Here is a 115,343-nt window from a genome sequence, read left to right as displayed (position 1 = left end):
GCTGGCCGTGGGAAGCGGCGCGCCGCAGGACCACTACGGGCTGAGCGGCAGCCCGGGATTCATCCGCGACCCCTACCCGCTGTCGTCCACTCTTGACGACGTCGCGCCCGAACAGGACGTCGCCATCGTCGGCAGCGGCCTGACGGCGGTCGACATCGTCGTTTCACTGGCGGCGCGCGGCCACGCGGGTCGGATCAGCCTGCTGTCGCGTGGCGGGGTGCTGCCGGCCGTCTGGCAGCGCCCCGTGAAAGCCGAGCTGAAGCATCTGACGGCCGGCCGGCTGACGGCCCTCGCCCGTGAGCACGGCGAGCTCACCCTCGGCCACGTGCGGTCACTGCTGGACGCCGAGCTGGGGCAGGACATGGGCGAGCTCGCCGAGGAGGTGCGGGCGACGCCCTCGGAGGATCCGGTCGAGCGGTTGCGGCGGCAGCTTTCGCTGATCGACTCACCCAACATGAGCCGCCGCGTCCTCCAGCAGGCCATGCATACCCTCGGCAGGTCTGCCTGGCGCCTGCTGCGCGAGGCCGACCAGGACGTGCTGCGGGACGAGCACTTCCGCACGATCGCGAGTCTCAGCTACCCGATGGTGCCCGGCAACGCCGCCACCATGCTGGAGCTCCTGGACGCGGGGCAGCTGGCCGTGGTCCCCGGTGTGCGGAAGATCGAGGCCGGGGAGGGCGGCTTCCGGGTCTTCGCCGACGGGGACGTCCGGGGCGCCGACGTCGTCATCAACGCCGTAAATCCGCCGCCGCACTCGATCCCCGAGAGCACCAGCGCGCTGGTCTCGTCGATGCTCGCGGGCGGGGCGGCCGAGCTCCACGCGGACGGCGGGCTGAACGTCGAGCCCGCGACCGGGCGGCTGACGGTGTCCGGTCAGGCCGACCCCCAGCTGTACGCCGTGGGTGACCTCGCCGGGGGAGGGATGTTCATCACCACGAGCATCCCGGGCCTGGCCGCGTGTGCCGAGGCGGCCGCCCGGGCGATCCTCGCGGGCTGACGGCAGGGGCCGGTCCGGCGCCCACCGGCGTCGAAACGGCCCCTGAGCGCGATCGTCAGGGCACATCGACCCAGTCGAGGTGCGGGTGTGACGGCCTTCTTCCAGACCCTTGTAGCCGGTGGTGCGCTGCTCGTCGGTCCACTTCGGCGACCAGCGCAAGGTCAAATCCTCACGCTCAGTGGAAGCCGTTCGCGACGTCCAGCGACGCATGATGTCCTTCGGCCCGCATCCCCTGATCACCGATTTCAACGAGCATGCTCGCACGCTCCTCGTGCCTTGACATCCGCATACCCCGGACGAGTGGCACATGGCTGCGGCAAAACGCGAGCAGGCCCTCTGTGGTGTGCCACTCGTCGAGCTGGCTAGCTGGGCTTCTTCTGCGACCGCGTGAGCTGGAACGTGCCGAGGGCGAGCATGATCGCGCCGATCGCCACGACCACGGCCGCCGCGCCGAGCGCGTCGTCGGTCCATTCGGAGACCGCCTCGCCCGCGGCCAATGCGATCGACACTCCACCACCGATGACGAGCACCACCGATCGATCGCTCGCATACAGCGCGAAGCAGACGAGCGCGATCAGCGCCGTGGGCCCATAGGTCCAGGTCCGACCCGCGACGTCGATGCTTTGCGCGGCCGCCACAGAGGTGACGATCGCAATCAGGTATCCGGTCCGGTTTTCGAGCAAAGCGCCGATTCTGGTCAGACCGAACCACGCGCCACCGAGCAGCAGCACGGCTACGCTGCCCCACGCGTCGTCGAGGTGGAACACATCGGTGAGCATCCCCGCGACGGCCGCAGGCACAAAGCAGGCGCAGACGAGCATGCCGAGCACCGAAGGCAGCGCGAGGTAGCCGAGCACCGCCACCACCGCCCCCGCCGCGCACGCGAAAACCCAAGCAGCCTCGGCAGTTCCGTCCTCGAGTGCGGTGCCGATGGCCGCGGCGAGCGCGACGGACGCAAGGGCGAACAGCACCGTCGCAAGCCTGGCGCGCGGGCTGTGCGCGCTCGGACGGGTGAACAGCGCACCGGCGAGCAGGATTCCGCCGAACAGGAGGCCGGCCGCGACGACGGCGAGTACACCCACCCGCACCGGTCGGCCGAGGTCCTGCCAGGACGAGGCCAGCACCAGAAAAATCCCGCCGAATAGCAGACCGGCCCCGAGATAAGCCGCGATCTCGGCGATCACCTTCCCGCGCGTCAACACCGACGCGCGTTCGACAGTAAGCGCCGCGAGCACTGCGTCGGCCTGTTCTCGAGACAGCACACCGTCCGCGACCAGCCGCCCTACCGCGGCCGCCGCCCTGTCGTCGCTCACCACTCGCCCAGTATGCGGTGTTTGGTTTTGCAGCGCTGTGTTTGATTTGCAGCGCCTGCGGCGCTGCGTGTTCGCGGCTGCGTTGTATGCCGCGGCGTATTCGCGATGCGAGGTCAACCGGTATTGCCCGCCTCGTCTGGCGATGTGATTGTCATCACCGTAGAATTAGTTTGACGTCCTATTATCGGGCGGCATTCAACTCGCCGGAGGAATCCTGTGGCCGACCGCATCGCGCTCCACACGCCGACCCACCCCGTTCGCTTCGTCACCTCCGCCGCCCTGTTCGACGGGCACGACGCGGCGATCAACATCATGCGCCGCATCCTGCAGAACCAAGGCGCGGAGGTGATTCACCTCGGCCACAATCGCGCGGTCAGCGAAGTGGTCGATGCGGTACTCACCGAAGACGTACAGGGTGTCGCGGTCAGCTCCTACCAGGGTGGGCACGTCGAGTACTTCGAATATCTGGCCGACGCACTGAAAAAGGCCGGAGCGGAGCATGTCCGGATATTCGGCGGCGGCGGTGGCGTGATCGTCGCCGACGAGATCGCACGTCTGGCCGAATCCGGCGTGACCATCTTCTCCCCCGAGGACGGACAGCGCCTCGGCCTACCCGGCATGATCAATCGGCTGATCCGCGCCTGCGACGTCGATCCTGCCGCCGACCCACCGGTGCTGGACGCGGTGCTCGCCGGTGAGCGCGCCGCCTTGGCCCGTGCCATCACCTGCCTACAACAGGACACGCTGCCGGAAGCCGACCGGCAGACACTGACCTCGGCCGCGGCGGCGCGGACCGTACCGGTGCTCGGCATCACCGGTACCGGCGGATCCGGAAAGTCCTCGCTCACCGACGAATTGGTGCGCAGGCTGCGCTCGGATCAACAGGACAAACTGCGGGTCGCGATCCTCGCGGTAGATCCGACCCGGCGGCGCGGCGGCGGTGCGCTGCTCGGCGACCGCATCCGGATGAACGCACTCGACGGCGAACACATCTTCTTCCGCTCACTGGCCACCCGCGGTGGACGGGAATTGCCGGACAACATCGACCTGATCGTGACCGCCTGCAAGGCAGCGGGATACGACCTCGTCATCCTGGAGACACCTGGCATCGGCCAGGGCGACGCCGCCGTGACCGACCACGTCGACGTGTCGATGTACGTCATGACACCTGAGTTCGGCGCCGCCTCCCAGCTCGAGAAGATCGACATGCTCGATTACGCGGACGTGGTGGTGATCAACAAATTCGAGCGCCGCGGGGCCGCGGACGCGCTGCGTGACGTCGCCCGGCAGTTGATCCGAAATCGAGAAGAGTTCGGCGCGGACCCGGAGGACATGCCCGTCTTCGGCACCAGCGCGGCGACGTTCAACGACGACGGAGTGACCGCCCTCTACCAGCACCTGACCGGCTTGCTCGTGGGCCGCGGCCTGAGACTGGAGCCTGGTGTGCTGCCCAGGGTGAATACCCGCACCTCCACCCGCTTCGCCCAGATCATCCCGCCCGCGCGCGTGCGCTACCTGGCCGAGGTCGCCGAGACCGTCCGCGCCTACCACGCCGAGACCGCTACCCAGATCCTCGCCGCGCAACGCCTGCAACGATTCGAACAGGTGGCGGCGGAATTGCCGGACGACACCGCCGTTGCCGAATTGGCCGAACGCGCCCGCGCCGATCTCACCCCGGCGAATGCCGCGCTCCTGGCCGAGTGGCCCGCGCTGGCCGAGTCCTACCGCGGAGACGAACAGGTTGTGCGTGTGCGCCTCCGCGAAATCCACACCCCGCTGCGCAGGGAAACACTGTCCGGCAATTCGATTCCGCGAGTCGCGCTGCCCCGATACACCGATCACGGTGAGCTGCTGCGATTCCTCCGCGCCGAGCACCTGCCCGGACGATTCCCGTTCACGGCGGGGGTGTTCCCGTTCAAGCGGGACAACGAGGATCCGGCGCGTATGTTCGCGGGCGAGGGCGATCCGTTCCGCACCAATCGCCGCTTCAAGGTGCTCAGCGAGCATTCCGACGCGAAAAGGCTGTCCACCGCGTTCGACTCGGTAACGCTCTACGGTCACGATCCCGCCGAGCGCCCCGATATCTACGGCAAGGTCGGCACGTCCGGGGTGTCGATCGCCTCGCTCGACGACATGAAGGCCCTCTACGACGGCTTCGATCTGACCTCACCGACCACTTCGGTGTCGATGACCATCAACGGACCGGCGCCGACCATCCTGGCGTACTTCCTCAACACAGCCATCGACCAGGCGCTGGACCGCTTCGCGGTCGCGGAGGGAAGGGAGCCGACCGACGAGGAAGCGGCGGACATCCGCGCGCAGGCGCTCGCCACGGTGCGCGGCACGGTGCAAGCCGACATCCTCAAAGAGGACCAGGGCCAGAACACCTGCATCTTCTCCACAGAATTCAGTCTGCGCATGATGGCCGACATCCAGGAGTGGTTCGTGCGCAACGGGGTTCGCAACTTCTATTCGGTGTCGATTTCCGGCTACCACATCGCCGAGGCCGGCGCGAACCCGATCAGTCAGCTGGCCTTCACCTTGGCCAACGGATTCACCTATGTGGAGGCGTATCTCGCGCGCGGCATGCGGATCGACGAATTCGCACCGAGCCTGTCGTTCTTCTTCTCCAACGGCATGGACCCGGAGTACTCGGTCATCGGCCGGGTGGCCCGGCGCATCTGGTCCGTCGCCATGCGTGATCACTACGGCGCCGACGAGCGGTCGCAAAAGCTCAAGTACCACATCCAGACCTCCGGCCGCTCACTGCACGCGCAGGAGATGAGCTTCAACGACATCCGCACCACCTTGCAGGCGCTGATCGCGATCTACGACAACTGCAACAGCCTGCACACCAACGCCTACGACGAGGCGGTGACCACCCCGACCGAGGAATCGGTGCGCCGCGCGCTGGCCATCCAGCTCATCATCAACCGCGAGTGGGGCGTCGCGATGAACGAGAATCCGCTGCAGGGCAGCTTTCTCGTCGAGGAGCTCACCGACCTGGTCGAAGAGGCCGTGCTGGCCGAGTTCGACCGGATCAGCGAACGTGGTGGCGTGCTCGGCGCCATGGAGACCGGCTACCAGCGCGGCAAGATCCAGGACGAGTCGATGCGCTATGAACAGCGCAAGCACGACGGCTCGCTGCCGATCATCGGCGTGAACACCTTCCGCAGCCCGCACGGCGAGCCGCACCGGGAAATGGAGCTGGCGCGCGGCACCGAGGCGGAGAGGCAGTCCCAGCTTGCGCGGGTCCGCGAGTTCCAGCATCGGCACCGCGATGCCGCCCATGCCGCCCTTGCCCGCCTCGATGCCGTCGCCCGTACCGACGACAACATCTTCGAGGTGCTGATGGACGCCGCCCGTGTGTGCACGCTGCAGCAGATCACCGACGCGTTCTTCACTGTCGGCGGGCAGTATCGCCGCAACGTGTGAGGCCCGAAAGGGCTGAGCCGTCAGAAGATCCGTACCTCGGGGACGGTATCCATCAGCTGAGCCCACTCCGGGTACGCGGCGAGCTTCGCCTCGTGCAACGCCATGATCTTGTCGCGCAGCTCGGGATCGGAATCGTCGGCTACGTCGGGACCGATCGCGATCTTCGCGACGTGCGGGATGATCCGTGGATCGCCGTCCAGGTGGACCGGGTCGTGCAGGTAACGCTCCAGCGCCGCCAGATCTTCGATGCCGACGCAGTAGGCGTGGGTCAGCCCCTCGGACGCGTCGCCCAGGTTTTGGCCGACCGTCGAGAACGACACCGACTCGACCGACGCGGTGCGCCGCATCGTCGCGAGTACCTCGGCCTTCTGCTCCTCGGTCGTCTCCTCGTGGAAGCCGAAGCGCAACAGGTGAACGATCATGAACTCCTCCTGAAATGAACTGACGAGTTCAATCTAGAGAACTGACTGGTTGTTTTACAAGAGTGAACGGGTAAGTTCATTTCTGGATTCCGAAAGCGCTAGCATGCAGGGGTGACGGGAACAACGGCGGCGCGGGGCCGCATCGACAAGCGGCAGGCGATCCTGGATGTCGCGTTCACCGTCTTCGCCCGTCGCGGCTACGACAAGGCCTGCGTGCAGGAGATCGCCGACGAAGCCGGTGTCGCCAAGCCGACGGTCTACAACCACCTCACCGACAAGCAGACGCTGTTCGAGCACGCGGTACTGGCCGCGGCCGACGCGGTGGCCGCGCAGACCCTCGCGATCGTGGAGGAACTGCGCGAGCCAGGCGACGATCTCGCGCCGATCCTGACCGACGTGGCGTACCGGCTGCTCGAGGTGTGCGCAAGCGATCGCTCCCGCGCGCTGCGCTCCCTCACCTATGCCCAGCTCGCGGCGTTCCCCGACCTCGTCGACACCGTTCTCACCCGCACCTCGCGGAACATCGCCGAGGCGATGGCCGATCGGCTGGCCCGGCTCGCACTCGCGGGCAAGCTGCGCGTCACCGAACCGGCCGAGGCCGCCGAGCAACTGCTCGCCCTGCTCACCGCCCCGTTGGAGGCACGCTCGCGCCTCGGCACCCGGGCGGTACCGGAGGCGGAACTCCGTGACATCGCCGAATCCGCGATCCGCACCTTCCTGTCCGCGTATGGGTGCGCGACAGGGCGTGTGAGGGAGTAACACGGTCGAACCTTCAACCTGGCAGCACGCTGGATCGGCCGATGTCGGACCCGTTTGATTGGATGGGCTGATGCTGCACGGTCTGTGGTCGCCGAGATCCGGGTTGCTGCTCTGGCACGACTCGCCGGTCACCGCGCTGTCCGACCCGCTCGGCGGCGTGCTGCGGGCCTCGAAGTTCCGGCATCGGGCCGAGGTCCTGGTCACCGGGCCGGGTGGATCCGTTACCGAGCAGGTCCGCGCGCATGCGATGGCACCGTCCGCGGCCGCGGCGTGCTTGCGGCAGCGGCTCCCCGCCGAAGTGGTATCGGGGGATCTCCGATTCCTGGCCCATGTGGCGCACGGCGTCGAACGCTGGGTGCGCGCCGGACGGGTCGTGCCGGAACTACGCAGGGAGGACGGCCAGTGGTGGGTGCGCTGGCGGCTGGTCGGCGGGGAGCGGCAACGCGCCTGGCTGGCCGAACTGGCCGCCGCCATGCCCCAGGCCTTGCGGGTGGCCGGACGTCCGGGCGCGCTGCTGGACGATATGGTCACCGAGCTCACCGACCCGATCGCGCGGGCACTGGTAGGCCTGCCCGATTCGTCGCATCCCCTGCTTGCCGCCTTGGTCGGCGACGTTCCGTTGGAGGGCGGCAGCTACCAGCTGGCCGAGGTCCTGGAGCGCTGGCGGGCCAGCCTCACCGGTGACGAACCCGATTTGGTGCTGCGCTTGCTCGAGCCGGACGGCGAATTCGGCACCGTCGACGAGTCGGTGGCGTTGTGGCGGCTGGAGGTATGCCTGCGCATAACCGGCGAGGCACCGAAAACCGTTCCGCTGCATGGTGATCCGAATCTCGTCCGGATCGCGGTGGAGAAGCTCGGCGAGGCGCAGCGGGCCTATCCGAGGCTGCGCGATCTGCCGAGTGATCCGCACAGCATGGATCTGCTGCTGCCGACGGAGGTGGTCGTCGACCTGGTGGCGCACGGCGCGCATGCCCTGCAGACGGCGGGCGTCCGGCTGCTCCTTCCGCGCGCGTGGAGCATCGCGGAGCCGACCATGCGGTTACGGGTGGACAGCTCGGTGCCCGCCGCCGAGAGCACCGTCGGGATGCGCGGCCTCGTCTCCTACCGCTGGGAACTCGCGCTCGGCGACACCGTGCTGACCGCGGCGGAGATGGACCAACTCGTGCGCGGCAAATCCGATCTGGTCCAGTTGCGCGGCGAATGGGTGCAAGCGGACCACAAGGTGCTCGCCGCCGCCGCCCGCTACGTCGCCGCGCACACCGACGATTCCCCGATCACCTTCGCCGACATGCTCGGCGAGATCGCGAGCGGTCGAGTGGAACAGGTGCCGATCGCCGAGGTGACCGCCTCGGGCTGGGCTGCCGACCTGCTCGACCACACCCGCGAGCCGGAACCGGTCGCCCCGCCGATCGGATTGAAGACCCAGCTGCGGCCCTACCAGGAACGCGGCCTCGCCTGGCTGGCCACCATGAGCCGCATGGGTCTCGGCGGGATCCTCGCCGACGACATGGGGCTCGGCAAGACCATCCAGGTGCTGGCCCTGCTGATGCACGAGCGGGAGGCACGCTCGGTATCCGATGGCGTGCAGGTCTCGCTCCGCGAGGCGCGTCGGGGCAAGTCCGCGTTGCCCGATCCGCGGCCGGCGGCCGAGCAGGCCGGCGCGGAGGGACCGACGCTGCTGGTGTGCCCCATGTCGGTGGTCGGCAACTGGCAACGGGAGGCGGAGCGGTTCGCGCCGGATCTGCGTGTGTGGGTGCATCACGGCGTGGGACGGCGGGTGGGCGCCGAACTCGATGAGATGGTCGCCGCGGCCGACCTGGTGATCACGACCTACGCGCTGCTCGCCCGCGACATCGAGGAACTCGGTAGACAGCAGTGGGATCGGGTCGTGCTGGACGAGGCGCAGCACATCAAAAACTCGGGGACCAGGCAGGCGCGGGCAGCGCGGACACTACCCGCGCGGCATCGGCTCGCGCTCACCGGTACTCCGGTGGAGAACCGGTTGGAAGAGCTGCGCTCGATCATGGATTTCGCGATGCCCAAGGTGCTCGGCAGCCCGCAGTCGTTCCGGGCGCGCTTCGCGGTGCCCATCGAACGCGAGCACGACCCGAACGCGATCAGTCGCCTGCGCTGGCTCACCCAGCCGTTCGTGCTGCGCCGTGTGAAGACCGATCCCGCGGTGATCAGCGATCTGCCGGAGAAAATGGAGATGACGGTACGGGCCAACCTCACCGTCGAGCAGGCCGCTCTCTACCAGGCCGTGGTCGAGGACATGCTCGCCAAGATCAGGGACGCGAAGGGCATGGCACGCAAAGGTGCCGTCCTCGGCGCACTCACCAGGCTCAAGCAGGTGTGCAATCATCCGGCGCACTTCCTCGGCGACGGGTCCGGCATGCTGCATCGCGGCGCCCACCGGTCCGGCAAACTCGCCCTCGTCGAGGATGTTCTGGACGCGGTGCTCGCCGACGGTGAGAGGGCGTTGCTGTTCACCCAGTTCCGCGAGTTCGGTGAGTTCGTCGCGCCCTATCTCGCCGAGCGGTTCGGCACCGATGTCCCTTTCCTGCACGGCGGCGTGCCGAAGAAGAAGCGCGACAGCATGGTCACCCGGTTCCAGCAGCAGGACGGTCCGCCGCTGATGCTGTTGTCGCTCAAAGCCGGTGGTACCGGGCTCAATCTCACCGCCGCCAACCACGTCGTCCACTTGGACCGCTGGTGGAATCCCGCGGTGGAGAACCAGGCCACCGACCGCGCTTTCCGGATCGGGCAGCAGCGCAACGTCCAGGTGCGCAAACTGGTCTGCGTCGACACCATCGAGGAGCGAATCGACGAAATGATCAACGGTAAGCGGCACCTCGCCGACTTGGCCGTCGGCGCGGGGGAGAACTGGATCACGGAGCTGAGCACCGACGAACTGCGCGACCTGTTCGCCCTAGGCGCCGCGGCGGTGGGCGAATGAGTCCCTTCACCGATTACAGCGAGTTCGGCAAGAAACTGCCGGTGCGCGGCGGGGTCGAGGCACGGAGCCGTCGCGGCGCGTTCGGGCGTACCTGGTGGGGCAGGGCCCTGATCGAATCGGTGGAGCGGATGGCGGAGCCGGGACGTTTGGCGCGCGGCCGCAATTACGCGCGGTCCGGTCAGGTGGTGAGCTACCGGATCGAGCCGGGCGCCGTCACCGCGGAAGTGCAAGGCAGCCAACCGCGTCCGTTCACCGCGGTGTTCACCGTCCGCCCGTTGCGCGAAGAGGAGCTGGAGCTGATCATCGAGACCATTCGGTCGGCGCCGGGCATGCTCGCCGACATCGCTTCGGGCGCATTGCCCACCGGTCTCGGGCCGCTGCTGTTGCCGACCACCGCGGCGGATCTGGACTTCACCTGCACCTGCCCGGACCCGGGCTGGCCGTGCAAGCATGTGGCCGCTGTCTGCTACCTGCTGGCCGAGCGGCTCGACGAACGCCCACGCGAGATCCTCACCCTGCGCGGCCTCGACTTGGACACGCTGATCAGCGGAATCGAACGCGAGGAGCCGTCCGCCGAATCCGATGACCCGTACGGAGACCAAACCGACTTGCCGGACCTGCCGAAAGTCGAATTTCGCGCGGCCATCGACGATCTCGATCCGGTGCTGCTGCGCAAGGCGCTGCGGATGACCGCGGCAGAGGAGTCGATCGCCGCGACCGGCCTGCGTGAACTCACCGCGGTCTATCGCCTGTTCGACTCGTGAACGAGCGCAGCCGAGCATTGCTCGGTCATGGTGGAGCTGAGTGCCAGCGAGGCGGAGTAGCGAGCAACTTGGATGGCACCCGGCATCGGGGCCGGCGGCTGCGTCCGGACTTTCGGGGCGGGATCGAGTCCGGCGAAGCAAAAAGGGACCGGGACTTCCCGACGCCGAGTGCCTTTCTAAGTCTCCCGCCGCCGAGCCCGGTGCGGAACTGCCCCAAGAGCGCCCGCCCGCTGCCTTTACACCGAACTTCGGGCAGTGCTCAGGCGCGCGGAATCTCCGGCGATCAGCACCGCTGTGAAGCACACCGTGGCGATACCAGCTTCCGCGATAGCGGGTTCTGGGACGTACAGGCAGGCAATCCAGAACATGCCACCCGCGGCAACACGCTGCCCCCGGTGCTTCCAGACGAGTTGCGCCAGTTGGCCAGGCGCGTGGTGCCATGAGCGAACGAACAACAAGCACAGCCGAGCATCGCCCGGTCATGGCGGAGCCGAGCGTCGGTGCGGTGGGAGCATGAGTGATTCGACCGGGTCGGCGACCCCACCGCGCGACGACCTCGCAACCCCCGTGGCCATTCGCACACCCCCGCGCCGAGTGGTGTCCCTGGTTCCCTCGCTGACCGAGGCGGTGGCGCTCACCTGCCCGGAAGCCCTTGTCGCGGCCACGAAGTGGTGCACCCACCCCGCCGATCTGGATGTCGAACGAGTGCGCGGAACCAAGAATCCGAACGTGCCGCGCATCGTCGAGTTGGCCCCCGACCTGGTGCTGTGCAACAAGGAGGAAAACCGCCGTGTCGACGTCGAACGCCTACGCGACGCGGGGATCCCGGTGTGGGTCACCAAGATCGAATCCATCGATGAGGCCATGGTCTCACTCGCCAGGCTCTGTACGGTGGCGCTCGGAATCGGCATCCCGGCCTGGCTCAGCGAGGCCGAATCCGCCTGGGCGCCGCCGCCACCCGAGCCGTCCCGTGCGGCCGTGATCCCGATCTGGCGCAACCCGTGGATGGTGGTCGGCCGAAATACCTTTACCGGCGATCTCGCACACCGTCTCGGCCTGCGGCTGGTGCATGCCGACCTCCCGGACCGTTATCCCCACGTCACCGAGGCCGAACTGATCAAGGGTGTCGACATCGCCGTGCTCCCCGACGAGCCCTATGTCTTCACCGAATCCGATGGTCCTGAAGCTTTCCCGGACATCCCGGTCGCCTTGGTCGAGGGTCGCGCCCTCACCTGGTACGGGCCGTCGCTGGCCACGGCCCGCGCCATCCTTGCCGCGCAGTTGGCCCGCGCTCGCCGACCGGATCACCCGAGTTCGTAGTCGAACCAGATGTGGTGGGTACCGTCAGTATCCACCACCAACCCGCCCGCGCCGGCGATGCCCACGAGGGCGCCAGTGCCGCTGTAGCGCATCCACTCAGGGCAACCTTCCTCCTCGCCGGCGAGGGTGTCGATCGTCCAGTACTGGTGGTGATCGGCGGGGAAGTCGACCTCGGAGCGCACAGGGCCGATCAGGTCTTCCTTACGGTGGACAGTGGCAGCTCCCGCACCCGTGGGTAAGAGCCCCGCAGGTACTGCACCGCCGTCCCCACCGGCGCTTGCTGCCGGTCGACCCGGGACCTCGCCACCGAGTCGTCGGTCGGCCGGTTGGTGAGGTCGTACGGAATAACGTGGGGGTGATCCATGCAGACTTCGTGGTTCAGGGGCAGTATGGACCCATGCCGACAGCGTGCCAAGACACGCGGATGTGGGCTGGAGGTAGCGGTACTGCGTGCACGGTGAAGCGTCTTCGACCTGGATGAGATGGACGTATCACTACCCATGGGCACCAGTTTCGGAACATACTGGAATATCCGCCGGTCATCGCAGAAGAATCGCAGCTTGCTGTCAACGGAAGCGGAGGAAGCAGCATGACGATTCTGCTCCAGGTTCTCGAGCAAAGCTTCACCCCGACAACCCCATGGGAGCGGCGCAAATTCACCTTTGTGCACGCCGACAAGATCGTCGGGATGCGGCTCGACGGGCAGTCCGGCGTGTGGCTGGACCTGTCGCGGCCAGGTGAATCCCAGCGTCTGGCTCGAACCATCGATCCGCGCGACGCGGTTACGTTCCTGCTCACCACCTTCGCGAAGATCGCGGAGTGTGAGGAGCGCGGCGGCTCGTGGCTGATCGGGCACGATGGGGCGCACACCGAATCGATCTCGGCCACGCGGTTCCCACCCCGGGCGAGCCAGGTCGCCGACGACGATCTGCTCGCCCGCGCCTGGTTGTGAGGGCGCTTCGCAACTGACATCCCGGCCCTCGAATGTCGTTCACTGCCGGTACATCTGGCTTCATTCGTCGGTGGCTCCTGGGCGCTCTGGTCGCGGCGCTCCGTTCTGTGGGTGCGCGGAACTCGACACTGTGCCGTGGCCTCCGCGCCGGTCAGCCCCACGCGCGTCGAACTCGACCGCCTGCTCGCCGCCGTCCGGGTGATCCCGGACGGCCGCACCCCGGCGGCTACGACCGCGGCTGCAAGGCCGGCCAGGGATTCGTGTTCGGCCAGGCCTGGACCGACGACAACGACGGCGCTGGTGGGCACGGCGGCTGCGACACCCGCGACAACGTGTTGAGCAAGCAGCTCACCGAGGTGGGTTACCGGCCACGCACCGGCGAATGCGTCGTGGTCATCGGCGTCTTGCAGGACCCCGATTACGTGGTACATAGGACATCGCTCGCGGCTGTCTGTGATGCGCGCGCCTCAGCTGCCCGTCGCCACCGGCCGCTTCGGGTCGTTCGACCACTGTGACCACGAGCCGGGATACAGCGCCGCCTCGACTCCCGCCACGGCGAGCGCAGCGACCTGATGCGCGGCGGTCACGCCCGACCCGCAGTACACCGCGACCGGCCCCGACCCGAATCCGGCGAACCGGTCACGCAGTTCGTCTGCGCGGCGGAACCGCCCTTCGGCGTCGAGGTTCTCGGCGGTCGGCGCGCTCAGCGCACCGGGAATATGTCCGGCACGCGGATCGACCGGCTCCACCTCACCGCGGTAGCGCTCGCCCGCCCTGGCGTCGAGCAGCACGCCGTCCCAGCGAGCCGCGCCGTCCGCGCCGATCACCGGCATGTGGCCGGGGCTCAACTCGACATCGCCGGGCTCGGGATCCGGTTCCGCGCCCGCCGCGAGGGTGCCGACCTCGCCGACCCAGGCGGGCAGGCCGCCATCGAGGATGCGCACGTCCGCGATGCCCGCCCAGCGCAGCAGCCACCAGGCGCGGGCAGCGGCCATGCCGCCGGTGGCGTCGTAGACGACCACCGGATCGCCGTCGCACACTCCCCAGCTGCGCGCACACTTCTCCAATTGCGCGGTGTCAGGCAACGGGTGCCTGCCATGCGCGGGCGAAGGCGGCGCGGCCAGCTCGATTTCCAGATCGACGAACACCGCGCCGGGAATGTGGCCGTCGAGATAATGCTGCGGCCCATCCGGGTCGCCCAACGCCCATCGGACATCCAGCAGACGAAGCCGCTTGTCCGCCAAGGCTTCCCGAAGCTCTCCTGGTGAGATCAGTACCGCGCTCAACTCAGCTCCTCGTCCCGAATCCTCGCGCACCGACTCCCCACCCTACGCATCCGACACGGCGATGTCGTCGTATCTCGCAGTGGCGGCGCGGAACCGGCACGACGCGCGGGAGCGCAATTCAGGCCAGTTTCCGGGCACTGGCTGGCGACACAACGCTGTGACCAGGGGCAATATCCGGAAGATGGTGAACATTTCCGCGGCAGCGACCCCTGCCACCGCAGCGCACGAACCTGTCGCGCCGAAGACCGGGCTCGCTCAGCCGCTCGGCGCCGGTGCGGTCACGGCGCTGGTGGGGTTCAGCAGCTCGTTCGCGGTGGTACTGAGCGGGCTCACCGCGGTAGGGGCGGACTCGGCGCAAGCCGCGTCGGGCCTGCTCGCGCTGTGCGTCATCCCGGCGATCGGCATGATGCTGCTCAGCTACCGGTATCGGATGCCGATCACGCTGGCCTGGTGCACGCCCGGCGCGGCGATGCTCGCCGGCACCGGCGCCGTGGCGGGCGGGTGGCCCGCGGCGATCGGCGCGTTCGCGCTAGCCGGTGTGCTGATCGTGATCACCGGGCTGTGGCAGCGACTCGGCAACCTGGTCGCCGCGATTCCGGTGGAGATCGCGCAGGCCATGCTGGCCGGTGTGCTGCTGCCACTGTGCCTGGCGCCGGTACGGGCGGTGCAGACCAGTCCCGCGGTGGTGGTTCCGGTGATCCTGGTCTGGGTCGTCCTGCAACGGTATGCGCAACGCTGGGCTGTGATCGCGGCCTTCGGCACCGCGGCGGTCGGTGCGGGCATCAGCATTGTCGTGCAGCACAGGCATCTCGACGTCGGCGCCATGGCACCGTCGGTGGAACTCACTGTGCCACATTGGAATTGGCTAGCGATGATTGGTATCGCGATCCCGCTGTACATCGTCACCATGGCGTCCCAGAACATTCCTGGCACTGCGGTGATGAAGTCGTTCGGCTACCAGGTGCCCTGGCGCGCCGCCATGACCGTCACCGGCCTCGGCACCATTCTCGGCGCACCGGCGGGCGGGCACACGATCAATCTCGCCGCGATCAGCGCCGCCCTCTCGGCGGCACCCGCCGCTCATCCCGATCCGAAGCGGCGCTGGATCGCGGCGTTCACGGCGGGCGGGACGTACCTGCTGCTCGCGTTGGGCTCGGCGGTCCTCGTGACGCTGGTCGCGACCGCTCCGACGGGCACTTTGGAGACCGTTGCCGGCCTGGCTCTCCTGGCAGCGCTCGGCGCTGCCCTCAGCGGAGCGCTCCGCTCCGGCGACCACCGCGAGGCAGGCATCGTCACCTTCTTGATCGCGGCATCCGGCGTCGGATTCGGGGGAATCGGCGCGGCCTTCTGGGCCCTGCTCGCCGGTCTCGTGGTCCGCAAGGTCCTGCGCTGAAAGCGTTGGACCGACTATCCCTGCAAGGCGGCTTGGAAGCGGCGCATGCCGTCGAGCCAGCGATCGTAGTCGGAACCCTTGTGGCGGTACATCTTCAGTACCTCGGGGTGCGGGAGGATCAGGAAATGCTCGTCCGAGACTCCGGCGAGGACGACCTCGGCAACCTCGTCCGGGGACAGCACCGCGCCCGCCGTAGTCACCGCCTTCACTGCGAGTTCGGCCTCCGCGGCGTGTTCCGGCGGGACCAGGCCGGTGTGCAGCAGCCGGGTATCCACACCCATCGGGCACACGCAACTCACGCGAATCCCATGATCGCCGTAAGTGACCGACAGCCATTCGGCGAACCCGACGGCCGCGTGCTTGGACACCGCGTAGGGCGCCGAACCGAGCTGAGTGAGCAGACCCGCCGCCGACGCCGTCGCCACAAAGTAGCCGCCGCCGCGCTCCCGCCACCCCGGCACCAGCAGCCGTGCGGCGCGGACGTGGGCCATGACATTGACCTCGAGCGCGGCTGCCCACTGCTGGTCGGTGCTGTCCAGTCCGGCGCCACCGCCGATGCCGGCATTCGCGAAATACAGGTCGACCGGCCCGAACTCGGCCTCGGCGCGCTCGATCAGCCCGCGGATCACCAGTTCGTCGGACACGTCGCCACCGACCGCGACGGCACCGGCGCCGAGGGACTCGGCAACCCGCCCAACGCCCTCCGCGTCGAGGTCGGCGAGCACCACCCGCGCGCCACCTGCGACGAGCCGACGCGCCAGCGCCGCCCCGATCCCCGCACCTGCCCCCGTGACAATCGCGACCTTGTCCACAATCTCCATCCCCGCACCCTAGCGGGACGTCAGCGTCCCGCCGCCCAGATCTCCGCGACCACTCCGTACGGCTGCGGGTGCGCGGTCGCCTAGGCCCGCGCGGCGGCAAGCCGCTGTTGGAAGGCGGGATTGTCGCTCGCGCTCCGCCCGCCTCGACGCGGTTCAGCTCGAGTTCGCCAGCCGATTCAGCAGCGGAGCAGTGCGCGGGCCGACCAGCTCACGCATCACCAGCGCCATATTGGTCCGCTCCACGCCGGGGATCTTGAGGATCTGCCCGGCGATGCGATACAGGTCGTCGGCGTCGCGCGCGACCACGCGCACCGTGAGGTCGGTGAGTCCGGTCATGCCGCACACCTCGGTCACCTCGGGTACCTCGGCGAGTTCGTCTACCACCGAATCCAATTGGTGCTGGTCGACGACGACCGCGACAAACGCCGCCAGTGGATAGCCGAGGGCGCGCGGTTGCACGCGGCGTTCGAAACTGCCCAGCACGCCGCCCGCCTCCCAGCGGGACAACCGGGCCTGCACAGTGTTGCGGGACAGCCCGAGCCGCGCAGCCAGCTCGACGCCCGTCGCCCTGGGGTTGGCGACCAGTTCCAGCAACAGCCGGGCGTCGGTGGCGTCCAGGGCCACATCGGCGGTTTCTCTGGGCATACAACGCAGTATGACATCACAGCACCGGTTGTAATTGAGCATTCTGCCCATTCGGATGACGGTCACTTGCGCAGTTCGCGTTCCGGTGGATGCTGTGAGTTAGAACACACAGTTATCCGCGGCGCCCCGTGGTGAGGAGGCGGTCCCGATGCCAGAAAGGCCCGACTATCCCGTCCAGTTGGTGCAGCCCGACGGTCGTCGAGTCCTCGATCCCGAGCATGCGGCGCTGGTCGCCGACGTCGGACCGGAGCAGCTGCGCGCGCTGTACGAGGACATGGTGGTCACCCGGCGGATCGACATCGAGGGCACCGCGCTCCAACGACAGGGCCAGCTCGGCCTGTGGGCGCCGTTGCTCGGGCAGGAGGCAGCACAGGTCGGTTCGGCGCACGCCTTGCATCCCGACGACTACGTGTTCTGCAGCTACCGTGAGGGCGCCGTCGCCTACTGCCGCGGCGTTCCTCCCACCGAGCTGACTCGGCTGTGGCGCGGAGTCGCGCACCACTGCTGGGACCCGCACGCGGTGAACATGACCAATCCGAACATCGTTGTCGGCTCCCAGGGCCTGCACGCGACGGGCTACGCCTTCGCCGCGCACCTGGACGGCGCCGAGATCGCCACCATCGCCTACTTCGGCGACGGGGCCAGCAGCCAGGGTGACATCGCCGAGGCGTTCGGCTTCGCCGCGAGCTGGAGCGCGCCTGTGGTGTTCTTCTGCCAGAACAACCATTGGGCGATCAGTGAACCGGTCCGCGTGCAGAGCGCGACCCCGATCGCGCGACGCGCCTACGGCTACGGCATGCCCGGCGTGCAGGTCGACGGCAACGACGTGCTCGCCGTGCTCGCGGTGACCAGGCAGGCAGTAGCGAGGGCACGATCCGGTGGCGGACCTTCCTTCATCGAGGCACTCACCTACCGAATGGGGCCGCACACCACCGCGGACGATCCCACCCGCTACCGCTCGGCCGCCGAGACCGAACAGTGGGCGCGCCGTGATCCTATCGACCGGGTACGCAGGCTGCTGGAGCGCGAAGGCCACTGGGACCAAGCATTCGAGCTCTTGGTCGCCGAGCACGCCGACGAGGTCGCGCGCGAGGTGCGCACGGCCACCATCGACCTGCCCGATCCCGCACCGACGGAGCTGTTCGACCACGTCTACGCCACCCCGCACCCGCTGATCACCGAACAGCGGCGGGAGTACACGGAGTACTTGACCGGCGATCCCGACGAGTCCTCCGCGCGACCGGAAGGAGTCCCGCAATGATCACCACGTTCGCCGCCGCGCTCAACATCGGGTTGCGCCGGGCGCTGGAGGACGACCCGAAGGTTTTGCTGATGGGCGAGGACATCGGGCGTCTGGGCGGGGTGTTCCGGGTGACGGACACGCTGCAGAAGGACTTCGGGGACAATCGCGTCATCGACACTCCGCTGGCCGAGTCGGGCATTGTCGGAACGGCCTTCGGCATGGCGCTGCGCGGCTATCGGCCGGTATGCGAGATTCAGTTCGACGGCTTCGTCTATCCGGCATTCGATCAGATCGTGTCCCACGTCGCCAAAATCAACTTTCGCACGCAGGGGAAGGTGCGCGCCCCCCTCACGATTCGTATCCCGTTCGGCGGCGGCATCGGCTCGGTGGAGCACCACTCCGAATCACCCGAGGCCTATTTCGCGCACACCGCTGGCCTGCGCGTCGTCACCCCGAGCAATCCCGCGGACGCGTATTCGATGATCCGCCAGGCGATCGCACTGGACGACCCGGTGATCTTCTTCGAGCCCAAGCGCCGGTACTGGGACAAGGCCGACGTCGACTTCGACGCCCGCGACGCCGTGCTGCCGCTGGATCGCGCCAGGGTGTGCACAACCGGCACCGACGCGACCGTCGTCGCCTACGGCGGCACCGTGGCCACCGCGCTGTCGGCGGCGAAAATCGCCGCGGAAGAGGGGCATTCGCTCGAGGTGATCGACCTGCGCAGCCTTTCGCCGATCGACTTCGACACCATCGAGGAGTCGGTCGCCAAAACCGGACGGCTGATCGTCACGCACGAGGCGCCGGTATTCGCCGGCCTCGGCGCCGAGATCGCCGCCCGGATCACCGAGCGCTGCTTCTACCACCTCGAGGCCCCCGTCCTGCGCGTCGGCGGCTTCGACATCCCCTATCCCCCGGCTAAGCTCGAGAAGCACCACCTGCCCGACCCCGACCGCATTCTCGCCGCGGTCGACCGTTCACTCGCTGCCTGACGCGGGTTCGCCGTAGTGAGAGGTGCCCACGTGGAAAATCGCCAGGATGCTCCAGGTGCCGTGCTGGAATTTCGGCTCCCCGACCTCGGAGAAGGCCTCACCGACGCCGAGCTGGTGTCCTGGGCGGTGGCCGTCGGCGACACGGTGCGGCTGAATCAGACCATCGCGGAGGTCGAGACGGCGAAAGCAGTGGTATCGCTGCCGTGCCCGTTCACGGGGCGGGTGGTCGAGTTGCTGGCACAGCCGGGCGACACCATTCCGGTCGGCGCGCCGCTGATTCGGGTGGAGCACGAGCAGGCGTCCGGGCCGGACGCCGCCGCGGGCGCGGCCGGGCACACCTCGGTTCTTGTCGGCTACGGCCCAGAGGGGGAGGCGGCATCCCGGCGACGCAGGCCAGCCGTTGCTCCGCGAGACGTTTCGCACCCCGGCGGCGACGGCGCTGCGGAAACCGCCGCACCCGAGCCGGTCTCGGGGCCGTTCGACGACACGATCCAGGAGTCCGAACATATGCGCCCGAAGATCGGCGTGACGCGGGCGGCGGCCACGCCGGGCGCGCGGAAACTGGCTCGCGAACTCGGCATCGATCTGTGGTTCGTCGCGGGGTCCGGGCCGGGCGGCGCGGTTACTGTCGACGACGTGCGCGGTGCGGTGCCGGTTTCCCAGTCGCGCCCGGCCGAGCAGGCCGAGGCCGCGCCGCCCACCATCACCGAGCCGGACGCGGGCGTTGTCCGTCCGACCACCCGCGAGGCCCGCACCCCGATCAGCGGCATCCGCAAGCGCACCGCCGCGGCGATGCTGACCAGCGCACACACCATCCCGCAGGCCGGCACGTTCGTCACCCTCGACTGCACCGCGTCGATGGAGCTGCTCGACCACCTGCGCAGCACCACATCCTTTGCCGGCCTGACCCTCACGCCGCTCGCGCTGGTGGCCAAGGCGGTGCTGGCCGCGCTCACGGAGTTCCCCGGCATGAACAGCTGCTGGGATGAGGCCAACCAAGAGATCGTCACCAAGCACTACGTGAATCTGGGCATCGCGGTGGCCACCGGCCGCGGGCTGCTGGTGCCGAACATCAAAGAGGCGCAGACACTGAGCCTGCGGGATCTGACCCGCGAGATCGGCTGGCTGGCGGACACCGCCCGTTCGGGTGCCGCCACGCCCACCGACCTGCGCGGCGGCACGTTCACCATCACCAACGTCGGGGTGTTCGGCGTCGACGCCGGGATGCCCCTGGTCAATCCCGGCGAGGCCGCGATCCTGTGTCTCGGCTCGATCCGCAAGCGGCCGTGGGTATTCCGTGACGAACTCGCCGTCCGCTGGGTGACCACCCTCGGTGTGAGCTTCGACCACCGGATGATCGATGGCGAACTGGCCGCCCGCTTCCTCACCACCACTGCCGGGCTCATGGAGGACCCGCTCACCCTGCTCAGTCGCGTGTGAATCACAGGGTTTCGCTCGCCGGCGGTACGTGGGTACTACTCGGTGACCAGCGCCGCGGCGACGGTGCGGATGACCTCCGGGATCTCGACCGGCTTGCGGGTCTCCGCGTCCACGTAGACGTGGACGAAGGTGCCAGTGGCAACCAGTTCCGGTGCGCTGTCGGCCTCGCGGAAGATGGCCAGGTCATAGGTGATGCTGGAGCGACCGAGCCGCACGATACGCAGGCCGACCTGCAGCTGGTCCGGGAAGCTGATCGAGCCGAGGTACCGGCACGAAGTCTGTGCTACAACCCCGAGCGCCGGCAGCGTGCGGATGTCGGTGCCCGTGGCGTGCATCAACCATGCGTTGACCGCGGTATCGAAGTACGAGTAGTACGTCACGTTGTTCACGTGCCCGTAGTGATCGTTATCCGCCCATCGAGTGGGTACCGGCCAGAGCACCGGATACTGCTGCGTCACCCGGCCGACGATAGCTCAGCCGGGGGCGCGCTGTGTCTATGCGCCGCGCGCGGGGCCCTACGTGGCCACGCGAACTCCCTCCTCCAGGCCTGACCGCACGCGGCTGTGGCGGTGGTCGCGCGGGGAGACACCGAAGTGGCGTTTGAACGCGGTGCTCAGCGCGAACGCGCTGCCGTACCCGACCTGACGGGCAATCGCCTCGATCGTGGCGTCGGACTCCTGTAGCAGGTCGGCGGCCAGCGCGAGCCGCCATTCGGTGAGGAACGCCATCGGTGGCTCGCCGACCAAGTCGGTGAACCGCCGCGCCAGCGCGGCCCGCGACACACCCACCGCCTCTGCCAAGCCTGCGACCGTCCACCCGTGCCCCGGATTGTGCTGCAACAGCCGCAAGGCCTTGCCGACCAGCGGGTCGCCGTACGCGTGGTACCAGGCGGGAGCGTCATTGCGGGCGAACCAGGCGCGCAGCGCGGCGATCAGGACCAGATCGAGCAGCCGGTCGAGCACCGCTCCCTGCGCGGGTTCATCCTTGGTCGCCTCATCGACGAGGATGTCGAGCACCCTGCTGTCGAAGTCGCCACGCCGCAACACGATGACAGGCGGGAGCGCGCGCAACACACGCTGGCTGGCCGCGCCCGCGGACTCGTAGGTTCCGGTGACCATCATCGTGGCGCCGTCCGGATCGGTCCCCCACTGCCGAACTCCGAGACTTAATGTCTCGCAAAGGATTTCACCGTCCGGCGTCTTCGTGACCTGGCCGGGATGGATGACGATCTGCGGTTCGGTCGCCGGATCGTCGGCCACGGTGTACGGATCGGGCCCGCGGAAGATAGCGACATCGCCTGCGTTCAGCTGCCGCGGCGCATCCTTCTCGGTGCGAATCCACGCACCGCCGCGAATCATCGATAACACGGTCAGCGGGGCCTCGTCCTGAATGCGCAACGACCACGGCGGATCCAGCAGCGAACACATCAGGAACGCACCCCTGGCACGTGGACCTTCGAGCAGACTGGCGAGCGCATCCACGCATCAACAGTAGACGATCACGCATGATCATAAGCCGCCGAACCATGCGCCGTCTCATCCAGCGCAGATGTACCAGAACAATGACACACCACCGCTGACCAGCACCTCCGACGTAGTGAACCCGCCGGCCCGTTCGGCACTGTGCTCTACGGCCACGCTGGAGCCCGCCGACGAGGTCCGCCGGGTGTTCGGCCGGGAACCCGAAGATTTCGCCGACTATGCCACGGAGACGGCGCCTACCGGAATCCGGAATGTCTCGGGGCAGTGACGCGTTGACACTAGACAAGAAAGAACAGCCTATCCGCGGGCACGACGCTCAACGACGCGCGTTTCACAGCCGGGTAACCAGGTCGGCGTTGCCCTGGACCGGCTCCGCGGGTGGGCTGGGCATACCGTTCCGGGGACATACCGGACCATTGCTCGCTACCGTCGAAGTGGTGTCGAGCCCTACAGTCGACCGTTCGACCCGCGTCGCGCGTGCCGCGGTGTTCACGGTGTTCGCGTTGAGCGGTTTCCTACTCGCTATGTGGGTGGTGCACATCCCCGTCATCACCGACCGCACAGGCGTCGCGAAGTCGACGCTAGGAATGTTCATCCTGCTGATGGCCGGTGCCGGCGTGTTCGGCATGCGTCTGGCGGGTCCGCTCGCCGACCGGTTCGGCAGCAGGACCCTCGTCGGCGCGGCCGCGTGCACCGCCTCGGTGGCTGTGCTCGGACCCGGCTTCGCGACCGGACCGGTCACGCTCGCGTTGGCACTGGCCTGCTTCGGCTTCGGCAACGGTGCGCTGGACGTGTCGATGAATACCCAAGCGGTACATGTGGAACGGGCGTATCGCCGCCCGATCATGGCCGCGTTCCACGCCCTGTTCTCCGGCGGTGGCCTGCTTGGTTCGCTACTGGGGGCCGCGACGCTACGCGCGGGCTGGGATGTGCGGCTGACTTCGACGCTGGCCGCGATCGGCGGCGTCGCACTGACCCTCGCGCTGGTACCTCGGCTGCTGCGCGACGCTACGCCCGAGGAGGGGACGGCGAACGCGGCGACACACGGCGTCCATGCCGTACATGCGACCGAGCACGACACCACACCGCATCGGCGCGAGCCGACACCACCCGATGCGGATCTGCCCCAGCACGACGCCGGTTCGCCCCAGCACGCCACGGCACCGATCGAGTACGACGCCGCGCCGACCGCACAGCCGCTCGACGAGCCCGAGCGGGACGCGGCGACACACGCCACGATCGCGCGTCCCGAGGTCGGTGATCGCAGCCGAAAGGTGCTTGCGCTGGCCGCGATCGCTTTCGCGCTGTTGCTGGCCGAAGGCGTAGCCGCGGATTGGAGCACGCTGCAGATGCGCGAGCATCTCGGCGCGGACGCCGCGACAGCGGCGCTCGCCTTCGGTGCCTTTTCCACGACGATGACCGTCGGACGTCTGGCTACCGACCGGGTCAGCGGCGCGTTCGGCCCGGTCGCGGTGGTCCGTTACGGCGCGCTGATCGCCGCGATCGGACTTGCTCTGGTCATGGTGTCTCCGTGGATTGCGCTGACACTGCTCGGCTGGGCCATGGCCGGCCTCGGGCTCTCCGGCGGCGTCCCCCAGATCTTCACCGCAGCGGGGAATCTGGGCTCCGCCACTGCCGCCACCGACATGTCCCGGGTGTTCAGCGTCGGCTATCTGGGCCTGCTCGCCGGCCCCACGGTGATCGGCTGGCTCACAGCGGTGGTGCCGCTGACCACGGCCATGGTGGTACCGCTGATCGCGATGCTGCTGTGCTGCCACTACGCGGGCGTAGTCGCCCCGGCGAGATAACCCGGTCAAGACCGCAAGGTCAGCTCGACCAGCGGCACCTGGTCGATGTCCGAGCCCGTGGCCTCCTCGATGAGCCCGCCCAGCTTTCGGTACGCCTTGGGGTGTTCGCGGCGATAGCCGTCGAGCACCGTGGCGGACTCGTCGAGGGTTAGGACCCTGGCAACAGCCGAAACCCGATGGCGCGAACCGATACTGACCCAACAGCGGGCATCGGCCACAAGATTACGGAACCACTGGGCCTGCTTGCCGAATCCGGACGCGATGACCACGCGATCTCGACTCGGCCGCGCGACGGTCTCCAGCACGACGTAGCGCGGTCGGCCGGAGCTGCGCCCGGTGTGTTCCAGCAGCATGAGCCGCCCGCCGAACAGGAGGCCCAACCGGGCGCGGAACACACCGATCGGCGCTCGCACGAATGACCTGGTCCGCAGTAATCGCACACCAACGCCCGCCATGCTTGAACGTTAGCAACCCCATAAGTAAAGCCCTACTTGGGCGGCACCAGGCACAGTGTGATCGGATCCGGCTTCGGATAGACGATCGTTTCGTTCTCGGTCGCTCGCGACCCGCATGCGGACTTGTCCGCGGTACCGCGCACCACCCGGCCGATCTTGAAGTCCGCCGTCGAGCCGCAGGCCACCTTGGTGCTCGCGCCGAGGAAACCGGATTTGATGCAGTCGCCCTCTTTGGCGTTGAGTCGCAGGCAGAGGGTGTAGTCGTTCCTGCCGGTCTGGTAATAGCTGGCGTAGTCCTTGGTCGGGCAGTCCTTGTTCGCCCCGTCGATCCGTTGCGCCACCACGTAGTTGGCGTCCGGATCGGAGCATTCCTTCGTGGCGAACTCGGCCTTGACGGTGCTGCCCGACAGCTTCGCGCACTGACCGATCTCGATCTTCTCGCCATCCGAGCGCAGCACGGTGCGGGCGCCGAAGACCAGGAGACCGATCACCAGCAGGGCGCCGAGCGCGAGGAAGACCTTCCCGATCCCGCCGCCGCCACTGCGCCGCGGCGGTTGCCCGGGCGACTGGAAACCACCGACGGGGTAGCCCGGCTGCTGGGGCGGCGGGAAACCGCCCTGTGGTGAATAACCGGGTTGCGGCTGCGCCGGATACCCCGGCGGGGGATAGCCCTCGGGTTGCCCCGGGTAGCCCTGCGGCACAGCGGCGGGCGCCTGCGGGTATCCCGGCTGGCCGCCATAGTCTAGACCGGCAGGCTGGCCTGGATACGGGTTGTTCGGTGGTGTGGTCATGGATCCCCTCCCCGGGTCTCGCGCAATTACGTCCGCACAGGGTGTCGGCGAACTCATGGAATCTAGCCGATCGACGCGCAACTCGCCGCCCGCAAGACCGTCCGGTCTGTTCAGCGGCCGCCGGATCGCCGAATCCTCGCTCCCGGCCGACCGTTCACAGATAGAGCCCCAAATTCACCGGGTCCTGCGCAACCCTGGTGATCCGGGCATCACTGTCCCGCAGTGCGAGTTCCGCCAGGGTCGCCACCGTTGGGGAACGCGACATCCACCGGGGTAGCGGCCCGGCGCTCCCTGGCGAGCCAGGCCGCGGACTCGGCAACACCGCGGACCGCGACGGCCCGGCCAGCTCGGCTCCTCGATCGTGGACAGGCTGTGTCTGGACCGGTTTACGCCGTGCGCAGGCGATATGACAGCGCCCCTCCATCGAAGGCCTCGGCGGAGGGGGCGCTTGCCGCGAAACGTACTGGCCTCTACAAGGCTTTCAGTTCTTCGGTGACCGAACCGACGGACTTTTTGGCGTCGCCGAAGAGCATGGAGGTGTGGTCGGCGTAGAAGAGGGGGTTGTCGATGCCGGCGAAGCCGGAGTTCATCGAACGCTTCAGCACGATCACGGATCGTGCCTGGTCGACATTGAGGACGGGCATGCCATAGATCGGGCTGGCGGCATCCTCGCGGGCGGCGGGGTTGGTGACGTCGTTGGCGCCGATCACCAAGGCGACATCGGTACGGCTGAACTCGCCGTTGATGTCGTCCATTTCCTTGAGCGCGTCGTAGGAGACTTCGGCCTCGGCCAACAGCACGTTCATATGGCCAGGCATACGGCCCGCGACCGGGTGGATGGCGTATTTGACCTCGACACCCTTGGCCTCCAACAGCGACGCCATTTCCTTGACCGCGTGCTGAGCCTGCGCGACGGCCATGCCGTAGCCCGGCACCACGATCACCTGGTTGGCATACGCCATCTGGATCGCGGCGTCCGCGGCGGACGTGGCCTTGGCCTGCTTCTGCTCACCACCACCGGCGCCCGGCGCGGTACCGCCGCCGCCGAATCCACCCGCGACGATAGCGGGGATGGACCGGTTCATCGCCTTGGCCATCAAATTGGTGAGGATGGTGCCGGACGCGCCGACGATCATGCCCGCCACGATCATCGCGGTGTTGTTCAAGGCGAGACCGGCCGCCGCGGCGGACAATCCGGTCAGAGCATTCAGCAAGGAGATAACCACCGGCATGTCGGCGCCGCCGATGGGCAGCACGACCATCAGGCCGAGCACACCCGCGAACACGAGCACGGCGATCATCCACACCTGCGGCACACCGTCGCTGGTTGCCCCGATACCGATTACCACGGCCGCGGCGATGGCGCCGACGAGCAGCAACAGGTTCAACGGTTGCTGCAGCTTGCCGATCCCGATCGGGCGGCCGGGCAGGATCTCCTGCAGTTTGCCGAACGCGATCAACGAGCCCCAGAACGACACCGAACCGATGATCGCCGCGAACAGCGAGCCGATCACGATGTGCACGGTGGGTTCTTCGTCGAAGTGCGAGAAGCCGTGGGAGTTGATGAACTCCGACCACGCGATCAAAGCGACCGTGCCACCACCGACGCCGTTGAACGCGGCCACCAGCTGCGGCATCGCGGTCATCTTGGTGAACTTGGCCGGCGGAACACCCAGCGCGACACCCACCACCAAGCCGGCGACGATCAGAATCCAGTTGCTGGTGTGGCGAATGGAGATCATAGTGGCCACCACCGCGAGCACCATGCCCGCCGCCGCGATGAGGTTACCGCGCACCGCGGTCTTCGGACCGGTCAAACCCATCAGACCGTAGATGAACATGCCGAATGCGACGATGTAGAGGCCGTTGACCAGATAGGTCACATTGTCGAAAGGATGCATCACTGATCCGCCTTCACCGGCGCGGCCGTCTTCTTGGTTTTGAACATGCCCAGCATGCGGTCGGTGACCACGAAACCACCGAGGACGTTGAGGGTTCCGAACACGACGGCGACGAACAGGATGATCTGGGTCAGGACCGACGGATCCTGCACGTTCCCGAGCGTGACCAGTGCGCCGAGCACGACGATGCCGTGGATGGCGTTGGTGCCCGACATCAGCGGGGTGTGCAAGGTGTTGGGCACCTTGGAGATGACGGCGAATCCGACGAACCCTGACAGCACCAGGATCGCGATATTCGCCAGCAGTTCGGTATACATCAGGAGGCTTCCTTCCCCGCGGTTTCGAGGTCCCCGACCGCACGGGTCACGCAGGAGTCGGCGAGCACCTGATCGTCGAAGTCGGGCTCGAGTTTGCCGTCGACCAGCATCAACTCCAGCAGTGCCGCGATATTCCTGGAGTACAGCTCGCTGGCGTGCTCGGGCATGGTGGCGGGCAGATTCAGCGGCGACGCGATGGTCACCTCATGCTTGACAACGGTGTGGCCAGGCTCGGTGAGCTCGCAGTTGCCTCCGGTCTCACCGGCCAGGTCGACGATCACGCTGCCGGGCTTCATGCCCTGCACCGCCGCGGCGGTCACCAGTCGCGGCGCGGGACGACCCGGCACCAGCGCGGTGGTGATCACCACGTCGAAACCCTTGATCGCATCCTCCAAAGCCTGCTGCTGGGTGGCCTTCTCCTCGTCGGAGAGTTCGCGGGCGTAGCCACCCTCACCGGCGGCATCGATACCCAGATCCAGCCACTGCGCACCCACCGAACGCACCTGATCAGCCACCTCCGGCCGCACGTCGTACCCGGTGGTCCGCCCACCGAGCCGCTTCGCCGTGGCCAACGCCTGCAAACCGGCGACACCCACACCCAACACCAACACTGTCGCCGGCTTCACCGTGCCCGCCGCGGTAGTCAGCATCGGGAAGAACCGAGTCGACTCCGACGCGGCCAACAGCACCGCCTTGTACCCGGCCACATTCGCCTGCGAAGACAACGCATCCATCACCTGCGCACGCGAAATCCGCGGAATCGCTTCCACCGCGAACGCCTGCACCCCAGACGATTTCAGCGCACCGATCTGATTCTGGGCGTTACGCGGGGCAAGAAACCCGATCAGCGTCTGCCCCGACGACAGCTTCCCCACCTCGGCGTCACTGGGTGGGGCCACCTTCACAACGACCTCGGCCGACCAGGGATCGCCGATCGTCGCGCCCACTTCTTCATAGGCGCTGTCGGGGATGAGCGCGCCGCGCCCGGCTCCGGACTCGACGACGACCTCGACGCCCCGCTTCAGCAGGCTCGAAATGATCTTCGGCACCAATGCGACACGTCGCTCGCCCGCGTTGGACTCGCGAACGACTCCGACACGCGCGGCACGTAGCGACGGATCGCCTACGCTCTGCGTTGTCTCCACTTGTCAGACTTCCTTCTCGTGCTGAGCTTCCAGGCAACGGGTAGACGGCCGGACGATGCTACTTCAGAGTAAGTTCGCCCAAATCCTCGCAACTGTACCGGCTCGCCGTGAGCCTAGCCGAGATGCCCGTCACACATGTCGGCCGGATTCCGCCGGTTCGCTGAGTTGCCATGCGGTCTACGCGGACCTTACCGCCGCCTCCTGAACTGCGCTTTGTTCGGTCCCCGCCGCAGTCGATGGTGCCCGCCGCAGGCGACCACGACAAGACCGTACATCGCAGTCCGTACTTACCCCGGGGTTCGAGAACTGGTCAGGCCGTCGGCGCGTCGCGGAGCAGAGACGTGTCCTGCCGGATCGCCCGCCGGGGTGTTCCGCTCCGCACCTACGCCGTATGGTCCAGCATGTGAACGACTGCGTCTTCTGCCGCATCGTCGCAGGCGAGGCCCCTGCGACCACAGTGTACGAGGACGACACACTGTGTGCGTTCCTCGATACCCGGCCGATCACCCGCGGGCACACGCTGGTGATCCCCAAGCGGCACGCCGCCGAACTGGAGGACTTGGACGCCGAACTCGGCGCACACGTCTTTCGGGCTGGGCATCGGCTCGCACTAGCCATCCGGCGCAGCAGTCTCGCCGCGGACGGCGCCAACCTAGTGCTCAACGACGGCACCGCCGCTTTCCAGACCGTTTCGCACGTCCACCTGCACGTAATCCCCCGCAGACACGGCGACAGACTGAGTTTCGCCAAAGGTTTCCTGCTGCGGCGTCCGCACGACCCGGTCGCCACCGCCGCTGCCATCCGGGGTGGGATCGCGGCACTGGACAACGAGGGCGCAGGCCCGGAAAAAGGAGCCGACGGATGACCGAGACACCGAATCGGACCGAGCAGATCGCCCTACTGTCGCGGCAATGGGAAGCGATCGAGACGCTCGTCGCCGCACTCGACGAGGACCGCTGGCGCATCCCGGCGCCACTGCCCGGCTGGACTGTGTTCGATGTCGTCGCCCACGTCGTCGGCACCGAGTCGTGGCTGCTCGGCGAGCGCCCGCCCGCACACGACCCGAGCAGGGTCAAGACCGATGTGCGCATGCTTCCGTACGTCCGCAACGAGATCGCGGTGCTCAACGAGATCTGGGTGGACCGGCTTCGCCCACTGCCCGGCGCCCGACTGGTCGATTTATACCGCGACGTTGTCGACCGCAGACATCAGGCGCTCGCGGCGATGGACGACGCCGAATGGGAGAAGGAAACCATGTCGCCGATCGGTCAGGTGAGCTACGGCCGGTTCATGCGAGTGCGACTGTTCGACTGCTGGATGCACGAACTCGATATCGCCGACGCGCTCGGCGTCCGGGTGGAGGAAGGCGGGCCGCGCGGCGAGCTGGCCTTCGCCGAGTTCGCGGGCAGCGTCCCGCGTGTGGTGGCCAAGAAGGGCGGGGCACCGGACGGCTCGCGGATCACCTTCGCTCTGACCGGTTCGCTGGCCAGAATGCTGCACATCCAGGTGGCGGGCCGGGCGAGCTACGTCGACGCCTTCGACGAACCCGCCGGCGTCGAGATCGGCATGGACTCCGGGCTGTTCGTCCGGCTGGGCGGCGGGCGCACGACCGCCGAGAAGCACCTCGACGAGATTACCTTCGACGGCGATACCGAGCTCGGGCAGCGGCTGGTGCGCCACCTCGCCTTCACCCTCTGAAAACCATGCGGCTCTTCCTGTCCAGCTATCGCTTCGGGGCGCACTTCGACCGGCTGGTGGCACTCGCCGGCCCGCCGGGCCGCGTCGCGGTGATCGGCAACGCCTGTGACGCGTGGCCGTCGATGCGGGCGTCGGCCGTAACCAGCGACCTGGTGCCGCTCGGCAAGCTCGGCTATGCCCCCGAGGAGCTCGACCTGCGCGACTACGTCGGGAACGCGGCGGATCTCGAGCGCAAGCTGGCCGACTACCCGCTGGTGTGGGTGCGCGGCGGGAACACCTTCGTACTGCGCGCCCAATTCGCCTGCAGCGGAGCTGATCTCGCGCTTTCCCGGCTGCTCGCCGACGACGCGCTGGTGTACGCGGGGTACAGCGCGGGCGCCTGCGTGCTCACCCCTGACCTGCACAGCCTGGACACACTCGACGACCCCGCCGAGGTCGAACCCACCTGTGGTATCGAGCCCCGCTGGGACGGGCTGGGTTTCGTCGATCGCCGGATCGTGCCGCACATCGACTCGGCTACCGATCCGGGCGGTGGATGCAACCGGCTGGCCGCCGAGTACCGGGCCGCGGGCGTGGCGCACTGGGCGCTCACCGATGACGACGCGATCATCGTCGACGGACCACGCATCGAGGAGCTGATCCGTCCGGCGGGGACGTGAGCATCCATAGTCGGCCGACCGGTCGGCGCGTGGCACATGGCCGCGACAACATGAGAAGGCTCTGCTCGCGTTGCCACTCAGCGCGTAAGTTCCGGTTCCGGCTCCATCGCATGGCGGCGGAAGACCATCCACCGCATCGCGCTGTACATGTAGACGGCCTCGCACGCGCCCGCCAGCAGTCGAGACAGGTGGTACTCCAAGCCGAGCGCGGTCAGCCCGCTCCCGACGCCGAGGATGAACGCGAGGTAGTTGACCGCGACGACCACCACGTACACCGCGGCCTGCTTGCCGACCGGGGCGTGCGAATGGAAGTTGAAGGTCCGATTGAGCACGAAGCTCAGGCCGAACGCGCACACGTACGCCACGGTCACCGACAGCCAGAGCGGCAGCCCCCACCAGCCGTGGCAGACGGTGAGGAAAGCCAGATCGACGCCGAAGGTGCCGCCGTTGATCAGCGCGAAGCCCAGGAAGGTCGGGGCAACAAGACGATTCAGCCCGAAAGGTAGCAAGGCCACCAGCGCCTCGCACCAAGCGGTGAACCGATCGGCGATCGGTTCGGCGCTTTTCGTCAGCTTGTGCACGCGGCCAGCGTGCCAGCGGCAGGTTTCCGCGAGATGAGCAGCGGGAGACCAGCCGGTGGCTCAGCACACCATTTGCTGCGGATGGCATCGCGGTCTGGGCTTCGCTTCCACCCCCGCCATGTCCGGCGGCCTACCGGCACATCTCCGGCGCGGGCGGCTAGCGTGAATGGCGTGGACCTGCATGAGCTGATCACGAGGCTGCCCGAGGGCGCGGTGCTCACCGACCCCGACCTGCTCGCGGGCTACCGACAGGACTGGGCGCGCGATCCCTGTGCGGGCATTGCGCTCGCGGTGGTGCGTCCCACCAGCACCGATGATGTCGCCATCACCGTGCGATGGGCGGCGTCGAACCGCATCCCCGTGATCCCGCGCGGTGCCGGCTCCGGGCTGTCCGGCGGGGCGACCGCGGTCGACGGCGGCCTTGTGCTCAGCACCGAGCGGATGCGCGCGATCACGGTGGATCCGGTCACCCGGACCGCCGTAGTGCAGCCGGGCCTTCTCAACGGGGAGGTGAAGCGCGCGGTCGCCGAACACGGACTGTGGTATCCGCCGGACCCGTCATCGTTCGAGATCTGCTCCATCGGCGGCAATGCCGCGACAAATGCGGGCGGCCTGTGTTGCGTGAAGTACGGCGTGACGACCGACTACGTGCTCGGCATGGAGGTGGTGCTGGCCGACGGGACCGTCGTGCGACTGGGCGGGCCCCGACTGAAGGACTCGGCGGGGCTGTCGCTGACCAAGCTGTTCGTCGGCAGCGAGGGCACGCTCGGCGTGATCACCGAACTGACCCTGCGGCTGCTGCCCGCGCAGCCACCGCAGAGCACGGTCGTCGCGACATTCGGCACACTCACCGCGGCCACCGAGGCGATCCTGGCGATCACCGGGGAACTGCGGCCCTCGATGCTCGAGTTCATGGACTCGGTGTCGATCAATGCCGTCGAGGACGAGATGCGGATGGGCTTGGACCGCGCCGCCGCGGCCCTACTGGTCGCGCGGTCTGACGCGCCAGGCGAATTCGCGCGACGCGAGGCCGAGGTCATGGTGGCCGCGTGCGAAAAGGCCGGTGCGACCGAAGTTTTCCACACCGAGGACCTCGAAGAGGGCGAAGCATTCACCGCGGCACGGCGTTTCGCGATTCCCGCCGTGGAAAAGCTGGGCGCACTGCTGCTGGAAGACGTCGGCGTGCCACTGCCACGGCTCGGCGATCTGGTGACCGGCGTCGCCGCGATCGCCGAACGCAACGCGGTCACGGTCTCGGTGATCGCGCACGCCGGAGACGGCAACGCCCATCCACTGATCGTGCACGACCCGTCCGACGCGGACCTGACCGCGCGGGCGCACCGCGCCTTCGGCGAGATCATGGACCTGGCCATCGTGCTCGGCGGCACCATCACCGGCGAGCACGGCGTGGGGCGATTGAAGAAAGCGTGGCTGCCCGATCAGCTCGGCCCGGACGTCATGGCCTTGACTCAGCGAATCAAGGACGCGCTCGACCCGAATGGCATCCTCAACCCGGGGGCGGTCCTGTGACCGCTGCCACGGAACATTCCCATCCGACAAGGAGTTCTACCCGATCATGACGACCAGGCTCGAGCACAATGTCGCCGACACTCGTTTCGAGATCTACGTCGACGACACCCTAGCCGGGTACGCCGACTACGCCGAACGCGGCGACACCAAGGTCCGCGACCTGCACCACACCATGACCTTCCCCGAGTTCCGTGGCCAGGGCATCGCCGCCCAGGTGGTCGAGTTCGCCCTGAAAGACTCCCGCGACGCGGGCTTCTCCATCATCCCCACCTGCTGGTACGTCGAGAAGTACATCACCGAACACCAGGAGTTCGCCGACCTGGTCGTCTAGCGTCGCCCGTCTCGAACGCTTCCGCCGACGTAAACGGCGGAATCAGTCCGCGAGCAACGCGCGGGACATGACAAGACGCTGGATCTGGTTGGTGCCTTCGTAGATCTGGGTGATTTTCGCGTCGCGCATCATGCGCTCCACCGGGAAATCGGTGGTGTAGCCGGCGCCACCGAACAGCTGGACGGCGTTGGTGGTGACCTCCATGGCGACGTCGGAGGCGAAGCACTTGGCGGCGGCGGAGATGAAGCCGAGGTTCTTCTCGCCGCGCTCGGCGCGGGCGGCCGAAGTGTAGACCATGAGGCGGGCCGCTTCGATTTTCATCGCCATGTCGGCGAGCATGAACTGAGTGTTCTGGAAGTCGGCGATCGACTTGCCGAATTGCTTGCGGTCCTTGGTGTAGACGATGGCCGCGTCCAGCGCGCCCTGGGCCAGGCCGACGGCCTGCGCGCCGATGGTCGGGCGGGTGTGGTCGAGGGTCTGCAGCGCGGTCTTGAAACCGGTGCCCGGCTCGCCGACGATGCGGTCACCCGGCACTCGGCAGTTCTCGAAGTACAGCTCCGCCGTGGGCGAACCCTTGATGCCGAGCTTGTGCTCCAGCGGGCCGACTACGAAGCCCTCGTCGTCCTTGTGCACCAGGAACGCCGAAATGCCGTTGGCGCCCTTGTCCGCGTCGGTTACCGCCATGACGGTGTACCAGGAGGACTTGCCGCCGTTGGTGATCCAACACTTGGAGCCGTTGATGATCCAGTCGTCACCCTCGCGCTTGGCCCGGGTGCGCATACCTGCCGCGTCGGAGCCGGCCTCTCGCTCGGACAGCGCGTAGGAAGCCAGCTCGCCGTTGACGATGTCGGGCAGGACCTTCTGCTTCAGCTCCTCGGAACCGTTCAGGATCAGGCCCATGGTGCCGAGCTTGTTGACCGCGGGGATCAGCGAGGAAGAACCGCAGACCCGGGCGACCTCTTCGATCACGATGCAGGTCGCGACCGAGTCCGCGCCCTGGCCGCCGTATGCCTCTGGAACGTGCACCGCATTGAAGCCGGAGGCGTTAAGTGCGGTCAACGCCTCCTCGGGGAAGCGGGAGTTGCCATCGACGTCCTTGGCATGCGGAGCGATTTCTTTCTCCCCGAGACCGCGGATCGCGGCACGCAGCTCATCATGGAAGTCCTCGAGCTTGAACAGGTCGAAATCGGGGTTTCCCGCCATGTGGGCTCACTCCTGGTCGTCGGTCGTGATCGCTGACTCCGCGGAACGGTGCTCAGCCATTCGGCACTCAGTGCCATATTCACAGCAAGTGTACGCGATTAGATTAAGTTTGCCCATGTATGAATCATGGCACTCAGTGTCAGATCGGTCGCACTTGGGCGTCACAACGTTCCCAGCTTGCGGGCGAGCAGCTCGGCGACTTGTCGGGGCGCAATGTCGCGGGGGAACACGGCGACGACCAGCTCGTCGGCGTTCGATTCACGCCGTGCGCCGCGCGGAATCGCGGCCAGCTCCAGTCGCAGATCCGCGGCACCCGCGGCTGCTTCACCGCGCACCATCCGGCGCAGCAGGTAGTTGTGCGTCGCTGTGACGGCCGCGGCGAACTGCACCCGCGCCAGATCCGGCACCTCGGGCAGCCGCTCGCGCAGGTAGTCGGTGAACAGCCGCTCATAGCGGAAGACGGTGACGATCTCCCGTTCGCGCAGCGCGGGCACCTGGCGCACCACCCGATAGCGGCGCACCGCGATCTCCCGCCAGTGGGTGAACCGCTCGAATACCTGCACCACCGTGTCGCACACCGCTTCCCACGGATCCGTGCGCGACGCGGCGAGGAACTCTGCCGCCTGCGCCAGCTGCGACTCATGATCGGCGAAGATCACGTCTTCTTTCGACCGGAACTGCCGGAAGAATGTCCGCCGGGAAATTCCCGCCGCCTCCGCGATCTCGTCCACCGTCGTCGCTTCGTACCCCTTCTCGGCAAACAACCGCAATGCCTGATCCACAACTGTGAGCCGGAACTGCGCAGGGTCGCTGCCCCGCGGCCGGGCGATGTCGCCAGTAGTCACGAACTCACCGTAGCCAGGGGGCAAGCGGGCGGATTCCCCACGGTGAAGTTCACGTCGTGGCGCTCAGCCCAGGAGTCTTGTGCGGAGCGCTTCGTCCTTTTCCAGGACCATCAGTTCGAGTCCGGCCTGGAACTGTTCCATTCGGGTGCGCAAGGCCGGGTCGTGGGTGGCGAGGATGCGGGCGGCGAGCAAGCCCGCGTTGCGGGCGCCGCCGATGGAGACCGTGGCTACGGGCACGCCCGCCGGCATCTGGACGATAGACAGCAACGAGTCCATGCCGTCGAGGTACTTCAGCGGGACAGGCACCCCGATGACCGGCAGCGGTGTGGCCGAGGCGACCATGCCGGGCAGGTGGGCGGCACCGCCCGCACCCGCGATGATGACCTTCAGTCCGCGGCCCGCGGCGTCCCGCGCGTAGTCGAGCATGCGTTGCGGGGTGCGGTGCGCCGAGACGACGCCCACCTCGAAGCGGATGCCGAACTCTGCCAACGCTTCCGCGGCGGCCTCCATGGTCGGCCAGTCGGAGTCGCTGCCCATGATCAGGCCGACCGCCGGAGTCACTGCCCCTGCTTCACTCATGCGGATCCCATCCGTCGGTCCAAACAGCGTGCGACATCCAGTGCGCCGCACGCTCGGCCTTCTCCCGAACCTCGGCTGCATCGTCGCCGAGGATGTTCACGTGCCCGATCTTGCGGTCGGGCCGCTCGCCCTTGCCGTAGAGGTGCACCTTGGCATCGGGCATCCTGGCGAACAGGTGGTGCAGCCGCTCGTCCATCGACATGGCCGGAGACTCGGGCGCGCCGAGGATGTTGACCATCACCGTCACCGGCGCCAGCAGGCTTGTGTCGCCGAGCGGGTAGTCGAGCACGGCGCGCAGATGCTGCTCGAATTGACCGGTGCGCGCGCCGTCCATCCCCCAGTGCCCGGAATTGTGCGGCCGCATCGCCAGCTCGTTCACCAGCAACACGCCGTCGTTGGTCTCGAACAACTCCACCGCCATGGCCCCGACAACACCCAGTTCCTCGGCGAGGTTCAGCGCCATGGTCTCCGCCTCGGCGGCCCGGGACTCCGGCAGGCCGGGCGCGGGCGCGATCACCACGACGCACTGACCGTTGCGCTGCACGGTCTCCACCACCGGCCAGGTCGCCGCCTGCCCGAACGGCGAACGCGCCACCATCGCCGACAGCTCCCGCTTCAAGTCGACCTTTACCTCCGCGAGCAGTCCCACGCCGTACGCGAGCTGGTCGGTGACGATCGTCTCGGCGGCGGCGGGAGAATCGGGCATCCAGACGCCGCGCCCGTCGTAGCCGCCGCGCACCGCCTTCAGCACGATCCGCCAATCGTGTTCCGCCCCGAACCGCACCGCGTCGGCCACCGAAGTCACCGGCGTGAACGCGGGCACGGGCAGCCCGAGTTCGGTGAGCTTGGTGCGCATGGCCAACTTGTCCTGCGCGTAGACCAGGGCCTGCGGCGGCGGCTGGACATTCACGCCCTCGGCGACCAGGGCCTCCAGGTGCTCGGTCAGCACATGCTCGTGGTCGAAGGTCAGCGCGTGCGAGCCGACCGCGGCCTTGCGCAGCGCCGTCAGATCGGTGTGGCTGCCGAGCACCACCTCGGGGCTCACCTGCGCGGCCGGGTCGTCAGGGTTCTCGGCGAGCACGCGTAGCCGCTGGCCCAGCGCGATCGCCGCCTGGTGGGTCATACGCGACAGCTGTCCGCCACCGACCATGGTGACGGTGGGCATGGTTGAAGGATCGAAAGAACGTGTGCTCACGTCGGACAATATTGTCACGTCCGGTGCGAACGAACCGTACCGGTACACTCCGGTCTTGTGACATTCGTCGACGACGTGGTCAGCGTCCTCCCCAAGCCGCTGCAAGACATCGCCTACCGGCAGCGGGAATTGATCAAGTTCGCGATCGTCGGCGCAACCACCTTCGTGATCGACAGCGGCATCTTCTACATGCTGAAGTGGACGGTGCTCGCGGAGAAGCCAGTCACCGCCAAGATCATTTCCGGCGTCATCGCCGTGATCGCGTCCTACATCCTCAACCGGGAATGGTCGTTCAAGAACCGGGGCGGACGCGAACGCCATCATGAGGCAGCGCTCTTCTTCGGCGTCAGCGGCGTCGGCGTTGTGCTCTCCTTCACGCCGCTGTGGATTTCCAGCTACGTTTTCGACCTGCGCCAGCCCAATGTGAGCTTCACTGTCGAGAATGTCGCCGACTTCATCAGCGCCTTCGTCATCGGCAACCTGCTGCAGATGGCCTTCCGGTTCTGGGCGATGCGCCGCTGGGTCTTCCCCGACGAAATGAACGAGATCGTCGCGGAATTCGAGGAACTCGTGGAAGAGGAATTCGGCCACAGCTGAGTCACCTCGGCTCGGCCACCACCGAGTTGGGCGCCCGGTACGCCGACGACCCGAGGAAGACCGCGAACAGCGCCGGCCTACGGCGCTGCAGTTCCAGGCGCCCACCGTCGGCCTCGATCAGCGCCCGCGCCAGCGCCAGTCCCACGCCGGTAGAACCGCCCGCCGAGAACCCCCGATCGAAGATGTGCGGCGCCAGCTCGTCGCGCACCCCGTCGCCCTCGTCGGCGACCTCGACACACACCAGCGGCTCGCGATCGCCGCCCGGTCGTACCGTGCGTACCGATACCGTGCAGGGTCCGCCGCCATGCATCAGCGCGTTGTCCACCAGCACTGCCACCGCCTCGCGCAGCCGCGATCCGGTGAGCGGCGCGCGCAGCGACTCGTCGCCGGTCAGCGTCAGCGTCCGGCCCGCCTCGGCGAACGGGTGCATCCATTCGGCGACCACACCGCGCAGCTCGTCCATGACCGGCACCGGATCGCGGTCCGTCGCGTCCTCGTCCCGCGAGGCCCGCACCAGATCGTCGATCGCTTCGGTGAGCCGGTCCACCTGGGCCATCGCCTCCTCCGCCTCATGCACCACCTCCGGATCGGAGTGCGCGGAGAGTTCGTCCAAGCGCAGCCGCACGGCGGTGAGCCTGCTGCGCAGCTGGTGCGACACATCGGCGACCAACGCGTGCTCCCGCTGCAGCCGCCCGGCGATCTCCACGGTCGCCGAATCGAGCACGTCCGAGACGCGGTCCAGTTCCGAGATACCGTGTCTACGTGGATCGGGCCGGAAATCGCCCATCGCCAGCCGCGCGGCACGCGCCGCCACGTCGCGCAGCGGATCCGCCACCCGGCGGGCGGTGACCACCGCTACCGCAACCGCCGCTCCCAGCGAGACGAGCACGGCGAGTCCCACCACCGCGACCGCCTGACGCTGCATGGCGTGCATCGGCGCCGAGGGCACCTCCAGGCGCAGCGACCCCGATGTGCCCATCGACAGCGACTCCACCAACGGGTCGGACACAATGTCCGCCCCGACATCGCGCCGGGAGGCGTTGTCCTGCGGCGACGGGTAGACGATGGTGAGCTTGCCGTTCTCGGGCACCAATGGCGCCACCGACCGCGTGTCCAGCTCGCCGAGCACCGTGCCGTCGCCGTGCTCCTGTGCAATGATCTCCGCGGCTATCCGTTCCAGTCGGTTCTGCAAGTCGTTGCGGGTGATGTCCTCGACCCACAGCCAAGCCGTATAGATGAGCGGCACACCGAGCACGACCGTGGTCAGGGTCAGCACGGTGAGCATCGAACGCAGAATCCGGCGGCGCACGTCAGTCGGTGTTCAGTCGGAAGCCGACACCGCGAACGGTGACGATGCGCCGCTCGGCCATCGGCCCTTCGTCGCCGATCTTGCGGCGCAACCAGGACATGTGCATATCCAAGGTCTTGGAGCCGCGCAGCTCGGCGTCACCCCACACCTCGCGCAGGATGGTCTCGCGTGGCACCACCTGCCCGGCCCGGTCGATCAGCACCTTGAGCAACTCGTACTCCTTGTTGGCCAAACCGATTTCGACGCCGTTCACCAGCACCCGTCGCGCGGCCGGTTCCAAACGGATACCGCCGACTTCCACCGTATCGTCACCGATGCCGCTGCGGCGCAACAAGGCTCGCACCCGGGCCAACAGCTCGGCGAGCCGGAAGGGCTTGCCGACGTAGTCGTCGGCGCCCGCGTCCAGCCCGACCACGAAGTCCACCTCGTCGGTGCGCGCGGTGAGCATCAGCACGGCTAGATCCGCGCCGCGGGCGCGCACCTGCCGACACACCTCCAGCCCGTCCATGCCGGGCAGGCCGAGGTCGAGGATGAGCAGATCGTGGTCACCCTCCAGTGCCCGCTTCAGCACGGCGGGCCCGAAACGCTCGACGGTCACCGAATAGCCCTCGCGCCCGAGCGCGCGCGACAGCGGCGCGGCGATGGCCTCGTCGTCCTCGGCCAGCAGTACAGCGGTCATCTGCCCAGGTTACGGCTTATCGGTAGCCGCCACGGTCGTCCCAGCCGCCACGACCGCTGTGGCGCTCGACATCGAACACCTGGTGGTAGAGCAGCGCGTGCACCTGCTGCACGGCCGGGATGTCATCGTACTCGAGCGGTTCGGAGGAGGACGACTCGATGATCAGCGTCCCGGTTCCGAGCATCCGATCGAACAGCCCGTGCCGGAACTGGACACTGGAGATCCGGCTCATCGGAATGTCGATGCCGATGTGCGTGAGCACGCCCTGGCGCACGAGCACCCTACGGTCGGTGATGATGAAATGAGTCGACTTCCAACTGAGAACCGCTGCGACACAACGCCATCCGAGGATGACCAGGTACACCGCCAGCACCGCGATCAGCAGCGCGGATCGCGTGGTTCCCTCGGCCTTGCGTGAGATGAGCCCGCCCGCGAAACCGGCGAGTGCGGTAGCGACGATGAGTGTCACGATGGGCCAGAACAGCATTTTCCAATGCGGATGACGATGGAGTATCAGCTGCTCATCGGGCGCCAGCACGTCCTCCGGATAACCCATGCCAGGCACCCTACCGCGTGCGGATGCCGGAATAGCCGACGCAGAAGCGCGTCGTGCTAGACAATCGTCTGCCGGCGTGGCGATTCCGCAATATTCGCCGGACGGCCGCCCGCGCCGCTTTCAGCCTGTCCAACGCATGCAGCCACCGCATCTTCCGGTTCCCGAGCGATCGGAAGTGCGCACTCCGCGTGGTCAGTTTTCCGCGCGCAGATGAGTGACGTCGGCCGCGGATACCGCCTCGCCGCCGATGAGCAGGCGGCCCGCGTCGTCGACGCCGTCGGCCATGCCGGTCAGCACCTGACCGCCGGGCAGCTCGGCCCGGACCTGGGCACCGATCGTGGCGCATCGTTCACGGTAGGCGGCAGCCAGCTCGCCGTTCGCCCAGTTCCCATCACGCCATGCGGTGAAGCGGCGGGCGAATTCGGCCAGCAGCGACCGCACCAGCACAGTCCGGTCGGTCTCCTCCGCGCCCGCGAGGGTGAGCGACGTCGCATGCGGCACCGGCAGTTCCACCTCGGTGAGGCTCACGTTGAGTCCGACTCCGATCACCACGGCCGGCTCACCGCCGCTCGTCGCGACCTCGGCGAGGATGCCTGCGACCTTGCGTCCGTCGATCAGCACGTCGTTGGGCCACTTGAGGTCCGCGGCGACTCCCGCCGTTTCGCGTAGCGCGTCTACCACGCTGACGCCGGTCAGCAGCGACAGCCAGCCGAGCGCGGCCGAGTCGATTCCGCGCAACCGCACCAGCAGCGACATCGCGATCTGCGCCCGCGGCGGGCTCACCCAGGTCCGCGCGTGTCGACCGCGGCCGTGCTCCTGTGTCTCCGCCAGGAGCACCACACGATCGGTGTCCGGCTCGCCTGCCCGCGCGACCAGGTCCGCGTTCGTGGACCCGGTCGTCTCCACCACATCGATCTGGGAGAAGAACGACAGCTCGGGCGACTCGATGACACTGCGCCGCAATTGCTCTGCATCCAACGGTGGCCTCTGCACACCGGGCAGGCTACTCGCAGCGCTATCCGACGAGGTCGTACCCGCCGATCGGGTCGCGTGCCGCCATGCCCACCCCGTCACCTTCCGCGGTCTCGTCCCCTTCGGTCTCGGCCCGGTACTCGGCGTCGCCGTACTTCGGCTCGGTCTCCTCGCTCCGTGTGCTCGTCCACGCCGCCGCGGCGGCGTATTCGGTGACCGTCCTGCTCCATTCCCACATGGCGGGCTCCTCCCCTGAGCTCGAGAATCGGTCGTATCAAGCTATCTGGACACCCCCCGGCGGCGATACTCGTTTTCCGCCGATCGCGCCCGTCGATCGACCAGGAATTTTGCGTTACGCAACCTGATCTAGCTGCGGTTTTTACTCGCCGGTAGCCCGGAGTCGGATAGAAAGAAGCATTGGCACTCGTTACACTCCGGAGCCATGACGAGTGTCCAGCAGCAGCCCGCCTCGGGTCCGGCGGGTTCCCCCGATATCCACACCACCGCCGGGAAGCTGGCTGACCTGCGGAATCGGCTGGAAGAGGCCAAGCACCCGATGGGTGAGGCCGCAATCGACAAAGTGCACGCGAAGGGCAAGATGACTGCCCGTGAGCGCATCCTTGCCCTGCTGGACGAGGGTTCCTTCGTCGAACTCGACGCGCTGGCACGCCACCGCAGCGTGAACTTCGGCCTGGAGAACAACCGCCCGCTCGGCGACGGTGTGGTGACCGGTTACGGCACCATCGACGGCCGTGACGTGTGCATCTTCAGCCAGGACGTCACCGTGTTCGGCGGCAGCCTCGGCGAGGTCTACGGCGAGAAGATCGTCAAGGTGATGGACCTGGCCCTGAAGACCGGCCGTCCGCTGATCGGCATCAACGAGGGCGCGGGCGCGCGCATCCAGGAGGGCGTGGTCTCGCTCGGCCTCTACGGCGAGATCTTCCACCGCAACATCCAGGCCTCCGGCGTGATCCCGCAGATCTCGCTGATCATGGGCCCGGCCGCCGGTGGTCACGTGTACTCCCCCGCGCTGACCGACTTCGTGGTGATGGTCGACGGCACCAGCCAGATGTTCGTCACCGGGCCGGACGTCATCAAGACGGTGACCGGCGAGGACGTCACCATGGAGGATCTGGGCGGTGCGCACACGCACATGACCAAGTCCGGCGTCGCGCACTACGTCGCCTCCGGCGAGCAGGACGCGCTGGACTACGTCAAGGACCTGCTGTCGTACCTGCCGAGCAACAACCGCGCCGAGGCGCCGCGGTTCCCGGCCACCGACCCGGTCTCGGGCGCGATCGAGGACTCGCTCACCGACGAGGACCTCGAGCTGGACACGATCATCCCGGACTCCCCGAACCAGCCCTACGACATGCACGAGGTGATCCGTCGGCTGCTGGACGACGACGAGTTCCTCGAGGTGCAGGCCGAGCGCGCGATGAACATCATCGTCGGCTTCGGCCGAATCGACGGCCGCAGCGTCGGTATCGTGGCCAATCAGCCCACCCAGTTCGCCGGCTGCCTGGACATCGATGCCTCCGAGAAGGCGGCTCGATTCGTGCGCACCTGCGACGCGTTCAACATCCCGATCATCACCCTGGTCGACGTTCCCGGCTTCCTGCCCGGCACGGGCCAGGAGTACAACGGCATCATCCGGCGTGGCGCGAAGCTGCTCTATGCCTACGGCGAGGCCACTGTGGGCAAAATCACGATCATCACCCGCAAGGCCTACGGTGGCGCCTACGACGTTATGGGTTCCAAGCACATGGGTGCGGATGTGAACCTCGCCTGGCCGTCCGCTCAGATCGCCGTGATGGGCGCATCGGGCGCGGTCGGATTCGTCTACCGCAAGCAACTGCAGCAGGCCGCCAGAGAGGGCGGAGACGTCGATGCGCTGCGGCTCGAGCTGCAGAACGAGTACGAAGACACGCTCGTGAACCCGTACATCGCCGCCGAGCGCGGCTACGTGGACGCGGTCATCCCGCCGTCGCACACGCGCGGTCAAATCGTATCGGCGCTGCGATTGCTCGAACGCAAAATGGTTACCCTTCCGCCGAAGAAACACGGCAACATCCCGCTGTGATCAAGCGATATCCTCGTAAGCCGCGCACACTTGCGGAGACGCAATGAGTGGATCCGAGGATGATCTGCTTTGTTCGGGTATTTCGAAATGTGGGAACGCCTGATCAAATCAACGCGATCGAGGCAAAGAGAGGATCTGGCACTGTGACGACCGTGGCAGAAGAAGATGTGTTGAGCGCCGTCGAACTGGAACTCGCAGCCGACCCGATCGTGGATCAGGTCCGAGTGGCCACCGACGCGAACGCGACCGCCGCGCTACCGGCCGAAGCCACTGCGGAGCCCTTCTTCCGGATAGTGAAGGGCGCACCCACCGACGAGGAACTCGCCGCGCTGGTGTGTGTCCTGTCCGCCGCCGCGAACGGTGTCGCACCGGCGGGCCGGTCCGGTCCGCCGGACCTGTGGGGCCGCCCGACGCTGATGCATCGCGGCAGTTCGCCGTTCTCCCCGTACGCCTTCCCCCAACTGTCCCACCTGCGCGAGTGACGCGCCTGGTTCTCGCATCCGCATCCCCTGCCCGCAGGGAAGTACTCCGTTCGGCGGGCATCGACCCGATCGTCCGAGTATCCGACGTGGACGAGGACGCGGTGGCCCGTGCCCTTCCCCAGGGCACCGCGCCCCAGCTGGTCGTGGTCGAACTGGCCCGCGCCAAGGCGGCAGCCGTCGCCGCCGACATTTCCGAGCTCGCCACCGATTGTGTGGTGGTGGCCTGTGATTCGATGTTGCTCATCGATGGCGAGCTGCAGGGCAAGCCACACACCCCCGAGGTCGCCCGTGCCCGCTGGGGCGCCATGGCGGGGCGCAGCGCGGACCTGGTGACCGGCCACTGCGTGCTACGGCTGCGAAACGGGCAGGTCACCACCGAGGCGGTAGACCACAGTTCCACCACGGTGCATTTCGCCAAGCCGGAACCGGACGAGCTGGACGCCTACATCGCGACCGGCGAGCCGTTGCAGGTAGCGGGCGCGTTCACCCTCGATGGGCTGGGCGGCTGGTTCGTCGATCGCATCGACGGCGACCCCTCCAGCGTCATCGGAATCGGGCTACCACTGCTGCGCCGATTGCTTGATGACGTTGGGGTCGGAGTTACGCAGTTGTGGGGCCACACGGCCTGACGGCGCGCTCAGCGGCTCGGGAATCTCCACATCACCACCGGCGGGCACCGTTGCCGTTGCCGCCTCGCGGGTTTCAGCGTGCCGCGCGGCAATGAGTTCCAGTCGCGCCACGCAGAGCTCCGGCTCTACGAACGGATGCATCTGGACATCGACCTCGCCGCGCGCACCGTTGCGATCGAGCACCTCTTCGATCAGGCCGAGATGCACACCGCACACCACCTCGGAGTGCGTCCGCGCGAGCTCGCGCAGCGGGCAAGCCGTCAGCCGGATCAACACCCGCTCGTCGGTCTCCGAAGAAGGATCGCGTTCCGGCGCGAAGCCGAGCTCCGACATCAGCGTCATGGTGACGTCTTTGGCGTCTTCCAGCGATTCGATCCGATGGTCGCCGACATCGAGCTTGGCGCCCCAGGCCCGGCCTGCCGCGACGGCAGCCTCCGACCGACGCCGCGGATCGGGCCCCAACTGGTCGGCGAGCACCTGCGCCAAATCCTGGTAGCCGACCGATCGCTGGACTGCGCTGTATCCGATGCGCGGGCGCCCGCGGCCGCGAGGTGGCTGCTGGAATTGCCGGACGAGGGATTCCCTGGTGAGGACGTCCAGATGAAACCGAACCGTGGTGACGTGCTGTCCGGTGATTCTGGCCAGTTCTTGGGCGTCGAGAGGTTCGCTGGCGCCACGTAGGATCGCGAGCAGTCGCCGCCGCGGCCAAGAATCGGACATAGCTCACCCCTCCTCTCGGGAGACTTTATCGGATGTAGGTGCGATTAATTCGTCCTCAGCCGATTTGTGATCTGAAACGAGAGTCACTATCGCCCCACACCTAGCATCGCTGTGAGACCCGAAGCCGTTGTCACCACCGCCTACTCACGCGTGAAGGACCCCATCGTGCCCGTTGCCCCGGATCCTCATTCCTCATTCGGTTCCTACGCACATCCTCACCGACTAGTAACCACCGAATGGCTGTCGGCAAACATCGGCACGAAGGGACTCGCGATCATCGAGTCCAACGAGGACATATTGCTCTACGACATCGGGCACGTTCCGGGCGCCACCAAGCTGGATTGGCGAGGCGATCTGAACGATCCGGTCACGCGCGACTATATCGACGGAACCCGCTTCACCGAACTGATGCGCGCCAAAGGAATCGAAGTCGACGACACGGTGGTGATCTACGGCGATCGAGGCAATGCCCAGGCGGCGCACACGGCATGGGTCTTCACTTTGTTCGGGCACGAGGACGTGCGGTTGCTCGACGGAGGGCGGGCGGCATGGATCTCCGAAGGACGCGACGCGACCTTCGAGCCCGCCTACGGTGTCGCCAGCGAGTACCCGACCGTGCGCCGCGACGACAGCACCGCTCGTGCCTTCCGCGGGGACGTGCTCGCCCACCTGGGCAAGCCGCTGATCGACGTGCGTTCACCCGAGGAGTATTCCGGTGCGCCGAAGCCGGACAACCCCCAGTACGCCGCGCTGCGCGACGGCCACATTCCGACTGCGCTCAACATCCCGTGGACCGAGTCGCTCGCCCCGGACGGACGGTTCCGCCCGCGCGCGGAACTCGACGAGATCTACCGCCCGCTGGCCGGCCGGGACGACCTGGTGGTCTACAGCCGGGTCGGTGTACGGTCCAGCCACACCTGGTTCGTCCTCACCTATCTGCTCGGCTATGACACCGTCCGCAACTACGACGGTTCCTGGACCGAATGGGGGAACACGGTGCGGATGCCGATCACCAAGGGAGATGATTCCGGCGAGGTCCCTACGGGCGCCGCACGGCGCGCCCGCAGCAGGTAGGGCGGACTGCGGTCCCGAATACTGCCCGCGTAGGTTGTGATCTACGACCTACCGTTGAGTAGGGCTAGCCGAGTTCTGTGTCTGTTGGCAGACTGCCTACACTCGCCCGAGACGTAAGTTTGTCGACCACGGGAGCGGAGCCCTGCGCAGCGACCCCACCCCCCGCGAAGCGACCAAAGATTGCACACAGGAGGCTCAGTGCCCAGCCATGCCAGCGCACGGATCACGAAGGTACTCGTAGCTAACCGAGGCGAAATCGCGGTGCGCGTAATCCGGGCAGCCAAGGACGCCGGCATCGGCAGCGTCGCGGTGTACGCGGAGCCGGACGCCGATGCCCCGTTCGTGAAGCTTGCCGACGAGGCTTTCGCCCTGGGTGGGCAGACCTCGGCCGAGTCGTATCTCGTGTTCGACAAGATCCTCGACGCCGCCGCCAGGTCCGGCGCCGATGCCATCCACCCCGGCTACGGCTTCCTGTCGGAGAACGCCGATTTCGCCCAGGCCGTCATCGACGCCGGGCTGATCTGGATCGGCCCCTCGCCGCAATCGATTCGCGACCTGGGTGACAAGGTCACCGCCCGCCACATCGCCGAACGCGCGAACGCGCCGATGGCCGCCGGCACCAAGGACCCGGTCAAGAACGCCGACGAGGTTGTGGAATTCGCGAAGAAGTACGGCGTTCCGGTCGCTATCAAGGCCGCGTTCGGCGGCGGCGGTCGTGGCATGAAGGTCGCGCACTCCATCGAGGAAATCCCCGAGCTGTTCGAGTCGGCTACCCGTGAGGCGACCGCCGCCTTCGGCCGCGGTGAGTGCTTCGTCGAGCAGTATCTGGACAAGGCCCGCCACGTCGAGGCGCAGGTCATCGCCGACAAGCACGGCAACGTCGTGGTCGCAGGCACCCGCGACTGCTCGCTGCAGCGGCGCTTCCAGAAGCTTGTCGAGGAGGCCCCCGCGCCGTTCCTGACTGACGAGGTGCGTGCGAAGATCCACGCCTCGGCCAAAGCGATCTGCAAGGAAGCCCACTACTACGGCGCGGGCACCGTCGAATACCTCGTGCAGGGCGACACCGTCTCGTTCCTCGAGGTGAACACCCGCCTCCAGGTCGAGCATCCGGTCACCGAGGAGACCGCGGGCATCGACCTGGTGCGCCAGCAGTTCCGCATCGCCAACGGCGAAGAGCTGGAGATAAAGGAAGACCCGAAGCCGCGCGGCCACTCCTTCGAGTTCCGCATCAACGGCGAGGACGCCGGCCGCGGCTTCCTGCCCGCCCCCGGCCCGGTCGCGGTGTACAAGGAGCCGACCGGCCCCGGTGTCCGCGTGGACTCCGGCGTGGTGCAGGGCAGCGTGATCGGCGGACAGTTCGACTCGATGCTGGCCAAGCTGATCGTCACCGGCGAGAACCGCACGCAGGCGCTGGAGCGGGCACGACGCGCCCTGGCCGAGTTCGAGGTCGACGGCCTTGCCACCGTCATCCCGTTCCACCGGGCGATCGTCGAGGACCCGGCGTTCGTCGGTGACGGCGAGAGGTTCGAGGTCTACACCAAGTGGATCGAAACCGAGTGGGTCAACACTGTCGAGCCGTTCAGCGTGAGTGCCGCCGCGGCCGACGAGGACGAGGATCTGCCGCGACAGAAGGTTGTCGTCGAGGTCGGCGGTCGCCGGGTCGAGGTGTCGCTGCCCGGAAACTTCACTGTGGGCGCCGGAGCAGCTGGAGCGGCGAGCAACGGCGCCGGTGTGATCCGCAAGAAGCCGAAGCCCCGCAAGCGTGGCGGCGTGGGCGGCGGTGCGGCCTCCGGTGACGCGGTCACCGCGCCGATGCAGGGCACGGTCGTCAAGGTCGCCGTCGAGGAAGGCCAGTCCGTCGAAGCGGGTGACCTGATCCTGGTGCTCGAGGCGATGAAGATGGAGAACCCGGTCAACGCGCACAAGGCGGGCGTGGTCACCGGCCTGTCCGTCGAGGCGGGCGCGGCGATCACCCAGGGTACGGTTCTCGCGGAGATCAAGTAGACAGCGGGCGAAGACCGTCTCCGAGCGGGCGCTGGACAACAAGGTCCGCGCCCGCTCGGTTTCGATCGGCGGCGTTCGCGGCCCCTGCGTCAGTTGAGGTGCACCTGGACGCCGTTGGAGAGGACGAAGTCGTGGAGTTCGAGGCGGTCGGGGCTGACCTGCGGCGGTAGATCGAAGACCAGTTGGGTGGTGGCGGACTGGCCAGGGCGCAGCTCGAACGAATAGCCGAGGCGCTGTTGGGTGTTCTGCCACATGGTGGCGGTGGCATTGTGCTCGAAAGGGGTGCCCTGGGCGTCGAACAGGCGCTGGCCCAGTGGCAGAAACCACTTCACCTCGTCGGAGATGTTGCGGACGGCCAGGGTGACGATCAGGAACGATCCTGCGGTCGTTTGCCATCCTACCCGCGACACGTCCGCGTCGACCTTCGTCACGACGAACTCGAATTTGCCGTCGCGGACCGGGGTGTCCACCGACGCCGGTACGACGGGCTCCGGCAGCGACCGATCCTGCGGTCCGGGATGCTCGTCCGCACGCACCAAGGGTGGGGAGGCGGGTGCACCGCCGCCCGAATCGCTCGCCTTGCTCCCGACGGCGATCAGCGCGAAACATCCCGCGGCGAGGGCGAACGGTGCCAGGAAGATCACGATCAGCGAACCGATCACCTTCGACATCAAGCTCCGCCGCTGCCGCTGCCGTCGCTGCGGCACCGGGACGAGCGGGCGCGCCTGACGAGGTCGGTAGCCAGGACGATTGACCGGAGTGGGGAAGACCCTGCGCGCGGGTGTGCCTGTCCGCGGATACGGTACGGGCAACGGGGTGGCTGGCCTCGGTGCCAGCACCCGCGCCTGGAGTGCGAGCAGCCGCGCCTGCCATCCGCCTGGGTTGGGCCCGGTGCCCGCCTGGCCACGTCGAGCGGGAACCGCGGGATACGGCCCGTTCGGGTACCACTGCTGCGCGCCTGAATGCGGCTGCCCAGCAACCGGATACATCGGACCCGCACTCACCTGTGGTTGGCGCGCATCGAAATAGGCCTGCCGATTACTCTGCGCTGCGTCGAGAGACGAGGAACCATGCTGTCCCACAACGGGATTTGCTTGTAACGCGATCGGGGATATATCCAGCCTCGTCGCTACCAAGGTCGGCGGCGGCCCCGGTTCCGGCAGCACCTTCGTCGGCGTCGGCCCGCATTCCGCGGCCGCGGGAGCCTGCCCGGATCGCGGCGGATGTTCCGCAGCGGGTTCGTCGGTCAGGAGTTTCGTTGCAGGGCGGCTGGATCCGGGGAGGTGCGTGGTCGGCGGCATCGAGTCAGCTGCGGCAACCGGTGCAATCTGCGCACGCAGGGCGGGCGCACCGATCGCCGCGCGTGCGGCGGCGGCGAATTCTCCTGCGGTGGAGAATCGTTCGGCCGGGTCTTTGGCCAGACCCCGGTCGATGACGGCGTCGAGTTCGACCGGGACGTCGACGCGAGCCGAGCTGGCGTGCGGCGGTGCCGACATCAGGTGGGCGTGCATCTGCTGGGCGGGATCGGTGTCGCCGTAGGGCCGGGAGCCGGTGAGGCATTCGTAGAGCACACAGGCCAGTGAATAGACGTCCGCGCGACCGTCCACCTCGCCGGTGAACCGCTCCGGAGCCATGTACGCCAGGGTGCCGATCGCCATGCCCGTGGTGGTCACGGCAGTCTGGCCAAGCCCATGTGCGATGCCGAAGTCGATCAGGTAGGTAAAGCCGGTGGGATGGACGATGATGTTCGACGGTTTGACGTCGCGGTGTACCAGCCCGGCCCGATGCGCCACATCGAGCGCCACCGCCACGTGACCGACGATACCGACCGCGATGTCCGGTGCCAGCGGGCCCTCGGCCGCCAGCTTGCCCGCCAGGTCGGCGCCCTCGACGAACTGCATGTCGATATAGAACCGACCGTCGATCTCGCCGAAGCGGTGAATCCGCGGCACGTGCGGATCGCGCAACGCGGCAACGGCCTCGGCTTCGCGCTCGAATCGCTTGCGATATCCCCCGGCGGCCGCGAGTTCGGCGGGCAGGAGTTTCAGCGCCACCCATCGCGGCGCAGCCAGGTCGTACGCCAACCAGACCTGCCCCATGCCGCCCTTGCCGAGCAGCCGCTCCAGCCGGTAACCCCCGAATCGCACCTCCCCCATCGCGAACCTCCAGTCACCATTGACGTCTGGCGGACCCGGCCTTCGCCCCGAACGAGCCGACAACGGAAATCAGCAGCTCACCATACGAATACCGAATATCCATCCTCTTTCGGAGCCTAACCGCACCCGGGCGTACGCACCACTGTGGGCTGGACGACAGTCCCGAGCACGCCCACCTACCTGCGTGGCTTTTCCGGCCTGCCGTTGCCTTGGTTCGAGTGGCCCGGCTGGTCCTTGCCCGGCTGTTCCTTGCCCGGCTTGTCCTTGCGCGGTTCGTCGATCCCGGATTCGGCGCCACCGTTATCAGCCTGCCCTGCTGCCACCTCATCGCCTGGCTTGGCCAGCGACGGAGTCCAGCTCGCGCTACCCGGCGCCACCGCCACGCAGGTCAGCGGGATGCCGTCGACGGCGACCGCCTGCGCGTCGACGGCGGGATCACACAGCTGGCCAGCCGCGGGCACGACGCGGGTCGGCGCCGAAATCGGTACCGGCGGCGGCGCGGCTGGACCCTGCGACGTCAAGTCCGGTCGCGGCGTGTGCCCTGCCTCCGACGACGGGACCGAGGGAGTGACAGGGCCCGCGTCGGCTGTCTCTGGTCGCCCGATCCAGAGCGCGCCGGCGATCGTCGCGACGAGGGCGGTGATGGCCGCGACCGCCAGTCGCGGCTCCACAGCCGTCCGCGCCACCACCCTGCTCGAGCGGGCTGCCGTCGGCATCCAGCGTGGTGACGGCGGGATGCGCGTTCGCACCACCGCCGGCGTGATCTCGACCGTCGTCGCGTCCCGACCGGTCACCGCCGCGTAGCCCGCCGACGCGAGCTCACCCGCGCTGGACCACCGCTGGTCCGGGTCCTTCGCCATGCCGCGGGCGATCACCACGTCCAATGCGGCGGGCACGGCCGGATCGACCTCGGAAGCGAGCGGCGGGGCGTCCATCACGTGGGCACGCAACTGCCGGACCGAGTCGCCGTTGCCGAATGGCCGTTGCCCGGTAAGGCATTCGTAGAGCACGCAGGCCAGCGAGTATTGGTCGGACCGGGCACTCGCCGAGCCGTCGAACCGTTCGGGCGCCATGTATGCCAGCGTGCCGACCACAGTGCCGGTGACCGTGATGGCGGGTTGGTCGGTCCGGTGCGCGGTGCCGAAGTCGATCAGATACACCGTGCCGCTGGGCGTCACCATGAGGTTGGACGGCTTGACGTCACGGTGCACCAGGCCCGCGCGATGAACGGTGTCGAGTGCCGCCGCGGTCTGGGCCACGATCTCGACCGCGGCCGCCGGTGCCATCGGCCCGTCCCGCCGCAGCAGCGCGGCTACATCAGCACCCTCGACGAAGCCCATGGCAATGTACAGTCGCCCGTCCAGTTCACCGAAGGAATGGACCGGCACCAGGTGTGGCCCACGCACCTGAGCCGCCAGCCGCGCTTCCCTGGTGAACCGCTGCCGGAATGCGGGATCGGCCGCGTGCCCCGCGGAGAGCACCTTCAATGCGACGGATCGGTTGGCGACCGTGTCGTACGCCAACCAGACCTCCCCGGTGCCGCCGCTACCCAGCAACCGATCGAGGCGGTAGTGGCCGAACCACATCTCGCCCATCGCGAAATATCCTCCCGCTAGCCTTTTCCTCATGGAGGAGTTACCCGAAATTCGGATCGGCACCGCGGAACGCGAGCAGGCGATGCGGCGACTGTCCGATCATTTCGCAGCCGGGCGGCTCAGCGTCGCGGAATTCGACGAGCGCAGCGGCTCAGTCGCCGCGGCGCTCACCCATGGTGATCTGGACGAGGTGTTCACGGATCTGCCCGCCGAGCCCGTGACGGCGGCGGCGCCGCCCGCCGATCGCGCCGGCGGATTCCTCGCCGAATGGCCCGCTCGGGTGATCGCCGCGATCCCGATCATCGCGATCATTCTATTCTTCACCACCGGCAGTTGGCTCTGGTTCCTGGCCATCCCGCTCGCGGGGGCACTGTTCGGCACCCGGCGGCACCAGCGCGACGAGGAGGACAAGGACTGATGGAACCGATCGAGATCAACGCGGGCACTTGGTATCTGCGCTCTCTGCGCGCGGACGACCGCATCGATGACCGCCCCGCGCTGGCGGCCGGGGGGATCACCGACCCGGATTACGTAGCCAGGCGCAGTGCGGGCTGGGACGAGGAGACCCACTTCTCCTGGGCCGTCTGCGAGCCGACCACCGCCGAGCTGGTGGCCGAGATCGGCGTAACTCCTGCTGGCGACGGCACCGCGAGGCTCACCGGGTGGGCGCGCCCTGGCTACGAGTCCGCGCTGGACGCCGGGCTGACTACCGTCCGTCGTTTTGTCGAGGGTGGATTGGGCCTGCGCCCGGTTGCCTCCTGATCTGTCTCCGAGTACGAGGGCGACCCTCCTTCGGATTCCTCATCCGCCGGTACCTAAACAGCCCTGCGATGCTGACTTTTGGCGCTGGTGTGCTTTCTGTACCGCACACGCGGTTCGGCGAGGTGTGTGGTGTCAGCGCATGACACCGGTGTGCCCGGTGGAATAGCGGCCGGGCTGGGGCCAGATGGTGAGACCATGCGGTCCCCTGCCGACGCGGATGCGCGCCAAGAGGTTCCAGCCGACGATGTCGATGGCGTACACCTCCCCGTGGTGGCGACCGGTGGCCCAGAAGACGCGGCCGTCCGCGGACAGGTTGCCCATGTCCGGACTGCCGCCCCCGGGCACGAACCACTTGTGCACCAGCGCGTTCGCCGCGAAATCCCAGACCGAGATGCTGCCTTCGTGCCGGTTGGTGATGAGCATCTGCCTGGAGTCTCGGGTGACGTAGAGCCCGTGTGTCCCCTTGCCGGTCGGTACGAACCCGATGTTGTCGAAGGTGTGCGCGTCGACCGTGTAGATACCGTTCGCGACCATGTCGGCGACGAAGAAGGTGTGGCCGTCCGGCGACAGCTTCACATCCTGCGGCTTTCCGGAGCGACCGCCCGGCAGGTCGATCATCTTGACGACCCTGTGCTCGGCGACGTCGAAAACGAGCATCCGGCCCACAAATTCGCACGAGGCCAGGGCGAACCGGCCGTCGGCGGTGAAGTCCATGTGGTCGACGCCAGCGCAGTCGGGCACCGCGAGGGCGTGCACTTTCTGCCAGGTCCGTGGATCGTAGAAGTCCAGTGACTTGTCCGCCTCCGCGACGACCAGCGCATATCGGCCGTCCGGCGTGAAATACATATTGTAGGGATCACGCACCGGAACCGGCTGCCCCGGCTTGCCGGTGCGCGGATCGATCGGCAACAGGCTGCCCCCGCCCAGCGGCATGTCGTTGGTGACGAACAGCGTCTGCATGTCGTAGGACGGCACGACGTGCTGGGGTTCCAGTCCGCCCGCGGGGAAGGTGTCGATCACCTGAAAGGAGTTCGGATCGATCACCGAAACCGTGTTCGACTCGCTGTTGGGCACATAGACGAGCGGGCGGTGGTCGGCCACGCTCGGGAGCAGCTCACGGTTGGCCGCATACACGTCGGTCGGCGAGAGCGGCGGGGGCATTCCAGGAAGCAGATCGGTCAGATGCGGCGGAAACGCAGTGGTGGTCCTGGGGGCGATGGTGGTCTCGGCCGTCGGGCCGGTCGCCGTGCCCGCGTCGCTGGTGGCGCAGCCCGCTACGGCGGCCAGCGCTGCGAGGCAAACCACGATGTCGTGGGGTGCGCGGCTGCGGTCTTTGCGCTGTCGGTTCACGCGCTGCACCGGGTGGTGAAGACGAGAGGACATGCCTGCGAAGCCTAGGGGGTGAATCCGGGATTCCGGCGCATCCGCGCCGAGGACACCGGAATGCCCGGACCATCCCGTTATGCGAGTGATTCGAGACCGGTGAGCACCCTGTCCAGCGCGTCGACTGCCTCGTCCAGTTCGGCGGCGGTGACCGTCAACGGCGGGCGGAACCGGATGCCCCGCTCGCCGGTTCCGAGGATCAGCACGTGCTCGCGCTCGCGCAACGAGGTGAGCACCTCGTCCCGCAGCCGGACCGAGGACAGTGTGATCGCGCACATCAGTCCGCGCCCGCGCGGCTCGCTGACGTCGGTGTGGTCGACGGCCAGCGATTCCAGCCGATCGAGCAGGTGCGCGCCGAGCAGCCGGGACCGTTCGATCAGCTCGTCGCGCTCGAGCACCTCGAGGATGCGCCGGGTGCGCACCATGTCGGTGAGGTTGCCACCCCAGGTCGAGTTGAGCCGGGAGCTGACCGCAAACACGTTGTCGGGCACCTCGTCCAGGCGCCCGCCCGCCATCACGCCACACACCTGAGTCTTCTTGCCGAAGGCGACCACGTCGGGCTCGAGCCCGAGTTGCTGGTAGGCCCAGGTGGTTCCGGTCATACCGACACCGGTCTGCACCTCGTCGAGCACGAACAGGGCGTCGTTCTCGTGACACAGCCGCTGCACGGCCTGCAGAAACTCCGGACGCAAATGCCGGTCGCCGCCTTCGCCTTGAATCGGCTCGGCGATGAAACATGCGATGTCGTGCGGGTATTCCGCGAACGCGCGCCGCGCCTGGTCCAGAGCACTGGCCTCGGCGTCCTCGATATCGAATGCTTCGGTGTGGTACGGCGCCTTGATGCGGGGCCAGTCGAACTTGGGGAAGCGCGCGGTCTTCACCGGGTCGGTATTGGTGAGCGACATGGTGTAGCCGGTGCGGCCGTGGAACGCGCCGGTCAGATGTAGCACTTTGGTGCCGAGTTCCGGTGCGCGGCCGTGGGATTCGTTATGCCTGGACTTCCAGTCGAACGCGATCTTGAGCGCGTTCTCCACCGCCAGGCCGCCACTGTCGATGAAGAACAGGTGCGGTAGCCGTGGATCGCCGAGCACCCGCACGAAGGTTTCGACGAAGCGGGCCATCTCGACGGTGTAGATGTCGGAGTTGCTCGGCTTGTTGAGCGCCGCGGTGACGAGCTCGGCGCGGAACTCCTCATCGTCGGCGAGGTCGGGATGGTTCATGCCCAGCGCGTTGGACGCGAAGAAGCCGAACATATCGAGGTAGGAGCTGCCGTCACGTTCGTCGACGAGACGGCAGCCGCGGGACTGCCGTAGATCCAGCACCAAATCGAAGCCATCGGCAAGGATGCTGGCCGACAAGATCTCATGTACCCGGGCGGCGGGGGTGACCGCCGGGCGGGTGCGTTCCAGTTCGATGGTCACGCCCCCGAGGGTACGTAAATATTTACGGAATCTCTACAGAACAGAGGATTAATTACGTGCTATGGCTACCTGTCATAGAATGTCTGCAAGATGATGGTGCTTCGGGTTCTGACATTGGCGGTCGCTCTGATCTCCTGCAGCAGCTGCTCGAGGTGCCTCGGAGACGCAACGCGCACCAGCAGGACGTAGCTCTCGTCGCCCGCGACCGAGTGGCATGCCTCGATACCGGGGATGTGCTGCAACACCGCGGGCGCGTCATCGGGTTGAGACGGGTCGAGAGGAGTGATCGCGACGAATGCCGACAAGAGCTGGCCGAGAGATTCGGGATCGACGTGCGCGGTGTATCCGCGAATCACGCCGCGTGCCTCTAGTCGACGGACCCGCGATTGCACGGCGGACACCGACAGACTTGCCTTTTCGGCCAGATTCGACAGCGTGGCCCGTCCATCGGCCATCAGCTCACGAATCAGCAGGCGATCGATGTCATCGAGTACGGGTCGAGCCGGTGTATCCGCCATCAGCGAAGGCTAACCCAGGCGGCCCGCCCCGTGTCCGAAACCTGACCCCCACCCTCCCGCTATGTGGGATAGATACGCCGCGACGCGGCTGAAAGGTACGGCGGAACAACACATGACTGAAGTACTCGGCGCCAAGACCACCCAGGAACTCGCTGCTCGCGCGGCCGCGGTATTGCACGGACTCGGTGCGCGGCCGCCCGAGCCCGGCGAGCTGCCCGCGCGCACTCCGATCACCGGAGGACAGCTGCTGACCCTGCGCCCGAGCTCGCTCGACGAGGTCGACGCCGCGATCGGCCGGGCCGCCAGCGCATTCCAGGCGTGGCGCCGCGATCCGGCTCCCGTCCGGGCCGCGGTGGTACGCAGACTGGCGGAGCTGCTCACCGCGCACAAGAGTGAGCTGGCCGAGCTGGTGACGCTGGAGGCGGGCAAGATCCCCGCCGAGGCCGCGGGCGAGGTGCAGGAGATGATCGACATCTGCGAGTTCGCCATCGGACTCTCCCGGCAGCTGTACGGACATACCATGCCGTCGGAGCGGCCGGGGCACCGATTGATGGAGACCTGGCACCCACTCGGCGTGGTCGGGGTGATCTCGGCGTTCAACTTCCCGGTCGCGGTATGGGCGTGGAATACGGCGGTCGCGCTCGTCTGCGGCGACACCGTGGTGTGGAAGCCGTCGGAGACCACACCGCTGACGGCGGTGGCCTGTCACGCCCTGTTGCGGCGCGCCGCCGTCGATGTCGGCGCGGATCCTGAAGTGCACCAACTGATTCAGGGCGCGAGCGAAGTTGGATCCCGGCTGGTGGAGGACGAGCGGGTAGCGCTGGTCAGCGCGACCGGCTCGGTGCGGATGGGCCGGCTCGTCGCACCACGCGTCGCCGATCGGTTGGGACGCTGCCTGTTGGAACTGGGTGGCAACAACGGCGCCATCGTCACACAGTCGGCAGATCTGGAGCTGGCGGCACGGGCGGTCGTGTTCGCGGCGGCGGGCACGGCCGGGCAGCGGTGCACCACGCTGCGGCGGCTGATCGCGCACCGCGACGTGATCGGCCCGCTGGTCGACCGACTCGAGCGCGCGTATCGACAACTGCCCGTTGGCAATCCGCTCGACGACGGGGTTCTCGTCGGTCCGCTGATCGACGGCAGGGCCTACGCCGGGATGCGTGCCGCGCTGGACAAGGCGCTCGCGGACGGCGGCGAACTGGTCTGCGGCGGCGAGCGAGTGGAGGGATTCGGCGACGACGCCTACTACGTGCGGCCCGCCATCGTGCGCATGCCCGCGCAGACCGCCGTGGTGCGCGAGGAGACCTTCGCACCGATCCTGTACGTGCTCACCTACGACGACTTCGACCGCGCGATTACCTTGCACAACCAAGTGCCACAGGGCCTTTCGTCGTCGATCTTCACCACCGACCAGCGCGAGGCCGAGCGCTTCCTCGCCGCCGACGGCTCCGACTGCGGTATCGCCAACGTCAACATCGGCACCTCCGGCGCCGAGATCGGCGGCGCCTTCGGCGGGGAGAAGCAAACCGGCGGTGGCCGTGAATCCGGTTCCGACGCCTGGAAGGCCTACATGCGCCGGGCCACCAACACCGTCAACTACTCCACCGAACTGCCCCTCGCGCAGGGCATAAAGTTCGGCTGAGCAACCCTCCGCACCCACCTCCACCTGCACGATTCGGTGTTACGCGCACACCTGTGTAGTGTTGTGCATACCCGACGCGGGGTGGAGCAGCTCGGTAGCTCGCTGGGCTCATAACCCAGAGGTCGCAGGTTCAAATCCTGTCCCCGCTACTACGCGAAGTGGCCCGGAGAGATATCTCCGGGCCACTTCGCGTTGTGCGATCTAGTGCCCCGCATCGGGGGTCACGTCTGGTGTCGGGGATAGCCGTCAGGTGTGACCCGGTCTGCAATGATCTCCGGTATGAGCGCTCCCGATCAGCAACACGAACTGCGTCTGACTGCTGAGGAGTTCACCGAGGGGAAGGCGGCTGGGCTCGGTGACATCGAGATCGTGAACGGGCGCGTGGTCCGGCTGCTGGCACAGAGTCCCCTGCACAGCCGGGTTGTCCGGCGGCTAGCTGGGATGCTGGAGACTGCGCGACGTGATGGTGGGCCGTGCATGGTGGTGGATTCCGACGTTGCCGCACGATTCGCAGATGCGGAGTCGTCGGAAGCGGATCGTCGATTGAACATCCGCTATCCCGATATCTGGATTCGAGACTGCGAGCTGTATGACGTCAATTCCGTGCGTGAGCACATTCTGCTGATAGTCGAGGTTACCTCCGAATCGACCATCGACGTCGATATCACCGATAAGCGAATTCAGTACGCCACTGCGGGCATTCCTCACTACCTGATCGTCCGGCTGGACCAGAAGGAAGAACGGATCGAGGAGATCGAAGAATATCGCCTCGACTGGTCCGGTCGTCGCTATCGAGTCCACACCGTCCATCGGCGTGTGCTGTTGCTGGATGACCCTGTCGAGGCGACCATTCCGTTCGACGTGCTGGAACAGCCCTAGATACCTGCCTGAGCGGAGTGGTCGCTGCCGGTCGGTGATTCAACAGAGTCCGTCAGGGGCGCCCGCCAACTTTGCCGCAGTTCTCGACGCCGCCACCGAAGACAACGACGAGGTCGTCATCACGCGCAGTGGGGGCAAAGAAGCTGCTGTCGTCATCAGCCTGCGGGAGTGGGAGGCGATGGCCCCGTGAAGTTTCCAGCCCGAGGTGCCGATTGCGTTTCCGGATGCTTTCGGCGCGAATTTGCGATGAGTCGAGTACACGACGGCACACGAAAAGGCGCGTCGGCAATCTTGGTCTGCAGCTGTTCGGGGGTGGCACGGGGTTTTCCCGGGCGATCGTACGATGACGACGCTCTGGGTGAGGCGATGCGCCTGATGGGCACCACGACCAAGAAGGACACCGCCAACCAGGCGTTGCGCGACTACGTCAACCGGATCAGGCCCGGGAATCCTGAAGCTGTCAGGAAGTGCAAAGTAGCGGAATCCTGAAGCTGGCCTCGGTGGAATCTCAGACTCGTGGTGCAGCGCTGCTGATGATGCGGTGGATGGTGGACCGGCCGACGCTGTATTCCTCGGCGAGGTCGGCGAGGCTCGCGTCGTCGTGGGGGCCGTGGTAGCGGCGGTGGATCGTTTTCCGTGCTGCCAGAGGGAGTTTCGGCTGTTTTCCCTTGAGGCGGCCCTTCGCGCGAGCCTTGGCCATGCCTTCGCGGGTGCGCAGGTGGTTCAGGTTCGCCTCGAACTCAGCGACCATGGCGAGGGTTTGCAGGAACAGCTTGCCGAACGGGTCGGCCCCGGGTGAGGTCCAGGCGGGTGGTCATGTCGAGCCGGAACCGGCCATAAGGATTGATGTTCGACCAGAACAGCGGGCTCAGTGCGCGGCGTTCGGTGTCGCCGACCAGATCGTGGAACTGCGGGTCTTCCAGGACGGCTTGCAGCAGAAGGGTATTGATGTCGACCATCGCCGATTGCAGTAGGTGCAAAGCGAGCATCGATACTTCGGCGTGCTCGCGGTCGGCGCCGGTGAGCTGGGAATCCTTGCCGTAGAACACGACCGTATTGGCGGAGTTCCAGTTCTCCACCACCTGCCACCCGCTGTTGATCTCCCTTCTGAGTTCTTCCGACGCCAGATAGTCGCAGGCGAAAATCGTTCTCACAGCGCGGCCGAGTTCTTCCAGGGCCTGGTAGGTGGGGTGTTTCGGGCCACCGCGGGTGAACCGCCGCAGAATCGACTCGCTCTCGGCGGTGCCCAGGCACAGCGCGGTCGCGTATTTGACCATCTGGTCGTACTGCTGGGCGATGAGATCCCACCGGATCGGGCGCGTCAGCACCGGTCCCAGCTCCCCGTATACCGCGGTGTCGTCGGGCCGGTACAACCGGATCGAGCCGATGTTCTTCAGCCGGGGCAGCAGCTTGAACCCCAGCAGCTCGGTGAAGGCGAACCCTACGACCGACGCGCCGTGCGTGTCGACGTAGTTGGCTTCGATCTCGGTGTCGGTGCAGTGCCGCAGCAGCCCTTCGATCATCGCCGCCACCTCCGAACTCGAACACGATTTGAGCTGGGAGTAGATGCAGACGCGGTTGCGCTCGACGTGCCAGTAGATCATCACCCCCGGGCCGCCGTAGCGCTGGTGGTACTGGGTCATCAGATTCGACTCCCAGGATCCGAACTTCTTCGAATCCGACGCACATGCGGTGCCCGCACCCCACCAGTTCGGATCTCGGGCGGCGAAGGTGGCGTTCACCAGCTTCCTTGTCGCGCGGCGCAGGTTGTCGCGGGTGATGAAGTGCCGGCGCACATGCCGCAACGCGGCCTCGGACTCCTCATGCTCGCCGGTGTTCACGATCGCCCGGATTCCCATGTTCGTTCCCAGGGCGAACAGGTCGAGCAGGGTCCGTCTTCGCAGCGTGTCGCGATCGATCACCTCCCGTGACGCCACGGAGGTGCACTCTGCGGTGAAGTCGGTGAGGAAATCGGTGTCTTTGAGCACATCGAGGAGATCGAGGGTTCCCCAACGCCTTGCGACCTCGGCCTTGATCTTCTCCAGATTCTCCGGCTCTGGCTGTTTCTCGAGCTTCGGCACGCTGATCCACTGCTCACCGCGCCGCCGCGTCAACCGGATACCGCCGGTGGTGTTCTCAGCGAGGCCCGTATCGAGGCTGGTCAGGGCCTCGCTCATGCGCTGCTTGAGTCTGGCGATGAATTCGGTCGGATCCAGCGGCTGGCGGATCGCGGCGTAGTGCACCTCACGGGCGGTGTCGAAATCGCCGGGAAGATCGTCTTCGGGGTTGCGCCACCGGTTACCGCCCTCGACATAGATCTCGCGGCGGCGGATCGCGTCCCGCAACGCGACCAGCACGCACAGCTCGTACGGGATGCGCTCGACGCGGTCTTTCTCATCGACCACCGCCTCCCGCCACGCCTTGGGCACCACCCCATCGAGCGGGACGAGAGCGTGTTTGTCGTAGAAGCGGACCTTGCCGTCGATGCTCGCGTACCGCTGCAACAGCTCCATCGCGACCATGACCGGCCGGTAGTCGGTGTTGTTGCACCGGAAATCCAGCGCCGCCAACAACGCCGGCAGCATCCGTCGATAGTGGTTGGAGTACAAACTGCGCAGCACGGTGCGTACCCGCGCCTGGAACGCCTGATCGTTGGCCTTCGCCTCTTTCACCAGCTCCCGCAGCGTCTTCTCCCCGACCACCGGGTAGAGGGCCTCGCGCACGATGTCGTCGGGGTGGTCCACGGCCGCTTCGGCGAGGCGGAACAAGATGTTCTCCTTGCCACGCACTCGGCGCAGGTCCTCGGTCAGCTCCTTCTCCACCCGCCGATCCGCCCGCGTGCCGATCTTATGAACGAGGTCGATCAGCAGATCTACCAGCGCGTCGGTGATCTCTCCTGACCGGACCCAGCACAACGCCGCCAGTAGCGTCAGCATGGTCGGTGCCGGCATATCCCGCAGATCCGACGGGAACATGCGCGCTGCCCGCGCTCGCCAGGCATCGACCAGCTTGTCACTGGCGTCGGCAAACAAGTCTGCGGGCAGCTCCAGCGCCCGCACCGCGGCCAGCTTGTCCACTTCCCGCAACAGCGTCTCGAGACTGACCTTGCCCGGGTCGGACTTCAACTCCGCCAACAGATTCCGGCCACTTGCCAACGGCGCAGCACCGACAGCGACCAAGTTGTTCAACCGGTCGACCGACAGCTCACTCAGCCGTGAGACGGTCCGTTCGCAGAACTGTTTCTCGAAACTCGCCCGCGCCGAGCCGATCAGCCGGTCGATCCGGCCAGGGGTCGTCGGTTCGATCCGCTCGGCCCGGCAGTGCACCAACAGCGCCTCACGCAGCTGCTCGTCGCGCAGCTCCACCGGGCACATCTCGGCCGCCAGCCAACCGGTGAGCTTGTCCTCGTCACCGACGCTGAACTCACGGAAGCCGTACACCGCGCGGATCTGCTCGCGGTGATACTTCGCCGACCGGCCCGACCACGGGTACGCGGCGAACTCGGCAGGATCGACCTTCAAACTGCTCGGCCATATAGGAGACCACCGCAGGCGGAAACTCTTCCGGGCCACGAGGAAACCGAGCCTCCAGCTCGGAGAACTTCAGCAACAGACCGAACCCGAGGCGAGTCGCGCCCGTCTTGTTCCCTACCCGCTGCCAGTCGCTCCCGACCAGCGTCCACGACCCGATCAGATCCTCGGTCGACCACTCCTGACGCACGCCCGGTCACGCTAGACCAAACCCGCCGCTGCCGAAGCTACTTTGCACTTCCTGACAGCTTCAGGATTCCGGGGCCGGCAGCGACAGTACCGGCCCGAAATCGCGCCCCCGACAACATATTCCAGCCACCAACGAGTCTGCACCGATCCAGACCAAGCCTCCCGTCGGACAGAGCGCGCCCGGCACCTCCCGGCAAGTTGTCCCGGATGCGGCTTCGGCCCCGGCACAGGCACATGGGACTGGTAAGGGCCGGTATTCGAGTGTTCTGTATTCCTGCCTCGATGACCGTGATCAGCGGCTGTGATCGCCGGGTGCGTAGCTCTTCCAGCTTCCCCCGGCGGATGTCCAGGCGAGCAGGACGGCGGCGGGCCAGTAGTTCCGGCCGAGGTACTACGACGGCTTAGGGAGGGGGTGTGGTTCTGGTCGCGGATCTCGACACCACCTTGGTCGCGAATTCCAGCACCGCTCGATTTGGTGTTCGTGAATCTCGACAGCACCCCGGCCAGACGACCGGTCCGGAACCCTACCGCTCCGACCAGCTGCGGGAGGTCAGTCGGGCACCGCTGAGCCGCAACCAGGATGGCGCGGTGGTTGTCCTGTGCCGTTGAAGTCGGTCAAAGTCAGCGTTTCGGAGGTCGCGTGGTCCAGGCGTGAAGGACCTCGTGGACCAGTGATATCGGTGGGAGTGCTTAGATGGCTTCCCGTGAACCGCGAGGAATTGATGGCGACCGTATCCCGCCTCATGGGGGCGGAGGTTAGTGCCCTGACGTGCGAACAGCCCGGGCATCCGGACGGGCACACATGCGTGCTGGTCAGCGACAACGGCATACCTCCAACGGACGCGTTCGGCAATCGGTACTCCGGTGTGTACTGGAGGGGCGAGCCGCCGATGGCCGTCCCGGAAGAGCACGTCTGGGACCACGCCTGGGCACACGGCATGCGGGCGGTCGCGGTCGGGCAGTCCGCGGACGGCCGTCTGGTTGTCGCCGTCGCGGAGCGGACCATCCCGCAACCGGTCGATCCGCCTGCCGAAATGTCTTGGGTGCAGCAGCTGGTCGCGATCACGGGAGGGCCATCGGCACCCGTCCCCCCGCCCAACTGGGCAGTGGTCGAGTCGCGGCTCGGCACGCCTCTGCCGAGTGACTACAAGCGGCTCGTCGAGACGTTCGGCTGCGATGGCATGTTCAACGGGTTCTTCGATGTATTCCACCCAGAAGAGCTCGTCTGGCACACCGAATATCACGCCGGCTACGACATGGCGTTCGGCGACGAGCATCCGCCGTTCCCGGCCCCGGGCGGGCTGATTCCCTGGTCGAACAACGAGCACGAGGAGACGTACTTCTGGATCACAGAGGGGCCCGATCCCGATCGGTGGCCCGTCTACGCCGTGGACAGCCTCGACGAGGGCAGCCGGTTCGAGTGCACGGCCACAGAGTTCCTGTTCCGGCAGATGACCGACCAGGAGCACCCGTTTCACACCGCCGCTGAGGGCGTCCGTGGGCACTGGTTCCAGAAGCGCATTCCCCCGAAGTCATGACGCTCACGCCCACCGGGTTTCGGGGGCCTTCTCTCGAACGTCCCGGGGCCGAGGTGGCGGAGCGTGAAGACCGACTCGACGTAACCTCCCGATCCGACCGCCGGCGCGGGCCTGCGGCGGCCGCCGAACCGCCACCGACGTCCTGGCCTGCACGGCGGGGCGCGGGACGGTGTCCAGTATCTACACGGTAGGGACGATCACTTTCGCCTGAGGCCGGGGTAGTGACTGGTAGGGGCCGGTATTCGAGTGTTCTGTATTCCTGCCTCGATGAGCGTGATCAGCGGCTGTGATCGCCGGGTGCGTAGCTCTTCCAGCTTCCCCCGGCGGCTGTCCAGATCCGGTTCATGTGGTGTGTGGAGAAGCCGAGGGCGTCGGCGATCACGGGGGCGGGTGCTTGCAGGACAAGCTGGCGCAGGGTCGCAGCCCGGGTTGCTCCGGTCGGCAGGCCGAGATCGTCACGGAGGTGGCCGAGTAGGGTGCTGTGGTGCAGGGGTTGTCCTGCCAGCCGCCCGGGGAACAGCCAGCAGCTGCCCGCGTTGACGGTGTTCATGTTCTGGCGGCTGCCAACAAGTTTGAGCAGCAGCCCGCCGAGGGGTTCAGGAACGGGCGAAGGTGGTGTGCCGAGCCGGATGAGAACCTGATCGCCGTCGGTGATGACGTCCTCGACAGTGAGGCGGACGAGCCGGGTGGCGGGTTGGCCGTAGAGCAGCATGAGCGCGGCAGCGACTCGTGAACGGATCGGTGGCCGATCGTCGGTGAGCACCCGACGCAGCAGCGCGAGCCTCCGCGACTGGGTGATGGGTTGACCGGCGCTGGTGCCGAGGGCCGGCAGGGTCAGCTTCGGCATGTGGCCAGCGTTCATCGCCCAGATCAGGAAGGGACGCAACGCCTTTTTGCAGTGGTCCAGGACGTCAGCGTGCCAGAGATCGAGGTCGGCTTGGGTGCATCCACCGAGTCCGCGACCGTGCTGGTCGAGCCAGGACAGGAACCGTTCGGCCTGCTCCAGCGGGGTGCTGATGTAGTGCCGCCCGGCATCGGAGACCGGTCCTCGACGTGCCCGCCGCCGTAGTCGCGGGAGCTGAAACCATTGTGCAAATTGCCGCAGCAGCCGGTAGTGCGGGTTGTCGGTCAGCGCGGCAAGCTTGCCGTGCAGCAAGGCTTCCGCATGCAGCAATTGCTTGTCGACGACGGGGAGGATTCCGCAGGTCATCAGCAGATCCCGCAGATAGGCAACCGCTCGACGGTTCGGCAGGTCACGCAGTGTGTCGTGGCTGATCGGCGCGCGACCGGTGGCGATCGGTGAGCAGGCGGCGAACCGTCGGGGTGCGTAGCCACTTCAGTCCGGTCAGCGGCGATGGCATCCCGACGAGCGCATCGACCAGCGGCAGCAGTGGCGGGTGAACCCTGCCGGCGCCGTCATCGAGTAGTGGGTGCAGCCTCGCGGACAGGGTGCACCGAGTGCAGAGCCTGCCACCGTGTAGTTCGCCTTCGAAACCGCAACGGGTGCAGAAGAAGTCGCGTGTGATTGCGGCGCAGTCCCGGCAGATCGATGCGTGGTCGTCGCGCCGTCCGGGCAGCAGGCGCTCGACGCCGCAGCCGGGGCAGCGGCCGCGTGTGCGCACCGCCCTGGCGTAGCAGGTCCGGCAGATCGGGCCTTCCCAGTTCGCGGCCTTGGCAGCGCGGCGCCCGCAGCGGACGCAGTCGCGAACAAACCAGCGTTCGTACTGCTCTGGCGTGTAGGCGGGGCTCATTCTCCAGCGCGGATCCGCGCGCGTTTGGGCCGGATCCGGGTGGCCATGTCGACCACGTCGGCCTCGCCGGTGGCGACCTTGCGGGCCTGGTTCTCGGCTTTGGTGGCGATCAGTTCGGCCGGGGTGCAGTTGAAGATGTCGCAGAGCGCGGCCAGCACCGGCAGTGACAGCCGTTCGGGGGTTTGGGTGACCAACCGCCAAACTTGCACCGAGGACAACTTGATTCCACGGTCGTGCAGATGCGGTTCGAGATCGTTCGCGGCGAACATGCCGGCCGCGGCCATCATCTCACGCAGCCGCCACTGGTAGCTGACCTGCCGTTTCATCGGGTCCTCCCGGTCTTCTTCAGCGCCGCCGCCACGGTAGTGTCGAGTACTCGCCGCAGGGTTCGGGTGCGATAGTCCGACGAGACACAGGTGTAAATCGACGTCGTGGACGAGTGTTCGTGGCCAGCCTGCTTCTGGACAAATCGAGCGTCGAAACCATCCTCGACCTGGTGGAGTGGTGTGACTTCGGCGCAACGAGTGGAAATCGAGGGCGGGATCCAAGCCGAGCTCGTCACGATAGGCGGCGAGCCGGGTGTTGATCGAACCGAGTCCGATCCGAGGGCCTCGCTCGGACGGCCAGCACGCTGGCGAGCCAGCGGTGGGGAACATCGGCCGATACTCCTCGATCCACTCTTGCAGCACCTCCGCCGACCAATCCCAGATCGCCAGCACACTTCGCCGCTTCGGCGTCGAACCTTTCTTGGCCTTGCCGTGACGAACGTATGTAACCCCGTACTCGCCGAACTCTGGACCATCGGGGTTACGGCCGAAGTCGGCGGTGTCGAGCATCCGAATCTCGTTGCGCCGCAACCCGAACGCATACGCCGTTTTCATCAGCGCAGCGTCTCGGAACGCCGGAACCCAGCCCTTGCGGCCGGCCTCGCGGATGCGCACCACTTGTTCATCGGCATGGTCGAACAGTGCGATCAACTCTTTGCGGGTGAAAGCCCGCTTGCCTGCATCGGATTCGGCCTCGTCGATGTGCTCGGCAGTGTTCCAGTCGTGGACCACCTGAATCGGGTGGGTACCCAACCGCTGCTCACACTCGGTCGACCACTGATAGGCCGGGTTGATCAGGTAGGCACAGAACAGTTACACCGCCTCCTGATAATTGCCCAGCGTCGACCGTTTCAGGTTCCGCACCGCCCGAAGATCACCCAGCCACTCATCGACCTGCGCCGACATCCAATGCCACGGGTAGACATCGGCGTATCGCATGAACGCCTGCACCACCTTCTCGCGGCTGCCGATCGTCGAGAACGCCAGATTCCTCGCCAACTGCTGATTCCGCCAACCGTCGAGCATCGCGGCGAAGACCTGTTCCCCGGGCCGCAACAGCGACAGCCCATCGACCAGATGAAGCGCCGCCGAACCTGGCGCCACGCCCTGTTTGCCCACGCCAATCACCTTCCAGAGTGATTACATCAGATGAAAGAATCTTTCATCAAACCTAATCACCTAGGCAAATTGGCTGGTCAGCGGCGAGTTTCAAGACATCACCTTTCGTGGGCCGATAGACTTCGCCCAGCTTCACACCGGCGCGGGACAGGCCCTCTGAGCGGCCCTCCCACGTCCCGAAATCCTCTGGTATGCAAACCAATCCGGATTCTGCATCTGATGAAATAGCGATCAGAAGGTCCAGTGACGCGGAAAGTCGCGCTAAGGGATTCAGGTTGGTGAGACGCCCGGAGACTCAGGGCGCTTGCATGCACGGTTCTAGCCACCTGGCCGTCGGGGCTGATGGGGAGCGGAGTGCTGTACAGCGACGCCTCAAAGTCCATCCCGGCGGCACGTCGCCGGGATGGACCGTGTTCCGGGCGTGGGTAGTTGCGGGTGTGTCCTGTGACGTGGAACGTAGGTGCCGATTGCTGTCAACCCTGACGATCGTCAAGGTCCGATGGTGCCGTTCAGGTCGGGTTCTCGACCGTTCCCGCTTCTACGTTCGGTCCTCATGGAACGAGAACCGCGAAAGAAGAACCGCGCCGGTCGGCTGCTCGGCGCAATGGGCCTCCTGGGTATGGGGGCAGGAGTTGTCACTTGGCTGTCCCCAGGTGGCCTGGGCGAGGCCGATGCGATCGAGGTCACCGGTGGAGCTTCGGCGTCCACGTACCGTTGGCTGAACGGGGCGGTGGCGAATGCGCCGTCGTGGCTAGGTCCTCTCCTGGAATTGGCCACCGAGGGCACTCTGGCCATCCTCGGACTGTTGCTGGTCTGGAGATGGTGGACAGCGATCCGTCAGAAGGACACACGCGGGGTCGCCGGATCCGTGTTGACCGGCCTCGGCACCGTCGCGGCCTATGTGGTGAGCGAAGCGGTGAAGCTGGTGGTGGACGAGGAGCGGCCTTGCCGTGCATTATCCACAGGCGGCGCGGTTGTCACGGAATGCCCCGAACCGGGAGACTGGTCGTTCCCGAGCAACCACGCTACCCTGGCCGCCGGGTTGGCGGTCGGTCTGGCTGTGCTGTGGCCTCACCTCGCCGCGATCACGCTGCCGCTGGCCGGGACCGCTGCGCTGTTGCGTGTGCTGGTGGGAGTGCATTACCCGCACGATGTGCTCGCCGGCGCATTACTCGGCGGCGCTGTGGTAGGGGCCGGGCTGCTTGCGTTCATGTCGCCTGCCCAATGGGTGGTGTCACGGGTGGGGCGGCTGCGGAGCAACGATCCCGGCCTCGTGCGCCACGACCGCGGCAGCAGCCCGGTTGTCCACCCCCAGCCTCACCAGGATGGAACTCACGTGGGCTTTGACCGTTCCCTCCACCACATGCAGCCGCCCGGCAATCTGCCGGTTGGACAGGCCGCTCCCCAGAAAGGTCAGCACCTCGCGTTCTCGGGCCGTGAGGGCGGCAATCCGGTCACGCGCGGCGCAGCGCCGACCGGCCCGGCTGCCCGCCCCCGTCGCGGCGAGGTGCGCAACAACCCGGGCCGCCACTCTGGGTGACAGGTAGGCGGCGCCTTCGGCCACCGCGCGGACTCCGGCGATCAGTTCCTCGGGTCCGCCAGACTTGATCAGGAAGCCTGCCGCGCCCCCACCGAGAGCCTGAAGGATGTAGTCGTCCTCACCGAAGGTCGTCAGCATGACGATGCTCGTGGCCGGCACAGTGCTGCGGATCTCCGATGCCGCGTCGATGCCGTTGACCCCCGGCATCCGGATATCGAGTACTGCCACCGTGGGGCGATGGCGCCGGACCAGTTCCACGGCATCGTGCCCGTCGACGGCCTCGGCGACGACTTCGATGTCTGGATCGGTGGCGAGAACGGCGCGGACCCCCGCGCGGATCATCGGTTCGTCGTCGGCGATCAGCACCCGGATCATCGAACTCTCACAGGGTGAGCATGACCAGGGACATCAGGGTGTCTTTCCGGAAGCAGAGCCGGTAAGCGTCGCCGGACCGGTCGTCGAACGGGTCGGCCGTCATCGCGTAGTATTCGCACGTTATGCCGTCTCCCGTCGGCTCGGCAGTCAGTGGTTGATAGTTCAGCTGCCGGTCCGGCAGGAAACGCGCCACCTCGGAACGATCTTGCCCCACGTGGAGCCGGGCATAGTCGCGTGGGTCCAGGACCGACTGTGACGCCGACAGGATCTCCCAGCCTATGAGAACCCCGCTCAGCAAAGCCCCTGTCACGAGAGGCACCATGACCGCGGCGACCAGGGCTCTGCCGACCCGGCGCCGAGCGTGGCGATATTCCTGCGGCAACTCGTAATGAGAGGCCGAGGGTGAAAGCGGGGGTGGCGGCGAGGGCGTGTGCGGGATACGTGCGACAACTGCGTAACCTCCGTCGCGCGGACCGTGGTCGAACGAACCGCCAGTCAACCGCACACGTTCTTCGAGACCGATAAGGCCACGCCCTCCACTCCGAGGCCGGGACCGGTGGTTGACCGCAGACGATGGCGGGCTGTTCTCCACGACGACCTTTGTTTCTGTTGCCGTATGTGTCACGTGGACAGTCGCGGTCGCGCCGAACGCGTGCTTGGCAACGTTGGTCAGAGCTTCCTGCACGACCCTGTGAGTCGCCCGTTCGACCACGGGCGACAGGTCGTCCGCCTCACCGTCGATACGCAACTCCACCGTGAGGCCGGCCTCGGAAGCCTCGGATGTCAGAATCGTAAGACTGGAGTTGTTCGGGTCCATCGGCGTTGTATCGGTCTCCTCACGCAAGACACCGATCACCTCGCCGAGACGCTCCACCGCGGCCGCGGCTCTGGCTCGGATGTCCCCTGCGGCCCTTTGATGGCGTTCTTCAAGGTCCGGTGCGAGTTTGAGTGCGCCGGCCGACAGGGCGATCAGGCTGAGGTCATGGCCGAGTACGTCATGCATGTCCTGGGCGATACGTGCCCGCTCGCGCAGCCGGGCTTGATCAGCGATCAGTTGCTGCTCGCGTTGCAACTGCTCGGCACGCTCCCACCCGGCCCGGACAAGCTGCCGATACTGGCACCAGAACCGGCCCGCGAACCAAGGCAGCATCGTAGCGGCAACCACCACTGTCACAAACCGGCCGGCGAGAGGGAGCCAAGCAGGAACGACAGACAAGACCACCACACCGGCCGCGAGAATCGCGACCAGGGCGAGTGCTGTCGACGCCGTCCGTCCAGGCCATCGTCCTGCCAGGAAGGCGGCGACAGCAGTCGGGACAGCCCACCACAGGTTCATCACGCTCAGACCAGCAGACACCGCCGTAGCCGCTGTGAGAATGGTCCCGGGATCAAGTGCCCGCCGTAAAGCAACGGTTGTAGTCGCAGTCTCACCGTTGATCATTGCGCTGTCCACGGAGGTGACGGTACGGACATCGGGTGCCGTCCGACCACTGCTGAAAGTCCAACCTGCGCCGGTGACCGGTGACCGGTGACCGGTGACCGGTGACCGGTGACCGGTGACCGGTGAGCACCGAGCGTCGAAGTGTCCTCACTCGTGCGGGTGCAGCCAACCTCACGGATCTCAAGGCGCTCTTGGGTACCTGCTCCCGGAGGCAGTACCCGCCACGCGCCGATGATCCTTGGAAACATCGTGAAGTGCGATGTTGCGCGGGGCCCGACCATATCAAGCGAAAAGTCGCGCTAAACCTGTCCGGTGGGAGCGGTGCGGCTGATTCGGGCGTTCGCTGAGCGTTGCTGCGGCAGTGGTGGTTTCATGAGCGGCTGTGCGGGATGAGGGTGTGGTGCCGGGGTACGGCCAGTTCGGGGTGCTGACGCGGGCCGAGTTGGAGCGGTTCTTTCATCTCGACGACCAGGACCGTGAGTTGATTGCTGGATCCGTTGGACGTGCCGGCGAATGTGGTCGACCGATCGAGCAGCATGTTGGACCGACTCGACGGATGTCCGTCGGTGCGTACCGCGTGGCAGGCACTTGCCGCGCGTCTCGGCATCGACGCCGAGTCATTGCGTGTCCGGGGAAAGCAGGCTCAGATCTCGGGAAAGTTACACTCCGAGCAGATAATAGGTGGCGACCACGCTGGTGAGGGCTCGTTCGGCGCGTTTGCGGCGATCGAGCAGCCAGTCCGGGAAGCAGCTGCCCGATCGTAATTTCGGGACTGCCGGACTACGAGCGCACCGGCCTGGACCGCCGACTCGACGCCGAACTCGCCGCACTCGGTGTCGGTGAGCCGCTGCGCCACAAGGTCCGCAATCACCTCGACCACGCCGCCGGGGAAGCCTCCACCGCAGGCAAGCAAGCCCGTCGTTAGGAGTTCTTAAGCCTGCGAGAAGATCGCTCGCCCAGAATGCCGAACAGACGGTGCACGTGTCTACCGAGGCTGGTGTCAGCGGAAGGCCCTGATGGAGGTGGGACTGATCATCTGCATGTTGGTGGTGGCGGCGATACTGGTGGTGTTGTTAGAGGCCGCGCGAAAAGGGAGCGAGGCGGATCGGGCGCTGCGCCGACAGCGGATCGTGTGGATACTCACCGTCCTCGCGCTCTTCGCAGCAGGAATCGCGGCAATACTTGCAGGTAGCCTGGCAGGCTTCCATCGGAACAGGGCCATCCCCAATTGGGCTTTCATTTACACCATACCGGCGTGCTGGACGGCCGGTACGGTGCTCTACGTGGCCTTCGCCCCGAGGCTGTGTCGGTACCGCAAGCGGGTATGGATCACATTTGCTGCCGTCCTGGCTCTGGCGACGGCGCGCCTATGGTGGATGGCCTCAATTGAAGCGGATGAGATCCGCCATCTCGAATGCGCGGACGTCACATTCCCCGAGGGTGCAGATCTCGTGTGGTACGAGAGTAAAGGTGTTTTCGCGTCGACTTCGGTGGCCGTGGTCGATATTCCGTTCGGCTCGGTCGGCGAGTTCAAGCAACGATCCGGTCTTGCCCAGTTCGATCCCGGGGTTCCATGGTGGAAGTCCTACTGGGACGCGACCGGAATGACCGATCTTCTGTCAACCGATACCGGAAACGAACACTCCGTGATAGAGAACAGGGACATAGACCAACTACGATTCGTCATCATCCACGACGGCGGCGGCGAGACGCGACGGGTCTTTGTTCATACGAACTGCTGAATCCTGCACACCGCGCGAACGACGGCCTGCCGATCTGGCCCAAACCCGCCCGCATCCGCCGCCCCGACGACCCACTGACACCCGAGGAAACCGACCGCCGCGACCGCCTCCAGGCCCAGGTCCTCCAGCGTCCAGACAACCAGTAGCCAGCCGGAACCCCGCAACGCCGCACCCATCCCTGACCAGGGACTACGCCATATCCGTTGTTTTTCGGCGATTACGGCGATTACTACCGGAACTCGAGTCCGGTGTCGGGGGATACGTCGCGGTCGGCGACCGCTTTTCCGGTGCCGGGCCGTCGATGGGTGACGAATACCGGACCGTCAGCCCGGCACCGGGTGGATCTGCACGAACTCCGACACTCCAGGCGGGACTGTCAAGGAAGTGGGACAGAGCCGTTGTTCTTACAGACCCCCGTATCGGTGAAATCTGACGTCACTGTTCAGCTTGGCATCGGACTGTGACCAGTTCGGACCAGCGCGGCATGAGCGTGCTTTCGTGAACCGAACGCGAGCATAGGGCGGTGGTTTCGGATTGACTGCTCTGATGAGTGACGAGCACGGGTACTGGACTCCGGCACATCATGCGATCGAGCACTTCGATGTGGCGAGGCTGGCTCGCCTACTGGCCGAGGGCAGTGATCCCGACGAAGTCTTTGTTGACATGACGCTGCTGACGCACGCCATCGATGCCGAGGGCGATGGCGCCGCCCAGACCGGTGAGCCGTTGAGCGTTCACCTGACCGCGGTACTGCTGGCCTTCGGCGCTGATCCCACCCTGCCCGACCCTGCCGGGCGTACTCCGATGGACATGGCGGCTGTCTACCGCCACGATCTCGCAATCAAGCTGCTCCAAAGGCACATCAATCGCCAACTCGGAGCATGAACACCGATTCACTGGGTGACTGAGCCCGCTGATGGCGTGCGTTCGTCGGACACGCCCAAGCCGCCGGACGCCCGTCGACGGCGTCAGATTTCAGATTTCACCAATAACCGCCGTCAGGATGCACCGGCGTAGCCACAGCTGGCCAAGGTGCTATGTAGGCATGGCTCGGGCCGCTGCTCTGGACCTACACGTCGTGGCCCTTCTCTCTGAGCCGCTCGGCGATAGGCACCTGGCCGGCCGGTCTCAGCCAGAACTTCTGCTGTTGCTCATCAAATGTCGTGAGATACAGGCGGACCCGCTGCCCGGCCTCGTGTCGTTCACTGTCGTCGATATAGAGGGGATCGATGAAGCCGACATGCGACAGACCGAGGTCAACGATCACCCCCCAGCGGAAGACGGCCTCCACAGTTCCTTCCACAAGGGTGCCGAGCAGCACTTGCTCGGCCTCGCTGATGCCGATCTGCTTGTCTTCGCTCATTACTGCACCAGGGTCGCGCCTCGCACCGTGCCGTTAGTCGGCCTCGAAGTCGAACCCAACAGGTCCGCCGTTGATTGATTCGACCTCAACCGTTGGAACCCTCGCCATCACGATCACGACGTTCTCGCCTTTGCCCGCGCCGCGGCTTTCCACCTCGACATGCCGCTGCTCGTCAAGTGAGGCATGAACGAACGCGCTGAACACATAGTGATCGGATTCCTCCCTATAGGCATCGGCCCACAACTCGATAGTCGAACCGCTCTTCAACGTCACGAACCACCGGCTCGGAGGGCCTGCCATGAACTCCACACGACGATCGTAGGCCCCACCTTGGACCTGTTCCTGCTGGTGTGGATCGGCGCGGCCATGGCCGCCGACCTGCTGCTCGGCCGGAGTCTGGCCGGAATCAGGAGGCCGCCGGTCCGGCCAGATCGAGGCGGGTGTTCATATCCAGGTGGAACCGCCCGTAGGGGTTGATATGGGTCCAGAACAGCGGAGACAGGGCGCGCCGCTCGTTCTCGCCTACCAGGTCGTGGAAGCGCGGCACCTCCAGCACAGCTTGCAGAAGAAGCGTGTTGACGTGCACCAACGCGGACTGGAGCAGGTGCAGGGCGAGCATCGACACCTCGGCGTGCTCGCGGTCAGGACCGGTGAGCTGTCCGTCCTTGCCGTAGTAGATGACCGTGTTGCCGGAGTTCCAATTCTCCACCACCTGCAACCCGCCGTGGATCTCCCGGCGCAGGTCTTCGGAGGCGAGGTAGTCGCAGGCGAAGATCGTGCGCGCCGCGCGGCCCAACTCCTCCAGCGCCGCGTACGTCGGGTGCTTCGGGCCGCCGCGCGTGAATCGCCGCAGGATCGACTCCGACTCGGCGGTGCCCAGCCGCAGTGCGGTCGCGTACTTGACCATCTGGTCGTACTGCTGGGCTATCAGATCCCAGCGGATCGGCCTGGTCAGCACCGGGCCGAGTTCGCCGTAGACGCTGGCGTCGTCGGGCCGGTACAGCCGGATCGAGCCGATGTTCTTCAACCTGGGCAGCAGCCGGCATCCCAGTAGTTCGGTGAAGGCGAACCCGACGACGCTCGCGCCGTGGGTGTCGGCGTAGTTGGCCTCGATCTCGGTGTCGGTGCAGTGCCGCAGCAGGCCCTCGATCATCGCCGCCACCTCCGATGACGAACACGACTTGAGCTGGGAGTAGATGCAGACGCTGCGGCTTTCGACGTGCCAGTAAATCATCACCCCATGCCCGCCGTAGCGCTGGTGGTACTGGGTCATCAGGTTCGACTCCCACGAGCCGAACTTCTTCGAGTCCGACGCGCAGGCGGTGCCGGTGCCCCACCAGTTCGGGTCACGCGCGGCGAAGGTCGCGTTGACCAGCTTGGCGATGGCGCGGCGCAGGTTGTCGCGGGTGACGAAATGCCGCCGAACGTGCCGCAGAGCGGCTTCGGTCTCGCCGTGCTCGCCGGTCTGCACGATCGCCTTGATGCCCATGTTCGTGCCGAGGGCGAACAGCACCAGCAGCAGGCGACGACGAAGGGTGTCGTGGTCGATCACCTCTCGGGAGGCCACCGACGCGCATTCGCCGGTGAAGTCGGTCAGGAAGTCCGCGTCCTTGAGCACGTCGAGCAGGTCCAGAGTGCCCCAGCGGCGGGTCACTTCGTCCTTGATCGCGGACAGGTTCTCCGGCTCCGGCAACTTGTCCAGCTTCGGTACCCCGATCCATGGCTCGCCGCGCCGGCGGGTGATCTTCACCCCGCCCGTCGTCCCCTCGACCAGCGCGGTGTCCAGGCGCGTCAGCGCGTCGTTCATACGCTGCTCGAGACCGGCGATGAATTCCGTCGGGTCCAGCGGCTTGCGGATCTCCGCGTAGTGGACCTCGCGGGTGGCGTCGAAGTCGCCGGGCAGATCGTCCTCCGGGTTGCGCCACCGCTGCCCACCGTCGACGTAGCTCTCCCTGCGCCGCAGGGCATCCCGCAATGCCACCAGCACGCACAGCTCGTACGGGATGCGTTCGACGCGGCCGCGTTCGTCGACCACGGCCTCCCGCCACGCCTTGTGTACCACGTTGTCCAGCGGCACCGTGTCCGTTTCGGCGTAGAAGCGGACCTTGCCGTCGACCTTGGCGTAGCGTTGCAGCAGTTCCAGAGCCTGCATCACCGGCCGATAGGCGGTGTTGTTGCACCGAAAGTCCAGCGCCGCCAGCAGCGGCGGCAGCATCCGCCGATAGTGGTTGGAGTAGGAGCTGCGCAGCACCGTGCGGACCCGAGCCTGGAAGACTTGCTGATTGGCCTTGGCTTCCTTCACCAGATCCCGCAGCGTCTTCTCCCCGCCCACCGGGAACAGCGCCTTGCGAACGATGTCGTCGGGGTGATCGACGGCGGCCTCGGCGAGCTTGAACAGGATGCCCTCCTTGCCGCGCACCCGCCGCAAGTCCTCGATCATCTCCTTCTCTACCCGGCGGTCAGCGCGGGTATTTATCTTGTGGGCCAGTTCGATCAACAGATCCACCAGGGCGTCGGTGATCTCCGAGGACCGCTTCCAGCACAACGCCGCCAGCAACGTCAACCGCACCGACGTGTCGGCAGCGCGCAGATCGGACGGGAACGACCGGGCCGCCCGCGCCCGCCAGGCATCGACCAGATTCTCGCTGGCGTCGGAGAACAGATCCGCCGGCAGCTTCACCGTCCGCACCGCCGCCAGCTTGTCGATCTCCCGCAGCAGCGTCTCCAAACTGACCTTGCCGGGATCGGACTTCAACTCTGAGAACAAATTCCCGCCATCGGTCACCGGACCGGGGTCGACCAGCTCACCGAGCGCAGCCACCGAACCAGCTGATAGCCGGCCACCGTTCGCTCGCAGAACCGCTGCTCGAACGTTGATCGCGCCGACCCGACCATCCGCTCACCACGCCCAGGCGGCTCGATACGCTCAGCACGGCACCGCACCAGTAGTGCCTCGTGCAGCTTCTCCTCACGGAAGTCCACCGGGCACATCTCAGCCGCAAGCCACTCGGTCAGCCGCTCTCGTCGGCGCGGGTGAACTCGCGGAACCCGAACTCCTCGCGGACCTGCGCACGGTGATACTTCGCCGAACGCCCATGCCAGGGATACTTCGCGAACTCTGTCGCATCGACCTTCACCTGCCCGGCGACATAATCCACCGCGACTTCTGGAAGATCCTCCAGGCCGCGTGGGAACCGGCCCTCCAGCTCGAAGAACTTCAGCAACAGGCTGAAACCCAGCCGGGTCGCACCCGTCTTGTTGCCCACCAACCGCCAGTCCTTCTCGACCAGCGTCCACGCCCCGATCAGATCCTCGGGCGACCACTCTTGACGCACGATCGGCAACCGTAGAGCCGAAAACACCTACCCGCACGTTACTTTGCCCCGGGGGTCAGCTTCGGGAGTCCCAGGCCGATCAAGCGCGTCGAAGCGGCGCAGAGGTTATTCGAGCGCGGTCGAAGGGGCAACTTCGATGAAGCCGCTGACGCGCACACGATCGCTGAGTTCGCGCGCGAACAGGCATACCGCGAGTAATCGGGTATCTCGTCGACGTTGTGGTGCTTTCACGGGGCTCCTACCGATGGTCGACCGGAACGCCTGAGGAGCGCATCGACGCCCTCAGACGCGCGGCGGCTCGATGCCGAGTTCGGACAGGCGGTCGCAGTAACGCTCGACGTTGGCTAGCTTGATGTCCTCGTAGCCACGTACCAGGTCGGGCAGGCTCGCTGCCTCGACGGCACGGTCATAGTTCGAGGCGTCCAGGGTGTCGGCCAGGGTGGTCACCATCTCGGTGTAGTGCTCGAGCAGGGCGCGCTCGACCCTGCGCACATGCGCGTAGCCGAACGGGTCGAGCTTGCTGCCGCGCAACCGCTTTCCCTTGGCCAGTAGACGCAGTGCGAAGTGGCTCCTGGGCCCGATGCCGATCTTCTTCTCGCGCCCCATCGCGCGCAGGATCGGCGGGTGCAGCCGGTAGGTCAAGTTCGCACCGTCGGGCAGCTGCGCGGCCACGTCGTCCAAGAAGTCCGGATCGGTGAGCCGCCGCGCCACCTCGTACTCGTCCTTGTAGGCGGTGAACTTGTACAGGCCGCGCGCCACCTGCTCGCTGAACTCGGTGCGGTCACCCAGCTGGGTCTGTGCCTCCCAGATCCGTTGCACCGTTCGCACATACTCGCAAGCAACCTTCGCGCTGTGGAATCCGATCAGCTCGGCGGCCCGCGACTCGACCAGCCGCCGAGTCTCCCCCGCCGCGGTGAGCCCCTCGAAAAGGTCCGCCGGAATGGCGATCTCGGACTTCGACCGCCGGTGCCGGCTGGTGGCCGCGGCGAACTCGTCGGGCCGGGCCACCGCCACCCGTCCCCAACGGAAGGCAGCGATATTCGCCTCGACCGCGACACCGTTGATCGCGATGGCCTCCTCGATCGCCGGGGCGGGCAGCCGCAGGCCGCCGATCTGGTAGGCGGCGCCCACCAGGAGGAAGTTGGCAGCGGCGGTGTTGCCGAACAGCACGTCGGCCGCGGCCAGCGCGTCGAACGACCACACCGAGCGCGACACCTGTTCCAGCCGGGACAGCAGCAGACTCTCGTCCGGGTAGGCGACCGACTTGTCATAGACCATGTCGCCGGTCGGCGTCTTGCTGGTCGACGCGACGGAGCTGGTGACCGCCTTCGAGCCGTAGGCGAGATTCTTGTTGTCGGTGGCGGCGAGCAGGTCGAAGGCCACGATGCAGTCTGCCGAGGCGGGCGTCAGCCGGTTGGCCGGTTCCAGTTCGCCGAGCGCGAACCGCAGGTGCGAGACGACCGGGCCGGCTTTCTGGCTCATTCCGATCTGGTCCAGGCTCGCCACCTCGTAACCGGCACGCACCGCCGCGGTTGCCAGCACCTGGTTCACGGTGACGATGCCGGTGCCGCCGATCCCCGCGAGAAGAACGTTCGACGTCGACGTCGGCGTGGCGAAGGGGAGTTCGGGCAGTCGCGGCGGCTCGGCGTGGCGAATCCTGATGCGCCGCTTCGCCTTCGCCGGATCCGGCAGCTCGACCGTGACGAACGATGGGCAGTCGCCGTCCAGGCAGCTGTAGTCGGTGTTACAGGAGGTCTGGTCGATCCTGGTCTTCCTGCCGAATTCGGTGTCCACCGGCTGGACCGAGAGGCAGTTGCTCTTGACTCCGCAGTCGCCGCAGCCCTCACACACCGCCTCATTGATGATCACCCGGGTGCGGCGCACCGGGAGTGCACCACGCTTGCGCTGCCGCCGCGCGTCGGCGGCGCAGTGCTGGTCGTAGATGAGCACCGTGACACCGGGGATTTCACGAAGGGTGCGCTGGGCCTCGTCGAGACGATCCCGGTGCCACAGTAAGGTTCCGGCCGCGAGATCGCGCTTCCGGTAACGCTTGGGTTCGTCGGCGCAGATGATGACCTGCCGGACACCCTCGGTAGAGAGCTTGTGCGTGAGCATCGGCACCGTGAGCGCGCCTTCGGCGTGCTGCGCACCGGTCATCGCGACGACGTCGTTGTGCAGAAGCTTGAAGGTGATGTTCACGCCGGCGGCGACGCACGCCTGCACTGCGAGCTGGCCGGAGTGGAAATACGTTCCGTCGCCGATGTTCTGGAACAGGTGCGGCACGTCGGTGAACGGGGCCTGACCGATCCACTGCGCGCCCTCGCCACCCATCTGAGTCAACCCGGTGACCTTGCTGTCGGCGCGGCCCGACATGGTCACCATGGTGTGACAGCCGATCCCGCCGCCTGCCAACGAGCCGTCCGGCACCGCGGTGGAGCGGTTGTGCGGGCAACCGCTGCAGAAGTAGGCAGCGCGCTTGGCAGGCAGGGCAGACAACGAAAGCGGTTGTGGCAGAGTTCGTTTCATGTCGATATAGCCGTCGAGTGCGCGGCGAAGCGGCGGAGTGATGCGTCCGGTGGTGAGTTCGCCGTCGGTCGCGAACAGCGGACGACGCTCGGCGTCGCGTTTGCCGATGATCTCGGGCGCGCCAGGAGTGCCGTACAGGATGTCCCGGATCTGAGTTTCGACGAAAGCGGTCTTGTCCTCGACGACGATCAGTCGCGCGAGCCCGTCGGCGAACTCCCGGACCCGCTCGGGTGCGATGGGGTACGGCATGCCGATGCGCAGTAGCCGCACTCCTGCGCGGTGCAGCGCGTCATCGTCCACGCCCAGGTCGATCAGCGCCTGGCGGACGGCATCGAAGGTCGTTCCGGTCGCGGCGATCCCGACCGTGGCGCGGACCGGGTTCACCTCGATCACGTCCAGGCCGTTGCGCGTGCTGTAGGCCTGCACCAGCTCCCAACGCGGACCGTAGAGGTCGGCTTCGGCGAGCACACTGTCGGTCGGCGCGGCCATCGGACGCTGGCGATAGGTGAATGGGTTACCGTCCCAGTCGAGCTCGGGCATGACGATGTCGATGTCGCCGACCGAACCCTCGACGGTCCACGCGCCGTCCGCGACGTCGGCGACGATTTTCAGCGCCACGAGGCATCCCGACGCGCGCGACAGCGCGACACCGTGCAGGCCCATGGTGATGATCTCGCGGGCGTTGCGCGGGAACAGCACCGGGATGTTCATGGCCGCCAGCGAACGCTCGCTCGCCGCCGGCACGGTGGAGGATTTCGACGCCGGATCGTCACCCACCAGAAGCAGCACGCCGCCACGGGCGTTCGCGCCGTACATATTGGCATGCCGCAGGGCGTCGGTCGCACGGTCGAGCCCGGGACCCTTGCCGTACCAGACCCCGACGACGCCGTCGTGGGTGGCGCCGCCGGCGGGAAGGTCCGCCTGACTGCCCCACACCGAGGTGGCGGCCAGCTCCTCGTTCAACCCTGGGACGAAAGAGATGTCGTGCTCGGCCAGGACATCGGGCATCCCGGCCAGCATCTTGTCGACGCCGCCGAGCGGACTGCCCTGATACCCCGACACGAACGTGCCTACCCGGCGCCCGGCACGCAGGTCACGCACATGCTGCTCGACCAACTGCCGGGCGATCGCCTGAACGCCGGTGAGGACAACGGTCCCCGCGCCGACGCGGTAACGGTCGTCAAGGTCATAGGGAGCTGCGATCAGATCGCGGTCAGCGAGCTCGGTCATACAGATCCACCCGTCCGCTCGGCACCGATCGGGCACCTCGCACCATTGAGCACTTGTTGCCGCTATCCTGGCCCCGAAAGAACTGAACGCACAATAGTCTGTCCGAAAATTAAGCATTCTGCCCAATTCATAGAGATCAAGTTGAGCATCACCTATGCAGGGTGTGAGGTCGATGTACCGGCGTACACGGACGCTATCGCGGCGGCGGGGATGTCGCCCGGGCAAGCAGGCGAGCCACGACCGATCCCGCCGCGATACCCGCACGCGAACGCGACCACACAGGCTCTACTCCCGCTTCCGAGCGCAGCGATATCGACCCATTCCCTGTTCGCCGCGGCCGAACAACACTGCCTCCGCAATGTCGAGGGGGAGCTGTGTGAAGGTGGAGTAATGGGTATGCGGAGGAGGGTCGCGTCCGGAATCGTCGCGATGACCGCGGTCGCGGGGTTGACCGCGTGTGGTGGGCAGCAGGCCTCTCCGGCAGACTCGGGCGTCACGCCCTCGGCAGACGCAACAGCGGGTGCGCCGACGGGGATGCCGGCCGACCTCGGCCCCCGGCACTACGCGGGCGGCGCGATGGTCGTCGTCCCGCATTCGGCGGATCTCGAGACCAGTTCGGTGATGGCCTTCTCGGCGTATGACATCGAGGACGGCACGGACAGGCTCGCGATCCATATCCCGGGACCGGTCGGCTGCCCGAGCATCGGCTTCACGGCGCAGGTCGAGGAATCGGCCGTGCTGGTGAGCGTGAAGCTCATCCGTGGCCTGCACCGTGGCATGCCGCCGTGCCAGGGCGCTAATTCGGAGCAAAAGCGTGAGTACGGCGTGGTTGTGGTCGGCCTGCGACACCCACTGGGCAACCGGACGGTGTTGAGCCTCGCCTGAACAGCCAGTATTCAGTTCTGCGGTACCTATCGCAACGGACAGGGTCCCCTCTTCGGCTATCGCCTACCCCAAAGCCGAAGGGCGTGCTAATCTTCAGCAAACATTTTGCGTTCGCTCCGGCTGCCGTTGCCTTCTTTCGATCCACGCAGTGAACAAGGTGGTTCGCTGCGACTTCCCATGCCGTGCCGATCCATCCGAGATGCCGACCTAGGGAATGAGCCCCGTCGGTCGGTGTATCGGTGGCGGCTGACCTTCGAAGGAAAAACCGTGACCAGAGTCGTGTTCCGGATCGCGATCCTACTGTTGAGCATCTTCTCGGTCGGCCTGCTCGGCCCACCCGCGACAGCACAGCCACTGTATCCCACCCCGGATCCCGATCCCTTCTACGCCGCGCCGCCGAACCTTGGCGCACTTCAGCCAGGTGACGTGGTGCGCGCCCGCAGGATCGACAGCGGTCCTTACGCGGGGACCGACAGCTGGCAGGTGGCGTTCCGCTCCACCAACTCGCAGGGCAATCCCGTCATGGGAGTCACAACCGTCCTGCTACCCCCCGGGGTGCAGAACCCGCCGCTGGTTTCCTACCAGGCGTTGATCAATTCCCTCGGCACCCGGTGCAGCCCGTCGCGCTCGCTGTTCAACGGCGAATTGGACGACGCGGCCGGCATGATGCTGCCCATCAGACGCGGCTGGGCGGTCTCGGTCCCGGACTATTTCGGCCCCACCTCCGCCTACGGCGCGGCGCGGCTGGGCGGAATGATGACCCTCGACAGCGTCAGGGCCGTGCGCAAGGTCGCCGAACTCGGCTTGGCCGACTCGCCGGTCGCCCTCGCCGGCTACTCTGGCGGCGGTTTGGCCACCGCCTGGGCGGCCGCGATGCAACCCACCTACGCGCCGGACCTGCACCTCACCGCTGCCGTCGCGGGTGGCATCCCCGCCGACCTCGGGGAGATGGCACACGCGCTCGGCTTCAACCCACACCCCGGATTCGGCCTGGCCTTCGCCGCGGCCATGGGGCTGGAACGCGAATACCCGGACCGGTTGCCGATCTCCGATCAGCTCAACGAAACCGGGCTGTGGTTCCGGGATCTCACGCACGATGCCTGCCGGCGGTTCCTGCTCCACGAGGGCGCCTTCCACAGCGCGGAACAGATGGCGGCGTCCAAGAATCTGATGGACGTCCCGGAAGCGCTCGCCGTGCTGCGGGAGAACAGCCTGCGCTACTTCGAAGGCGTGCCGACCGTTCCGACTTTCATCTGGCAGGGCCGCTTCGACACGCTCACCGCCTTCGGCCCCGTCGCCGAGGTCGCCAACCGGTATTGCAGGGCAGGGGCCCGGGTGCAGTTCCGCCCCTACGAGATCGCCGAGCACATGACCACGGCCGTCGCCGGATTCGCCGAGGCATGGAATTACATGGACGCCAGGTTCCGCGGCGAACCCGCACCGGTCAGCTGCTAGCCACACCGGACCAAGCGGCCCCGGAGACATACTCCGAGGCCGCTTGGGGTTCGCAGGCGGACGCGGCGGTGCGCTTGCCGACGTCTGCCCGAGGCGGTCGAGCCCGCGACGCCGTCGACGAACCGACGACCGGCAATCGTGACCGGCGGGAACCAGCGCGTCAGGCCGTGAAGTGCAGCGTCCATTCGCCGCGATAGTGCAGACGGGTGACGCTGCCCGGCGGGATGTCGATTCGCCAGAACGATTTCGGCGGGGCGTCCAGGGTCACCAACAGCGCCGCCCGAATGACGGCCGGATGGGTGACCGCGATGGTGGACTTCCCCGCCGCGGCGACCTCCGCCATCCAGTTCCTGGTTCGCTCGATCACCTCCACCACGGACTCGCCACCGTGCCCGCGGAACGCGGGGTCGGTGAGCCAGGCGTACAGCTCGTCCTGTGGCACCGACATCAGTTCCCCGCCGCGCCACGCGCCCGCGTCCAGATCGCGCAGCCGGGTGTCCTCGTCGCCGGGCAATCCCAGCAGGGCAGCGGTTTCCACGGTCCTGCGCTCGGGTCCCGTGAGCACCCGCGCGGCCGCGAGCGGTCCACACTCGGTGATAGCCCGGCGGCCTGCCTCGGTCAGCGACTCGTCGACCGGAAAACGTGCCTTTCGCATCGCCTCGGTCATACCATGGCTGACCAGGTCGACTCTGAGCACCTTTTGCACGGATCGAAGCGTACGGCGCGACGCCGACGGCCGTACCTCGATTGCTCCCGCTTCGCTCGTGGAACGGTGCGGACGTGCTTGTCGGTGCCTGGGTGCACACTGATGCCATGGCCCAGTTCTCCCGTGCGACCAAGGAGTGGTTCGACGGCGCGTTCCCTGGGCCGACGTCCGCTCAGCTCGGGGCGTGGGATGCCATCGCGGCGGGCGACCACACGCTGGTCATCGCGCCGACGGGGTCAGGGAAGACGCTCTCGGCGTTCCTTTGGGCGATCGATCGGCTGGCGACGCGGGAACGGCCCGCCGAGAAGACCGGGACCTCGGTGCTCTACGTCTCCCCCTTGAAGGCGCTCGCGGTGGACGTGGAGCGCAATCTGCGGGCGCCGCTGGTCGGCGTCACGCAGACCGCCATGCGGCTCGGACTCGATTCACCGCGGATCACCGTCGGAGTCCGCTCGGGCGACACCAGCGCCGCGGAACGCCGGTCCCTGCAGCGCACCCCGCCGGATATCCTGATCACCACGCCGGAATCGCTGTTCCTGATGCTCACCTCGGCGGCACGAGAGACGCTGCGGGATGTGAGCACGGTGATCGTGGACGAGGTGCACGCGATCGCCGGTTCCAAGCGCGGCTCGCATCTGGCGTTGTCGCTGGCCCGGCTCGACTTGCTGACCGAGCGGCCCGCGCAGCGGATCGGCCTGTCCGCCACCGTTCGCCCCCCGGAGGAGGTCGGTCGGTTCCTGGTCGGCAACGCGCCGATCACGCTGGTCGCGCCGCCCGCACCGAAGACGTTCGACCTGTCGGTGCGCGTGCCGGTGCCGGACATGACCGAGCCGGGCGACTCCGACCAGCCGGGATCGATCTGGCCGCATGTGGACGAAGCGATCGTGGACCTCGTTCTGGAACATCGGTCCTCGATCGTGTTCGCGAACTCCCGCAGGCTGGCCGAGCGTCTCACGGCCAGGCTGAACGAGGCCTATGCGGCGCGGCTCGACGAGCCGGTGGAGACCACGCCCGATACGGCGCGCGCGGGGCCCTCCGTGGTTACGCGAGCTGCCGCCTACGGGCCCGACGCGCGCGCAGTGCCCGATACGGCGCGCGCGGGGCCCTCCGTGGTTACGCGAGCTGCCGCCTACGGGCCCGACGCGCGCGCCGGTCACAAGCCGCCCGCGCAGCTCGGGCCGTCCACCGAGGTGATCCACGGCGCTGGAGCACTGCTGGCGCGGGCCCACCACGGTTCGGTGAGCAAGGAGCAGCGCGCGCTGATCGAAGACGATTTGAAGAGCGGACGGCTGCGCTGCGTCGTCGCGACCAGCAGCCTGGAGCTCGGCATCGACATGGGCGCGGTCGATCTGGTGGTGCAGGTGGAGGCGCCGCCTTCGGTGGCGAGTGGGTTGCAGCGGATCGGACGGGCCGGACACCAGGTCGGCGAAATCTCGCGAGGGGTGATCTTCCCGAAGCATCGCACCGACGTCATCCATTGCGCGGTGGCCGCCCAGCGGATGGCCGCGGGGCGGATCGAGGCGATCCAGATTCCCGCGCACCCGCTGGACATCCTCGCCCAGCAGACGGTCGCCGCGTGCGCTCTCGACCCGATCGACGTCGACGCGTGGTTCGAGGTCGTTCGCGGCACGGGAAGTTATGCGTCACTGCCGCGTTCGGCCTACGAGTCGGTGCTGGATCTGCTGTCCGGCCGGTATCCCTCGGACGAGTTCGCCGAGCTGCGGCCCCGGCTGGTCTGGGACCGCGACGCGGGAACGCTCACGGGGCGGCCCAGCGCGCAACGCCTGGCGGTGACCTCGGGAGGAGCGATTCCGGACCGCGGCATGTTCGCGGTGTACATGGTCGGTGAGAAGGCGTCACGGGTTGGCGAACTCGACGAGGAGATGGTCTACGAGTCGCGGGTCGGCGACGTGTTCGCGCTCGGCGCGACAAGTTGGCGGATCGAAGAGATCACATTCGACCGGGTGCTTGTGACACCCGCGTTCGGACAGCCGGGCCGGTTGCCGTTCTGGCACGGCGACGGGCTCGGGCGGCCCGCGGAACTCGGTGCGGCGCTCGGCGAGTTCGTACGCATGGTCGGACCGCAGCGCGCCGCCGAGTCGATCCCCGTGGTAGAAACGCGAAAACCGATGCGACGCAAGGGTATTTCCGCGTCATGGGAGTCGATGTCCACTGACGCGGCGGCGTCGGATGTGCCGGCACCTGGTTCGGTCGCGCCGGGCTCGGTAGCCGTCGGTTCGGTGACTTCTTCTCGCGCGCAAGCTGAGCACGCAGAACCCGGCCGCCCGGCCGACACGTCCGCTCAGCGGCCATCGCGGCGAAAGTCCGCCGATCCCGTCGCGGGACGGGCGCACGACGGCATCACACAACTCATGGGCTCGGCAGGACTCGACGACAACGCGACGGCGAACCTGATCACGTTGCTGGACGAACAGCGCACCGCGACCGGACAGCTGCCCACCGATCGCACCCTGGTGGTGGAGCGGTTCCGCGACGAGCTCGGCGACTGGCGACTGGTCCTGCATTCGCCGTACGGCCTGCCGGTGCACGCGCCGTGGGCGCTGGCCATCGGGGCGCGGCTGCGCGAGCGGTTCGGCGTGGACGCCACGCCGAACGCCTCCGATGACGGCATTGTCCTGCGGCTGCCCGACACCACGGACGATCCGCCCGGCGCCGAGCTGTTCGTCTTCGAGCCCGACGAGATCGATGACATCGTCACCGAGCAGGTCGGCGGCTCGGCATTGTTCGCCTCCCGATTCCGCGAGTGCGCGGCGCGCGCACTGCTGCTGCCCCGCCGCGACCCGGGCAAGCGCGCACCACTGTGGCAGCAGCGTCAGCGCTCGGCCCAACTGCTCGACGTGGCACGCAAGTTTCCCGAGTTCCCGATCCTGCTGGAGACGGTGCGCGAATGCCTGCGTGACGTCTACGACCTGCCGTCGCTGCGCGACCTGCTCGGACGGGTCGCGCGACGCCAGTTGCGGCTGGTCGAGGTGGCGACAGCGACACCGTCACCGTTCGCGAACGCCCTACTGTTCGACTACATCGGGCAGTTCATGTACGACGGGGACAGCCCGCTGGCCGAGCGCCGCGCCGCCGCCCTCTCACTCGACTCCGGGCTGCTCGCCGAACTACTCGGCCGGGTCGAGCTGCGCGAGCTGCTGGACGGCGCGGTCATCGAGCAGACCGAACGGGAATTGCAGCGGCTGACACCGGAACGCCGCGCCAGAGACGCCGAGGGCTTGGCGGATCTGCTGCGGCTGCTCGGTCCGCTCACCACCGCCGAGGCCGCCGAGCGCTGCGATGAGGACCCTGCCCCCTGGTTCGCCGGGCTCGCGTCTTCGCGTCGGGCACTGGAGGTTTCGTTCGCGGGCCGGAGCTGGTGGGTGGCGGTGGAGGATGCGGCGCGGCTGCGCGACGCGCTGGGAGTGCCGTTGCCGATCGGCACGCCGTCGGCTTTCATCGAGCCGGTGGCCGACCCGCTCGGTGATCTGGTCGGCCGCTACGCCCGCACACACGGCCCGTTCGGCGTCGAAGCGGTCGCGGCGCGGTTCGGTCTCGGAACCGCCGTCGCCGCCACCGCGCTGCGTCGGCTCGCCGCCGAAAAGAGGGTGGTGGAGGGCGAATTCACGCCCGCCGCCACAGGCTCGGAATGGTGCGACGCACAGGTGCTGCGCCGTCTGCGCCGCCGGTCACTCGCCGCGGCACGGCACGATGTCGAGCCGGTCTCGACCGCCGCGCTCGGCTGCTTCCTTGCCTCATGGCAGCACATCGACACAGGCGAGCTGCGCGGCGTCGACGGCGTGGCGACCGTCGTGGAACAGCTCGCGGGCGTGCCGATTCCGGCGTCGGCCTGGGAATCGCTCGTCCTGCCCGCGCGGGTGCGCGACTACTCCCCCGCCATGCTCGACGAACTCATGGCGACCGGCGAGGTGATCTGGTCCGGCCACGGCGCCATCACCGCCAAGGACGGCTGGATCGCCCTGCACCTGGCCGACCAAGCCCCGTTCACCTTGACGCCACCGGACGACATCGACCTGTCGGAGATTCAGCTGCGACTGCTCACCGCGCTCGGCGCGTCCCTGGTGCCGAGGACTCCGCTTCCTTCCGCCGAGGACCCGCTCGGCCGAGCACCGGCGTCGCTCGATGAACCGCATTCGCGCGGCGAGGCCGGGGAAGACTTCGGGATGCCCACGGATTCGACCGACCAACGCTCGGCGCGCCGAACGCCGCAGAATGCTCGTGACTCGGCGAACCACGCGCAGGCACCCGACGGGAGCGGGCCCGGCTCCACGAGCGCGAATCGGGGCGCCGCCGGACGACGATCACCCTCCGAACACTCCGCGGCAGGGCGGTCGGACGCTTCCGCCTCCGGCGCCCCCCAACTCGTTCCGGTACCGCAGGCCGGCGGCGCGTTCTTCTTCCGGCAGCTCTCGGATGCGACCGGCCTGCTCGACGACAGTACGGTAGCCGCCGCGCTATGGGAATTGGTCTGGGCGGGCATAGTTTCCGGCGACACGTTTGCGCCTGTGCGTGCGCTGCTGTCCGGCACGACTCGGACCACCACCGCGCACCGGACACCGCGCCGCGCGCCGCGCGGCCGGGCCTACCTGCCCCGACCGAGCATGCCGACCCGATCCGGCCCGCCCGCGGTCGCCGGGCGGTGGTCGCTGCTGCCGGAGCGGATATCGGACAACACCGTGCGCGCGCACGCGACCGCGGACCTGCTTCTGGAGCGATACGGGGTGCTGACCAGAGGCTCGGTGCAGAACGAGGGTGTGCCCGGCGGGTTCGCGCTGATGTATCGGGTGCTCACCGAGTTCGAAGATCGTGGGCGCTGCCGCCGAGGCTATTTCGTCGACTCGCTGGGCGGCGCCCAGTTCTCCACCACCGACGTGGTGGACCGGCTGCGCTCCTTCGACACCGAACGCACTCGTCCCGAGTCCAGGCAGCCGACCGGCACGGCGCTGGCGCTGGCGGCGTCGGATCCCGCGAACCCGTACGGCGCCGCGCTGGCCTGGCCGAAGGGCGACGTCGAGGGCGGACATCGGCCGGGACGCAAAGCCGGGGCCCTCGTCGTGCTCGTCGACGGTGAACTGGTCCTGTACCTGGAACGGGGCGGCAAGACCCTGCTGACCTTCACCGAGGCCCCGGAGGCTCGCCGCCGCGCCGCGCAGGCGCTGGCCGACCTGGTACACCACCGCCGGGTGGACTCGCTGGTGATCGACCGCGTCAACGGCGACACCGTGCACGGCAACACCTTCGCCGGTTTCCTCACCGAGGCGGGCTTCTCCGCCACCCCACGCGGGCTGCGCCTACGGAGCCGCCCGTGAACCCGCGCACTCGGGCAAGCCGCGGAACCGAAGCCGCGGAACCGGAGCCGGCGTATGCCTGAGGGCGACACGGTCTACCTAACCGCCGGACGTCTCCGCGCCGCGCTGGCCGGCAAAGAACTGACGCGCAGCGATTTCCGCGTGCCGCGGTTCGCGACGGTCGACCTGCGCGGACAGGTGGTCGAGAGCGTCGGCAGCTATGGGAAGCATCTGTTCATCCGGACGCCGACCTCGAGCATCCATAGCCACTTGAAGATGGAGGGCAGCTGGCGCGTCTTCCACTGCGGGCAGCGGTGGACCGGACCCCGGGTTGCCGCGCGGGTCGTGCTGGGCACCGACGAGCTGGAGGCCGTCGGGTTCTCGCTGGGCACTGTCGAGGTGGTGAGGGTGAGCGAGGAACGCCGGATCGTCGACCACCTCGGGCCGGACCTGCTCGGGTCGAATTGGGATGCGGCCGAAGCCGTCCGGCGGCTGGAGCGGTATCCGAATCAAGCTATCGGCGTAGCGCTGCTCGACCAGCGCAATCTTGCCGGCATCGGCAATATCTTCCGCAGCGAAGTGTGCTTTCTACGCCGAATCCACCCGGCCACCAGGGTCGGCGACGTCCCTGACCTGTTCGCGCTGGCCAACGAGGCGCACCGGGTGCTGACCGAGGCCGCCGACAAACCCCCGCGCCGTCCGCTGGCCTTTGGCCGCACGCACCGCCCGTGCCAACGCTGCGGTACACCGCTGGTCGCCGACCTGCTCGGCGACACCGCTCCCGACTCCGACCGTGTCGTCCAACGAGAACGCGGTATCTACTTCTGCCCGCGCTGTCAGCCGTTCCCGGCTACCTGGATCCGGCGGGATGCCGCGACTGGAATGTAATTCGCCACTCCATTGCTAACGATCCACGCCCGCGCCACGACATGCAATGTGGCAGTCCGGATCCAGCACGGGAGCAGACACATGACGACGGTATCGCAATCGAGCACGCGGCTGCTCCTCGCGATCTCCATGCGTCTTCTGGTCGCCGCCATGGCGGTCCTCGCCACTGTCGCGTTCACTTACCTTCTGCTGCACCCGAATTCGTCGACCCGCGCCCCGGAATCCCCGCGCGCGCCCGTGTCGACGATGTCGCCGCATCCTTGACACTCGACCAACCCACCCTATCTGGATGAGGATGCCACAGGTGGTCTAGCCCGAAGCTCGGGCAGACGGTTGGATCAGCCTTCCAATGGCACGGGCTCCAGGAGTTCCGGCCGGGGTTCGGGCGCCGCGACGCGGAGGGCGTCGGCGGAGGCGTCGTCCGGCTGGGTCTGCGAACGGATCTCCGCCTCGACGCGCGCCTGATAGGTCTGGACTTCCCGGTCGATCTCGTCGGCGTCCCAGCCCAGGATCGGCGCGACCAATCCGGCCACCTGTTCGGCACAGTTGGCGCCCCGGTGCGGGTACTCGATCGAGATCCTGGTCCGCCGGGCCAGAATGTCGTCCAGGTGCAGCGCGCCTTCGGCTTCCGCCGCGTATACCGCCTCCACCTGCAGATACGACGGAGCGTCCGTGAGCGGCTGCAATAGTTCGGGTTTGCCATCGGCGAAGGCCATCACTTGGTCGATCAGCGAGCCATAGCGGTCGAGCAGGTGCTTGATCCGATACGGGTGCACACCGTATGCCTCGGCCAGCTGCACCGTCTGATTGACCAGCGCGAAGTAGCCGTCCGCGCCGAGCAGCGGCACCTTCTCGGTGATCGAGGGCGAGACCCGGGCCGGAATGTCCTGTGCCGCTTCGTCTACCGCGTCATAGGCCATCACGCGGTAGGTGGTGTACTTGCCGCCCGCGATGCCGACCAGTCCGGGTGCCACCCGGGCGACGGCGTGCTCACGCGACAGCTTGGAGGTCTCGTCGCTCTCGCCCGCCAGCAGCGGCCGCAGTCCCGCGTACACACCGTCGATGTCGTCCGGGGTGAGCGGGGTGACCAGCACCTGGTTCACCCGGTCGAGCAGGTAGTCGACGTCGGCCTTGGTGGCCGCCGGATGCGCGAGGTCGAGGTTCCAGTGGGTGTCGGTCGTACCGATGATCCAGTGCGTACCCCACGGGATGACGAACAACACCGAGGTCGCGGTACGCAGAATGATCGCGGTGTCGCTGACGATCCGGTCGCGCGGCACCACGATATGCACCCCTTTGGAGGCGCGCACGTGGAACCGGCCCCTCTGCTGGGACAGAGCCTGGACCTCGTCGGTCCACACGCCGGTCGCGTTGATCACCACGTGTCCACGCACCTCTCCGGTGCGCCCGTCCTCGGTGTCGCGCACCTTCACGCCCACCACCCGGTCGGCCTCACGCAGGAAACCGACCACCTGGGTGGAGGCACGGATCACCGCACCGTAGTGTGCGGCGGTGCGGGCCACGGTCATGGTGTGGCGCGCGTCGTCGACCACCGTGTCGTAGTAGCTGACGCCGCCGATCAGTGCGTCGCGCCGCAACCCCGGCGCCAGCCGCAACGCGCCGGCACGGGTGAGATGTCGTTGTCCAGGAACGGATTTGGCACCACCCACGGTGTCGTAGAGGACCAGCCCGGCCGCGACGTACGGACGCTCCCACGCTCGATGGGTCAGCGGGTACAGGAAGCGCAGCGGCTTCACCAGATGTGGCGCCAGGGTCGACAGCGCGAGTTCACGTTCCCGCAGCGCCTCGCGCACCAGTCCGAACTCCAACTGCTCCAGATAACGCAGTCCGCCGTGGAACATCTTCGACGAGCGACTGGAGGTGCCCGAGGCGAGATCGCGCGCCTCGACCAGTGCGACCTGCAGGCCCCGGGTCGCCGCGTCCAGGGCGATCCCAGCGCCGACCACGCCACCGCCGACCACGACCACGTCGAAATGATCCTTGTCGAAGCGCTCCCACGCCGTTCTGCGCTGCTCCGGGCCGAGGAACTGCGAAACCGGTTTCTTGGTCATGCTCGACTCCTCCAACCGATGCGGATGTATTCGATCGAGCCGTTCGACTCCAGGCTAGGCGAATCGCCGTCGCTCGACCGGACACGTCCGTGTCGTCATGCACTACTCTTCGGTAACAAGACCACCCTAAACGAGCGGCCGGCCATCACGCGGCCCTCGCAATCACACCGCCCGACCCCTCATTGCAGGCGTGAACCGAGGGTCAGGCTCGCTACGTCGTGGGCACCCCGGTCAAATCGAGCGCGCAACCTACCGCACGCCCATCGGCCCATTCCCAGGTTCCGAGCGCAGCGAGACCGAGCATTCCCCGTTCGCGGCCCGGCTCGCGTCCGAGCGGCCGCCGCGTCCGCGACGCAGTCGCCAGCGGCGGACGCTCGGACGCGAGCCACCAGGGGGCCGCGAACCCGCCGCGCCCGCGCGGCCAAAGACACAGCAAAAACAAACACAGCGCTGCAAAATACAACACATGCGTCGCTATGTGGCCGCCATCGACCAAGGCACGACCTCGAGTCGGTGCATCGTCTTCGACCGGCAGGGCCGCGTCGTCGGTGTCGCCCAGCGGGAACACGAACAGATCTTCCCACGACCAGGCTGGGTCGAGCACGATCCCGAAACCATTTGGCGGAATGTCGAACTCGTGCTCGGCGAGGTGCTGGAGCGCAACGGGCTCACCCGCGACGACATCGCCGCGGCCGGGGTCACCAACCAGCGCGAGACTACGGTGGTGTGGGATCGCAAGACCGGCAAGCCGGTGCACAACGCCATCGTCTGGCAGGACACCCGCACCGATCGGCTGTGCACCGAGCTGGGCGGCGAGGCGGGAGCGACCCGCTACCAGGACCGCACCGGCCTGCCGCTGTCCACCTACTTCGCCGGGCCGAAGCTACGCTGGATCCTCGACAATATCGAGGGCGCGCGGGCCCGCGCCGAGGCGGGCGAGCTGTGTTTCGGCACGGTCGACAGCTGGGTGCTGTGGAACCTCACCGGCGAGCACCTCACCGACGTGACCAATGCCTCGCGCACCATGTTGATGGATCTTCGTTCGCTACAGTGGGATTCGCGGATCTGCGCGGAATTCGGCGTGCCGGAGGCGATGTTGCCGCAAATCCGTAGCTCCTCGGAGGTGTACGCGGAGATCAATTCCGGGCCGTTGGCCGGGGTACCTGTGGCCGGCATTCTCGGCGACCAGCAGGCCGCCACCTTCGGCCAGGCGTGTCTGGCGCCCGGCGAGGCCAAGAACACCTACGGCACCGGCAATTTCATGCTGCTGAACACCGGCACAACGCCGGTGTTCAGCAGGCACGGCCTCCTCACCACGGTGTGCTATCGCCTCGGCGACGCGGACGCCGTGTACGCGCTGGAGGGCGCCATAGCGGTTACCGGCTCGCTGGTGCAGTGGTTCCGCGACAATCTCGGCATCATCTCCGCCGCCGACGAGATCGAGCCGCTGGCCCGCAGCGTCGCCGACAACGGCGGCGCCTACATCGTCCCCGCCTTCTCCGGGCTGTTCGCGCCGCGCTGGCGACCGGACGCGCGGGGCGTGATCGCCGGGCTCACCAGGTTCGTCACCAAAGCGCATCTCGCGCGGGCGGTGCTGGAGTCCACCGCCTTCCAGACCCGCGAAGTCGTCGATGCGATGCGCGCCGACGCCGAGTCCGAACACCTCGGCTTGGAGCTCACCACACTGAAAGTGGACGGCGGCATGGTCGGCAACGATCTGCTCATGCAATTCCAGTCCGACATTCTCGACGCGCCTGTGGTGCGCCCCGTGGTCAACGAGACCACCGCGCTCGGCGCCGCCTACGCGGCGGGTCTGGCCGTCGGTTTCTGGCCGAGCACCGACGATATCCGCGCCAACTGGGCCGCCGACAAGACGTGGCACCCGACCATGTCGGACGCGGACCGGGACAAGCACCTCGAAGCATGGGACAAGGCCGTCGAACGCACTTACGGCTGGGTAGATTAGCGATTGCACGGTGTGGGATTTCGCTCGCAGCGTCACGTCCGGCATCGGCTGGCCCGTGTGCCACCCCGTCATTACCGGCCGACAGTGGCCCGAGGCAGCCACGAATACGATGCCAATTCAATCACCGCGGCCGAACAACACAGCTATTCACCTACTGCACGGGCCAAGCGGACGGTCGCCTGCTGAAGCGTATCCGCCTCGGAAGTGGTGAAGCACAGGCGCATCGAATTGCGGTGGGCGCCGGACATCGAGAAAGCCTCGCCGGGAACGTAGGCTACGCCGAGATCGACCGCGCGCGGTAGCAGGTCCACGGTGTCGGTTCCATCGGTGAAGTCGACCCACACGAACATGCCGCCAGCGGCTTCGGCACTCACCACTCGGTCACCGAAGCGCTCGCGCAGACCCCCCACCAAGACACGCGCCCGCTCACCGTAGACGCGCCGGATCTTGTCCACATGCGCCTCCAGCCAATCGGTGTCGTCGAGCAGGTCGGCGGCGATCTGCTGAGTCAGCGCCGAACCGCACAGGTCCACACCCTGCTTCAGCAACTCCACGCCCCGGCACACCTTATTCGGTGCGATCATCCACCCCACCCGAAGTGTCGGCGCCAGCGTCTTCGACACACTCGACAGCCGGATCACGTTGGCCGAGTAGCACGCAACCGGCTCCGGCGATGGCCGATCGAACCACAGCTCGCCGTACGGATCGTCTTCGATCACCCAGAATCCGTACCGTTCGGCGAGTTCGGCAAGTTCGCGGCGACGCGGCAGGCCCATGGTGACGCCACGCGGATTGTGGAAATTGCTCACCGTGTGCACCAGCGCGGGGCGCTCCCCACGGCCGAGCAGTTCGACCAGCACGTCGATCCGCATGCCCTCGGCATCCAGCGGAACCGTCACGATTCGCGCTGCCGCAGCCCGAAACACTTGGAGCGCGCCGACATACGCCGGATCCTCGACCACGACGAGAGCGCCTGGATCCAGCAGCACCTCGGCAAGCAGCGACAACGCCTGCTGCGAGCCGTGCGTGACGAACACGTCCTCGAGCGGCACCGGCCGACCGAGCCGTGCCGTCTCGCGTGCCGCCAGCACCTCGCGCAGCGGTCCCCAGCCCGCCGATTCGGTGTACTGCAGCCGTGCACGGTCCGCGAGAGCCGACTCGGCCGCCAGCGCGATCCGATCGCGCGGCATGAGCTGCTCGTCGGGCAGCCCACCGGCCAGGCTGATGACGTCGTCGCGGGCGGTCAGCTTCAACAGGTCGCGAATCGCCGAGCTCGTCAGGCCTTCGAGGTGCCGGGCCAGCGGTGGAGTGGTCGGCGACATGAAACCTCCGAGGAGCGCCACGATGGTGAGACCTCACTCTCACACACCGCTACCAGAATATGAAATTCCATTCCCAGTATATGAGAGGATGTCACCGTTCCCGGATGACGAAGACCAGTTTCCTGCCGTCCCTGTCGACGGTCGTGACACTCTGCTGGTACACGATCGTCGTGCCGTTGGGGCGATGCTCGGTCAGGTCGACGTCGAAGGTGTCCTGGCCCAACTGGGTGATCCGCACGCAATGCGTGGTGCCCACCGGGATCTGCTCATCAATGGCCTCCTGGAGGATGGTGGCGGTCGAAAAATCCGCATCCGGCGCAACGAACGACCTGGCCCGTTCCCCATTGCGCGCAACGTAGAACGCGTTCTGGAACCCGAGAATGGCCCCGGCCCCGCTGGCGGTGTCGCCGGGGCCGTTGCCGACGGTCACTTTGCCGTCCTTGCTGGACGGGCAGCTCAACGCCGCCGTGGTGCCGCCGACGTCGGGAGCGGCGCTGGTGTCCCCGTTGTCGCGTGAGACTGCGATGATGGTCACCGTCAGCGCGATCAGCACGACCACCGCGGCGAGCGCGCCGAGTACGCGCCCCCGAGCCGAGGAACCGGACCGGCTCGCGGGCGGAGGCGTTGCAGGCACGCGCAGCGCCAGCCGCATGGCGATCGGGTCCTCGGCCCAGGACAGGCCCGACTCGGACGGTAGAGGAGGTTTCGGTACGCCGCCCTCGGCGGTCGGCCGGTTCCACCATGAGTCCTGCTCGCCGTCTATGGGCTGCGGGCGCGCGGCCCCCGCGGCGGGTTGCTCGGGCTCGGCAGGCGCGGGCAGCCGTTCGGCGTGAACCGTGGAATCCGGCGCGCGATACTGCGGCGGCGGTGCGAGCGTCGCCTCCGGGTCGCCCGCGGGACGCCAGCTGAGTTCGGGGTGGTCGGTCGGCTGCTGCGGCACCTCCCAGCGCGGTCCAGCGTCGGCGCTCGGCGGCCCGAACTCCGAAACGGGCGGCCCGAACTCCGAAACGGGCGGCCCGAACTCCGAAACGGGCGGCCCGAACTCCGAAACGGGCGGCCCGAACTCCCCCAACGGCGGACCGAATTCCGACCCGGACCGGCCGGATTCGTTTTCCCTCGCATCACCCTCGGAGGTCACACCCAATCCTTTCCAAGGACACACGAGTGGGGCGGTCGTGAACGACCGCCCCACTCGCCGAAATCAGGCTCGTGTCAGTACTGGAGTGAACCACCCCACTGGGTGACGACACCAGCCACCTCAACGGTCTGCGGAGCAATATCGCCCGACTGAAGCGGAAGCTTAACCTGTGCGGCGGCCTCGAGGGCAGCGGCGCCGCCCGGCTGCTCCCGGATCCAGTCCTCGACGGCGACCTTTGCCGCGTTCAGCTGAGTGGTATCGAACACCGCGGTGGTGTTGTTGTCGGCCAAGCCCTCGCCACCGGTGTAGGTGGTCAGCTTGACGGTGTTCTTGTCGACGAACTCCACCGAGACGCCGGCCTCGCCCGCACCGGTGGGCGTGCGGTAGCCGATGGTCCCGACGTAACCCGCCTCGTTGCTGAAGTGGTGGGTGTTGGCCACGTAGCCCGGCAGCAGCGTGCCACCGTCGACATTCGCGCCGATCTCCCCGTGTGGACCGGTCATCTCCACGACCGGTGCGGGTGGGGCGGCCTGCATACGCGGCGCCTCCCACCTCGGCTGCACCAGCGTCGAGGTCTCCGGCTGCTGCGCCTCGGCGTTCTCGCCACCCTGGGTGTCCGGCTGGGTGGCATCCGGCTGCGCGCCCTGCTCCGGCGTGACCGCAGGCTGCGGCTCGCCCGGCTGCTGACCGGGGACGGGCAGCGGCGCGACGCGCGGGGGGGTCACGCCCGGCTGCGTCGGCCGGGGCAGCCGCGGATCCTTCTGGTCGGGCATCGCATGGTCCGAATCCGGGGTGGTGACGCCGGGCTGGCTCGGCGTCGGCTTGCTCTCCGGCTTCTCTTGATCCTGCTTCGATTCCGGCTGGTCCGGATCCGGCTTGGTGGTCTCCGGGGTGCTCGGCGTCTCGTTCACTCCCGGCTGCGCGGGAGCAGGCGTCGGCGGAGTGGTCGGCTGATCGTTGGGAGCCGCCCCCGCCGGCGCCGCGAAGAGAGTGGCCACCGCAGCCGCGGTGGCCAGTGGCAACGAGGTGCTCGCCATCGCTCGCTGCGTTCGACTCGGCTTACGATGTTTCACTTTTCGCAATCCTTCCCGGGGTGCGGACCGAATAGACCGCACTCTGTGGTCCCTGGGTGAGACGCCTGATCGTCGAACTAAGCCGAGTCGTTCGCCGTTCCGATTTGGAAAGAACCTATCCCCCCACACCGAACCTCGCGACCGCCCTCCGATCGCATCTCTGTCGAGGAGTGAACCACATGTGTGCACGATGGGCAACGCGGCGAATATCCAAGGGTGGCAAGAGCACCCACCCCGAACGCCTGCGCCATGTTCACGGGGCCCTATGTCCGATATCGGACACGGCACCGCACGCGTCAATCCAGGTCGTCGTGCCGCATCAGCAGACGCGCTGCCTCGGTCACCGAACCGGTGAGGGACGGGTAGACCGAGAAAGTCTGCGCCAAGTCGTTGACCGTCAGATTGTTCTGCACCGCAAGCGCGATCGGCAGGATCAGCTCCGAGGCGATCGGCGCGACGACGACGCCGCCGATCACCACACCGGTCGCGGGCCGACAGAAAATCTTGACGAAACCGCGTCGCAGCCCGGACATCTTGGCCCGCGGGTTGGTGTTCAGCGGCAGCATCACTGTGCGCGCGGGAATCTCGCCGTTGTCGATGGCGGTTTGGCTGACGCCGACGGTCGCGATCTCCGGGCGGGTGAACACCGCGGAGGCGACGGTCTTCAAGCGGATCGGGCTCACGCCCTCGCCGAGCGCGTGGTACATCGCGATGCGGCCCTGCATCGCGGCCACCGAGGCCAACGGCAGCAGGCCGGTGCAGTCGCCCGCGGCGTAGATGCCCGGCACCGACGTGCGCGACACCCGGTCCACCCGCAGGTAGCCGCCGCGGTCGAGTTCGATGCCTACCCGCTCCAACCCGAGCCCCCCGGTGTTCGGAGTGGAACCGACGGTCATCAGCGCGTGCGAGCCGGAGACCGTGCGGCCGTCGGACAGCTTGACCACGATGCCCTCGGCGGTGTGCTCCACCGCGTCGGCGCGCGCGTGCTTGACCAGCTCGACGCCGCGCTCGGCGAGCGCGTCTTCGAGCACCAGCGCCGCGTCGGCGTCCTCGCCGGGCAGCACCCGGTCCCGGCTGGAGACCAGCTTCACCCGCACGCCCATTTCGGTGTAGGCGGAGACGAACTCGGCGCCGGTCACGCCGGAACCGACCACCACCAGCGTCTCCGGCAGTTCCTCCAGGTCGTAGAGCTGACGCCAGTCGAGAATGCGTTCACCGTCCGGCTCGGCACCGGGCAGCACGCGGGGGCTCGCTCCGGTCGCGATCAGCACCACCTCGGCCTCGACGGTCAGCTGCGCGCCGTCGGAAAGCTTGGCGAGCACCCGGTGCGCGGCGAGGCCCGAGGCGGGATCGATCAACTCGCCGCGCCCGGACAGCACCGTCACCCCGATGGTCTGCAGTTTCGAGCGGATATCGGAGGACTGCGCGAGCGCGAGCGCCTTCACTCGCGCGTTCACCTCGGTCAGCTGCACCCGCGCCTGGTTCGGGTCGAGTGTGATGCCGAGATCGCGGGCGCGGCGCAGGTCGGTGCGCACGCCGGTCGAGGCGATAAACGTCTTGGAGGGGACACAGTCCCACAGCACACACGCGCCACCGATGCCATCGGCATCGATCAGCGTCACCGACGCGCCGTGCTGGGCCGCCACCAACGCCGCCTCGTAGCCGGCTGGTCCACCACCGATGATCGCGATGCGGGTCATTGATACCTCCGCTCGAGCTTCGCGCCGGGATCTCCGGCACGTACTAAACGTTATCCGGCAACCGCCCCGCACCCCCGATCGCATTACCGGTGCGCAACAGTTCCGCGGCGCGCGCCGCGGGTGCGGCAATCAAACGCAGTCTCCGACGGTTATTGGCTACCCTTTGCAGGTGCCGATCTACGCCGCTTATGGGTCCAACATGGACTCAACGCAGATGCTCGAGCGCTGTCCGCACTCCCCCATGTCCGGGACGGGCTGGTTGGAGGGCTGGCGGCTCACCTTCGCGGGTGACGATATCTATTGGGAAGGGCCTCTCGCGACGGTTGTCGAGGAGCCGGGTTCCCGAGTGTTCGTCGTGCTCTACGACGTGTCCCCGGAGGACGAGCAGCGACTGGACCGCTGGGAGGGCTCGGACTTCGGTATCCACAAGAAGATCCGCCTGCGCGTCACCCGCAACGCGGACGGTGGCGGCGAACCCACGCTGGCCTGGCTGTATGTGCTCGACGCCTACGAGGGCGGACTACCGTCGGCCCGCTACATCGGCGTGATCGCAGACGCCGCCGAAAAAGCAGGCGCGCCAGAGGATTACGTCCACGCGCTGCGTACCCGCAACAGCCGCAATGTCGGACCGGGCAACTTCGGCTGACGGCGGGGCAGTCGAAAGGAGACAGTGGTGTGGCCGCCCTCGAGAGGCCGGCTACACCGCTGTGACAAAGAACTCAGCGCGCGTTCAGCACAAGTTTGGTCAGTACCCGGACGCCGACCGCGAGCGCCCGCTCGTCGATGTCGAAGGTCGGCTGGTGCAGATCCAACTGCTCGCCCTGCCCAGACCAGACGCCGAGGCGCGCCATCGCACCCGGCACCTCCTCCAGGTACCAGGAGAAGTCCTCGCCGCCGCCGGACTGCATGGTGTCGGCCAGCGCGTCCGGGCCGAGTTCGCGGATCACATCCTCGAACATCCGGGTGGAGTGTTCGTCGTTGACGACCGGCGGCACGCCGCGCCGGTAGTTCAACTGGTAGCGCACACCCGTCGGGGCGAGCAGGCCGTCGACGATCTCGCGCACCATCGGCTCCAGCAGCGACCAGGTCGCGTGGTCGCCGGTGCGGACGGTGCCGGTGAGCATGCCCGTCTGCGGAATCGCGTTCGGCGCTTTGCCCGCGCTGACCGCACCCCACACCATCACCGTGCTGGTACGCGGGTCGATGCGGCGGCTGAGCAGACCGGGCAGGCCGGTGATCACCGTGCCGATCGCGTAGACCAGGTCGCTGGTCAGATGCGGGCGCGAAGTGTGGCCGCCCGGCGAGTCCAGCACCAGCTCGACGGTGTCGGCGGCCGAGGTGATCGCGCCGACGCGGATGCCGACCCGGCCCACCTCGAGGCGGGGGTCGCAGTGCAGCGCGAAGATCCGCTCGACGCCCGCCATCGCGCCGGTGGCAACGACGTCGATCGCACCGCCCGGCATGACCTCCTCGGCGGGCTGGAAGATCAGCCGCACTCCGACCGGCAGCTTTACCTCGGCCAGCGCCAGAGCCGTGCCGAGCAGAATCGTGGTGTGCGCGTCGTGGCCGCACGCGTGCGAGACGCCCGGCACGGTGGAGGCGAAGGCGAGTCCGGTGAACTCCTGTAGCGGGAGCGCGTCCATGTCGGCACGCAGGCCGATGCGCGGTCCCCCCGGCCCGATGTCACAGATGAGTCCGGTGCCACCAGGCAGTACCTGTGGTGCGAGGCCGGCCTTGGTCAACCAGGACGAGACGAACTCGGTGGTGGCGAACTCCGTGCGGGAAAGCTCCGGGTTGGCGTGGATGTGCCTGCGCCATTGGACGAGGTCGACTGCGTGCTCGGCCAACCACGACTCGACCGCTTCCTGCCCGGTTCTCACGGCGTCCGACGATGCCGGGGTCCCGGAACCCTCCGTGGCTACGCATGGGCCCGTCGCCCGCGCCGCCGTACGGCCGGTAGTGCTCACCGAATGTCCTCCTGTCGTTGAACGAGCCGTTGCAACAACCTGTCCCTATGTATGTCATCGCGGGCGATGGCGATCGCGGTACGCGCGAGCGCGAGCGCGCCATCGAGAACCGCCTGATCCGCCGAGGCGTTGATGCTCGCCGCGGCGAAGCCCGGCTGATGTGTCACCGCACCACCGGCATCGATGCCGATAACCGGGTGTATGCCCGGAATGACGTTGGTGACGTTGCCCATGTCCGTGCTGCCCAGCGGCCGCTGCGCCTCGAGTTCCGGTGCGATCGGCACACGTCCCAATCCGGTGATCTGCTCACGATAGGCGAACAGTAACTCCGGATCCGGGGTGAGCTCGGTGTATGTCGGCGCGAGTGTCCGGATCTCGTGGGTGCAGCCGGTCGCGAGGGCACCCGCCTCGAAACAAGCCGACGCTCGTCGCATCAGATCGTCGAGGGATGCGGAGTCGACTGCGCGTAGGTAATACAGCAGTTCCGCACGTCCGGGCACGATGTTGGGAGCTACGCCACCGTCGCTGACTATACCGTGTAGTTGCTGGCCGGGCAGGATATGTTGCCGCAGCAATCCGAGAGCAACCTGCGCGACGGTGACCGCGTCGCCCGCGTTGCGGCCCAGCTCCGGGGCCGCGCTGGCGTGCGCCTCGCGCCCGTGGAAGACCACCGACACGTCGGCAAGGGCCAGCGAGCGGGCACCGACGATGTCGAGTGGACCAGGGTGCACCATCATCGCCATCGCGACGTCGTCGAACACCCCGCGCTCCAGCATGAGTACCTTGCCGCCGCCGCTCTCCTCGGCAGGGGTGCCGAACACCAGCACGGTGAGGCCGAGCACGTCCGCGACCTCGGCGAGGCCGAGCCCCGCGCCGACCGCGGCGGCGGCGATGACGTTGTGGCCGCAGGCATGCCCGATCTCGGGGAGCGCGTCGTACTCCGCGCAGATACCGACCGTCATAGGCCCGCTGCCGAAGCGTGCGCGGAACGCGGTGGGCAGTTCGGCGACGCCGGTCTCGATCTCGAAGCCGCGTTCGGCCAGCGGAGCGATGGCCTTGGCGACACTGCGAGTCTCCTCGAACGCCAGCTCCGGTTCGGCATGAATCGCGTGCGAGAGCGCGATCAGCTCGGCGGACGCCGCTTTGATCGCGGCATCGGAGCGGCCCGCCGCGTCGTCGACATCGGTGCGCAGTATGTGATCGTCGCGGTGCGATTCATGGTGTCCGCTGCGCGGTGGTGGCATGAAACACAGTCTTGCATTGCGTCGGCAAACCGGTTGTGTTTGTTTTTCGGTGTCTATTTGCCAGTTGCGGCGGTAGCCGCACGACCGGGGTGTTCGCCGCCGCGGACCACGGCGTACACCGATCAGCCGGCCGCGAAGGCCAAGTTCTCCGGGGTGGTCGGTACCGCGAGGCCGGCCAGCGCCTTCGCGTGCAGGGCGCGCTTGATCACCGGCAGATTCGGCTTGCGATTGCCGGCGAGTGTCCCAGCCCGCTCGATCGCGGCGGGTAGCAACGACGGCGCATCTGCCTTGCCGTCCACGATGCCTGCGGCGATCGCCTCGTCGGCCGGGTAGCGGTGCCCGGTGGTCATCGCCTGTACACAGACCTGGTTGGCCAGCCGCTCGGTGAGCAGAGCGTTCATCCCGACGGTGAAAGGCATGCCCAAGTGCACCTCGGGCAGGCACCAGAAGCCGCGGTCTGCGCGCATCACCCGGAAATCGTGCGAGGTGGCAAGCATGGCGCCCGCACCGAAGGCGTGGCCGTTGATCGCGGCGACCGTCGGCATCGGGAAGGCCAGGAGACGGGTGTAGAGCGAGTGCACACGATCCAGGTAGCCGTGCATCTTGTCCAGGTTGCCGAACAGCCAATCGGTGTCCAGGCCGTTGCTGTAAAATTTTCCGTCCGCGGTGGTTACCAGCGCCGCGGGTCCCTCGAAGCTTTCGACCTGGTCCAGCAGCCCGTGGAATTCGTCGATCCAGTTCGGGTGGAAGCGGTTCTCGCTGTCGGTCTGTCCGTCGTTGCCGAGGTAGACGACGAACACTTCCCCTTGACGTTCCAGATGCGGCATGCGTGCAGCGTATCGGGCATGCGCCGACAACCCTACTCGCGGGTAGGGGCTGTGTTTGTTTCGCAGCGCCGTAGGCGCTGCGAAACAAACACACTATCGTGACGATCATGCTTGCCGAACAGGCCGCCGAGGCGATCGCCGAACGTACAGGAGTACCGCGCCACCGGGTCGCGGTGGTGCTGGGATCAGGCTGGCAGGACGCGGCCGCGGAGATCGGGCCGCCACGCGCGTCGGTGCCGATGCCCGAGCTACCGGGGTTCGGAACGCCGAGCGCGCAGGGCCACGTCGGCGTAATCCACTCCGTCGAGCTGGACAACACCGCCGTGCTGGTACTGATGGGCCGCCAGCATCTCTACGAGGGTTACCAGCCCACCGACGTGGTGCACCCGGTGACCGCTGCCGTCGCCGCGGGCGCGGAGATCATCGTGCTGACCAACGCCGCGGGCGGCATCCGTCCCGGACTCCGGGTCGGCGACCCGGTGCTGATCAGCGATCACCTCAACCTGACCGGCCGCACCCCGCTGGCCGGCGCGACCTTCGTCGACTTGGTCGACGCGTGGGATCCCGAATTGCGATCTCTGGCAAAGGAACTCGACCCGAGTCTGACGGAGGGCGTGTACGCGGGTCTGACCGGTCCGCAGTACGAGACCCCGGCCGAGATCCGGATGCTGCGCACGATCGGCGCGGATCTGGTCGGGATGTCCACGGTTCTGGAGGCGATCGCCTGCCGCGCACTCGGCGCGAAGGTGCTCGGCATCTCGCTGGTCACCAACCTGGCCGCGGGCGTCACGGGTGCGCACCTGTCGCACGCCGAGGTGCTCGCCGAGGGCAACGCCGCAGCGCCGCGGCTCGGCAAACTGCTACGCGGCGTGCTGGAACGGGTGTAGATGCTGCGCTTCGGCACGGCCGGCCTGCGCGGACCGCTGCAGGACGGTCCGGACGGCATGAATGTCGCGACGGTGACCAGAGCGACCGCGGGGATCGTCGACTGGCTGCGCGGCCGTTGCCTCGGCGGCGGCGCGGTGGTCGTCGGCCGCGATGCCAGGCACGGGTCCGCCGAATTCGCCACGGCGACGGCGGAAATCTTCGCCGCGGCGGGCTTTCCGGTAACGCTGCTACCACGTCCGCTGCCCACGCCGGTGGTCGCGTACGCGGTGCGCGAGCTGGGTGCCGTCGCCGGCGTGCAGATCACCGCGTCGCACAACCCGGCCACCGACAACGGCTACAAGGTGTACCTCGACGGCGGCGCGCAGCTGATCGCCCCCGCCGACACCGAAATCGAGCGCTGCATCGAGGCGGTCACCGAGCCGGTCGCCCGCACGCCGGTCGCCGCCGCGGACGACGATGCGGTGCGGCACTATCTGCACCGGGTGACCGAACTGCCCACGCTGATCGGCGGTGCCGGCGAGCGCGCGGAGATCAGGATCGCGCTCTCCCCGCTGCACGGCGTCGGCGGCGCTCTCGCCGTGCAAGCGCTCACCGCGGCGGGATTCACCGACATCCACGTGGTCGACCAGCAGTTCGAGCCCGACCCCGACTTCCCCACGGTCGCCTTCCCGAACCCGGAGGAGCCGGGCGCCACCGATTTGCTGCTCGCGCTGGCCGCCCGGGTCGGCGCCGACCTGGCGATCGCACTCGACCCGGACGCCGACCGGTGCGCCGTAGGCATCCCGCTGCCCGACCACACCTGGCGGATGCTGCGCGGCGACGAAACAGGCGTGCTGCTGGGCGACTGCGCGCTGCGCACCGCGCGTCCCGGCGCGCTGGTGGCCACGACGATCGTGTCGTCCCGGCTGCTGTCCAAGCTGGCTCCCGCCCGCGGCGGGCGTTACGCGGAAACCCTCACCGGCTTCAAATGGCTGGCCCGCGCGGGCGACGGCCTGGTGTATGCCTACGAAGAGGCGATCGGGCACTGTGTCGACCCGGCGACCGTCCGAGACAAGGACGGCATCTCCGCCGCCGTGCTGACCGCCGATCTGGTGGCCCGACTGAAGGCGGTGGACCGCACTCTCGGCGACGAACTCGATGACTACGCCGTCGAATTCGGCCTGCACGCCGGCGACCAGCTGTCACTGCGGCTGGCGTCGGCCGAGGACGCCGCCGCGGTTGTCGCACGGCTGCGGGCGAATCCGCCGGACGAAATCGCGGGTGAGCCGGTGAAATATACCGACCAGCTCCAGGTGCGCGGCCGGATGCGGACCGACGCGCTGATCTTCGAGGGCGGCTCGTCACGCCTGGTGGTCCGTCCCTCCGGCACCGAGCCGAAGCTGAAGTGCTACCTGGAAGTGGTCGAGCCGGTCGCCACGCGCGCCGACCTGGCCGCCGCGCGAGCCGCTGCGCAAGTGCGACTTTCGACGCTGCGCGACTTCTGCCGAACACTCTGATCGGTTGACGCGGCCCACCGCGCGGGCGGAGATCAGCGCGAGCCGAACTGCCGGTCGCCCGCGTCACCCAGGCCAGGCACGATGTAGGCGTTCTCGTTCAGTCCGGCGTCGACGGCAGCGGTGACGAGCCGCACCGGAAGGCCCGAATCGGCCAGCGCCGCAATGCCTTCCGGAGCCGCGACGACGCATACCGCGGTGATGTCGGTGGCGCCGCGCGCGGTGAGCAGATGCAGTGTGTGGCGCATCGAGCCGCCGGTGGCCAGCATCGGGTCGAGCACGAAGACCGGCAGCCCAGCTAGGTCGGCGGGCAGCGACTGCATGTAGGGGACCGGCTGATGGGTGGCTTCGTCGCGGGCGATGCCGACGAATCCGACCCTGGCGTCAGGGATCAGCTCGGCGGCCGCGTCGACCATGCCGAGCCCGGCACGCAACACCGGAACCAGCAGCGGCGGATCGGCCAGCCGGATGCCCTCGGTGGCGGCGACCGGCGTGACGATCTCGAACCGCTCGACCGGCGCCTCGCGCAGCGCCTCGTAGATCAGGATTCCGGTGAGATCGCGCAGCGCGGCACGGAAAGCCGCGTTCGCCGTTCGCTTGTCCCGCATCGTCGTGAGCAGTGCGGTGACGAGTGGATGGTCCACGGTGTGGGTGCGCATGAGGGAACGATAAGGTCGGTCGCGGGTGCTCGCCGAACTCCGCCCGACTTTTTTGCGAACCGGTGGAACCGAACGGGAAGAGCGCGCGTCGAACCAAGTGGATGACGTACTCTGCCTGGGAACAACAGATGGGGGAAGCTCTGATGCGAAAGATGTCGGCGGACACCGAGGGTATCGCAGCCTATGGTGTCACCGCCCAAGACATGGCGAGTGAGATGGCGGCGGCGGGGGTGAGCGCGGCGGCGGCCGAGCCGGTGTTACTCGGTCCGATCATGGGCCTCATCGGCGGCGATTTCATGGCCGCCTACACCGCGGCGCACGCTGGGCACATCGCCTCGATCGGCCAGCTCTCGGCGGTACTCGCCGGCATGGGTGGCGCGGCCGCCGGCGCGGCAACCGTACTCACCGAGACCGATACATCCCACGCGAGCGCGCTGCGGAACGCGGCGACCGAACTGGAGTGAGCCTGTGATCGACGTCAACGCGCTGGCCAAGCCGCTCTTCGACCTGCTCGCCAGCTTCGGCACCGGCATGCTGCCCACCGGCGGCCCCGCCGACGCACTGCGCAACACCTCGACCGCGGTCGACCAGATCCACCAAATGGGTCGCGACAGCATCAACGGCATGAACACCGCGTGGGACGGCCGCGCCGCCGACGCCGCCACCGCCAAAGCACTACGGGTGCAGACCTCCGCTGCCACGATCTCCGATCGTGGCAACGACATGGCAACCGTGGTGAACCAGGCCGCGGCCGAGGTCGAGACGGGCCAGAAGGAACTCACCGGCATCGCCCAGTCGTTCGTGAACACCGCGGCGAGCATGGGCCCCGCTCTGGCGACGCCCGAGGGGCTGACGGTGATCGTCGGCTCGGCGATCGACCACCTCGGCCAAGCGCTCAACGTGGTCGGCCGGGTGCAGAACGAGCTGCAGACGCATACCGCGTCGATGAACGACCTCACCCCGCCGCCGCCGACTCCACCACCCGCCGGTCTGCCCGTCTCCGCCCCTTCCGTGCAGCAGCTGGCGTCCACCACGTCCGGCGTGTTCACCGGCGCGGGCCAGATGATGAGCACTGCGATGAGTACACCGCGTCCCTCGCTGCAGTCCCAACGAAGTCCCGGCACCCCGGGTGCGCCACGGCCCGACACCGGCTCGTCGGGAAGGCCCGCCGACGGCAAGGGCGTGAAGATCACGCTGCCCGACGGCAGCATCGTGGAGGCGCCGAACGAGCAGGCCGCGACGGCGGTCCGCTCGGCGATCGGCGCCGTCGGCACCCCCTACGTGTGGGGTGGCAACAGTCCGGGCGCCGGGCTGGACTGCAGCGGCCTCACCAAGTACGCCTACGGCGAGGCGGGTGTCGACCTGCCTCGGCTCGCAGCCGATCAAGGCAACGGGGCCACAGCGGTATCCGCCGGTGACCTGATGCCCGGCGACCTCGCGATCTGGGACGGCCATGTGGCCATGGTGGTCGGCAACGGGCAGTTCGTCGAGGCGGGTGACCCGGTCCAGATCAGCTCGATTCGAACGGAGAATTCAGGCATGGACTTCCACGGCTTCTACAGGCCGACGGCATGACCGGTCAGGCCCGAAGGCGGCAGCGAAGCGTGACCATGGAGGGCCCCGGTCATGCCAGAAAGGACAACGCATGACCGGACCGCAGGTCCCCAACGTCACGGTGGCGAGCAGCAGCAACCGGTCCGGCACCATCTCGGTGCGGGCGACCGATCAGGGCATGCCGGTGGAAATCAAATTCGAGCGAAGCGAATACCGTTACGGTGCGCAGTCTCTCGCCAACGAGATCCTGCGGCTCACCCAGCGCTCTGCTATCGCGGCGCGGGCGCGACGGCGCGAACTGCTCGCCGAGGCGGGCATGCCCGCGGACATTCTCGATCGGCTCGGCCTGCCCACCCGTCAGCAGGCGGTGGACGAGCTGGACCGGATCGATGACGCGGACACGGGACCCACGAGCTGGATGAGGCCGGTATGAGTGCGGAAATGGACGCCTTGGTCGCGTCGGCGACCCAGAAGCTCGAAGCGCTGGAGGCGGCGCTGTTCGGCCTGAAGCAGGTGCGCGGACAGTTCACCAGCGAGGACGGCTCGGTCGGCGTCGAGGTGAACAGCGACGGTGCGCTGGTCGGTCTCAGCTTGGCGGAGTCGGTCACGTCGTTGTCGCCCGCCGAGGTCGGACAGCTGATTGTCTGGGCGTGCAGGCGGGCCGCCGAGGATGCCGGCACGCAGCGCTCGAAGGTCGTTGCAACACTGAACGAGTCATTCGTTCCGGCCGGGCAGGAGCCCGGAGGAACAAATGGGGGCGGGCCGGATAGTGCCTGACGCGGAAGGTCGATAGGCTTCCGCTCATGGCTTCTGGAGACATCGTCCCGATCGAGCTCGGCCTGACCGACGGCGATCTCGTCACCCTGTGGGCACCGCGCTGGCGAGACGGTGACGACGAGTGGGAGGCGTTCCTCGGGCACGAGGACTCCCTCTACGGTTTCGACTCCGTTGCGGAGCTGGCCGCGTTCATCCGCACCAACTCCGACAACGACCTAGTCGACCATCCGGCATGGAAGGTCGTCGCCGGCCTCTCGGCGGTCGAACTGGAGCCGGAGGAGGACTTCACCTTCGACCTGGTCGCGGTGCCGGAACTGGCTGCGGGCGATCCCGACGTGGACACCATCGCCGAGCTGGAGGACACCCTCGGCATGGTGCGCAACATCGGCGAGGTCTGCGAGCTGGAGACGGTGACCAAGTTCTTCGGTTCGCACCCGGTGCTCGGTGCCCTGCCCGGCGGGGTCAGCGCATTCGTCGGGCGCGACGGCGAGGAGCTGTGGGACCAGATCGGCGCTGCCATCGCCAAGGGCTGGGACGACGTCCTGGACGCCATCGACTCCGTGGTCCAGACCCCGGAGGTGGACGCAGAGGCGGTCGCTGTCGCGGAGGCCGAGCTGCTCGCCGCCGAGGAGAACGTGGTCGACGCCGACGACGCGTCCGACAGCGAGGAGGACGAGGAGTTCGAGTCCGTCGACCTCGACGAGGAAGACGAGGAGGAGGACGAGTCGTTCTGGAACGAGGTCGGTATCGACCCGGTCAAGATCGTTACTTCCGAGGGCAGCTTTTTCACACTGCGCTGTTACCTCGATGACGAACCGATCTTCCTCGGTGCGAAGCGGTCGATCACGGTCTTCTCCTCCGAGCGCGCGCTGGCCCGCTATCTCGCCGACGACCATGAGCACGACCTGGTCAGGGTGAGCACATTCGCCGACGTGCAAACCGCAGCGGTCGACGGCTCCCTCGAGGTCGAGGTCACCGACGAGAATGTCTACGTGCTGCCCGGCCTGGCCGACGACCTGGCCGAGGGGCCGGAGGCGGTCGACATCGAACAGCTCGACCTGGCGGTCGAACTATTCACCGACGCCGCCGACTACGCCGAAGACGACACCGTCGAGCAGGCGCTGGCGCAGTCCACTCCACTCGGCTGGTACATCTCCTACCTGCTGAACCCGGACCCGACCCGGATGGCGCCCAACCCGCCGTTCACCGCCGAGGCGCAGGCCTGGCGCGAGCTGGAACGCAATCTCGAGTCCCGGCTCGACCAGCAGTAGGCGGCTGCCTCGCCTTCGCTCGACTCGGCGCAGCCTGATGACGGACACGATCCGACTGTGTCCGACATCCGGCTACCTCCGCCTCCGCTCGCCCCGGCGCAAGCTTCGGGCGGATATGGTCCGACGTGTCTGACATGCGGCTATCTCCGACTTGCTCGACCCGGCGCAAGCTCCGCGCGGGCATGGCGCACCAATGCTGCGGTTGCCGCCTCACCGCAGCTACTTGGCGCGACCCCTGCTTCCGAGCGCAGCGAGACCGAGCATTGCCCGTTCGCGGCCCGGCTCGCGTCCGAGCGACCGAAGCGCATGCGACGCAGTCGCCAGTCTCGGTCGCTCGGACGCGAGCCAAGAGGGGGCCGCGAACACGCAGCGCCGCAGGCGCTGCAAATTGAACACGAGCTATCCGATCAGCACGGCGTATCCGGGCTTGATGATGTCGTCGATGATGCGCAGCCGCTCAGGGAACGGGATGAATGCCGATTTCATGGCATTGATGGTGAACCGCTCCAGATCACTCCAGCCGTAACCGAATGTCTCGACCAGCTTGAGCATCTCCTGGCTCATGCTGGTGTCACTCATCAGCCGGTTGTCGGTGTTCACCGTGACACGGAAGCGCAGCCGGGCAAGCAGGTCGAACGGATGCTTGTCCAACGAAGGCACGGCGCCGGTCTGCACGTTCGACGAAGGGCACAGCTCCAGCGGAATACGCATGTCCCGCACGTAGTTCGCCACCAATCCGAGCCGCGCGTCCTCGACCGCGCCTGGTGCGCTGATGTCGTCGGTGATCCGCACGCCGTGACCGAGCCGGTCGCACCCGCAGAACGCGAGCGCCTCGTGGATGGAGGGGAGCCCGAATGCCTCGCCCGCGTGGATCGTGAAGTGCGCGCTGTTGGCGCGCATGTACTCGAACGCGTCGAGGTGCCTGCTGGGCGGGAAACCCGCCTCCGCGCCCGCGATGTCGAAGCCGCCGACGCCGCGGTCGCGGAAGCGCACCGCCAGCTCCGCGATCTCCCGCGAGCGCGCCGCATGCCGCATGGCGGTGAGCAGGCAGGTCACCACAATGGTGTGGCCCTGCTCCGCGGCGGCCGCCTCGCCCTCGCGAAAACCGGCGAGGGTGTGGTCGACCACCTCGTCCAACGTCAGCCCGCGCTCCAAGTGCTGCTCGGGAGCGAAGCGGACCTCGGCGTACACCACGCCGTCGGCGGCGAGGTCCTCGGCGCATTCACGGGCGACCCGGCGCAAACCCTCCGGGGTCTGCATCACCGCGACGGTGTGCGCGAAGGTCTCCAGATACCGCTCCAGCGAACCACTGTCGGCCGCGTCGCGGAACCAGGCGCCGAGCGCGGTCGCGTCGGTCGCGGGTAGTTCGTCGTAGCCGCAGGTCGCGGCGAGCTCGAGCACCGTAGCCGGCCGCAGACCACCGTCGAGGTGATCATGCAGCAGCGCTTTGGGTGCTTGGCGGATCGAGGCGAGAGTCAGAGGCATCGGTCCAGTCATGTATCGACGGTAGCCGCATCACGCCGAAACGGCAGCGAACTCCTACGTGGCAACTATCTCGTCGCCGATTCGACTCGGCCCGGTTCACAACGGGACACCGAACCGACCGGCACCGCCCCGGCGCCACGCCGGGCGCGGATCAAGCTCCGATTCGTCCGAGGACCAGCGGGGCGGGCGAGGGCGTGGCGGCGGCCTCGACGGTGACGGCGGCGCGCAGGGCTGCCGAGGCGCCCGCGAATGCCGCCGGGGTATCCGTGTGCATGGTGAGCATCGGCTGTCCCGCCGACACGGAATCGCCTGGCTTGGCATGCATTTCGACGCCCGCGCCGAACTGGACCGGGTCGCCCTGCCGCGCGCGGCCCGCACCGAGCCGCCAGGCGGCGAGGCCGACGCCCAGCGCGTCGAGCCGGGTCAGCACACCATCGCTCTCGGCCCGGACGGTCTCGGTGTGCTTCGCGATGGGCAGCGGCGCGTCCGGCTCGCCGCCCTGGGCGCGAACCATCGCGCGCCAGTGGTCCATCGCCTTGCCGTCGGCGAGCACATCAGCGGGATCGATCTCCAGTCCGGCCAGCGCCACCATCTCGCGCGCCAGGGTGAGCGTCAGCTCGACGACGTCGGCGGGGCCGCCGCCCGCGAGCACCTCCACCGATTCCGCCACTTCGAGTGCGTTGCCCGCGGCGCGGCCGAGCGGGGTGTCCATGGCGGTGAGGAGCGCGACCGTCCGCACGCCCGCGTCGGTGCCCAGTTCCACCATGGCCGTGGCCAGTTCGCGCGCGCCGTCGAGGGTCTTCAGGAAGGCGCCGGAGCCGACCTTGACGTCGAGCACCAGCGCCGCGGTGCCCTCGGCGATCTTCTTGCTCATGATCGAGCTGGCGATCAGCGGGATCGATTCGACCGTGCCCGTAACATCGCGCAGGGCATAGAGCCGCTTGTCCGCCGGTGCGAGGTCCGCGCCCGCCGCACAGACCACCGCGCCGATGCCCGGGTCCGCCAGGATGTCGCGCATCCGCGGCACCGCCACGTCCGCCTGCCAGCCGGGAATGGCCTCCAGCTTGTCCAGCGTCCCTCCGGTGTGCCCGAGCCCGCGCCCCGAGAGCTGTGGCACGGCGGCGCCACACGCGGCGACCAGCGGCGCCAGCGGAAGCGTGATCTTGTCGCCGACCCCGCCGGTCGAGTGTTTGTCCACCGTCGGGCGCGGCAGATCGGTGAAGTCCATGCGCTGCCCCGACGCGATCATCGCGGACGTCCACCTGGCCGTCTCGCTCCGCGTCATACCCCGCCACACGATCGCCATGGCCAGCGCGGACATCTGCTCGTCGGCGACCTCGCCGCGGGTGAACCCGTCGATCACCCAGTCGATCTGCGCGTCGGACAGTTCCCCTCCGTCGCGCTTGGTCGTGATGATCGAAACCGCGTCCAGTGCCGTCACATCCGTCAGTCTGGCACGAGCCGACGCGGATCCTTGACTCTTACCGGTGCATCGGTCAGCCAGCCCTCACCGCATCATTCGGGCGAGGTTGGGGAAGCGATGACACACGCACATGGACCAGCGGACCTCGGGCTCGAGCCCGGAGCGCCGATATCCGGAAGGCTGCGGCGTGACTCGGCTCGCGCTGACGCGACGGATGACCGGCCTCGAAATATTGGCTGGCCGAGCCCGCGGCAATTCGCTCGGACGAAGCTCGACCCTCATCGTGGAGCGACTCGGCATTCCGCCGATTCCCTTTCTCGACGTCACCATGCCCGCCGACGCCGACATCGACGCGGCGCTCGAGACCGACTGCTGACCACTCGGCTCACATCTGCCCCGCGTCCAGGTCGTCGGGTCCGAAGGCATCCGGAAGAAGCGCGCGCAGCGGCACCGCTCCGGCCTGGTGATCGACCAGGAGTTCGGCGCCGCCGTGCTCATAGAGCAATTGACGGCAGCGACCACAGGGCATGAGGATTTCACCGCGGGAATCGGTCACGGAGATCGCCAGAAGACGTCCTCCGCCACCCGCAATCAAGTTACCGATCAGTACACATTCGGCACACAGGCCCAATCCATATGAGACATTCTCCACATTGCAACCGCTCACAATTCGGCCATCACTACTGAGAGCGGCGGCGCCGACCGGAAACCGCGAGTACGGCGCATAGGCGTTATGCATAATTTGAATAGCGTTGTCACGCAAGACATTCCAGTCTATTTGCGACACGGGGAACCCCTCTCGGACCGAGCCGAACATGGCCGCGCGAGGGCCACGAAAGAACCCCGCGCACATCGAGAAAGGTAAACCTAACCCGGCCGGTTGTCGCGCAACGCACGGCACTCCGAATTAGTTCCGGCATTGCGAGAGGATTAGAGTCCACAACAGATCGGTTCAGGTTCCCTTCGGCGGGTCGGAGTGCAGCCACCTGGGCATTCGCCCCCCAACGCGGCCTGCAACCGGGTCCATCAACGACGTTGGAGGCGACCGCACGCTATGACCACGATTGAAGCTCCGGCCCAGCCGAAGCGGAAGACGCTGTACCGAGGCGACCCCGGAATGTGGTCATGGGCATTGCACCGGATCACCGGCGTCGCCATCTTCTTCTTCCTCTTCGTCCATGTCCTGGACACCGCGTTGGTGCGGGTCAGCCCTGACACCTACAACGAGGCGATCGAGATATACAAGAACCCGCTCGTCGCTTTGATGGAGATGGGCCTTGTCGTCGTCGTGCTGTTCCACGCGCTCAACGGCGTCCGCGTGATCCTGGTGGACTTCTGGTCCAAGGGCCCGAAGTACCAGCGCCTGATGCTCTGGATCATCCTCGCGATCTGGTTCCTGCTGGCGGTTCCCGCGATCGGACGCCAGTTCTTCTACCTGTTCACGGAGCACTGACACAATGACCGCACCTGTCATCGGGAAGTCGTACGACCGTCCGGCCAGCCTGGATCTTCCCCGCTCGCCGCGCGCCCGCTCGAGCAACAACTTCGAGAAGTACGCGTGGCTGTTCATGCGCTTCTCCGGCCTGCTGCTGATCGTGCTCGTGCTCGGCCATATGTCGATCATGCTGCTGCTCGACGGCGGCGTGAAGCGCCTCAACTTCGCCTTCGTAGCCGGTCGCTGGTCCAGCCCGTTCTGGCAGTTCTGGGACCTCACCATGCTGTGGCTCGCCCAGCTGCACGGCGGCAATGGGCTGCGCACCGTGATCGCGGACTACTCCCGCAAGGATTCGACCAGGTTCTGGCTGAACACGCTGCTGGCCATCTCGATGATCCTGATCATGGGCGTGGGCACCTACGTCATCTTCACCTTCGACCCCAACATCAGTTAGGAACAGGCCACCTCGATGATTGAATCCCGGATTCAGGAGCATCGCTACGACGTCGTGATCGTCGGGGCGGGTGGCGCGGGTATGCGCGCCGCTATCGAGGCGGGTCCGCGTGTTCGGACGGCGGTGCTGACCAAGCTGTACCCGACCCGCAGCCACACCGGCGCCGCGCAAGGTGGCATGTGTGCCGCGCTGGCCAACGTCGAAGAGGACAACTGGGAGTGGCACACCTTCGACACCGTCAAGGGTGGTGACTACCTGGTCGACCAGGACGCCGCGGAGATCATGGCCAAGGAGGCCATCGACGCGGTGCTCGACCTGGAGAAGATGGGCCTGCCGTTCAACCGCACGCCCGAAGGCAAGATCGATCAGCGCCGCTTCGGCGGCCACACCCGCGACCATGGCAAGGCCCCGGTCCGCCGCGCGTGCTACGCCGCCGACCGCACCGGCCACATGATCCTGCAGACGCTCTACCAGAACTGCGTCAAACACGACGTGGAGTTCTACAACGAGTTCTACGTGCTGGATCTGGTGCTCACCGACACCGAACGCGGCCCGGTCGCCACCGGCGTCGTCGCCTACGAGCTGGCCACCGGCGACATCCACCTCTTCCATGCCAAGTCGATCGTGTT

Annotated in this window: 109 protein-coding genes, 1 tRNA gene and 4 pseudogenes (2 of these 114 running past the window's edge); 55 read left to right on the top strand and 59 right to left on the bottom strand. The window is 67.3% G+C overall.

What is annotated here, in order from left to right:
* On the top strand, positions 1–997 hold the 3' portion of the coding sequence (locus OH799_RS30070; protein ID WP_406271032.1) for an FAD/NAD(P)-binding protein. It extends 449 nt beyond the left edge of the window; the window shows 997 of its 1,446 coding nt (coding positions 450–1,446); its start codon lies beyond the left edge, outside the window; the stop codon is at positions 995–997.
* Positions 998–1,359: 362 nt separating this feature from the next.
* Here the strand turns inward: OH799_RS30070 and OH799_RS30065 are convergent, their stop codons facing one another.
* The gene (locus tag OH799_RS30065; protein WP_406271029.1) at positions 1,360–2,313 is read right to left on the bottom strand and encodes a DUF2157 domain-containing protein; all 954 of its coding nucleotides are present in this window, start codon (positions 2,311–2,313) and stop codon (positions 1,360–1,362) included.
* A 213-nt stretch (positions 2,314–2,526) separates the two neighbouring features.
* On the opposite strand from OH799_RS30065, the gene icmF reads away from it, so the two are divergent.
* On the top strand, positions 2,527–5,745 hold the full coding sequence (gene icmF, locus OH799_RS30060; RefSeq protein ID WP_406271027.1) for a fused isobutyryl-CoA mutase/GTPase IcmF: 3,219 nt from the start codon (positions 2,527–2,529) through the stop codon (positions 5,743–5,745).
* Between the two features lie 20 nt (positions 5,746–5,765).
* Here icmF and OH799_RS30055 read toward each other — a convergent pair whose 3' ends face one another.
* On the bottom strand, positions 5,766–6,167 hold the full coding sequence (locus OH799_RS30055) for a Dabb family protein (protein WP_406271024.1): 402 nt from the start codon (positions 6,165–6,167) through the stop codon (positions 5,766–5,768).
* Between the two features lie 111 nt (positions 6,168–6,278).
* On the opposite strand from OH799_RS30055, the gene OH799_RS30050 reads away from it, so the two are divergent.
* From OH799_RS30050 to OH799_RS30035, 4 genes are all read left to right on the top strand, one after another.
* Positions 6,279–6,926, top strand: a complete 648-nt coding sequence (locus OH799_RS30050) for a TetR/AcrR family transcriptional regulator (protein WP_406271021.1) — start codon at positions 6,279–6,281, stop codon at positions 6,924–6,926.
* Positions 6,927–6,996: 70 nt separating this feature from the next.
* The gene (locus tag OH799_RS30045) at positions 6,997–9,882 is read left to right on the top strand and encodes a DEAD/DEAH box helicase (protein WP_406271018.1); all 2,886 of its coding nucleotides are present in this window, start codon (positions 6,997–6,999) and stop codon (positions 9,880–9,882) included.
* A complete protein-coding gene (locus tag OH799_RS30040; protein ID WP_406271015.1) occupies positions 9,879–10,646 on the top strand; it encodes an SWIM zinc finger family protein in 768 nt (255 codons plus the stop codon). The genes OH799_RS30045 and OH799_RS30040 overlap by 4 nt, the downstream gene beginning before the upstream one ends.
* 513 nt (positions 10,647–11,159) lie before the next feature.
* Positions 11,160–11,966, top strand: coding sequence for a helical backbone metal receptor (locus tag OH799_RS30035; protein ID WP_406271012.1), 807 nt, complete (start codon positions 11,160–11,162; stop codon positions 11,964–11,966).
* Here the strand turns inward: OH799_RS30035 and OH799_RS30030 are convergent.
* Positions 11,951–12,148 (bottom strand): DUF3224 domain-containing protein, encoded by a 198-nt coding sequence (locus OH799_RS30030; protein WP_406271009.1) that lies wholly within the window; start codon positions 12,146–12,148, stop codon positions 11,951–11,953. The two genes, OH799_RS30035 and OH799_RS30030, sit on opposite strands and share 16 nt — an antisense overlap.
* An 8-nt stretch (positions 12,149–12,156) precedes the next feature.
* Positions 12,157–12,330, bottom strand: a complete 174-nt coding sequence (locus OH799_RS30025) for a hypothetical protein (RefSeq protein WP_406271006.1) — start codon at positions 12,328–12,330, stop codon at positions 12,157–12,159.
* Between the two features lie 225 nt (positions 12,331–12,555).
* Between OH799_RS30025 and OH799_RS30020 the strand changes: the two genes are divergently transcribed.
* A complete protein-coding gene (locus tag OH799_RS30020) occupies positions 12,556–12,918 on the top strand; it encodes a hypothetical protein (RefSeq protein ID WP_406271003.1) in 363 nt (120 codons plus the stop codon).
* 467 nt (positions 12,919–13,385) lie between these two features.
* On the opposite strand, the gene OH799_RS30015 is transcribed toward OH799_RS30020, so the two are convergent.
* Positions 13,386–14,204, bottom strand: a complete 819-nt coding sequence (locus OH799_RS30015; RefSeq protein WP_406271000.1) for a sulfurtransferase — start codon at positions 14,202–14,204, stop codon at positions 13,386–13,388.
* A 181-nt stretch (positions 14,205–14,385) separates the two neighbouring features.
* Between OH799_RS30015 and OH799_RS30010 the strand changes: the two genes are divergently transcribed.
* Positions 14,386–15,597, top strand: a complete 1,212-nt coding sequence (locus tag OH799_RS30010; protein WP_406270997.1) for a benzoate/H(+) symporter BenE family transporter — start codon at positions 14,386–14,388, stop codon at positions 15,595–15,597.
* A 14-nt stretch (positions 15,598–15,611) separates the two neighbouring features.
* Here OH799_RS30010 and OH799_RS30005 read toward each other — a convergent pair whose 3' ends face one another.
* Positions 15,612–16,418, bottom strand: coding sequence for an SDR family oxidoreductase (locus OH799_RS30005; RefSeq protein ID WP_406270994.1), 807 nt, complete (start codon positions 16,416–16,418; stop codon positions 15,612–15,614).
* Positions 16,419–16,571: 153 nt separating this feature from the next.
* Positions 16,572–17,063, bottom strand: coding sequence for an Lrp/AsnC family transcriptional regulator (locus OH799_RS30000; RefSeq protein ID WP_357265848.1), 492 nt, complete (start codon positions 17,061–17,063; stop codon positions 16,572–16,574).
* 148 nt (positions 17,064–17,211) lie between these two features.
* On the opposite strand from OH799_RS30000, the gene pdhA reads away from it, so the two are divergent.
* The 3 genes from pdhA to OH799_RS29985 are packed head-to-tail and all read left to right on the top strand — an operon-like array spanning position 17,212 to position 20,738.
* The gene (gene pdhA, locus OH799_RS29995; RefSeq protein WP_406270991.1) at positions 17,212–18,324 is read left to right on the top strand and encodes a pyruvate dehydrogenase (acetyl-transferring) E1 component subunit alpha; all 1,113 of its coding nucleotides are present in this window, start codon (positions 17,212–17,214) and stop codon (positions 18,322–18,324) included.
* Positions 18,321–19,298 (top strand): alpha-ketoacid dehydrogenase subunit beta, encoded by a 978-nt coding sequence (locus OH799_RS29990; protein ID WP_406270988.1) that lies wholly within the window; start codon positions 18,321–18,323, stop codon positions 19,296–19,298. Before pdhA ends, OH799_RS29990 begins: the two co-directional genes overlap by 4 nt.
* A gap of 30 nt (positions 19,299–19,328) precedes the next feature.
* Positions 19,329–20,738, top strand: a complete 1,410-nt coding sequence (locus tag OH799_RS29985) for a dihydrolipoamide acetyltransferase family protein (RefSeq protein ID WP_406270985.1) — start codon at positions 19,329–19,331, stop codon at positions 20,736–20,738.
* A gap of 35 nt (positions 20,739–20,773) precedes the next feature.
* Here the strand turns inward: OH799_RS29985 and OH799_RS29980 are convergent, their stop codons facing one another.
* Complete coding sequence (locus tag OH799_RS29980; RefSeq protein ID WP_406270982.1) at positions 20,774–21,196, bottom strand: acyl-CoA thioesterase; 423 nt, start codon at positions 21,194–21,196, stop codon at positions 20,774–20,776.
* 57 nt (positions 21,197–21,253) lie between these two features.
* Entirely contained in the window at positions 21,254–22,219 is a 966-nt protein-coding gene (locus OH799_RS29975; RefSeq protein ID WP_406270979.1) for an AraC family transcriptional regulator, read from the bottom strand.
* 67 nt (positions 22,220–22,286) lie between these two features.
* On the opposite strand from OH799_RS29975, the gene OH799_RS29970 reads away from it, so the two are divergent.
* Positions 22,287–22,487 carry a hypothetical protein gene (locus OH799_RS29970; RefSeq protein WP_406270978.1) on the top strand — a complete coding sequence of 67 codons (201 nt, stop codon included), beginning with the start codon at positions 22,287–22,289 and terminating at the stop codon, positions 22,485–22,487.
* A 169-nt stretch (positions 22,488–22,656) separates the two neighbouring features.
* Positions 22,657–24,027: an MFS transporter gene (locus OH799_RS29965; protein ID WP_406270975.1), complete on the top strand. Its 1,371-nt coding sequence runs from the start codon at positions 22,657–22,659 to the stop codon at positions 24,025–24,027.
* 5 nt (positions 24,028–24,032) lie between these two features.
* On the opposite strand, the gene OH799_RS29960 is transcribed toward OH799_RS29965, so the two are convergent.
* From OH799_RS29960 to OH799_RS29940, 5 genes are all read right to left on the bottom strand, one after another.
* The gene (locus OH799_RS29960; protein ID WP_406270972.1) at positions 24,033–24,482 is read right to left on the bottom strand and encodes a nitroreductase family deazaflavin-dependent oxidoreductase; all 450 of its coding nucleotides are present in this window, start codon (positions 24,480–24,482) and stop codon (positions 24,033–24,035) included.
* 32 nt (positions 24,483–24,514) lie between these two features.
* The gene (locus OH799_RS29955) at positions 24,515–25,273 is read right to left on the bottom strand and encodes a hypothetical protein (protein ID WP_406270969.1); all 759 of its coding nucleotides are present in this window, start codon (positions 25,271–25,273) and stop codon (positions 24,515–24,517) included.
* Between the two features lie 470 nt (positions 25,274–25,743).
* Positions 25,744–27,174 carry an NAD(P)(+) transhydrogenase (Re/Si-specific) subunit beta gene (locus OH799_RS29950; RefSeq protein ID WP_406282719.1) on the bottom strand — a complete coding sequence of 477 codons (1,431 nt, stop codon included), beginning with the start codon at positions 27,172–27,174 and terminating at the stop codon, positions 25,744–25,746.
* A complete protein-coding gene (locus OH799_RS29945) occupies positions 27,174–27,491 on the bottom strand; it encodes an NAD(P) transhydrogenase subunit alpha (protein WP_406270966.1) in 318 nt (105 codons plus the stop codon). Before OH799_RS29945 ends, OH799_RS29950 begins: the two co-directional genes overlap by 1 nt.
* On the bottom strand, positions 27,491–28,636 hold the full coding sequence (locus OH799_RS29940) for a Re/Si-specific NAD(P)(+) transhydrogenase subunit alpha (RefSeq protein WP_406270963.1): 1,146 nt from the start codon (positions 28,634–28,636) through the stop codon (positions 27,491–27,493). Before OH799_RS29940 ends, OH799_RS29945 begins: the two co-directional genes overlap by 1 nt.
* A 403-nt stretch (positions 28,637–29,039) precedes the next feature.
* On the opposite strand from OH799_RS29940, the gene OH799_RS29935 reads away from it, so the two are divergent.
* The 3 genes from OH799_RS29935 to OH799_RS29925 are packed head-to-tail and all read left to right on the top strand — an operon-like array spanning position 29,040 to position 30,993.
* Positions 29,040–29,501: an HIT family protein gene (locus tag OH799_RS29935; RefSeq protein WP_357265871.1), complete on the top strand. Its 462-nt coding sequence runs from the start codon at positions 29,040–29,042 to the stop codon at positions 29,499–29,501.
* Positions 29,498–30,334 carry a maleylpyruvate isomerase family mycothiol-dependent enzyme gene (locus tag OH799_RS29930; RefSeq protein WP_406270960.1) on the top strand — a complete coding sequence of 279 codons (837 nt, stop codon included), beginning with the start codon at positions 29,498–29,500 and terminating at the stop codon, positions 30,332–30,334. Before OH799_RS29935 ends, OH799_RS29930 begins: the two co-directional genes overlap by 4 nt.
* A 5-nt stretch (positions 30,335–30,339) precedes the next feature.
* Positions 30,340–30,993: a Type 1 glutamine amidotransferase-like domain-containing protein gene (locus OH799_RS29925; RefSeq protein ID WP_406270957.1), complete on the top strand. Its 654-nt coding sequence runs from the start codon at positions 30,340–30,342 to the stop codon at positions 30,991–30,993.
* Between the two features lie 77 nt (positions 30,994–31,070).
* On the opposite strand, the gene OH799_RS29920 is transcribed toward OH799_RS29925, so the two are convergent.
* Complete coding sequence (locus tag OH799_RS29920; RefSeq protein WP_406270954.1) at positions 31,071–31,574, bottom strand: GtrA family protein; 504 nt, start codon at positions 31,572–31,574, stop codon at positions 31,071–31,073.
* Between the two features lie 171 nt (positions 31,575–31,745).
* Here OH799_RS29920 and OH799_RS29915 point away from each other — a divergent pair, with 171 nt between their 5' ends.
* Complete coding sequence (locus OH799_RS29915) at positions 31,746–33,104, top strand: FAD-binding oxidoreductase (RefSeq protein ID WP_406270951.1); 1,359 nt, start codon at positions 31,746–31,748, stop codon at positions 33,102–33,104.
* A gap of 46 nt (positions 33,105–33,150) precedes the next feature.
* Positions 33,151–33,435 (top strand): GNAT family N-acetyltransferase, encoded by a 285-nt coding sequence (locus OH799_RS29910; protein WP_406270948.1) that lies wholly within the window; start codon positions 33,151–33,153, stop codon positions 33,433–33,435.
* Between the two features lie 42 nt (positions 33,436–33,477).
* Here OH799_RS29910 and OH799_RS29905 read toward each other — a convergent pair whose 3' ends face one another.
* The 4 genes from OH799_RS29905 to OH799_RS29890 all read right to left on the bottom strand — a co-directional run bounded on the left by OH799_RS29905 (position 33,478) and on the right by OH799_RS29890 (position 37,275).
* Positions 33,478–34,638 carry an acyl-CoA dehydrogenase gene (locus OH799_RS29905; protein ID WP_406270945.1) on the bottom strand — a complete coding sequence of 387 codons (1,161 nt, stop codon included), beginning with the start codon at positions 34,636–34,638 and terminating at the stop codon, positions 33,478–33,480.
* 161 nt (positions 34,639–34,799) lie between these two features.
* Complete coding sequence (locus tag OH799_RS29900) at positions 34,800–35,483, bottom strand: TetR family transcriptional regulator (RefSeq protein WP_406270942.1); 684 nt, start codon at positions 35,481–35,483, stop codon at positions 34,800–34,802.
* A 63-nt stretch (positions 35,484–35,546) separates the two neighbouring features.
* Positions 35,547–36,062, bottom strand: coding sequence for a 5-(carboxyamino)imidazole ribonucleotide mutase (purE, locus tag OH799_RS29895; RefSeq protein WP_357265885.1), 516 nt, complete (start codon positions 36,060–36,062; stop codon positions 35,547–35,549).
* Complete coding sequence (locus tag OH799_RS29890) at positions 36,055–37,275, bottom strand: 5-(carboxyamino)imidazole ribonucleotide synthase (RefSeq protein ID WP_406270938.1); 1,221 nt, start codon at positions 37,273–37,275, stop codon at positions 36,055–36,057. Before OH799_RS29890 ends, purE begins: the two co-directional genes overlap by 8 nt.
* A 39-nt stretch (positions 37,276–37,314) precedes the next feature.
* On the opposite strand from OH799_RS29890, the gene OH799_RS29885 reads away from it, so the two are divergent.
* The gene (locus OH799_RS29885; RefSeq protein ID WP_406270935.1) at positions 37,315–37,854 is read left to right on the top strand and encodes a GtrA family protein; all 540 of its coding nucleotides are present in this window, start codon (positions 37,315–37,317) and stop codon (positions 37,852–37,854) included.
* A gap of 1 nt (position 37,855) precedes the next feature.
* Here the strand turns inward: OH799_RS29885 and OH799_RS29880 are convergent, their stop codons facing one another.
* The 5 genes from OH799_RS29880 to OH799_RS29860 all read right to left on the bottom strand — a co-directional run bounded on the left by OH799_RS29880 (position 37,856) and on the right by OH799_RS29860 (position 41,608).
* Complete coding sequence (locus OH799_RS29880; protein ID WP_406270932.1) at positions 37,856–39,163, bottom strand: sensor histidine kinase; 1,308 nt, start codon at positions 39,161–39,163, stop codon at positions 37,856–37,858.
* Position 39,164: 1 nt separating this feature from the next.
* Positions 39,165–39,842 (bottom strand): response regulator transcription factor, encoded by a 678-nt coding sequence (locus OH799_RS29875; protein ID WP_357265890.1) that lies wholly within the window; start codon positions 39,840–39,842, stop codon positions 39,165–39,167.
* Positions 39,843–39,858: 16 nt separating this feature from the next.
* Positions 39,859–40,398, bottom strand: a complete 540-nt coding sequence (locus tag OH799_RS29870; RefSeq protein WP_406270928.1) for a PH domain-containing protein — start codon at positions 40,396–40,398, stop codon at positions 39,859–39,861.
* Positions 40,399–40,590: 192 nt separating this feature from the next.
* A complete protein-coding gene (locus OH799_RS29865) occupies positions 40,591–41,391 on the bottom strand; it encodes a biotin--[acetyl-CoA-carboxylase] ligase (protein ID WP_406270925.1) in 801 nt (266 codons plus the stop codon).
* A gap of 22 nt (positions 41,392–41,413) precedes the next feature.
* On the bottom strand, positions 41,414–41,608 hold the full coding sequence (locus tag OH799_RS29860; RefSeq protein WP_406270922.1) for a hypothetical protein: 195 nt from the start codon (positions 41,606–41,608) through the stop codon (positions 41,414–41,416).
* A 204-nt stretch (positions 41,609–41,812) separates the two neighbouring features.
* Between OH799_RS29860 and OH799_RS29855 the strand changes: the two genes are divergently transcribed.
* The 3 genes from OH799_RS29855 to OH799_RS29845 all read left to right on the top strand — a co-directional run bounded on the left by OH799_RS29855 (position 41,813) and on the right by OH799_RS29845 (position 44,564).
* On the top strand, positions 41,813–43,453 hold the full coding sequence (locus tag OH799_RS29855; RefSeq protein ID WP_406270919.1) for an acyl-CoA carboxylase subunit beta: 1,641 nt from the start codon (positions 41,813–41,815) through the stop codon (positions 43,451–43,453).
* 143 nt (positions 43,454–43,596) lie between these two features.
* A complete protein-coding gene (locus OH799_RS29850; RefSeq protein ID WP_406270917.1) occupies positions 43,597–43,935 on the top strand; it encodes an acyl-CoA carboxylase subunit epsilon in 339 nt (112 codons plus the stop codon).
* A complete protein-coding gene (locus OH799_RS29845) occupies positions 43,932–44,564 on the top strand; it encodes a nucleoside triphosphate pyrophosphatase (RefSeq protein ID WP_406270914.1) in 633 nt (210 codons plus the stop codon). The genes OH799_RS29850 and OH799_RS29845 overlap by 4 nt, the downstream gene beginning before the upstream one ends.
* On the opposite strand, the gene OH799_RS29840 is transcribed toward OH799_RS29845, so the two are convergent.
* Positions 44,493–45,284, bottom strand: coding sequence for a helix-turn-helix transcriptional regulator (locus tag OH799_RS29840; RefSeq protein ID WP_406270911.1), 792 nt, complete (start codon positions 45,282–45,284; stop codon positions 44,493–44,495). The genes OH799_RS29845 and OH799_RS29840 overlap by 72 nt on opposite strands.
* A gap of 165 nt (positions 45,285–45,449) precedes the next feature.
* On the opposite strand from OH799_RS29840, the gene OH799_RS29835 reads away from it, so the two are divergent.
* Complete coding sequence (locus OH799_RS29835; protein WP_406270908.1) at positions 45,450–46,358, top strand: sulfurtransferase; 909 nt, start codon at positions 45,450–45,452, stop codon at positions 46,356–46,358.
* A gap of 198 nt (positions 46,359–46,556) precedes the next feature.
* Positions 46,557–48,362, top strand: a complete 1,806-nt coding sequence (locus OH799_RS29830) for an acetyl/propionyl/methylcrotonyl-CoA carboxylase subunit alpha (protein WP_406270906.1) — start codon at positions 46,557–46,559, stop codon at positions 48,360–48,362.
* Between the two features lie 89 nt (positions 48,363–48,451).
* Here OH799_RS29830 and OH799_RS29825 read toward each other — a convergent pair whose 3' ends face one another.
* Together OH799_RS29825 and OH799_RS29820 are read right to left on the bottom strand one after the other, a co-directional pair.
* Complete coding sequence (locus OH799_RS29825; protein ID WP_406270903.1) at positions 48,452–50,518, bottom strand: protein kinase domain-containing protein; 2,067 nt, start codon at positions 50,516–50,518, stop codon at positions 48,452–48,454.
* Positions 50,519–50,694: 176 nt separating this feature from the next.
* On the bottom strand, positions 50,695–52,113 hold the full coding sequence (locus OH799_RS29820; RefSeq protein ID WP_406270900.1) for a protein kinase domain-containing protein: 1,419 nt from the start codon (positions 52,111–52,113) through the stop codon (positions 50,695–50,697).
* A gap of 31 nt (positions 52,114–52,144) precedes the next feature.
* Between OH799_RS29820 and OH799_RS29815 the strand changes: the two genes are divergently transcribed.
* Positions 52,145–52,531 (top strand): DUF1707 domain-containing protein, encoded by a 387-nt coding sequence (locus OH799_RS29815; RefSeq protein ID WP_406270897.1) that lies wholly within the window; start codon positions 52,145–52,147, stop codon positions 52,529–52,531.
* Positions 52,531–52,875, top strand: a complete 345-nt coding sequence (locus OH799_RS29810; RefSeq protein WP_406270894.1) for a hypothetical protein — start codon at positions 52,531–52,533, stop codon at positions 52,873–52,875. Before OH799_RS29815 ends, OH799_RS29810 begins: the two co-directional genes overlap by 1 nt.
* 132 nt (positions 52,876–53,007) lie before the next feature.
* Here the strand turns inward: OH799_RS29810 and OH799_RS29805 are convergent, their stop codons facing one another.
* The 3 genes from OH799_RS29805 to OH799_RS29795 all read right to left on the bottom strand — a co-directional run bounded on the left by OH799_RS29805 (position 53,008) and on the right by OH799_RS29795 (position 56,197).
* Positions 53,008–54,258: a beta-propeller fold lactonase family protein gene (locus OH799_RS29805; RefSeq protein ID WP_406270891.1), complete on the bottom strand. Its 1,251-nt coding sequence runs from the start codon at positions 54,256–54,258 to the stop codon at positions 53,008–53,010.
* A gap of 77 nt (positions 54,259–54,335) precedes the next feature.
* Positions 54,336–55,679, bottom strand: coding sequence for an L-lysine 6-transaminase (lat, locus tag OH799_RS29800; protein WP_406270888.1), 1,344 nt, complete (start codon positions 55,677–55,679; stop codon positions 54,336–54,338).
* A 65-nt stretch (positions 55,680–55,744) separates the two neighbouring features.
* Positions 55,745–56,197, bottom strand: a complete 453-nt coding sequence (locus tag OH799_RS29795) for an Lrp/AsnC family transcriptional regulator (protein WP_357265920.1) — start codon at positions 56,195–56,197, stop codon at positions 55,745–55,747.
* Between the two features lie 112 nt (positions 56,198–56,309).
* Between OH799_RS29795 and OH799_RS29790 the strand changes: the two genes are divergently transcribed.
* The 5 genes from OH799_RS29790 (at position 56,310) to OH799_RS29770 (ending at position 59,207) form a co-directional block, all read left to right on the top strand.
* Positions 56,310–57,839 (top strand): aldehyde dehydrogenase family protein, encoded by a 1,530-nt coding sequence (locus tag OH799_RS29790; RefSeq protein WP_406270884.1) that lies wholly within the window; start codon positions 56,310–56,312, stop codon positions 57,837–57,839.
* A 75-nt stretch (positions 57,840–57,914) separates the two neighbouring features.
* Positions 57,915–57,988 (top strand) — tRNA-Met (locus OH799_RS29785).
* Positions 57,989–58,118: 130 nt separating this feature from the next.
* Entirely contained in the window at positions 58,119–58,718 is a 600-nt protein-coding gene (locus tag OH799_RS29780) for a Uma2 family endonuclease (protein ID WP_406270881.1), read from the top strand.
* 34 nt (positions 58,719–58,752) lie between these two features.
* On the top strand, positions 58,753–58,908 hold the full coding sequence (locus OH799_RS29775; protein ID WP_406270878.1) for a type II toxin-antitoxin system Phd/YefM family antitoxin: 156 nt from the start codon (positions 58,753–58,755) through the stop codon (positions 58,906–58,908).
* Between the two features lie 56 nt (positions 58,909–58,964).
* Complete coding sequence (locus OH799_RS29770) at positions 58,965–59,207, top strand: type II toxin-antitoxin system VapB family antitoxin (protein WP_406270875.1); 243 nt, start codon at positions 58,965–58,967, stop codon at positions 59,205–59,207.
* A 19-nt stretch (positions 59,208–59,226) separates the two neighbouring features.
* On the opposite strand, the gene OH799_RS29765 is transcribed toward OH799_RS29770, so the two are convergent.
* Genes OH799_RS29765 through OH799_RS29755 form a run of 3 tightly spaced genes read right to left on the bottom strand, consistent with a single transcriptional unit; the run spans position 59,227 to position 62,438 of the window.
* A complete protein-coding gene (locus OH799_RS29765) occupies positions 59,227–59,469 on the bottom strand; it encodes a hypothetical protein (protein ID WP_406270872.1) in 243 nt (80 codons plus the stop codon).
* Positions 59,459–62,239, bottom strand: coding sequence for a Tn3 family transposase (locus OH799_RS29760; protein ID WP_406270869.1), 2,781 nt, complete (start codon positions 62,237–62,239; stop codon positions 59,459–59,461). Before OH799_RS29760 ends, OH799_RS29765 begins: the two co-directional genes overlap by 11 nt.
* Positions 62,142–62,438 (bottom strand): DUF4158 domain-containing protein, encoded by a 297-nt coding sequence (locus OH799_RS29755; RefSeq protein WP_406270866.1) that lies wholly within the window; start codon positions 62,436–62,438, stop codon positions 62,142–62,144. The genes OH799_RS29760 and OH799_RS29755 overlap by 98 nt, the downstream gene beginning before the upstream one ends.
* A 413-nt stretch (positions 62,439–62,851) precedes the next feature.
* Here OH799_RS29755 and OH799_RS29750 point away from each other — a divergent pair, with 413 nt between their 5' ends.
* A complete protein-coding gene (locus OH799_RS29750) occupies positions 62,852–63,046 on the top strand; it encodes a hypothetical protein (RefSeq protein WP_406270863.1) in 195 nt (64 codons plus the stop codon).
* Positions 63,047–63,159: 113 nt separating this feature from the next.
* The gene (locus OH799_RS29745; protein WP_406270860.1) at positions 63,160–63,975 is read left to right on the top strand and encodes an SMI1/KNR4 family protein; all 816 of its coding nucleotides are present in this window, start codon (positions 63,160–63,162) and stop codon (positions 63,973–63,975) included.
* 277 nt (positions 63,976–64,252) lie between these two features.
* On the opposite strand, the gene OH799_RS29740 is transcribed toward OH799_RS29745, so the two are convergent.
* Genes OH799_RS29740 through OH799_RS29725 form a run of 4 tightly spaced genes read right to left on the bottom strand, consistent with a single transcriptional unit; the run spans position 64,253 to position 67,171 of the window.
* Positions 64,253–65,185: a hypothetical protein gene (locus OH799_RS29740; RefSeq protein ID WP_406270857.1), complete on the bottom strand. Its 933-nt coding sequence runs from the start codon at positions 65,183–65,185 to the stop codon at positions 64,253–64,255.
* Between the two features lie 43 nt (positions 65,186–65,228).
* Complete coding sequence (locus OH799_RS29735) at positions 65,229–65,726, bottom strand: hypothetical protein (protein ID WP_406270854.1); 498 nt, start codon at positions 65,724–65,726, stop codon at positions 65,229–65,231.
* On the bottom strand, positions 65,723–66,805 hold the full coding sequence (locus tag OH799_RS29730; protein WP_406270851.1) for a helix-turn-helix domain-containing protein: 1,083 nt from the start codon (positions 66,803–66,805) through the stop codon (positions 65,723–65,725). Before OH799_RS29730 ends, OH799_RS29735 begins: the two co-directional genes overlap by 4 nt.
* A gap of 60 nt (positions 66,806–66,865) precedes the next feature.
* Complete coding sequence (locus tag OH799_RS29725) at positions 66,866–67,171, bottom strand: hypothetical protein (protein WP_406270848.1); 306 nt, start codon at positions 67,169–67,171, stop codon at positions 66,866–66,868.
* A gap of 499 nt (positions 67,172–67,670) precedes the next feature.
* Between OH799_RS29725 and OH799_RS29720 the strand changes: the two are divergent.
* A pseudogene (locus tag OH799_RS29720) lies at positions 67,671–68,354 on the top strand (phosphatase PAP2 family protein); the annotation flags it as partial.
* A gap of 51 nt (positions 68,355–68,405) precedes the next feature.
* Here OH799_RS29720 and OH799_RS29715 read toward each other — a convergent pair.
* The 3 genes and pseudogenes from OH799_RS29715 to OH799_RS29705 form a co-directional block, all read right to left on the bottom strand.
* Entirely contained in the window at positions 68,406–69,086 is a 681-nt protein-coding gene (locus OH799_RS29715; RefSeq protein WP_406270845.1) for a response regulator, read from the bottom strand.
* Between the two features lie 7 nt (positions 69,087–69,093).
* Positions 69,094–70,539, bottom strand: coding sequence for a sensor histidine kinase (locus tag OH799_RS29710; RefSeq protein WP_406270842.1), 1,446 nt, complete (start codon positions 70,537–70,539; stop codon positions 69,094–69,096).
* A gap of 650 nt (positions 70,540–71,189) precedes the next feature.
* Positions 71,190–71,303 (bottom strand): annotated as a pseudogene (locus OH799_RS29705) (transposase); the annotation flags it as partial.
* A gap of 240 nt (positions 71,304–71,543) precedes the next feature.
* On the opposite strand from OH799_RS29705, the gene OH799_RS29700 reads away from it, so the two are divergent.
* Both OH799_RS29700 and OH799_RS29695 read left to right on the top strand, forming a co-directional pair.
* Positions 71,544–72,269, top strand: coding sequence for a hypothetical protein (locus tag OH799_RS29700; RefSeq protein ID WP_406270839.1), 726 nt, complete (start codon positions 71,544–71,546; stop codon positions 72,267–72,269).
* 546 nt (positions 72,270–72,815) lie between these two features.
* The gene (locus OH799_RS29695; RefSeq protein WP_406270836.1) at positions 72,816–73,154 is read left to right on the top strand and encodes an ankyrin repeat domain-containing protein; all 339 of its coding nucleotides are present in this window, start codon (positions 72,816–72,818) and stop codon (positions 73,152–73,154) included.
* A 184-nt stretch (positions 73,155–73,338) separates the two neighbouring features.
* Here the strand turns inward: OH799_RS29695 and OH799_RS29690 are convergent, their stop codons facing one another.
* The 6 genes from OH799_RS29690 to OH799_RS29665 all read right to left on the bottom strand — a co-directional run bounded on the left by OH799_RS29690 (position 73,339) and on the right by OH799_RS29665 (position 80,723).
* Positions 73,339–73,632 (bottom strand): hypothetical protein, encoded by a 294-nt coding sequence (locus OH799_RS29690; protein ID WP_406270833.1) that lies wholly within the window; start codon positions 73,630–73,632, stop codon positions 73,339–73,341.
* Positions 73,633–73,665: 33 nt separating this feature from the next.
* Positions 73,666–73,899 (bottom strand): hypothetical protein, encoded by a 234-nt coding sequence (locus OH799_RS29685; protein WP_406270830.1) that lies wholly within the window; start codon positions 73,897–73,899, stop codon positions 73,666–73,668.
* A 139-nt stretch (positions 73,900–74,038) separates the two neighbouring features.
* On the bottom strand, positions 74,039–76,453 hold the full coding sequence (locus OH799_RS29680; protein WP_406270827.1) for a Tn3 family transposase: 2,415 nt from the start codon (positions 76,451–76,453) through the stop codon (positions 74,039–74,041).
* Positions 76,414–76,614, bottom strand: a complete 201-nt coding sequence (locus OH799_RS29675) for a hypothetical protein (RefSeq protein ID WP_406270824.1) — start codon at positions 76,612–76,614, stop codon at positions 76,414–76,416. The genes OH799_RS29680 and OH799_RS29675 overlap by 40 nt, the downstream gene beginning before the upstream one ends.
* Before the next feature lie 29 nt (positions 76,615–76,643).
* The gene (locus OH799_RS29670) at positions 76,644–76,994 is read right to left on the bottom strand and encodes a DUF4158 domain-containing protein (RefSeq protein WP_406270821.1); all 351 of its coding nucleotides are present in this window, start codon (positions 76,992–76,994) and stop codon (positions 76,644–76,646) included.
* Between the two features lie 255 nt (positions 76,995–77,249).
* A complete protein-coding gene (locus OH799_RS29665; protein WP_406270818.1) occupies positions 77,250–80,723 on the bottom strand; it encodes an indolepyruvate ferredoxin oxidoreductase family protein in 3,474 nt (1,157 codons plus the stop codon).
* A 390-nt stretch (positions 80,724–81,113) separates the two neighbouring features.
* Between OH799_RS29665 and OH799_RS29660 the strand changes: the two genes are divergently transcribed.
* Together OH799_RS29660 and OH799_RS29655 are read left to right on the top strand one after the other, a co-directional pair.
* Positions 81,114–81,608 (top strand): hypothetical protein, encoded by a 495-nt coding sequence (locus OH799_RS29660; RefSeq protein WP_406270815.1) that lies wholly within the window; start codon positions 81,114–81,116, stop codon positions 81,606–81,608.
* A gap of 300 nt (positions 81,609–81,908) precedes the next feature.
* Positions 81,909–83,063: a lipase family protein gene (locus OH799_RS29655; protein WP_406282716.1), complete on the top strand. Its 1,155-nt coding sequence runs from the start codon at positions 81,909–81,911 to the stop codon at positions 83,061–83,063.
* Between the two features lie 160 nt (positions 83,064–83,223).
* Here the strand turns inward: OH799_RS29655 and OH799_RS29650 are convergent, their stop codons facing one another.
* Entirely contained in the window at positions 83,224–83,769 is a 546-nt protein-coding gene (locus OH799_RS29650; protein ID WP_406270812.1) for a histidine phosphatase family protein, read from the bottom strand.
* Positions 83,770–83,876: 107 nt separating this feature from the next.
* On the opposite strand from OH799_RS29650, the pseudogene OH799_RS29645 reads away from it, so the two are divergent.
* The 4 genes and pseudogenes from OH799_RS29645 to OH799_RS29630 form a co-directional block, all read left to right on the top strand.
* Positions 83,877–85,832, top strand: a pseudogene (locus OH799_RS29645) (DEAD/DEAH box helicase); the annotation flags it as partial.
* A gap of 177 nt (positions 85,833–86,009) precedes the next feature.
* Positions 86,010–89,099: pseudogene (locus OH799_RS29640) on the top strand (ATP-dependent helicase); the annotation flags it as partial.
* Between the two features lie 54 nt (positions 89,100–89,153).
* The gene (locus OH799_RS29635; RefSeq protein WP_406270810.1) at positions 89,154–89,966 is read left to right on the top strand and encodes a DNA-formamidopyrimidine glycosylase family protein; all 813 of its coding nucleotides are present in this window, start codon (positions 89,154–89,156) and stop codon (positions 89,964–89,966) included.
* 81 nt (positions 89,967–90,047) lie between these two features.
* Complete coding sequence (locus tag OH799_RS29630; RefSeq protein ID WP_406270807.1) at positions 90,048–90,230, top strand: hypothetical protein; 183 nt, start codon at positions 90,048–90,050, stop codon at positions 90,228–90,230.
* Positions 90,231–90,304: 74 nt separating this feature from the next.
* Here OH799_RS29630 and OH799_RS29625 read toward each other — a convergent pair whose 3' ends face one another.
* On the bottom strand, positions 90,305–92,038 hold the full coding sequence (locus OH799_RS29625; protein ID WP_406270804.1) for a glycerol-3-phosphate dehydrogenase/oxidase: 1,734 nt from the start codon (positions 92,036–92,038) through the stop codon (positions 90,305–90,307).
* Between the two features lie 466 nt (positions 92,039–92,504).
* On the opposite strand from OH799_RS29625, the gene glpK reads away from it, so the two are divergent.
* On the top strand, positions 92,505–94,004 hold the full coding sequence (gene glpK, locus OH799_RS29620; protein WP_406270802.1) for a glycerol kinase GlpK: 1,500 nt from the start codon (positions 92,505–92,507) through the stop codon (positions 94,002–94,004).
* A 143-nt stretch (positions 94,005–94,147) separates the two neighbouring features.
* On the opposite strand, the gene OH799_RS29615 is transcribed toward glpK, so the two are convergent.
* The 4 genes from OH799_RS29615 to OH799_RS29600 form a co-directional block, all read right to left on the bottom strand.
* Positions 94,148–95,326, bottom strand: a complete 1,179-nt coding sequence (locus OH799_RS29615; RefSeq protein WP_406270799.1) for a PLP-dependent aminotransferase family protein — start codon at positions 95,324–95,326, stop codon at positions 94,148–94,150.
* A gap of 91 nt (positions 95,327–95,417) precedes the next feature.
* A complete protein-coding gene (locus OH799_RS29610) occupies positions 95,418–96,464 on the bottom strand; it encodes a hypothetical protein (protein ID WP_406270796.1) in 1,047 nt (348 codons plus the stop codon).
* A 74-nt stretch (positions 96,465–96,538) separates the two neighbouring features.
* On the bottom strand, positions 96,539–97,537 hold the full coding sequence (locus OH799_RS29605) for a hypothetical protein (RefSeq protein WP_406270793.1): 999 nt from the start codon (positions 97,535–97,537) through the stop codon (positions 96,539–96,541).
* Between the two features lie 296 nt (positions 97,538–97,833).
* Positions 97,834–99,237, bottom strand: coding sequence for an NAD(P)H-quinone dehydrogenase (locus OH799_RS29600; RefSeq protein ID WP_406270790.1), 1,404 nt, complete (start codon positions 99,235–99,237; stop codon positions 97,834–97,836).
* A gap of 169 nt (positions 99,238–99,406) precedes the next feature.
* Between OH799_RS29600 and OH799_RS29595 the strand changes: the two genes are divergently transcribed.
* Complete coding sequence (locus OH799_RS29595) at positions 99,407–99,883, top strand: gamma-glutamylcyclotransferase (protein ID WP_357265953.1); 477 nt, start codon at positions 99,407–99,409, stop codon at positions 99,881–99,883.
* Between the two features lie 73 nt (positions 99,884–99,956).
* Here the strand turns inward: OH799_RS29595 and OH799_RS29590 are convergent, their stop codons facing one another.
* The 3 genes from OH799_RS29590 to OH799_RS29580 all read right to left on the bottom strand — a co-directional run bounded on the left by OH799_RS29590 (position 99,957) and on the right by OH799_RS29580 (position 103,275).
* Complete coding sequence (locus OH799_RS29590; protein WP_357265955.1) at positions 99,957–101,117, bottom strand: M20 family metallopeptidase; 1,161 nt, start codon at positions 101,115–101,117, stop codon at positions 99,957–99,959.
* An 83-nt stretch (positions 101,118–101,200) separates the two neighbouring features.
* Positions 101,201–102,448 carry a M20 family metallopeptidase gene (locus OH799_RS29585; RefSeq protein WP_406270786.1) on the bottom strand — a complete coding sequence of 416 codons (1,248 nt, stop codon included), beginning with the start codon at positions 102,446–102,448 and terminating at the stop codon, positions 101,201–101,203.
* A gap of 122 nt (positions 102,449–102,570) precedes the next feature.
* On the bottom strand, positions 102,571–103,275 hold the full coding sequence (locus OH799_RS29580) for an enoyl-CoA hydratase-related protein (RefSeq protein ID WP_406270783.1): 705 nt from the start codon (positions 103,273–103,275) through the stop codon (positions 102,571–102,573).
* Positions 103,276–103,382: 107 nt separating this feature from the next.
* On the opposite strand from OH799_RS29580, the gene OH799_RS29575 reads away from it, so the two are divergent.
* Together OH799_RS29575 and OH799_RS29570 are read left to right on the top strand one after the other, a co-directional pair.
* Positions 103,383–104,162: a purine-nucleoside phosphorylase gene (locus tag OH799_RS29575; RefSeq protein ID WP_406270780.1), complete on the top strand. Its 780-nt coding sequence runs from the start codon at positions 103,383–103,385 to the stop codon at positions 104,160–104,162.
* Complete coding sequence (locus OH799_RS29570) at positions 104,163–105,659, top strand: phospho-sugar mutase (RefSeq protein WP_406270777.1); 1,497 nt, start codon at positions 104,163–104,165, stop codon at positions 105,657–105,659. It abuts the gene before it with no gap.
* 32 nt (positions 105,660–105,691) lie between these two features.
* Here OH799_RS29570 and upp read toward each other — a convergent pair whose 3' ends face one another.
* Positions 105,692–106,315, bottom strand: coding sequence for a uracil phosphoribosyltransferase (gene upp, locus OH799_RS29565; RefSeq protein WP_406270774.1), 624 nt, complete (start codon positions 106,313–106,315; stop codon positions 105,692–105,694).
* 143 nt (positions 106,316–106,458) lie between these two features.
* Here upp and OH799_RS29560 point away from each other — a divergent pair, with 143 nt between their 5' ends.
* The 5 genes from OH799_RS29560 (at position 106,459) to OH799_RS29540 (ending at position 109,917) form a co-directional block, all read left to right on the top strand.
* Positions 106,459–106,779, top strand: a complete 321-nt coding sequence (locus OH799_RS29560) for a hypothetical protein (RefSeq protein ID WP_406270772.1) — start codon at positions 106,459–106,461, stop codon at positions 106,777–106,779.
* Positions 106,780–106,783: 4 nt separating this feature from the next.
* Complete coding sequence (locus tag OH799_RS29555) at positions 106,784–107,890, top strand: C40 family peptidase (protein WP_406270769.1); 1,107 nt, start codon at positions 106,784–106,786, stop codon at positions 107,888–107,890.
* 70 nt (positions 107,891–107,960) lie between these two features.
* Positions 107,961–108,302 (top strand): hypothetical protein, encoded by a 342-nt coding sequence (locus OH799_RS29550; RefSeq protein ID WP_357265971.1) that lies wholly within the window; start codon positions 107,961–107,963, stop codon positions 108,300–108,302.
* Positions 108,299–108,646: a YbaB/EbfC family nucleoid-associated protein gene (locus tag OH799_RS29545; protein ID WP_406270765.1), complete on the top strand. Its 348-nt coding sequence runs from the start codon at positions 108,299–108,301 to the stop codon at positions 108,644–108,646. Before OH799_RS29550 ends, OH799_RS29545 begins: the two co-directional genes overlap by 4 nt.
* 26 nt (positions 108,647–108,672) lie before the next feature.
* Positions 108,673–109,917: a primosomal protein gene (locus tag OH799_RS29540; RefSeq protein ID WP_406270762.1), complete on the top strand. Its 1,245-nt coding sequence runs from the start codon at positions 108,673–108,675 to the stop codon at positions 109,915–109,917.
* Between the two features lie 399 nt (positions 109,918–110,316).
* Here OH799_RS29540 and OH799_RS29535 read toward each other — a convergent pair whose 3' ends face one another.
* Together OH799_RS29535 and OH799_RS29530 are read right to left on the bottom strand one after the other, a co-directional pair.
* A complete protein-coding gene (locus OH799_RS29535; RefSeq protein ID WP_357265977.1) occupies positions 110,317–111,414 on the bottom strand; it encodes an adenosine deaminase in 1,098 nt (365 codons plus the stop codon).
* A gap of 139 nt (positions 111,415–111,553) precedes the next feature.
* On the bottom strand, positions 111,554–112,843 hold the full coding sequence (locus tag OH799_RS29530) for a thymidine phosphorylase (protein WP_406270758.1): 1,290 nt from the start codon (positions 112,841–112,843) through the stop codon (positions 111,554–111,556).
* Between the two features lie 112 nt (positions 112,844–112,955).
* On the opposite strand from OH799_RS29530, the gene OH799_RS29525 reads away from it, so the two are divergent.
* Positions 112,956–113,201 carry a hypothetical protein gene (locus OH799_RS29525; protein ID WP_406270755.1) on the top strand — a complete coding sequence of 82 codons (246 nt, stop codon included), beginning with the start codon at positions 112,956–112,958 and terminating at the stop codon, positions 113,199–113,201.
* Positions 113,202–113,210: 9 nt separating this feature from the next.
* Here OH799_RS29525 and OH799_RS29520 read toward each other — a convergent pair whose 3' ends face one another.
* Positions 113,211–113,612: a cytidine deaminase gene (locus OH799_RS29520; protein ID WP_406270752.1), complete on the bottom strand. Its 402-nt coding sequence runs from the start codon at positions 113,610–113,612 to the stop codon at positions 113,211–113,213.
* A gap of 267 nt (positions 113,613–113,879) precedes the next feature.
* Here OH799_RS29520 and sdhC point away from each other — a divergent pair, with 267 nt between their 5' ends.
* The 3 genes in view from sdhC to sdhA are tightly spaced (at most 15 nt apart) and all read left to right on the top strand, a layout consistent with a single transcriptional unit that may run on beyond the window.
* On the top strand, positions 113,880–114,278 hold the full coding sequence (gene sdhC, locus OH799_RS29515; protein ID WP_357265983.1) for a succinate dehydrogenase, cytochrome b556 subunit: 399 nt from the start codon (positions 113,880–113,882) through the stop codon (positions 114,276–114,278).
* Positions 114,279–114,282: 4 nt separating this feature from the next.
* Positions 114,283–114,714, top strand: a complete 432-nt coding sequence (locus tag OH799_RS29510) for a succinate dehydrogenase hydrophobic membrane anchor subunit (RefSeq protein WP_327112926.1) — start codon at positions 114,283–114,285, stop codon at positions 114,712–114,714.
* A 15-nt stretch (positions 114,715–114,729) separates the two neighbouring features.
* On the top strand, positions 114,730–115,343 hold the beginning of the coding sequence (sdhA, locus tag OH799_RS29505) for a succinate dehydrogenase flavoprotein subunit (protein WP_406270747.1). Its footprint extends 1,168 nt past the window's final position; only the first 614 of its 1,782 coding nucleotides appear in the window; it begins with the start codon at positions 114,730–114,732; the stop codon falls past the right edge of the window.

It is taken from the genome of Nocardia sp. NBC_00881, from assembly GCF_045207455.1.
Classification (GTDB): Bacteria; Actinomycetota; Actinomycetes; order Mycobacteriales; family Mycobacteriaceae; genus Nocardia.
This window is presented reverse-complemented; position numbering and strand designations above follow the sequence as displayed.

Coding starts and splice junctions, on each gene's coding strand:
- OH799_RS30055 (WP_406271024.1), bottom strand. CDS start 6,167: ATGATCGTTCACCTGTTGCGCTTCGGCTTCCACGAGGAGACGACCGAG.
- OH799_RS30045 (WP_406271018.1), top strand. CDS start 6,997: ATGCTGCACGGTCTGTGGTCGCCGAGATCCGGGTTGCTGCTCTGGCAC.
- OH799_RS30040 (WP_406271015.1), top strand. CDS start 9,879: ATGAGTCCCTTCACCGATTACAGCGAGTTCGGCAAGAAACTGCCGGTG.
- OH799_RS30035 (WP_406271012.1), top strand. CDS start 11,160: ATGAGTGATTCGACCGGGTCGGCGACCCCACCGCGCGACGACCTCGCA.
- OH799_RS30025 (WP_406271006.1), bottom strand. CDS start 12,330: ATGGATCACCCCCACGTTATTCCGTACGACCTCACCAACCGGCCGACC.
- OH799_RS30020 (WP_406271003.1), top strand. CDS start 12,556: ATGACGATTCTGCTCCAGGTTCTCGAGCAAAGCTTCACCCCGACAACC.
- OH799_RS30010 (WP_406270997.1), top strand. CDS start 14,386: ATGGTGAACATTTCCGCGGCAGCGACCCCTGCCACCGCAGCGCACGAA.
- OH799_RS30005 (WP_406270994.1), bottom strand. CDS start 16,418: ATGGAGATTGTGGACAAGGTCGCGATTGTCACGGGGGCAGGTGCGGGG.
- OH799_RS30000 (WP_357265848.1), bottom strand. CDS start 17,063: ATGCCCAGAGAAACCGCCGATGTGGCCCTGGACGCCACCGACGCCCGG.
- pdhA (WP_406270991.1), top strand. CDS start 17,212: ATGCCAGAAAGGCCCGACTATCCCGTCCAGTTGGTGCAGCCCGACGGT.
- OH799_RS29990 (WP_406270988.1), top strand. CDS start 18,321: ATGATCACCACGTTCGCCGCCGCGCTCAACATCGGGTTGCGCCGGGCG.
- OH799_RS29970 (WP_406270978.1), top strand. CDS start 22,287: ATGTACCAGAACAATGACACACCACCGCTGACCAGCACCTCCGACGTA.
- OH799_RS29960 (WP_406270972.1), bottom strand. CDS start 24,482: ATGGCGGGCGTTGGTGTGCGATTACTGCGGACCAGGTCATTCGTGCGA.
- OH799_RS29955 (WP_406270969.1), bottom strand. CDS start 25,273: ATGACCACACCACCGAACAACCCGTATCCAGGCCAGCCTGCCGGTCTA.
- OH799_RS29950 (WP_406282719.1), bottom strand. CDS start 27,174: ATGCATCCTTTCGACAATGTGACCTATCTGGTCAACGGCCTCTACATC.
- OH799_RS29945 (WP_406270966.1), bottom strand. CDS start 27,491: ATGTATACCGAACTGCTGGCGAATATCGCGATCCTGGTGCTGTCAGGG.
- OH799_RS29930 (WP_406270960.1), top strand. CDS start 29,498: ATGACCGAGACACCGAATCGGACCGAGCAGATCGCCCTACTGTCGCGG.
- OH799_RS29925 (WP_406270957.1), top strand. CDS start 30,340: ATGCGGCTCTTCCTGTCCAGCTATCGCTTCGGGGCGCACTTCGACCGG.
- OH799_RS29910 (WP_406270948.1), top strand. CDS start 33,151: ATGACGACCAGGCTCGAGCACAATGTCGCCGACACTCGTTTCGAGATC.
- OH799_RS29905 (WP_406270945.1), bottom strand. CDS start 34,638: ATGGCGGGAAACCCCGATTTCGACCTGTTCAAGCTCGAGGACTTCCAT.
- purE (WP_357265885.1), bottom strand. CDS start 36,062: ATGAGTGAAGCAGGGGCAGTGACTCCGGCGGTCGGCCTGATCATGGGC.
- OH799_RS29875 (WP_357265890.1), bottom strand. CDS start 39,842: ATGACCGCTGTACTGCTGGCCGAGGACGACGAGGCCATCGCCGCGCCG.
- OH799_RS29870 (WP_406270928.1), bottom strand. CDS start 40,398: ATGGGTTATCCGGAGGACGTGCTGGCGCCCGATGAGCAGCTGATACTC.
- OH799_RS29860 (WP_406270922.1), bottom strand. CDS start 41,608: ATGTGGGAATGGAGCAGGACGGTCACCGAATACGCCGCCGCGGCGGCG.
- OH799_RS29855 (WP_406270919.1), top strand. CDS start 41,813: ATGACGAGTGTCCAGCAGCAGCCCGCCTCGGGTCCGGCGGGTTCCCCC.
- OH799_RS29840 (WP_406270911.1), bottom strand. CDS start 45,284: ATGTCCGATTCTTGGCCGCGGCGGCGACTGCTCGCGATCCTACGTGGC.
- OH799_RS29825 (WP_406270903.1), bottom strand. CDS start 50,518: ATGGGGGAGGTGCGATTCGGGGGTTACCGGCTGGAGCGGCTGCTCGGC.
- OH799_RS29820 (WP_406270900.1), bottom strand. CDS start 52,113: ATGGGCGAGATGTGGTTCGGCCACTACCGCCTCGATCGGTTGCTGGGT.
- OH799_RS29815 (WP_406270897.1), top strand. CDS start 52,145: ATGGAGGAGTTACCCGAAATTCGGATCGGCACCGCGGAACGCGAGCAG.
- OH799_RS29810 (WP_406270894.1), top strand. CDS start 52,531: ATGGAACCGATCGAGATCAACGCGGGCACTTGGTATCTGCGCTCTCTG.
- OH799_RS29805 (WP_406270891.1), bottom strand. CDS start 54,258: ATGTCCTCTCGTCTTCACCACCCGGTGCAGCGCGTGAACCGACAGCGC.
- OH799_RS29795 (WP_357265920.1), bottom strand. CDS start 56,197: ATGGCGGATACACCGGCTCGACCCGTACTCGATGACATCGATCGCCTG.
- OH799_RS29790 (WP_406270884.1), top strand. CDS start 56,310: ATGACTGAAGTACTCGGCGCCAAGACCACCCAGGAACTCGCTGCTCGC.
- OH799_RS29780 (WP_406270881.1), top strand. CDS start 58,119: ATGAGCGCTCCCGATCAGCAACACGAACTGCGTCTGACTGCTGAGGAG.
- OH799_RS29770 (WP_406270875.1), top strand. CDS start 58,965: ATGAGTCGAGTACACGACGGCACACGAAAAGGCGCGTCGGCAATCTTG.
- OH799_RS29765 (WP_406270872.1), bottom strand. CDS start 59,469: ATGGTCGCTGAGTTCGAGGCGAACCTGAACCACCTGCGCACCCGCGAA.
- OH799_RS29745 (WP_406270860.1), top strand. CDS start 63,160: ATGGCGACCGTATCCCGCCTCATGGGGGCGGAGGTTAGTGCCCTGACG.
- OH799_RS29740 (WP_406270857.1), bottom strand. CDS start 65,185: ATGACCTGCGGAATCCTCCCCGTCGTCGACAAGCAATTGCTGCATGCG.
- OH799_RS29735 (WP_406270854.1), bottom strand. CDS start 65,726: ATGAGCCCCGCCTACACGCCAGAGCAGTACGAACGCTGGTTTGTTCGC.
- OH799_RS29715 (WP_406270845.1), bottom strand. CDS start 69,086: ATGATCCGGGTGCTGATCGCCGACGACGAACCGATGATCCGCGCGGGG.
- OH799_RS29700 (WP_406270839.1), top strand. CDS start 71,544: ATGGAGGTGGGACTGATCATCTGCATGTTGGTGGTGGCGGCGATACTG.
- OH799_RS29695 (WP_406270836.1), top strand. CDS start 72,816: ATGAGTGACGAGCACGGGTACTGGACTCCGGCACATCATGCGATCGAG.
- OH799_RS29690 (WP_406270833.1), bottom strand. CDS start 73,632: ATGAGCGAAGACAAGCAGATCGGCATCAGCGAGGCCGAGCAAGTGCTG.
- OH799_RS29665 (WP_406270818.1), bottom strand. CDS start 80,723: ATGACCGAGCTCGCTGACCGCGATCTGATCGCAGCTCCCTATGACCTT.
- OH799_RS29660 (WP_406270815.1), top strand. CDS start 81,114: ATGGGTATGCGGAGGAGGGTCGCGTCCGGAATCGTCGCGATGACCGCG.
- OH799_RS29635 (WP_406270810.1), top strand. CDS start 89,154: ATGCCTGAGGGCGACACGGTCTACCTAACCGCCGGACGTCTCCGCGCC.
- OH799_RS29630 (WP_406270807.1), top strand. CDS start 90,048: ATGACGACGGTATCGCAATCGAGCACGCGGCTGCTCCTCGCGATCTCC.
- OH799_RS29625 (WP_406270804.1), bottom strand. CDS start 92,038: ATGACCAAGAAACCGGTTTCGCAGTTCCTCGGCCCGGAGCAGCGCAGA.
- glpK (WP_406270802.1), top strand. CDS start 92,505: ATGCGTCGCTATGTGGCCGCCATCGACCAAGGCACGACCTCGAGTCGG.
- OH799_RS29615 (WP_406270799.1), bottom strand. CDS start 95,326: ATGTCGCCGACCACTCCACCGCTGGCCCGGCACCTCGAAGGCCTGACG.
- OH799_RS29600 (WP_406270790.1), bottom strand. CDS start 99,237: ATGACCCGCATCGCGATCATCGGTGGTGGACCAGCCGGCTACGAGGCG.
- OH799_RS29585 (WP_406270786.1), bottom strand. CDS start 102,448: ATGCCACCACCGCGCAGCGGACACCATGAATCGCACCGCGACGATCAC.
- OH799_RS29580 (WP_406270783.1), bottom strand. CDS start 103,275: ATGCCGCATCTGGAACGTCAAGGGGAAGTGTTCGTCGTCTACCTCGGC.
- OH799_RS29575 (WP_406270780.1), top strand. CDS start 103,383: ATGCTTGCCGAACAGGCCGCCGAGGCGATCGCCGAACGTACAGGAGTA.
- OH799_RS29570 (WP_406270777.1), top strand. CDS start 104,163: ATGCTGCGCTTCGGCACGGCCGGCCTGCGCGGACCGCTGCAGGACGGT.
- upp (WP_406270774.1), bottom strand. CDS start 106,315: ATGCGCACCCACACCGTGGACCATCCACTCGTCACCGCACTGCTCACG.
- OH799_RS29560 (WP_406270772.1), top strand. CDS start 106,459: ATGCGAAAGATGTCGGCGGACACCGAGGGTATCGCAGCCTATGGTGTC.
- OH799_RS29550 (WP_357265971.1), top strand. CDS start 107,961: ATGACCGGACCGCAGGTCCCCAACGTCACGGTGGCGAGCAGCAGCAAC.
- OH799_RS29545 (WP_406270765.1), top strand. CDS start 108,299: ATGAGTGCGGAAATGGACGCCTTGGTCGCGTCGGCGACCCAGAAGCTC.
- OH799_RS29540 (WP_406270762.1), top strand. CDS start 108,673: ATGGCTTCTGGAGACATCGTCCCGATCGAGCTCGGCCTGACCGACGGC.
- OH799_RS29535 (WP_357265977.1), bottom strand. CDS start 111,414: ATGACTGGACCGATGCCTCTGACTCTCGCCTCGATCCGCCAAGCACCC.
- OH799_RS29525 (WP_406270755.1), top strand. CDS start 112,956: ATGGACCAGCGGACCTCGGGCTCGAGCCCGGAGCGCCGATATCCGGAA.
- sdhC (WP_357265983.1), top strand. CDS start 113,880: ATGACCACGATTGAAGCTCCGGCCCAGCCGAAGCGGAAGACGCTGTAC.
- OH799_RS29510 (WP_327112926.1), top strand. CDS start 114,283: ATGACCGCACCTGTCATCGGGAAGTCGTACGACCGTCCGGCCAGCCTG.